The 99,397-nt window shown below is 66.5% G+C and carries 97 protein-coding genes and 2 pseudogenes; 57 read left to right on the forward strand and 42 right to left on the reverse strand.

Features of this window, described 5'->3' with window-relative positions:
- A pseudogene (locus D9V29_RS10400) lies at window positions 1-290 on the forward strand (ParB/RepB/Spo0J family partition protein); the annotation flags it as partial.
- Between the two features lie 22 nt (window positions 291-312).
- On the opposite strand, the gene D9V29_RS10405 reads toward D9V29_RS10400, so the two are convergent.
- From D9V29_RS10405 to D9V29_RS10440, 8 genes are all read right to left on the reverse strand, one after another.
- Complete coding sequence (locus D9V29_RS10405) at window positions 313-1,266, reverse strand: D-alanine--D-alanine ligase family protein (RefSeq protein WP_121673262.1); 954 nt, start codon at window positions 1,264-1,266, stop codon at window positions 313-315.
- 35 nt (window positions 1,267-1,301) lie between these two features.
- Window positions 1,302-2,666 (reverse strand): aminotransferase-like domain-containing protein, encoded by a 1,365-nt coding sequence (locus D9V29_RS10410; protein WP_121673263.1) that lies wholly within the window; start codon window positions 2,664-2,666, stop codon window positions 1,302-1,304.
- Between the two features lie 100 nt (window positions 2,667-2,766).
- Window positions 2,767-3,090 (reverse strand): thioredoxin, encoded by a 324-nt coding sequence (trxA, locus tag D9V29_RS10415; RefSeq protein ID WP_121673264.1) that lies wholly within the window; start codon window positions 3,088-3,090, stop codon window positions 2,767-2,769.
- A gap of 29 nt (window positions 3,091-3,119) precedes the next feature.
- Window positions 3,120-4,094 (reverse strand): thioredoxin-disulfide reductase, encoded by a 975-nt coding sequence (gene trxB, locus D9V29_RS10420; protein ID WP_121673265.1) that lies wholly within the window; start codon window positions 4,092-4,094, stop codon window positions 3,120-3,122.
- Between the two features lie 69 nt (window positions 4,095-4,163).
- On the reverse strand, window positions 4,164-5,792 hold the full coding sequence (murJ, locus tag D9V29_RS10425) for a murein biosynthesis integral membrane protein MurJ (protein ID WP_121673266.1): 1,629 nt from the start codon (window positions 5,790-5,792) through the stop codon (window positions 4,164-4,166).
- Window positions 5,789-8,002, reverse strand: coding sequence for a DUF6049 family protein (locus D9V29_RS10430; protein ID WP_121673267.1), 2,214 nt, complete (start codon window positions 8,000-8,002; stop codon window positions 5,789-5,791). Before D9V29_RS10430 ends, murJ begins: the two co-directional genes overlap by 4 nt.
- A 43-nt stretch (window positions 8,003-8,045) precedes the next feature.
- On the reverse strand, window positions 8,046-8,366 hold the full coding sequence (locus D9V29_RS10435) for a GIY-YIG nuclease family protein (protein ID WP_121673268.1): 321 nt from the start codon (window positions 8,364-8,366) through the stop codon (window positions 8,046-8,048).
- A gap of 217 nt (window positions 8,367-8,583) precedes the next feature.
- Window positions 8,584-8,931: a hypothetical protein gene (locus tag D9V29_RS10440; RefSeq protein ID WP_121673269.1), complete on the reverse strand. Its 348-nt coding sequence runs from the start codon at window positions 8,929-8,931 to the stop codon at window positions 8,584-8,586.
- 129 nt (window positions 8,932-9,060) lie between these two features.
- On the opposite strand from D9V29_RS10440, the gene D9V29_RS10445 reads away from it, so the two are divergent.
- Both D9V29_RS10445 and D9V29_RS10450 read left to right on the forward strand, forming a co-directional pair.
- Window positions 9,061-9,441: a TraR/DksA family transcriptional regulator gene (locus D9V29_RS10445; protein ID WP_121673270.1), complete on the forward strand. Its 381-nt coding sequence runs from the start codon at window positions 9,061-9,063 to the stop codon at window positions 9,439-9,441.
- A gap of 150 nt (window positions 9,442-9,591) precedes the next feature.
- A complete protein-coding gene (locus tag D9V29_RS10450; protein ID WP_183084982.1) occupies window positions 9,592-10,107 on the forward strand; it encodes an 8-oxo-dGTP diphosphatase in 516 nt (171 codons plus the stop codon).
- On the opposite strand, the gene D9V29_RS10455 is transcribed toward D9V29_RS10450, so the two are convergent.
- Both D9V29_RS10455 and D9V29_RS10460 read right to left on the reverse strand, forming a co-directional pair.
- On the reverse strand, window positions 10,085-12,244 hold the full coding sequence (locus tag D9V29_RS10455) for a RecQ family ATP-dependent DNA helicase (RefSeq protein ID WP_121673272.1): 2,160 nt from the start codon (window positions 12,242-12,244) through the stop codon (window positions 10,085-10,087). The genes D9V29_RS10450 and D9V29_RS10455 overlap by 23 nt on opposite strands.
- Window positions 12,245-12,291: 47 nt before the next feature.
- Complete coding sequence (locus tag D9V29_RS10460) at window positions 12,292-12,663, reverse strand: YccF domain-containing protein (protein ID WP_121673273.1); 372 nt, start codon at window positions 12,661-12,663, stop codon at window positions 12,292-12,294.
- Between the two features lie 53 nt (window positions 12,664-12,716).
- Between D9V29_RS10460 and D9V29_RS10465 the strand changes: the two genes are divergently transcribed.
- The 4 genes from D9V29_RS10465 (at window position 12,717) to D9V29_RS10480 (ending at window position 17,161) form a co-directional block, all read left to right on the forward strand.
- Window positions 12,717-14,246, forward strand: a complete 1,530-nt coding sequence (locus D9V29_RS10465) for a DUF7059 domain-containing protein (RefSeq protein WP_121673274.1) — start codon at window positions 12,717-12,719, stop codon at window positions 14,244-14,246.
- Between the two features lie 197 nt (window positions 14,247-14,443).
- Complete coding sequence (locus D9V29_RS10470; protein WP_121673275.1) at window positions 14,444-14,974, forward strand: bifunctional nuclease family protein; 531 nt, start codon at window positions 14,444-14,446, stop codon at window positions 14,972-14,974.
- A gap of 235 nt (window positions 14,975-15,209) precedes the next feature.
- A complete protein-coding gene (locus D9V29_RS10475) occupies window positions 15,210-16,193 on the forward strand; it encodes a carbohydrate ABC transporter permease (RefSeq protein ID WP_121673276.1) in 984 nt (327 codons plus the stop codon).
- Entirely contained in the window at window positions 16,193-17,161 is a 969-nt protein-coding gene (locus D9V29_RS10480; protein ID WP_121673277.1) for a carbohydrate ABC transporter permease, read from the forward strand. The genes D9V29_RS10475 and D9V29_RS10480 overlap by 1 nt, the downstream gene beginning before the upstream one ends.
- Before the next feature lie 229 nt (window positions 17,162-17,390).
- Here D9V29_RS10480 and D9V29_RS10485 read toward each other — a convergent pair whose 3' ends face one another.
- The 3 genes from D9V29_RS10485 to D9V29_RS10495 form a co-directional block, all read right to left on the reverse strand.
- The gene (locus D9V29_RS10485) at window positions 17,391-18,761 is read right to left on the reverse strand and encodes an ABC transporter substrate-binding protein (RefSeq protein WP_121673278.1); all 1,371 of its coding nucleotides are present in this window, start codon (window positions 18,759-18,761) and stop codon (window positions 17,391-17,393) included.
- A gap of 233 nt (window positions 18,762-18,994) precedes the next feature.
- The gene (locus D9V29_RS10490) at window positions 18,995-19,438 is read right to left on the reverse strand and encodes an SRPBCC family protein (protein WP_121673279.1); all 444 of its coding nucleotides are present in this window, start codon (window positions 19,436-19,438) and stop codon (window positions 18,995-18,997) included.
- Window positions 19,439-19,446: 8 nt separating this feature from the next.
- Complete coding sequence (locus D9V29_RS10495) at window positions 19,447-20,913, reverse strand: phytoene desaturase family protein (RefSeq protein WP_121673280.1); 1,467 nt, start codon at window positions 20,911-20,913, stop codon at window positions 19,447-19,449.
- Between the two features lie 203 nt (window positions 20,914-21,116).
- Here D9V29_RS10495 and D9V29_RS10500 point away from each other — a divergent pair, with 203 nt between their 5' ends.
- The gene (locus tag D9V29_RS10500; protein WP_121673281.1) at window positions 21,117-22,073 is read left to right on the forward strand and encodes a phosphodiesterase; all 957 of its coding nucleotides are present in this window, start codon (window positions 21,117-21,119) and stop codon (window positions 22,071-22,073) included.
- A 99-nt stretch (window positions 22,074-22,172) separates the two neighbouring features.
- On the opposite strand, the gene D9V29_RS10505 is transcribed toward D9V29_RS10500, so the two are convergent.
- Together D9V29_RS10505 and D9V29_RS10510 are read right to left on the reverse strand one after the other, a co-directional pair.
- Window positions 22,173-23,888 (reverse strand): stealth family protein, encoded by a 1,716-nt coding sequence (locus D9V29_RS10505; RefSeq protein ID WP_183084983.1) that lies wholly within the window; start codon window positions 23,886-23,888, stop codon window positions 22,173-22,175.
- 209 nt (window positions 23,889-24,097) lie between these two features.
- On the reverse strand, window positions 24,098-24,712 hold the full coding sequence (locus D9V29_RS10510) for an NADPH-dependent F420 reductase (RefSeq protein WP_121673283.1): 615 nt from the start codon (window positions 24,710-24,712) through the stop codon (window positions 24,098-24,100).
- 105 nt (window positions 24,713-24,817) lie between these two features.
- Here D9V29_RS10510 and D9V29_RS10515 point away from each other — a divergent pair, with 105 nt between their 5' ends.
- From D9V29_RS10515 to D9V29_RS10525, 3 genes are all read left to right on the forward strand, one after another.
- Window positions 24,818-25,315: a MarR family winged helix-turn-helix transcriptional regulator gene (locus D9V29_RS10515; RefSeq protein ID WP_121673284.1), complete on the forward strand. Its 498-nt coding sequence runs from the start codon at window positions 24,818-24,820 to the stop codon at window positions 25,313-25,315.
- A 35-nt stretch (window positions 25,316-25,350) separates the two neighbouring features.
- On the forward strand, window positions 25,351-25,953 hold the full coding sequence (locus tag D9V29_RS10520; RefSeq protein ID WP_121673285.1) for a DNA alkylation repair protein: 603 nt from the start codon (window positions 25,351-25,353) through the stop codon (window positions 25,951-25,953).
- A gap of 118 nt (window positions 25,954-26,071) precedes the next feature.
- The gene (locus D9V29_RS10525; RefSeq protein ID WP_121673286.1) at window positions 26,072-26,623 is read left to right on the forward strand and encodes a type 1 glutamine amidotransferase domain-containing protein; all 552 of its coding nucleotides are present in this window, start codon (window positions 26,072-26,074) and stop codon (window positions 26,621-26,623) included.
- 91 nt (window positions 26,624-26,714) lie between these two features.
- Here D9V29_RS10525 and D9V29_RS10530 read toward each other — a convergent pair whose 3' ends face one another.
- Window positions 26,715-27,107, reverse strand: a complete 393-nt coding sequence (locus D9V29_RS10530) for a PPOX class F420-dependent oxidoreductase (RefSeq protein WP_121673287.1) — start codon at window positions 27,105-27,107, stop codon at window positions 26,715-26,717.
- Window positions 27,108-27,211: 104 nt separating this feature from the next.
- Between D9V29_RS10530 and D9V29_RS10535 the strand changes: the two genes are divergently transcribed.
- Window positions 27,212-27,634, forward strand: a complete 423-nt coding sequence (locus D9V29_RS10535) for a hypothetical protein (protein ID WP_121673288.1) — start codon at window positions 27,212-27,214, stop codon at window positions 27,632-27,634.
- A 15-nt stretch (window positions 27,635-27,649) separates the two neighbouring features.
- Here D9V29_RS10535 and D9V29_RS10540 read toward each other — a convergent pair whose 3' ends face one another.
- On the reverse strand, window positions 27,650-28,198 hold the full coding sequence (locus tag D9V29_RS10540) for a pyridoxamine 5'-phosphate oxidase family protein (protein WP_121673289.1): 549 nt from the start codon (window positions 28,196-28,198) through the stop codon (window positions 27,650-27,652).
- A 165-nt stretch (window positions 28,199-28,363) separates the two neighbouring features.
- Between D9V29_RS10540 and D9V29_RS10545 the strand changes: the two genes are divergently transcribed.
- A complete protein-coding gene (locus D9V29_RS10545; protein WP_121673290.1) occupies window positions 28,364-29,791 on the forward strand; it encodes a lipase maturation factor family protein in 1,428 nt (475 codons plus the stop codon).
- 277 nt (window positions 29,792-30,068) lie between these two features.
- On the opposite strand, the gene D9V29_RS14950 is transcribed toward D9V29_RS10545, so the two are convergent.
- On the reverse strand, window positions 30,069-30,374 hold the full coding sequence (locus D9V29_RS14950) for a hypothetical protein (RefSeq protein WP_183084984.1): 306 nt from the start codon (window positions 30,372-30,374) through the stop codon (window positions 30,069-30,071).
- A gap of 280 nt (window positions 30,375-30,654) precedes the next feature.
- Between D9V29_RS14950 and D9V29_RS14955 the strand changes: the two genes are divergently transcribed.
- Together D9V29_RS14955 and nhaA are read left to right on the forward strand one after the other, a co-directional pair.
- On the forward strand, window positions 30,655-32,229 hold the full coding sequence (locus D9V29_RS14955) for a CYTH and CHAD domain-containing protein (RefSeq protein WP_183084985.1): 1,575 nt from the start codon (window positions 30,655-30,657) through the stop codon (window positions 32,227-32,229).
- A 97-nt stretch (window positions 32,230-32,326) separates the two neighbouring features.
- Window positions 32,327-33,667: a Na+/H+ antiporter NhaA gene (gene nhaA, locus D9V29_RS10555; RefSeq protein WP_121673292.1), complete on the forward strand. Its 1,341-nt coding sequence runs from the start codon at window positions 32,327-32,329 to the stop codon at window positions 33,665-33,667.
- Window positions 33,668-33,730: 63 nt separating this feature from the next.
- On the opposite strand, the gene D9V29_RS10560 is transcribed toward nhaA, so the two are convergent.
- The 4 genes from D9V29_RS10560 to D9V29_RS10575 form a co-directional block, all read right to left on the reverse strand.
- Window positions 33,731-34,033, reverse strand: coding sequence for a hypothetical protein (locus tag D9V29_RS10560; protein WP_229790527.1), 303 nt, complete (start codon window positions 34,031-34,033; stop codon window positions 33,731-33,733).
- Between the two features lie 308 nt (window positions 34,034-34,341).
- The gene (locus tag D9V29_RS10565; RefSeq protein ID WP_121673293.1) at window positions 34,342-34,902 is read right to left on the reverse strand and encodes a PepSY domain-containing protein; all 561 of its coding nucleotides are present in this window, start codon (window positions 34,900-34,902) and stop codon (window positions 34,342-34,344) included.
- A 77-nt stretch (window positions 34,903-34,979) separates the two neighbouring features.
- Window positions 34,980-36,437 (reverse strand): sensor histidine kinase, encoded by a 1,458-nt coding sequence (locus D9V29_RS10570; protein ID WP_121673348.1) that lies wholly within the window; start codon window positions 36,435-36,437, stop codon window positions 34,980-34,982.
- Window positions 36,430-37,107 carry a response regulator transcription factor gene (locus D9V29_RS10575; RefSeq protein ID WP_121673294.1) on the reverse strand — a complete coding sequence of 226 codons (678 nt, stop codon included), beginning with the start codon at window positions 37,105-37,107 and terminating at the stop codon, window positions 36,430-36,432. The genes D9V29_RS10570 and D9V29_RS10575 overlap by 8 nt, the downstream gene beginning before the upstream one ends.
- A 354-nt stretch (window positions 37,108-37,461) precedes the next feature.
- On the opposite strand from D9V29_RS10575, the gene D9V29_RS10580 reads away from it, so the two are divergent.
- From D9V29_RS10580 to D9V29_RS10595, 4 genes are all read left to right on the forward strand, one after another.
- On the forward strand, window positions 37,462-38,385 hold the full coding sequence (locus tag D9V29_RS10580) for a J domain-containing protein (protein WP_121673295.1): 924 nt from the start codon (window positions 37,462-37,464) through the stop codon (window positions 38,383-38,385).
- A gap of 77 nt (window positions 38,386-38,462) precedes the next feature.
- Window positions 38,463-39,446 carry a LacI family DNA-binding transcriptional regulator gene (locus tag D9V29_RS10585; RefSeq protein ID WP_121673296.1) on the forward strand — a complete coding sequence of 328 codons (984 nt, stop codon included), beginning with the start codon at window positions 38,463-38,465 and terminating at the stop codon, window positions 39,444-39,446.
- Between the two features lie 246 nt (window positions 39,447-39,692).
- A complete protein-coding gene (locus D9V29_RS10590; protein WP_121673349.1) occupies window positions 39,693-41,327 on the forward strand; it encodes a fucose isomerase in 1,635 nt (544 codons plus the stop codon).
- Window positions 41,328-41,432: 105 nt separating this feature from the next.
- Window positions 41,433-42,251 carry a nuclease-related domain-containing protein gene (locus D9V29_RS10595; protein WP_121673297.1) on the forward strand — a complete coding sequence of 273 codons (819 nt, stop codon included), beginning with the start codon at window positions 41,433-41,435 and terminating at the stop codon, window positions 42,249-42,251.
- Window positions 42,252-42,457: 206 nt separating this feature from the next.
- Here the strand turns inward: D9V29_RS10595 and D9V29_RS10600 are convergent, their stop codons facing one another.
- Window positions 42,458-43,228, reverse strand: a complete 771-nt coding sequence (locus D9V29_RS10600) for an IclR family transcriptional regulator (protein ID WP_121673298.1) — start codon at window positions 43,226-43,228, stop codon at window positions 42,458-42,460.
- A 130-nt stretch (window positions 43,229-43,358) separates the two neighbouring features.
- Here D9V29_RS10600 and D9V29_RS10605 point away from each other — a divergent pair, with 130 nt between their 5' ends.
- From D9V29_RS10605 to D9V29_RS10615, 3 genes are all read left to right on the forward strand, one after another.
- The gene (locus D9V29_RS10605) at window positions 43,359-43,682 is read left to right on the forward strand and encodes a nuclear transport factor 2 family protein (protein WP_121673299.1); all 324 of its coding nucleotides are present in this window, start codon (window positions 43,359-43,361) and stop codon (window positions 43,680-43,682) included.
- An 81-nt stretch (window positions 43,683-43,763) separates the two neighbouring features.
- Window positions 43,764-45,227 (forward strand): flotillin family protein, encoded by a 1,464-nt coding sequence (locus tag D9V29_RS10610; protein ID WP_183084986.1) that lies wholly within the window; start codon window positions 43,764-43,766, stop codon window positions 45,225-45,227.
- A 354-nt stretch (window positions 45,228-45,581) separates the two neighbouring features.
- The gene (locus D9V29_RS10615; protein WP_121673300.1) at window positions 45,582-46,535 is read left to right on the forward strand and encodes an L-lactate dehydrogenase; all 954 of its coding nucleotides are present in this window, start codon (window positions 45,582-45,584) and stop codon (window positions 46,533-46,535) included.
- A 256-nt stretch (window positions 46,536-46,791) separates the two neighbouring features.
- On the opposite strand, the gene D9V29_RS10620 is transcribed toward D9V29_RS10615, so the two are convergent.
- On the reverse strand, window positions 46,792-47,907 hold the full coding sequence (locus D9V29_RS10620) for a hypothetical protein (RefSeq protein ID WP_121673301.1): 1,116 nt from the start codon (window positions 47,905-47,907) through the stop codon (window positions 46,792-46,794).
- Between the two features lie 89 nt (window positions 47,908-47,996).
- Here D9V29_RS10620 and D9V29_RS10625 point away from each other — a divergent pair, with 89 nt between their 5' ends.
- The 5 genes from D9V29_RS10625 (at window position 47,997) to D9V29_RS10645 (ending at window position 51,676) form a co-directional block, all read left to right on the forward strand.
- Window positions 47,997-48,443, forward strand: a complete 447-nt coding sequence (locus D9V29_RS10625; protein WP_229790528.1) for a hypothetical protein — start codon at window positions 47,997-47,999, stop codon at window positions 48,441-48,443.
- Window positions 48,437-48,673, forward strand: coding sequence for a helix-turn-helix transcriptional regulator (locus D9V29_RS10630; RefSeq protein WP_121673303.1), 237 nt, complete (start codon window positions 48,437-48,439; stop codon window positions 48,671-48,673). The genes D9V29_RS10625 and D9V29_RS10630 overlap by 7 nt, the downstream gene beginning before the upstream one ends.
- Window positions 48,670-49,644: an NAD(P)-dependent alcohol dehydrogenase gene (locus D9V29_RS10635; protein ID WP_121673304.1), complete on the forward strand. Its 975-nt coding sequence runs from the start codon at window positions 48,670-48,672 to the stop codon at window positions 49,642-49,644. Before D9V29_RS10630 ends, D9V29_RS10635 begins: the two co-directional genes overlap by 4 nt.
- A 418-nt stretch (window positions 49,645-50,062) precedes the next feature.
- On the forward strand, window positions 50,063-50,536 hold the full coding sequence (locus D9V29_RS10640; RefSeq protein ID WP_121673305.1) for a VOC family protein: 474 nt from the start codon (window positions 50,063-50,065) through the stop codon (window positions 50,534-50,536).
- 111 nt (window positions 50,537-50,647) lie between these two features.
- Window positions 50,648-51,676 (forward strand): isopenicillin N synthase family dioxygenase, encoded by a 1,029-nt coding sequence (locus tag D9V29_RS10645; RefSeq protein ID WP_121673306.1) that lies wholly within the window; start codon window positions 50,648-50,650, stop codon window positions 51,674-51,676.
- A gap of 84 nt (window positions 51,677-51,760) precedes the next feature.
- Here D9V29_RS10645 and D9V29_RS10650 read toward each other — a convergent pair whose 3' ends face one another.
- Complete coding sequence (locus D9V29_RS10650; RefSeq protein WP_121673307.1) at window positions 51,761-52,075, reverse strand: SHOCT domain-containing protein; 315 nt, start codon at window positions 52,073-52,075, stop codon at window positions 51,761-51,763.
- Window positions 52,076-52,207: 132 nt separating this feature from the next.
- A complete protein-coding gene (locus D9V29_RS10655; RefSeq protein ID WP_121673351.1) occupies window positions 52,208-53,245 on the reverse strand; it encodes an NAD(P)-dependent alcohol dehydrogenase in 1,038 nt (345 codons plus the stop codon).
- 96 nt (window positions 53,246-53,341) lie between these two features.
- Between D9V29_RS10655 and D9V29_RS10660 the strand changes: the two genes are divergently transcribed.
- Window positions 53,342-53,947 (forward strand): TetR/AcrR family transcriptional regulator, encoded by a 606-nt coding sequence (locus D9V29_RS10660; RefSeq protein ID WP_147436264.1) that lies wholly within the window; start codon window positions 53,342-53,344, stop codon window positions 53,945-53,947.
- A 169-nt stretch (window positions 53,948-54,116) separates the two neighbouring features.
- On the opposite strand, the gene D9V29_RS10665 is transcribed toward D9V29_RS10660, so the two are convergent.
- Together D9V29_RS10665 and D9V29_RS10670 are read right to left on the reverse strand one after the other, a co-directional pair.
- Window positions 54,117-54,665, reverse strand: coding sequence for a VanZ family protein (locus D9V29_RS10665; RefSeq protein WP_183084987.1), 549 nt, complete (start codon window positions 54,663-54,665; stop codon window positions 54,117-54,119).
- Window positions 54,666-54,722: 57 nt separating this feature from the next.
- The gene (locus tag D9V29_RS10670; protein WP_121673352.1) at window positions 54,723-55,709 is read right to left on the reverse strand and encodes a prenyltransferase/squalene oxidase repeat-containing protein; all 987 of its coding nucleotides are present in this window, start codon (window positions 55,707-55,709) and stop codon (window positions 54,723-54,725) included.
- 104 nt (window positions 55,710-55,813) lie between these two features.
- Here D9V29_RS10670 and D9V29_RS10675 point away from each other — a divergent pair, with 104 nt between their 5' ends.
- Window positions 55,814-56,431 carry a GyrI-like domain-containing protein gene (locus tag D9V29_RS10675; RefSeq protein WP_121673310.1) on the forward strand — a complete coding sequence of 206 codons (618 nt, stop codon included), beginning with the start codon at window positions 55,814-55,816 and terminating at the stop codon, window positions 56,429-56,431.
- 37 nt (window positions 56,432-56,468) lie between these two features.
- On the opposite strand, the gene D9V29_RS10680 is transcribed toward D9V29_RS10675, so the two are convergent.
- The gene (locus D9V29_RS10680; protein ID WP_121673311.1) at window positions 56,469-57,041 is read right to left on the reverse strand and encodes a hypothetical protein; all 573 of its coding nucleotides are present in this window, start codon (window positions 57,039-57,041) and stop codon (window positions 56,469-56,471) included.
- 341 nt (window positions 57,042-57,382) lie between these two features.
- Between D9V29_RS10680 and D9V29_RS10685 the strand changes: the two genes are divergently transcribed.
- The 6 genes from D9V29_RS10685 to D9V29_RS10710 are packed head-to-tail and all read left to right on the forward strand — an operon-like array spanning window position 57,383 to window position 64,670.
- The gene (locus tag D9V29_RS10685) at window positions 57,383-59,023 is read left to right on the forward strand and encodes an ABC transporter substrate-binding protein (RefSeq protein WP_121673312.1); all 1,641 of its coding nucleotides are present in this window, start codon (window positions 57,383-57,385) and stop codon (window positions 59,021-59,023) included.
- Entirely contained in the window at window positions 59,001-60,020 is a 1,020-nt protein-coding gene (locus D9V29_RS10690) for an ABC transporter permease (protein ID WP_121673313.1), read from the forward strand. The genes D9V29_RS10685 and D9V29_RS10690 overlap by 23 nt, the downstream gene beginning before the upstream one ends.
- Entirely contained in the window at window positions 60,017-60,880 is an 864-nt protein-coding gene (locus tag D9V29_RS10695) for an ABC transporter permease (RefSeq protein WP_121673314.1), read from the forward strand. The genes D9V29_RS10690 and D9V29_RS10695 overlap by 4 nt, the downstream gene beginning before the upstream one ends.
- Window positions 60,877-62,580, forward strand: coding sequence for a dipeptide ABC transporter ATP-binding protein (locus D9V29_RS10700; RefSeq protein ID WP_121673315.1), 1,704 nt, complete (start codon window positions 60,877-60,879; stop codon window positions 62,578-62,580). Before D9V29_RS10695 ends, D9V29_RS10700 begins: the two co-directional genes overlap by 4 nt.
- Entirely contained in the window at window positions 62,577-63,974 is a 1,398-nt protein-coding gene (locus tag D9V29_RS10705) for an LLM class flavin-dependent oxidoreductase (RefSeq protein ID WP_121673316.1), read from the forward strand. Before D9V29_RS10700 ends, D9V29_RS10705 begins: the two co-directional genes overlap by 4 nt.
- Before the next feature lie 54 nt (window positions 63,975-64,028).
- Complete coding sequence (locus D9V29_RS10710; RefSeq protein ID WP_121673317.1) at window positions 64,029-64,670, forward strand: MBL fold metallo-hydrolase; 642 nt, start codon at window positions 64,029-64,031, stop codon at window positions 64,668-64,670.
- Window positions 64,671-65,186: 516 nt separating this feature from the next.
- Here the strand turns inward: D9V29_RS10710 and D9V29_RS10715 are convergent.
- Complete coding sequence (locus D9V29_RS10715; RefSeq protein ID WP_147436265.1) at window positions 65,187-66,116, reverse strand: DUF4190 domain-containing protein; 930 nt, start codon at window positions 66,114-66,116, stop codon at window positions 65,187-65,189.
- 339 nt (window positions 66,117-66,455) lie between these two features.
- Here D9V29_RS10715 and D9V29_RS10720 point away from each other — a divergent pair, with 339 nt between their 5' ends.
- The 6 genes from D9V29_RS10720 to D9V29_RS10745 all read left to right on the forward strand — a co-directional run bounded on the left by D9V29_RS10720 (window position 66,456) and on the right by D9V29_RS10745 (window position 73,706).
- Window positions 66,456-67,529: an alkene reductase gene (locus D9V29_RS10720; protein ID WP_121673319.1), complete on the forward strand. Its 1,074-nt coding sequence runs from the start codon at window positions 66,456-66,458 to the stop codon at window positions 67,527-67,529.
- Window positions 67,530-67,832: 303 nt separating this feature from the next.
- Window positions 67,833-69,188 (forward strand): ABC transporter substrate-binding protein, encoded by a 1,356-nt coding sequence (locus tag D9V29_RS10725; protein ID WP_121673320.1) that lies wholly within the window; start codon window positions 67,833-67,835, stop codon window positions 69,186-69,188.
- Window positions 69,181-70,113 (forward strand): carbohydrate ABC transporter permease, encoded by a 933-nt coding sequence (locus D9V29_RS10730; protein WP_121673321.1) that lies wholly within the window; start codon window positions 69,181-69,183, stop codon window positions 70,111-70,113. Before D9V29_RS10725 ends, D9V29_RS10730 begins: the two co-directional genes overlap by 8 nt.
- Window positions 70,110-70,928: a carbohydrate ABC transporter permease gene (locus D9V29_RS10735; RefSeq protein WP_121673322.1), complete on the forward strand. Its 819-nt coding sequence runs from the start codon at window positions 70,110-70,112 to the stop codon at window positions 70,926-70,928. The genes D9V29_RS10730 and D9V29_RS10735 overlap by 4 nt, the downstream gene beginning before the upstream one ends.
- A gap of 305 nt (window positions 70,929-71,233) precedes the next feature.
- Entirely contained in the window at window positions 71,234-72,778 is a 1,545-nt protein-coding gene (locus D9V29_RS10740) for a deoxyguanosinetriphosphate triphosphohydrolase family protein (protein WP_121673323.1), read from the forward strand.
- A gap of 175 nt (window positions 72,779-72,953) precedes the next feature.
- On the forward strand, window positions 72,954-73,706 hold the full coding sequence (locus tag D9V29_RS10745) for a DarT ssDNA thymidine ADP-ribosyltransferase family protein (protein ID WP_183084988.1): 753 nt from the start codon (window positions 72,954-72,956) through the stop codon (window positions 73,704-73,706).
- A 226-nt stretch (window positions 73,707-73,932) separates the two neighbouring features.
- Here D9V29_RS10745 and D9V29_RS10750 read toward each other — a convergent pair whose 3' ends face one another.
- Window positions 73,933-75,126: a MarP family serine protease gene (locus tag D9V29_RS10750; protein ID WP_229790529.1), complete on the reverse strand. Its 1,194-nt coding sequence runs from the start codon at window positions 75,124-75,126 to the stop codon at window positions 73,933-73,935.
- Window positions 75,127-75,244: 118 nt separating this feature from the next.
- Here D9V29_RS10750 and D9V29_RS14960 point away from each other — a divergent pair, with 118 nt between their 5' ends.
- Window positions 75,245-75,544 carry a glycine zipper domain-containing protein gene (locus D9V29_RS14960; protein WP_183084989.1) on the forward strand — a complete coding sequence of 100 codons (300 nt, stop codon included), beginning with the start codon at window positions 75,245-75,247 and terminating at the stop codon, window positions 75,542-75,544.
- 103 nt (window positions 75,545-75,647) lie between these two features.
- Here the strand turns inward: D9V29_RS14960 and D9V29_RS10760 are convergent, their stop codons facing one another.
- The 6 genes from D9V29_RS10760 to D9V29_RS10785 form a co-directional block, all read right to left on the reverse strand.
- Window positions 75,648-76,037 (reverse strand): hypothetical protein, encoded by a 390-nt coding sequence (locus D9V29_RS10760; protein WP_121673325.1) that lies wholly within the window; start codon window positions 76,035-76,037, stop codon window positions 75,648-75,650.
- Window positions 76,038-76,111: 74 nt separating this feature from the next.
- Entirely contained in the window at window positions 76,112-76,642 is a 531-nt protein-coding gene (locus D9V29_RS10765; protein ID WP_121673326.1) for a metallophosphoesterase family protein, read from the reverse strand.
- Between the two features lie 162 nt (window positions 76,643-76,804).
- Window positions 76,805-77,065: a hypothetical protein gene (locus D9V29_RS10770; RefSeq protein WP_147436266.1), complete on the reverse strand. Its 261-nt coding sequence runs from the start codon at window positions 77,063-77,065 to the stop codon at window positions 76,805-76,807.
- Between the two features lie 53 nt (window positions 77,066-77,118).
- Window positions 77,119-78,012: a PRC-barrel domain-containing protein gene (locus D9V29_RS10775; protein ID WP_121673328.1), complete on the reverse strand. Its 894-nt coding sequence runs from the start codon at window positions 78,010-78,012 to the stop codon at window positions 77,119-77,121.
- A gap of 43 nt (window positions 78,013-78,055) precedes the next feature.
- Window positions 78,056-78,706 (reverse strand): YrzE family protein, encoded by a 651-nt coding sequence (locus tag D9V29_RS10780; protein ID WP_147436267.1) that lies wholly within the window; start codon window positions 78,704-78,706, stop codon window positions 78,056-78,058.
- 168 nt (window positions 78,707-78,874) lie between these two features.
- On the reverse strand, window positions 78,875-79,885 hold the full coding sequence (locus tag D9V29_RS10785; protein ID WP_121673354.1) for a LacI family DNA-binding transcriptional regulator: 1,011 nt from the start codon (window positions 79,883-79,885) through the stop codon (window positions 78,875-78,877).
- Between the two features lie 238 nt (window positions 79,886-80,123).
- Between D9V29_RS10785 and D9V29_RS10790 the strand changes: the two genes are divergently transcribed.
- From D9V29_RS10790 to D9V29_RS10825, 8 genes and pseudogenes are all read left to right on the forward strand, one after another.
- The gene (locus tag D9V29_RS10790) at window positions 80,124-81,347 is read left to right on the forward strand and encodes a sugar ABC transporter substrate-binding protein (protein ID WP_121673330.1); all 1,224 of its coding nucleotides are present in this window, start codon (window positions 80,124-80,126) and stop codon (window positions 81,345-81,347) included.
- Between the two features lie 51 nt (window positions 81,348-81,398).
- Window positions 81,399-82,370: a carbohydrate ABC transporter permease gene (locus D9V29_RS10795; protein WP_121673331.1), complete on the forward strand. Its 972-nt coding sequence runs from the start codon at window positions 81,399-81,401 to the stop codon at window positions 82,368-82,370.
- Window positions 82,371-82,491: 121 nt separating this feature from the next.
- Window positions 82,492-83,244: a carbohydrate ABC transporter permease gene (locus tag D9V29_RS10800; protein WP_229790533.1), complete on the forward strand. Its 753-nt coding sequence runs from the start codon at window positions 82,492-82,494 to the stop codon at window positions 83,242-83,244.
- 64 nt (window positions 83,245-83,308) lie between these two features.
- Window positions 83,309-84,088, forward strand: a complete 780-nt coding sequence (locus D9V29_RS10805) for a ThuA domain-containing protein (protein WP_121673333.1) — start codon at window positions 83,309-83,311, stop codon at window positions 84,086-84,088.
- Window positions 84,085-85,254, forward strand: a complete 1,170-nt coding sequence (locus D9V29_RS10810) for a Gfo/Idh/MocA family protein (RefSeq protein ID WP_229790530.1) — start codon at window positions 84,085-84,087, stop codon at window positions 85,252-85,254. The genes D9V29_RS10805 and D9V29_RS10810 overlap by 4 nt, the downstream gene beginning before the upstream one ends.
- 35 nt (window positions 85,255-85,289) lie before the next feature.
- Window positions 85,290-86,027, forward strand: a complete 738-nt coding sequence (locus tag D9V29_RS10815) for a hypothetical protein (RefSeq protein ID WP_121673334.1) — start codon at window positions 85,290-85,292, stop codon at window positions 86,025-86,027.
- A 136-nt stretch (window positions 86,028-86,163) separates the two neighbouring features.
- Window positions 86,164-86,916, forward strand: coding sequence for an SDR family NAD(P)-dependent oxidoreductase (locus D9V29_RS10820; RefSeq protein WP_121673335.1), 753 nt, complete (start codon window positions 86,164-86,166; stop codon window positions 86,914-86,916).
- A gap of 189 nt (window positions 86,917-87,105) precedes the next feature.
- A pseudogene (locus D9V29_RS10825) lies at window positions 87,106-88,376 on the forward strand (M18 family aminopeptidase).
- Between the two features lie 109 nt (window positions 88,377-88,485).
- Here D9V29_RS10825 and D9V29_RS10830 read toward each other — a convergent pair.
- Complete coding sequence (locus D9V29_RS10830) at window positions 88,486-88,854, reverse strand: DUF4180 domain-containing protein (RefSeq protein ID WP_121673336.1); 369 nt, start codon at window positions 88,852-88,854, stop codon at window positions 88,486-88,488.
- 105 nt (window positions 88,855-88,959) lie between these two features.
- Between D9V29_RS10830 and D9V29_RS10835 the strand changes: the two genes are divergently transcribed.
- The 3 genes from D9V29_RS10835 to D9V29_RS10845 all read left to right on the forward strand — a co-directional run bounded on the left by D9V29_RS10835 (window position 88,960) and on the right by D9V29_RS10845 (window position 91,290).
- Window positions 88,960-90,000, forward strand: coding sequence for a glutathione S-transferase family protein (locus tag D9V29_RS10835; RefSeq protein WP_121673337.1), 1,041 nt, complete (start codon window positions 88,960-88,962; stop codon window positions 89,998-90,000).
- 295 nt (window positions 90,001-90,295) lie between these two features.
- Window positions 90,296-90,967, forward strand: coding sequence for an SRPBCC domain-containing protein (locus tag D9V29_RS10840; protein ID WP_121673338.1), 672 nt, complete (start codon window positions 90,296-90,298; stop codon window positions 90,965-90,967).
- The gene (locus D9V29_RS10845) at window positions 90,967-91,290 is read left to right on the forward strand and encodes an ArsR/SmtB family transcription factor (protein ID WP_121673339.1); all 324 of its coding nucleotides are present in this window, start codon (window positions 90,967-90,969) and stop codon (window positions 91,288-91,290) included. The genes D9V29_RS10840 and D9V29_RS10845 overlap by 1 nt, the downstream gene beginning before the upstream one ends.
- Window positions 91,291-91,300: 10 nt before the next feature.
- Here the strand turns inward: D9V29_RS10845 and D9V29_RS10850 are convergent, their stop codons facing one another.
- The gene (locus D9V29_RS10850; RefSeq protein ID WP_121673340.1) at window positions 91,301-91,636 is read right to left on the reverse strand and encodes a TFIIB-type zinc ribbon-containing protein; all 336 of its coding nucleotides are present in this window, start codon (window positions 91,634-91,636) and stop codon (window positions 91,301-91,303) included.
- Window positions 91,637-91,754: 118 nt separating this feature from the next.
- Window positions 91,755-92,237 (reverse strand): glutathione peroxidase, encoded by a 483-nt coding sequence (locus tag D9V29_RS10855; protein ID WP_121673341.1) that lies wholly within the window; start codon window positions 92,235-92,237, stop codon window positions 91,755-91,757.
- 120 nt (window positions 92,238-92,357) lie between these two features.
- Here D9V29_RS10855 and D9V29_RS10860 point away from each other — a divergent pair, with 120 nt between their 5' ends.
- On the forward strand, window positions 92,358-93,083 hold the full coding sequence (locus D9V29_RS10860) for an alpha/beta fold hydrolase (protein WP_121673342.1): 726 nt from the start codon (window positions 92,358-92,360) through the stop codon (window positions 93,081-93,083).
- A gap of 75 nt (window positions 93,084-93,158) precedes the next feature.
- Here D9V29_RS10860 and D9V29_RS10865 read toward each other — a convergent pair whose 3' ends face one another.
- Window positions 93,159-94,214 carry an ABC transporter permease gene (locus D9V29_RS10865; protein WP_121673343.1) on the reverse strand — a complete coding sequence of 352 codons (1,056 nt, stop codon included), beginning with the start codon at window positions 94,212-94,214 and terminating at the stop codon, window positions 93,159-93,161.
- A complete protein-coding gene (locus D9V29_RS10870) occupies window positions 94,211-95,686 on the reverse strand; it encodes a sugar ABC transporter ATP-binding protein (RefSeq protein ID WP_121673356.1) in 1,476 nt (491 codons plus the stop codon). Before D9V29_RS10870 ends, D9V29_RS10865 begins: the two co-directional genes overlap by 4 nt.
- 213 nt (window positions 95,687-95,899) lie before the next feature.
- On the opposite strand from D9V29_RS10870, the gene D9V29_RS10875 reads away from it, so the two are divergent.
- The 3 genes from D9V29_RS10875 to D9V29_RS10885 all read left to right on the forward strand — a co-directional run bounded on the left by D9V29_RS10875 (window position 95,900) and on the right by D9V29_RS10885 (window position 99,286).
- Window positions 95,900-96,946: a substrate-binding domain-containing protein gene (locus tag D9V29_RS10875; RefSeq protein WP_121673344.1), complete on the forward strand. Its 1,047-nt coding sequence runs from the start codon at window positions 95,900-95,902 to the stop codon at window positions 96,944-96,946.
- Window positions 96,947-97,084: 138 nt separating this feature from the next.
- A complete protein-coding gene (locus tag D9V29_RS10880; RefSeq protein WP_121673345.1) occupies window positions 97,085-98,236 on the forward strand; it encodes a Gfo/Idh/MocA family protein in 1,152 nt (383 codons plus the stop codon).
- A gap of 48 nt (window positions 98,237-98,284) precedes the next feature.
- Window positions 98,285-99,286: a sugar phosphate isomerase/epimerase family protein gene (locus D9V29_RS10885; protein WP_121673346.1), complete on the forward strand. Its 1,002-nt coding sequence runs from the start codon at window positions 98,285-98,287 to the stop codon at window positions 99,284-99,286.
- The last annotated feature ends 111 nt before the right edge of the window (window positions 99,287-99,397 follow it).

Genomic DNA, 99,397 nt, shown 5'->3' on the forward strand with positions numbered 1-99,397 from the left:
ACCCGGAAGCGATGCAGCGCCTCGCCGACAAGATCGTCAACGAAGATCTCTCCGTGCGGGCCGCAGAAGCCGCCGCCGCCCAGGGGTTGGCGCCGAAGAAGCCGAAGCCGGCGTCCGGCGCCCGTCACGGACATCTCGACGAGATCGGGGAACGCCTCGGCGACCGTCTCAACACCCGGGTGAAGGTCACCCTCGGTGCCAAGAAAGGCCAGGTCACGATCGATTTCGCGACGATCACCGACCTGAACCGGATCCTCGGCGAGATCGGCGAACCGGTCTACGGCGCGTAGCGGAACCAGTGGCGGTCGCGAACTATTCAGCGGCCGCCGCAACAGCGAGCGCACTGTATGCCGACGCCAGGGTGAGTCCGGCCGCCTCGATCGCCTGCGGCACGAGCGACGTCTCCGTGAGGCCTGGCAGCATGTTGGCCTCGAGGAACCACACCACTCCCTCGGCGTCGACGATCACGTCGATCCGCGAGATGTGACGCAGCCCAAGCAACTCGTGTACCTGCACAGCGACCGCCGCCGCACGCTCGGCCACCTCTTCGGATACCCGTGCCGGCGCAAAGAATGTCGTCTCACCGGCGTTGTACCGTGCTTCGAAGCTGTAGATACCCGACAGCGGCTCGATCTCGACGGCCGGAAGCGCGACGGGCCCGTGCCCTGAGTCCATCACGGTGATCGCGAGCTCCGTGCCCTCGATCTTCTTCTCGATCAGGGCAACATCGGAGTAGGTGTAGGCGTCCACCATCGCGCGTGGGAGATCCGCGGCATCCGTCACGATCGTCACACCCTGCGCAGAGCCGCCCTGGGCTGGCTTCACGACCGCGGCAGCACCGATCCCATGCAGCACCTCAGCGAGCACGCCGTTGGCGCCCAGTTCGCGGAAGGTGCCGTTCGGCAGCGTCAGCCACTCCGGCGTTGCGATCCCGGCACGTGAAACGAGCACCTTCGCGGTCGGCTTCGACCAGGCGAGCCCAGCCGCTTCGGGATGAGAGCCGACATAACGGATGCCCCTGGCACGCAGCAGGGCCTGGAGCGCGCCGTCTTCGCCGCTGGCTCCGTGGAGAGCGGGCCACACCACATCCGGAGCGTTGTCGGTGAGTGCGGTCAGCAACGAGGCATCGGGGTCACGGAGGGTCACCGTGTGGCCGGCGGCCTTGAGCGCCTCGGCCACGCGGCGGCCGGACCGAAGTGACACATCGCGCTCGTGCGAGATCCCGCCGGCGAGCACAACAATGTCGAGCTTGTGGAAAGTGGTCATGATCAGGCCTTTTCTGTGGGTCTGTATGCGGGACGTCAGGACATGTTTGGTGGCGGAGCCGTATACGGGCCGCGTGAGAGTGCGCTCGTGAGGCTCCCAGTGCCGGCGAACGTGTCGAGCAGGTCGAGCTCACCGTTGATGACCGAGGCGAGGCGGCGGATGCCGACACGAATGCTCTCCGGCGTCGGGTAACAGAACGAGAGGCGCATGTTCCTGCGACCGTCCCCGTCGGCGTAGAAGGCCGTTCCCGGGGTGTACGCGACGAGTTCCTTGACCGCGCGCGGCAGCATGGCCTTCGAATCGAGCCGTTCCGGTAGGGTGAGCCACACGTAGAAGCCACCGGTGGGGTCGGTCCAGGTCAAATCAGGAAGGTACTCACCCAGGGCCGAGAGCATCGTCTCCTTGCGCTCCTGATAGACCCCGCGGAAGGTATTGATCTGGGCCTTCCAGTCGGCCTGTTCCAGATATTGCGAGATCACGAGCTGGCTGAATGACGACGGGCACAGGATCGCGGCTTCGTTCGCGAGAATGAGCTTCTCGCGAATAGCGTGCGGTGCGAGGGCCCAGCCGACCCGGAATCCGGGAGCGAGGGTCTTCGAGAAGGTGCCGAGGTAAACCACACCGTCGCTCTCGAGTGAGCGAAGAGCAGCGGGAGGCTTCTGGTCGAAGTAGAGCAGTCCGTACGGGTTGTCCTCGAGCACGAGGATGTCGTTTTCCCGTGCAATCTGGAGAATCTCGCTTCGGCGCGCCTCAGACAGGGTCACGCCGGCCGGATTGTGGAAGGTGGGGATCGTGTAGAGGAACTTGATCGTCTTGCCGTCGGCCTTGAGGCGGGCGATGTGCTCGCGCAGCGCCTCCGGGATGAGCCCCTCGTTGTCCATCGGCACGTGGTCGACCTCGGCCTGGTAGCTCTTGAAGATCACCATCGCGGTGACGTAGCTGGGGCCCTCGGCGATGACGACGTCACCCGGGTCGATGAACAGCTTGCTGAACAGCTCGAGCGCATGTTGGCTGCCGGTCGTGATGACGACATCGGACGCACTGCCCTCGATGCCCTCGAGCGCCATGACCTCGAGGGTCTGCTCCCGGAGCTTCTGGACGCCCTGACCTGAGCCGTATTGGAGCGCGACGGGGCCCTGTTCACGCATGACGCGATTCATGGCATCCGTCACGAGGTCTTCAGGAAGAGCGGAGACGAACGGCATCCCACCGGCCAGTGAGACGACCTCAGGACGGCTGGCGACGGCGAACAGGGCCCGGACCTCGCTGGCGGCCAACCCGGCCGTCCGGGCGGCGTATGCGCCGTACCACGGGTCGAGATTGTTGCCGGATGCTTGGCGAAGTCCTGGTTCTGACACTGTTCTTCCGTTCCTGGTTCCTAATTGATCGTATCGGGCCATGCAGCGGGGCGCGGACGGCGTGACCCGTCGGATGCTCCTGGGTTAAACGAAAAGACCCGCCCGGCGTGTGCCGGACGGGTCGAGTTCGAGGGTCGTCGGGCTACGCCAGGAAGGCGGCCAGGTCGGCCTCGAGGGCTGCTTTGGGCTTTGCACCGATGATGGTCTGAGCGACCTCGCCGCTCTTGAACACCTTCATCGCAGGGATGGAGGTGATCTGGTACTGCATGGCGAGGTTCGGGTTCTCGTCGACGTTCACCTTGACGATGTCGAGCTTGTCGACGTTCTCAGAGGCGATCTGGTCGAGGATCGGCGACACCATGCGGCACGGGCCGCACCATTCGGCCCAGAAGTCCACGAGGACCGGGCGAGCGCTCTGCAGGACCTCTGCGTCGAAAGTGCTTTCGGATACTGAGCGTGCTGACATGCGTTATCTCCTTTGTGGATGGGTCGAAATTAGACAGTCGCCGCGACCGCTGACGCGATCTCGGGGTTGTGGTTCGCTTCCTGCTCAAGACTCGCGAGGTAGTGCTCGGCGTCAAGAGCGGCGACGGTTCCGGATGCCGCTGCGGTCACGGCCTGGCGGTAGGTCGGGTCGATCACGTCGCCGGCCGCGAAGACACCCGGCAGGTTCGTGCGTGAGGAGCGTCCGTCGACGGCGATGGTGCCGTCGAGCGTGAGCTCCAGCTGGCCGTGGAACAGGTGAGTGCGCGGGTCGTTACCGATCGCGATGAACAGGCCGCCGAGTTCGAGGTGGCTCTCGGTGCCGTCCACGGTCGACTTGAGGGTGACGCCGTCGACGGCGTTCTCACCGGAGATCCCGACGACTTCGGAGTTCCAGATGAACTCGATCTTGTCGTTGGCGAACGCCCGGTCCTGCATGATCTTGGATGCGCGCAGGGTGTCCTTGCGGTGGATGACGTACACCTTCGATGCGAATCGCGTGAGGAAGGTCGCCTCTTCCATGGCCGAGTCGCCGCCGCCGACGACGGCGATGGTCTTCTGCTTGAAGAAGAAGCCGTCGCACGTGGCGCACCACGAGATACCGCGGCCGGACAGGCGCTCCTCGTCGGCGAGTCCGAGCTTGCGGTACGCGCTTCCGGTCGCGACGATGACGGATGCCGCCTCGAAGTCACCGGAGTACCCGGTCTTCACGGTTTTCACCTCGCCGCCGAGGGATACCTCGGTGACGTCGTCGAGGATGACCTCGGTACCGAAACGCTCTGCCTGCTCCTGCATCTTGGTCATGAGCTCGGGGCCCTGGATTCCCTCGGGGAAACCGGGGTAGTTCTCGACCTCGGTGGTGTTCATCAGTTCACCGCCGGCTTCGACGCTCGAGGCGAGCAGCACCGGGTTCAGGTTGGCTCGTGCCGCGTAAATAGCGGCGGTGTAGCCGGCAGGACCCGACCCGATGATGATGACGTTGCGCACAGATGCTCCTTGGAAGATGTGAGTCGCTGAGTGGAACACATCTTAGTTCGCTGATATTCCGCGCGCCTGTTAACGACGGCGCAGTCGCCGGGTTACCGGCAGGATCGCCTCGCGCAGTTCCGGGGAGCGCAGGGCGATGAGTACACCGGCGTAGACGACGCTCATGACGACACCGACGAGGGCCATCGTCACGAGCGCGCCGAGAACGGATGCCAGCGCCCACCCGCCGCTGTACCCACCGAGGGCCCAGACGAGCCCGGCACCGGCGGCCATGGCGGGAACGGCGGCGACGGAGTAGGTGGAGAGGCTCCGCACGATCCGTGGCATCCCGAGTCCGGAGATGCGCTTACGAAGCAGGATCCCCGCGGTGACCATCTGGACGATGATCGAGATCGACATGGAGATCGCGAGGCCGAGGCCGATGTACCGAAGCGGAAGCATCGAACACGCCAGCGCGAGCGCGATGTAGACCGAAACCTGAACGAGGGTGAAGAAGAAGGGGGTGCGGGTGTCGCCGAGGGCGTAGAACGTGCGCTGGAAGACGAACAGCACAGCGAACGGCACGAGTCCGATCAGATACGCGATGAGCACGAAGCCCATGGCTGCCGTGTCCTCGAATGCACCGGTGAACAGGCTCGCGAACGGGAAGGCGAGCACGATGAGCCCCGCGGTGGCGAGCACGATGATGAGCGTTATCTGGCGGACCGCTGCCGAGACATCCGTCGTGAGTTCGTCGGTGCGGTTCTCGCGGACGTGCTCGGCGAGGCGGGTGAAGTAGGCGGTCGCCACGGACAGGGTGATCACCGAGTGCGGCAGCATGAAGATGAGCCAGGCGTTCTGCAGGGTCGCTGTCGACGGACCGTTGCCGGAGGCGATGAGCGCCACGTTGCTTTGGATGAGGCCGGCGAGCGTGGTCAGGGCGAGCATCGCGAACGACCAGCCGGCCAGTTTGCCCGTCGCCCGCAGGCCGATGCCCCGCCAGCGGAAGTCGGGGCGATAGCGGAGCCCGATCCGCCGCCAGAACAGGAAGAGCACGAGTGCCTGCGATGCAACACCGAGCGTGGCGGTGCCGGCGAGCAGGGTGATCATGTCCGGTGTCCACTCGGTGACGAGCCGCGTGCCGTTGGGATCCGCGCCGAAGAACAGGATGAAGAGCGCGAGACCCGCCATCGCGACGACATTGTTGATGACGGGCGCCCACGTGAACGGACCGAACAGCTTGTGCGCGTTGAGGATCTCGCCGAGAACCGTGTAGAGGCCGTAGAAGAAGATCTGCGGGAGGCACCAGTACGCGAAGGTGATGGCGAGAGCCCTCGCTTCGGGGTCGAGCCGGAACGAATACAGGTGAACCAGGAACGGCGCAAGAATGACCGCCAGTGCTGTTGCACCGAGCAGGACGACGAGGGTGAGGGTCAGCAGTTTGTTGGCGTACGAGCGGCCGCCATCCGCGTGCACGATCGACCGGACGATCGATGGCACCAGGACGGCGCTGAGAACGCCTCCGGCGATGATGACGTAGAGCGTGTTGGGGAGCTGGTTCGCGACGCCGAACGCGTCGGCGCTCTTGCTGCTCACGAGGCCGATCGTGGCGGCGAGCAGCATCGCCTTCACGAAGCCGAGGATGCGGGAGACCATCGTCCCGCTCGCGAGGAAGAGGCTGGCCCGCCCGATGCCGCCGGTGTCGGTCTTCGTGGTCATCGTTTCCCTGTGTCGTCAGCGGTCGCCGGAGCATCCGAGTCGGTGGTTTCGGATGCCGCTCGCGGGTCGGAGCGGCGCTTGCGGACGGTGCGGATGAGGCCACCGATGAAGAGGAGGCTGACGAGGACGACGAGGATGGCGGCGCCGATGCCCTCCCAGTCAGCCCGGACGGTGACGGGGACGAGCGCGCTCTCGCCGATGACGGCGCTCTGCGGCGAATAGAGCTGCAGCTGAACGGTCACCTCACCGTTGCCGAGCCGTGCTTCAACGGGGACGCGCACCGTTTCGCGGGCATTGGCGGGGATCTCCTGCGTGACCGAGGAGTTGACATTGAGTTTGAGGCTTGAACTCGAGGCCTGGAGCACGACCGTGACGGGGTAGTCGAGTTCGTTGCGCACCGAGAACGGCAGCGAGGACTGGTTGCTCACCATGAGGATCGGACTCGTCGCGGCGATGGAGACCGATTCGAGGGTCGTGGTGGTTTGCGTGTCGTGGGCCGAAGCCGCGGCTGTCCAGCCGTCGTTGTCGTCACGCCAGCTCACGGCGAGGAGGGCCAGGATTTCGGCGCGCTCGCGGCCGGTGAGCAGCGCCGGTTCGGCGAGCATGGTCGAGAAGGAAGCAAGGTTCGCTTCGCGGGTGGTGAGCCGCTTGACCAGGGCAATCCGCTCCGGTGACTGTGGGGCGTCTGCGATCGCCACAGCCTCGGCCCGCTGCGCGCCTGCTGCGCTCAGCGCGGTGGAGCTGACCGTCGGCATCGCGCTGAGGGCCGTGATGGCGTCGCTGAGGCGCGAACCGGTTGGCGGCCACTCCCGGTCGAGAGTGAGCAGAAGGGTGCGCGCTGGTGCGTCTTCTTCAGACGCGATCACCATCAACTGCCCGGCAAGGTCGGCGAGGGCGTCGAGCTGCTGCTCGGTGGTGCCTGCGGTCGCCGCGCGCTGCAGGGCGGCGGATGCCACGGCATCCGTCACGAGGACCGACGCGTCGCCTGCGGTCCCCGCGGCTCCCGGGGTGTAACCCTTCTCGGTGGTTACGTTGCTTGAGGAGACGATGGTCGTCGTTGCGCCTGAGGCGGAGAAGACGGGCAGGTCGGCAGCTCGGACGGTGTCTCTGTCCGGCCACACGACACCGGTGGTCGTGTACGGCCATTCAGTCAGTTCAGCGAGGGTGGGAAGTGTTGGCTCGCCCGGCTCCGGGGTCGGCGAGGGTGTCGCCGTCGGGTCGGTCGGGTCAGGTGTTCCCTGCGGGTCTTCGGTGGCGAGCGGGTCGGTGGGTGTGGTCTCGTCGTCAGGTGTGACCGGCTCGGTGAAGTTCTCGGGGTTGAGGCTGTACAGCAGACTCGTCGGGTTCAGCAGGCCGGCAAGGCCCGCCTGCGCCTGGACGCTGGCGTCGGCGTCGGCGAACTGGAGAGGGAAGGTTTCGTTGGTGGCGCGGCTGAGCCGGTCAAGCCAGTTCACGGCGGATGCCGGTGCGGCGCTGCCGAGTGCACGAATCGACGCGATGATCATCGGGTCGATGCCGAGGGCGACGGGTCGGTCGATCAGGCCGTCGAGCTGGCGTGTGAGAACTCCGGCCGGCAGCGTGTGCTGCGCGAGGGCGTCGGCGGAGAGTAAGCCCGTACTGCCGGGAGGTGCGGTGATCGGGGCGGCGACCGCGACGCCGAGGGGGCGGTCGGTGGCATCCGGGGTGAAGACGATGGTTTCGGGCGCGTTGACCACTGTCGCGTCGGCGGTGTACTGCGCGTCGAGGGGATACGCACCCGCCTGGTCCGGCAGGCCGAGGATGTCAGCGCTGATGGTGATCGGGGTGGCCGTGTGGCGCACCCCGGGTCCCAGCGCGGGGACGGCAACGGTCGTGACCGCACGGTCGCTCCTGGTCTTGCCCGTTCCTGCGAGCCAGTCGGTGAGTTCGGTGCGGGATTCGATTGCCCTGACACCCGACTGGATGGCGAGTGTCCCCGCGACGAGTTCGGCTTCCGTCGAGTTTTCGACCGTGACCGTCAGGGTCAGGGCACTGGCACCGGTGAGGAAACCGGCCGACTGGCTGATGTCGACGGTGACGTCGTCTTCGGCGACGGCCATCGATGCCGGAGAGAGGGTCACCGCAGGGGCTGATTCGACCGCTGCAGCGCCTGTCCCGATACCAAGGGACACCAAACCGACCGCGGTGGCTACAAGGGCGCGCAGTGTCTTCGGCAGTCGATTCTTGGTCATAGGCTCTCGCTGGCACAGGGCCTCGCCAGCATGAGACCTGATTCTACGGGGGCACGCTGGGCGGCGGCCGCCAGCCACTCCGGAGTGCGCTGTGCTCTTGTTGTGCAGGCACCCGAGTGCCTGGACCTTCGGCGATGAGGGCCGCCTTCCTCCGCCGGCTCCACGCATGGACGTCGCGCTCGCGGTAGAAAGCCGCGTCGAGTCGGTCGAAGTATTCGAAATACACGAGTTCCAGCGCGTGGCGCCGGCTGCTCTTCGCCGCATCGAGGCCAGGATCGAGCAGGTTCATGCGGCGGGACAGGTCCCAGGTGCTCCCCGTGTACAGCGAACCGTCGGAACGACGAAGGATGTACATGTACGGCATGGATCGAGGATGCCGCGGGTCGGGTCGGTGTCGCGGCTGAAGCCGTTGGCGGTGGACAACCCGCCTCTTGGAGGGGGTGTGGAGGATCCGCCCCCGAAGCGGTCGGTCTGGCCGGCCCCAGTCCCGCCGGCGCCTGTTCACCCGTTCCGGACGAATACACCCGGCGTACCGGGTGTATTGGTCCGCAGTGGATGAAAACGTGTGCTCGGCAGGCGCGCTAGATCTCGCCGATCATCGTCCAGATGGTGCGGGTGAGATCCGGATGCTCGAGCGCAATTTCGCGCAGGAGGTCGTACTCGAGCTTCGCGACGTTGTGGCGGTGGGTATCGGCGTCGGGCCGGTTGCTGTTTGCCGCGTACCGGGCCATCGTGTACTGGGTCGTGAGCCCGCGCGCATCGAGCGCGTCCGATCGCAATTCGTAGACCACGAGTTCATCGACCGTCGGCAGATCGTGGATGAAGTCATACGGGTCCTCGCCGGCGCGGCAGCGGTTCTCGATGAGAACGTCGAGTTCGTCGCGGGCGTAACGGCGCAGGCGATCGAGGTCGAAGGGCGTTGTAGTCATGAATTCGGCCCCTTTCCAGGTCTCGCCGAGTGCGCGTTAAAGCGTACGCCTTCCAAACTGGGAGCTGCCGAGACGCGAGCACGCGTGGGGAATCCCGCCTGCGTGGCCGGTCGCGTGGGACGATGGGGCATGGAGAACTCACGCTTGGACGCGTCCACCCTGGAGCACTTCCGCACCGTGCTCGAAGCACAACGCGCTGAACTGCTCGAGCAGACCGCGCACCACGAGACGTCCCTGGCCGAGGTGCGGGTCGCCCGCGACGGAGAGTCCGACGACGAACACGACCCCGAAGGCCCCACGATCGCCTCCGAGTGGTCACGCCTCACTGGTCTACAGGAGGCCGGGGCCCGCGAGCTCACCGTCATCGACAAGGCGCTCGCGCGGGTGGAGAACGGCAGCTTCGGGATCTGCACCTCGTGCGGCAATCCGATCGCCCGCGCTCGCCTTGACGCTCGCCCCGCCGCCGAGCTGTGCATCGATTGCGCCCGTCGGGCTGAAGAGCGCCACTAGTCACCCTCCGCCGACGAACGGGCGACATTCGGGCGGAGAATCCGCGGGTCCGTCGACCTATAGAGTACGGACTCCACGATTCTCCGCCCGAAGTGATTCCCGACCCGCCCGGCGATGGTCGGTGCACCAATCAGCGCGTACGCTCGCACCATGACAGCCGCACTCCCCGACCTCCCCGAGGTCTGCGTGTGTTACATCCTCCGTGTAACCGCTTCAGGGGGTTACGAGGTGCTTCTCGGCGAAAAGAAGAAGGGCCTCGGCCTCGGAAAGATGGTCGGACCGGGGGGAAAGCTCGAGCCGGGCGAGTCGCCCGCGCAGGCGATCATCCGTGAGGTGCTCGAAGAATCCGGACTCTCCGTGCGTGAGGGGGACCTCACGCCGCTCGGTCGCATCCGATACGAGTTCCCGCACAGGCCGGCATGGAGCCAGGTCTCGTGGGTGTTCGCGACCCGCGTCTGGCGCGGTGACATCGTCGAATCCGACGAGCTGCTGTTGCGTTGGCACCCGGTCGACGGCATCCCGTTCGATCGCATGTGGGACGACGCGAAGCACTGGCTGCCGGATGCCCTCGACGGCATATGGTGCGAACGCCGCTTCGTGTTCGGCGCCGACCTGTCGACGGTGGTCGACGGCGATCTGCCCGTTACGCCTGCACAGCGAGGCTGAACGGCAGAACAGCGGATGCCCCGGCGCCGCGAAGCAGGCGGCCGGCGACCGTGATCGTCCAGCGGCTGTCGACCAGATCGTCGACCAGCAGAACGGGGCGACCCGCGTAACCCTCGAGAGCGGTTACCAGCTCGGGTTCGAGACCGAACCGGTCCCAGACGCTGGCCAGACGGTACGCGCTGTTGCCGCCGGGTTCGCCGGAAGGTCCACCGTTCACGAGACTCAGCGAGCCGAGGTAGGGCAGCTTGCCGACCTCGGACAGTGCCCGCGCGACGGAGTCGACGAGCTGCGGCCGGCGACGCGACGGGACACTGACGACGGCAGCAGGTCGTTCGTCCCACCCCCACTCCGCCAGTACCCGGATGCACGCGGCTATCAGAGCGGGGCTCGCCGGCGCATCGGGGGTCCCGGGTGAGAACAGGTCGCGGAGCGTGCCGCCCCAGCCGAGGTCGGTGAGCCGGGCGAGAGCACGGCCGGGTTCCACCCGCTGCTCCGGAGCGATCTTGCCCTTGACCGGCACGCTGAGCTTGTCGGCACCGGTCGGCCACATGGCGCGGGGCTCGAGAGCGACTCCGACACGGCTGAGGGACTTCTGCGCCTGGCCGGATGCCTCCTCCCGCACATCACTCGGGTACCAGGCCGGCTGCCCCGCCGCGGCTGCGCAGTTGTCACATCGGCCACAGGCTACGGCGGTGTCGTCGTCGAGGGCGCGCTGGAGGAATTCCATGCGGCATCCGCTCGTGCGTTCGTACTCGAGCATCGAGTTCTGCTCCTGCACGCGTGCGGCGGCGATGCGCTCGTAGCGCTCGGCGTCGTACACCCACGGTTTGCCCGTCGAAACCCAGCCGCCGGTGACGCGCTGAACGGCACCGTCGACGTCGAGCACCTTGAGCAGCAGTTCGAGCGGGCTGCGCTTGAGATTGACTCGGGCCTCGAGTGCGGGGGTGGAGAGCGGCGCTCCCTCGAAGGTGAGTTCGTCGATCACGGCGAGGGCCTTCTTCTCGTCTGGCATCGACGAGGTCGCGAAGTACTGCCAGATCGCTTCGTCTTCGGTTCCGGGCAGGAGGAGCACGTCGGCACTCGCGGCCCTGCCGGCGATCATGGCGGCTCGGCCAGCGCGACCGACCTGCTGGTAGTAGGCGACGGGGGAGGACGGCGCCCCGAGGTGGATGACGAAACCGAGGTCGGGCTTGTCGAACCCCATCCCGAGCGCACTCGTGGCGACGAGCGCCTTCACCTCGTTGTTCTTGAGGGCCTGTTCGAGTCCCTCGCGGTCGCTGGCATCCGTTCGTCCGGTGTACGCCTGCACTTCGTGCCCCGCTTCGCGCAGCAGCCGCGCGGTGTCTTCGGCCGCCGAGACGGTGAGGGCGTAGATGATGCCCGAGCCGGTGAGGTCGCCGAGGTGGCTGAGCAGCCAGCCGAGCCGGGCACCGGCGTCTGGCAACCGCAACACCCCGAGACGCAGGGATGCTCGCGCGAGCGGGCCGCGAATCGTCACGACCGGTTCGCCGCCGGCGTGTTCGAGCTGTTCGGCGACATCGGTGACGACGCGTGAGTTGGCGGTCGCGGTCGTCGCGAGCACGGGAACACCGTGCGGCATCTCGGCGATGAGGTCGCGGAGGCGGCGATAGTCGGGCCGGAAGTCGTGACCCCAGTCGGAGATGCAGTGTGCCTCGTCGACCACGAGCAGGCCCGTGCGCGGAATGAGCTTGGGCAGCTGTTCTTCACGGAATCGCGGGTTGTTGAGGCGCTCGGGTGAGACAAGGAGAACGTCGACCTCGTCATTGTCGAGTTTGGCGAGAACGTCACCCCACTCGTGCGGGTTCGCGGAGTTGATTGCGACGGCGCGCACCCCGGCGCGGGCGGCGGCCTCGACCTGGTCACGCATGAGCGCGAGGAGCGGCGAGACGAGCAGGGTCGGGCCAGCACCCTGGCGGCGCAGCAGCAGGGTCGCGACGAAGTACACGGCCGACTTGCCCCACCCGGTCCGCTGCACGACGAGCGCGCGCTGCCGCTCGGCGACGAGAGTTTCGATGGCCTCGTACTGGCCCTCATGGAAGTCCGCGTCAGGCGAACCGACGAGCGTGCGCAGGATCTCGAGGGCGGCGGCGCGGGTGTCCGTTCGGGTGTCGATCATGCACCCATGGTCTCAGGTGCCGCTGACAGCGTGCCCCGCGGCATCCGTCAGCCGTCGACGATCTGCTTCCCGAGCGGAAGGAGCGCGATGGGCACCATCTTGAAGTTCGCCCAGCCGAACGGGATGCCAATGATGGTCACGCAGAGCGCGACGCCGCTGACGACGTGGCCGAGGGCGATCCACCAGCCGGCGAGCAGCACCCAGATGACGTTGCCGATCGCGGAGCCGACACCGGCGGTCGGGCGGTCCACGACCTCCTTGCCGAACGGCCACAGCGAATACACGCCGATGCGGGCAGCGGCGATGCCCCACGGGATCGTCACGATGAGGATGCACATGATCGCGGCGGCGATCATGTACCCGACGAAGAGCCAGAACCCCGACAGCACGACCCAGATGATGTTCAGCAGTGTCTTCATGATGCGCCCAGTCTGGCACCCGCGCCTGAACGGAGGGATGCCAGACTGTTCGGGTGACTTCTGAGCTGGTGCAACGCCTCCGATCCGACCTCGACTCCGCCCGATTCACGGTGACAACGATCACCGGACTATGGGGCGACGAAGCGGATGCCGCGCTGCACCGCAACGAGAGAATTCCCGCGTTGCGTGCGCTCGCCGCTCGCCGTGAGGAGAACGAAGTCGAGGCAGCCGCAACACTCGCCCGGCTGTTCGTGCTCGGACTGCCGGTGCCTGCCGACGAACTCGCCGCCGCCCTGCCGACGCTCACGACGGAGGGCGCCCTGGCGCTGAAACTGGTCGCGCTCGACGAAGGGCAGGTCACTCCCCTGCTCGACCTGCGCCCGTACAGTTTCGTCGACGCCAACGGTGCCGGCAGTTGGTGGGTCGTGTCGGACCTCGGCGAGCTGGCGCTCGGTCGTCCGATCGGCGAAGACCACGTGCTGGGCGTCGGCGGCGCGTCGATGACGCTCAGCGGACTGATGATGCAGACCCCGGTGGGCACGGTGCTCGATCTCGGGACCGGCTGCGGAATTCAGGCGATGCACGCGGCGCGCCACGCGGCATCCGTCGTCGCGACCGACATCTCCGAGCGCGCCCTCGTGCTCGCGCGGCTCAACGCCGAGTTGAACGGCATCCACAACATCGAGTTTCGCCACGGGGACCTGTTCGAACCGGTGCGGGGTGAGCGGTTCGACCAGATCGTCTCGAATCCGCCGTTCGTCATCACGCCACGAACCGAGGGCGTCCCGGCGTACGAGTATCGCGACGGCGGTATGGAGGGTGACGCGCTCGTCGAAGCGGTGATCCGCGGCGCCGCGGCCCACCTGCACCCCGGTGGTGTCGCCCAGTTGCTGGGCAACTGGGAGTACCGGGTCGGCCAGGACGCCTTCCGTCGCGTCGGCGGCTGGATCGACGGCACCGGCCTCGACGCCTGGGTGATCGAGCGAGACGTTCAGGACCCCGCCGAATACGCCGAAACCTGGATCCGCGACGGCGGCACCCGCTCAGGCACCCCTGAATTCGACCGACTGTACGCCGCGTGGCTCGACGACTTCGCCGCCAGGCGGGTCACCTCGGTCGGGTTCGGCTACGTCACGTTGCGGATGCCGCTGGCGGGCGACCCGTCCCTCCGACGGCTCGAACGGATGCACGGCTCTCTCGGCGCGAACGAATCGGGGCTCGGCGTCCACCTCGAGTCGGTCCTCGCCGGTCGTGACTGGCAAGCCGCCCTCTCCGACGAGGACCTCGCGCTGGCACATGTCTCGGTCGCCGCCGACGTCACCGAAGAGCGGCACTACTGGCCCGGTGCGGAGCATCCGACCGCGATGATGCTGCGCCAGGGCGGAGGCCTCGGCCGCACCGTGAGGATGGACACCGGCCTCGCCGCCCTCGTCGGCGCGTGCGACGGCGACCTGCCGATCAGCGCGGTCGTCGCTGCGATCGCCCAGTTGCTCGACGCCGACTACCAGGAACTCCTCGCCGAACTGCTCCCGCGCGTCCGCGCCCTCATCGACGACGGGTTCCTGCTTCCGCCTGAGCAGTAGGCGTTCGGCAGTGCCCGCCTAAGCACCCATCCGCCGTCTAAGCCGCCGGAACCGAACTGCTCATCCGGCGATTCTGCGCAAGCTCGGCGCGGCATCCAGAACCGAAGCTGTCTTTCTCGCGAAGGAGCTTGTTGAGCTGCTTACGATGGGAGACAAGATCCGTTTGCGCGGATGTCACCACCTCAGGGGAGGTTGCCGTGGTTCAGGTCCATATCGTCGGCGTCGCGCTGGACTCACGTGGGCAGCCCCTCATTTTGTTGAAGCCGATCGACGCAGTTCCGGGGGTCGGGCTTGTTCTCCCGATCTGGATCGGCGCGCAGGAGGCGACGTCGATTCTCATCGCCGTTGAGGGGAACGAGGCGCCCCGGCCGCTGTCCCACGACCTGATGAAGACGCTCATGGAGACCCTCCACGCGAGTGTCGAGCGCGTCGAGATCACCAGAATCGATGACGGCACGTTCTATGCCGAACTGACGCTCCACACGCGGGAGGGCGTGATCGTTCTCGATTGCCGTCCCTCGGACGCCATCGCCATCGCCGCCCGCACCGAGGCGTCGATCTGGGTCAACGACGGCGTTCTCGAGGAAGCGGGCATCGCCGAGGAGAGCACGGTGACGGATGCCTCGGGTACCGGCGGCGAGACGGCCGATGCGCCCGATGAGGAGGAGCGGGTCGCTGACTTCCGCAGATTCCTCGACGAGGTCGACCCTGAGGACTTCCAGGGCTGACGCGCCGCTGAAGGGCCCGCCCACGAGCCCACCAGCCCACAGAGAACCGCATCATAGCCAGATAGCAACGCTTGCCAAGCGTCTTGTGGCACTTGTCCCCCAGTTCTATATTCCCCCTGTGGCGCTGATGCCACATTTCGGCACCGCTGGTGGAAAGCAGCGGTCCTCACAAAGGGGATATGGCGATGCGCGAATACAACATCGGTGACCGGCGCTTCACGCGAGAAGAAGCATCATGACGACCCACGCCGAGCGGGACGCCGAAGCAGCAGCGCCGCGATCGTTGCCCCCCAGGAGGAAGAAGAAAACCGGGTTCGCCGCGAAATACAACAAGCGCGAAGCGATCGCCGGGTACCTCTTCATCGCTCCGTGGGTGATCGGGTTCCTTGTCTTCACCCTTGGCGCGATGATCTACAGCCTCGTGATCTCGTTCAGCAACTACAACCTCGCGAGAAACACGGCGACGCCGGTGGGGTTCGCCAACTATGAGCGGCTCTTCGAGGACCCGAAGGTAGCGCTTGCGCTGGGAAACACCCTCGTCTACGCCCTCATGGCGGTTCCGCTGGAGGTCGCCTTCGCGCTCTTCCTCGCCATGCTTCTTGCCCGCGTCGGCAAGGGTGCCGGGTTCTTCCGTACCGTCTACTACCTGCCGAAGATGACGCCGACGGTCGCGACGGCATCCGTCTTTCTCCTGCTCCTGAACGGCAACACCGGCGCGATCAACCGGGGGCTGTCGGTCATCGGCATCGAGGGGCCGCAGTGGCTCGTCGACCCCGCGTGGGTGAAACCCTCGATCGTTTTGATGACTCTGTGGACGGTCAGCGGAACCATGGTGATCTTCCTCGCGGCGCTTAAGAACGTGCCGCGGGACCTGTACGAGGTGGCGTCGCTCGACGGGGCGGGGCCGGTGCGGCAGTTCTTCACCATCACTGTCCCGATGATTTCGAGCGCGATCTTCTTCAACGTGATCGTGCTCACCATCGCTGCATTCCAGATCTTCGACCAGGCCTACCTCCTGTTCTGGCGAGATCAATCGAACTCGTCACCGGAGTCATCGCTGTTCTACGCGGTGTACCTCTTCCAGCAGGCATTCCGGCAGTTCAACTTCGGATTCGCCGCCGCGATGGCGTGGCTTCTCTTCATGATCATCATGCTGATCACCTTCATCCAGATGAAGTTCGGAAACCGGTTCGTGTACTACGAGGGAGATGATCGCTGATGAGCGTCACCGAGTCTTCATCTGAAGCCCTGAAGCTGCGGGGCCAGGTCATCGGCGAGCAGGCGGTCACGGGTCCGCCGCCTCGCCAGAACCTGCCCTCCCGCAAACCGGACCGCTGGTACAAGCCGAAGAGCGTGATCGGCAAGATCTTCCTGTGGATCGGTCTCATCGGGTTCTCGTTGCTGTTCATGTACCCGTTCGTCTGGCTCCTCGCCGCGAGTCTCAAGCCGCGCGGCCAGGTCTTCGACAACGCGCTGTGGCCGCGCACGCTCGTACCGGAGAACTACGTCGAGGTCTGGAACCAGCTGCCGCTCATCAGCTGGATGTTCAACAGCATCGCGATCGCCCTGCTCGCGGCGACGGCCGTCGCCGTCTCGAGTTCCGTGGTCGCGTTCGGGTTCGCGTACTTCAAGTTCCCGGCACGCAACCTGCTGTTCGGCCTCGTGCTCGCGACGATGATGCTCCCGGGTGCCGTGACGATGCTGCCGCAGTACCTCATCTGGAAGGAACTCGGACTCATCGGAACGTGGGCGCCCCTGTGGGGCGCCAATCTGTTCGGGTCGGCGTTCTACATCTTCCTACAGCGGCAATTCTTCCTCGGTTTGCCCCGTGAACTGTTCGAAGCGGCGCGCATCGACGGCGCGAGCTACTGGGGACTGTTCCGCCGGATCGCGATGCCCCTGTCGATCCCATCGTTCATCATCGTGTTCGTGTTCGAGTTCCAGGCCAGCTGGAACAACCTGCAGGCCGCGCTGATCTACCTCAACGCCGGATCCGTCGAAGGGTTCACCGCACCGCTCGGTATCGCGTACGCGATGACGAAGTACAGCCCGACAGCGGGCGGGCAGGGCGACTACCAGTACGTCATGGTCGCGTCCCTGCTCATCACGATCCCGATGCTGCTGATCTTCGCGTTCGGGCAGCGCTACTTCATCGAGGGAGTCGCGACGCAGGGCCGCAAGGGCTGAGCGGCGGAGCGGCATCCGCGTTTTCACTCGTTGCGGTGGGATTCACTCGGCGTGCCGGGTGTTCTGGTCCGAAGTGGGTGAATTCGTGCTCTCAGGGGGGCGGATGCTGCGGCGCACGCACCGCGCATGCACGTACCATCCACCCACAGCGCACCGCCCATGCAGGTGCGCAAACAGTGGCGGGCGGCCCCGCATGGGACCGCCCGCCACCGTCTTTGCTACCCGGGGCCTACTGCCCCTCTGTCGCTGAGTCGTACGCTCGCATCGCCGCCTCCTGGGCGTCGGCGAGAGCCTCTTCCGTCGACTTGTCCCCGAGGAGAGCTGACGTCACCGCGTTCTTCAGTTCTGTCTGGATCTCCTGACCGGCGGGTGATGCCCCGTAGGACTCGCCTTCGCCCACGACCTCGTAGAAGGTCGAGATGGTCTGGTCGAATCCGGCGTTGCCGCTCTCCGTGACGAACTCTGCCCGGATCGCCTCATCGGCGGCCGGTGAACCGGTGAAGAGGCCGGTGTTGATCGCACCGGGGGTGTCGGAAATCGTCTGGGCTCGAGCCTGGCCGGCCGCCATCCACGCGTCCTGGGAGGTGAGGTTGATTGCCCACGCGCACGCGGCATCCGCGTTCTTGGCACCAGCGGGAATCACGAACGCTGTTCCGCTCGCAACGGTGAAGGGCTCGCCCTCCATGTCACGGAACGGTACCGCTTCGATCTCGACCTGGTCGACGTACGGGGTCAGAACGTTCACGTACCACTGCGCGTTGACCTGGGCGCCGACCTGGTCGGCGACGTACGGGTTGTTGTCACCGAAGGTGTCGAAGGAGTCCGTGAAGCTCTTGTACTTCGCGTAACCGCCCTGGGCGTCGAACAGGAGCTTGAGGTAGTTGATCGCCTCGGCGTTCTTCGGGTCATCGAGGGTCGGAACACCGTCGTCGTCCATCAGCTCTCCGCCATAGCCGAGCATCCACAGACCGGCCTGGTTGACTCCGACCGAGTCGAAGCCGAGAACGCTCGGGTTACCGCCGCTTTCCGCGTACATCTTGCTGACTGCGTCGAGCAGAACGTCTGGTTTCGAGGTGTCGATGTCCTCGTTCGTGACGCCGGCCGCATCCATCACTCGCTTGTTCAGCATGATCGCCGGCGGCTGATAGAACTGTGGAACCGCCCAGACCTTGTCGTCCCAGTCCACGTCATCCATGACCGACTCGTAGTACTGCTCGTCCGGGTCGACACCGTGCGCCGCGAAGCACTCGTCGAGGGGCTCGATGAGGCCCTGTGCTGCATAGGTTCCCACGAACTGCCGGTCCATCTGCACGACGTCCGGCACGTTGCCGCTTGCAACGCGTGTCGTGAACTTCTGCGCGTCGAACGCGGTCTGGTCGATGTCGATGTCGATGTCGCTCAACTGTTCTTCGGCGTAGTCGAGCCTCGATGTGCCGACCTCATCGGCGTTGTCGAAACCCCATGCGGTCAGACTGCCGGAGGGACTGTCACTGAACGACACTCCTTCTCCCCCGCCGGCGCCACCGCCTCCGCACGCGGTCAGAGCGAAAACGGATGCCGCCGCGGTCGCGGCCAGCAGACCTTTCTTCTTGCTGTACATCGAGGTGCCCCTTAGAAATCAGGTGACAGACGACACGGTTGTCGCCCGGCTCCGCAGAAAATCCCGTACGACCGGGCAATCCGCTCACGGTTGGACGGTAAGCCGCAGGCGCTCGACGAAACAAGGGGTTGCGAAGCGTCTCAAAGCGTTGTTCGCCGGCTCCGGGAACATCACACGGCCGCGCTCGCTGCCGCGAACGGCATCGAATGGAGAATCGGCGGGCTCGACGACCCTCAGTTGGCGGTCGCGCCACCCTCGGCGAGGTAGGCGAGCCGCTGGAGCGTTTCGATGTTGCGGGCGTGGAGCATCGACTGCCGGAGCGGTGCGGGGATGAACCGGCCGGGGCCGCGAACGGCGTCCTCACCGATGCGGACGACGCATCCGTCCCTGCGCGGTTTCACATCGAGAGTGACGTGGGCCTCACCGATCGGCCAGCCGCGCGCCTTGATCTTCATGTGACGGGGAGGGTCCCACTCGAGCACGGAGGTCGTGTCGTTGATGAGGAACGGCCAGACACCGAAGGAGTGGAAGATTCGCGAACCTTCGCCTGGCCAGGCGTCGTCGACATCGCGCATGCGGGAGGCACCGACGACCCAACTCGGATAGAGCCAGCCGTTCGCGAGCACGGCGAAGACTTCGTCGGGCGTTGCCTCGATGAACCGGAAGTTGACGGACATGGCTTCTCCTACGGTTGCGATACGGAATCGGGGGCGAGCGACGGGGCTGTCGTCATGCCGAAGACGTCCTTGAGGGCGAGAAGGGCGGCGTTCCAGCCGGGCAGGCCGTGTACGCCAGGGCCAGGCGGGGTCGATGACGAGCACAGGTAGACCCCGTCGAGCGGTGTTCGCCACGGCTGGAGTGACACGACGGGGCGGGCGAGAAGTTGACGGATGTCGACGTCGCCGGCCATGATGTCGCCACCGATGTAGTTCGGGTTGTAGCGCTCGTATTCGACAGCCGTCTTGGACGCCGACGCGAGGATGACGTCGCGGAATCCGGGTGCGAACCGTTCGATCTGGCGCGTGATCGCCTCGGTGCGGTCCTCGGTCGAGCCCGCTGGCACGTGGGTGTACGCCCACAGCGTGTGTTTGCCCTCTGGGGCGCGACTCGGGTCGAATGTGCTCGGTTGTGAGACGAGGACATACGGGTTCTCGGGATGCCTGCCCTGCGCGACGTCTTGTTCGGCTTGCGCGATCTCGGCGCGGGTTCCACCGAGGTGGAGTGTGCCGGTTGCGGCAAGATCAGCGTTTGACCAGGGGACGGGACCGGACAGGGCGAAATCGACCTTCGCGACGGCGTTGCCGTAACTGAACCGGGACAGGGCTTTGGCGTACGTCGCCGGGAGCCGGTTGCCTGCGATGCGCTCGAGGCCGCGGGCGCTCGTGTCGAACATGACCGCGCGGCTCGGCGGCAGTTCGCGGAGACTTGTGACCTCGTGGCCGGTGATGATCTCCCCGCCGTGGGCGACGACATCCGCCGCCATCACGTCGACGATGCCCTGGCTCCCGCCGACCGGGATCGGCCAGCCGTAGGCATGGGCGTGGGTGGCGAGCACGAGGCCTGCGGCGGTGGGTGAGAAACTCGGCAGCGGGCGGATCGCGTGGGCGAGCACACCGGTGAGCATCGCGGGGGCGACGTCACCCTTCCACCGGGCATTCCACAGCGGGCTGCCCTGCTCAAGCGCACGCAACCCGAATTTCGCGAGAGTGAACGGATGCTTCGGCACACGAAACAGCGACGTCGACGTGAATTGCCCCACGGCATCCGCGTGCTCCGCGAGGGGTTGCAGAAGATTCCGCCACGCCCGGCCGTCGTCGCCGAGGCCATCGACGGTGCGATCCAGTGAACGCCAGGCGAGGCCGGCGCGACCGCCGTCGAGCGGATGGCCGTAGGAGAGCTCCGGGGTGACGAAATCGAGCCGGTCGGTGAGGCCGAAACGCTGGAAGAACTCCGATGCATAGGCCATCGGATGCACGGCAGAACACACGTCGTGGTGGAAGCCGGGCAGGGTGACCTCTGAGGTCCTGGAACCCCCGCCGATAGTGTCTTCGCGCTCGTATACGCGCACCGAGACCCCGGCGCGGGCGAGGGTCACGGCGGCGGCGAGGCCGTTCGGGCCGGACCCGATCACGATTGCATCTGGCGAAGTCATCACCCGAAGTATGGCAGCCGCCCACATCGGCGAACGACCCCCTTGACGGCGTTCGCCGATGCCTCGGCACCGCGGATGTCCTCTGTTGCCTATCGATCTGACACCCGACATTCACGAAACGTTCAAATTCATCTGTTCAAATAGGAACCGCGAACTAGGGTGTTACCGAAGAAGCTGCACCGCCAAGCCCGATTGGACGGATTTTGACTACGCGCACGGCTGAGTACCCCAGGCCGGATCACTTCATACTTCACATCAGCGACACGCACCTGCTTGCCGGAGGCAACAAGCTCTACGGCCAGGTCGACAGCGAGACGCACCTCAGGCAGGTTTTCACCGAGCTCGAGGCGTCAGGGGGCCACCCCGAAGCCATCATCTTCACCGGTGACCTCGCCGACCGCGGCGAACCGGAGGCATACGAACGACTGCGACGGATCGTCGACCCGGCCGCGAGCCGCCTCGGTGCTCGCGTCATCTGGGTCATGGGCAACCATGACAATCGCGAGGCGTTCCGCGCCGGGCTGTTCAACGAGGTCCCGACGCAGCGCCCGGTCGACCGGGTGTACGACGTCAACGGGCTTCGCATCATCACGCTCGACACGAGCGTGCCCGGACACCACTACGGCGAAGTGACGAGCGACCAGCTCGACTGGCTCGCCGAGGAATTGTCTGTTCCCGCCCCCGACGGCACGATCCTCGCCATGCACCACCCGCCGGTCCCGAGCGTGCTCGACCTCGCGGCGAGTGTCGAGCTCCGCGACCAGAAGGACCTCGCCGAGGTGCTCGAGGGTACCGACGTGCGCAGCATCCTCGCCGGTCACCTGCACTACTCGTCGACCGCCACCTTCGCCGGAATCCCGGTGTCCGTGGCATCCGCTACCTGCTACACCCAGGACCTCACGGTTCCGGTCGGCGGGACCCGCGGTCGCGACGGAGCCCGTGCGTTCAATCTCGTGCATGTCTACCCGAACACGGTGCTGCACTCGGTGGTGCCGCTCGGCAGCTTCCCGACGCTCGACTACATCGACGCAGACGAGAGCGCTCGCCGGCTCGACGCCCTTGGCGTGCGCTTCGACGACTCGAACGGTTTCGTGCAGATCGACATCGACCCGGCGGAGTCGCACTCGCCGCCGACGGAGTCGATCCCGGTCCTGATCTGACCCGCTCGAGCGCGTTTTCACTCCCTGCGGACGAATACACCCGGCGTAACGGGTGAATCCGTCCGCGACGGGTGAAAACGCCGCCCCGAAGGAGCGGCCCTAGCCGACGTCGGTCGCCGAGACGTCGGCTCCGTGGACGGCGACTTCGGTCTCCCACGGCGCGGGGAACGGGAAGTAGTGCTCGAGGAACTCGGTGACCGCCTGGGTGCGCTCCTCGACCGAGATCTCCGGCTTCGAGCCGTCATTCAGGCAGAACATGTCCTGGTCGCGGCGTTTGAGCAGGCGCTCCATTGACGGCAATGCCGATTTGAGCGTCGTCTCGATGTACTTCACCCTGGCGTTGGTCTGCACGACCGCGCGCCCCGTCATGAGCGCGTAGTAGTGGTACAGCGAGTTCGTGACCGAGATGTCCGTCGCCGAGCGGAATCGGCTCGCCGCGGTGCGCTTGAAGTCCTCGGGGAATTCGTTCTCGAGCTCTTGCAGCACACTCCTGCGCATCGGGGCTGCCGAGTGCTCGAGGTGCCTGGTGGTCACCTTGCCGAAACGCTCACGCAGCAGATTCCGGTTGACCCGGGCCGCGTTCTCGTAGCCACTGCGTGACGGGTCGCTCTCGCCGAGGCCGATCCGGGTGGACGCCTCGACGAACTTCGTGATGCCGCCCGGCGAGAAGAACACATCCGGTGGCACCGGGCGACCGAAGAACATGTCGTCGTTCGAGTAGAGGAAGTGCTCGGCGAGCCCATCGATGTGGTGCAGCTGTGCCTCGACGGCGTGCGAGTTGTGGATCGGCAGAACGCTCGTGTCCGCGAAGTGGTCCTCGCTTCTCACGAGCGTGACCGACGGATGCTCCGCGAGCCACTCGGGGCGGGGCGAATCGGTCACGATGAAGATGCGTCGCACCCACGGGGCGAACATGTACACGCTGCGCAGCGCGTACTTCAGCTCGTTGATCTGGCGGAACCGGGCCTCGGAGTCGTCCCCGTCCCCGACGACGTAACTCTGCATGCGCTTGGCGCGGGCGCGCTGGAACTCGGCGCTCGATCCGTCGACCCAGGAGAACACCATGTCGATGTCGAAACTGACGTCACTCGCGAGGTCGGCGAACATGTTCTGCAGGGTCGGCCAGGTCTGGCCGAACATCTCGACCGTGTCCTCGAGCGCTTCAGATCGCGGCAACCATCGGCGCATCAGGGCGTTTTCGACTGGTGCGGTGATCTCGTCCTCGCCGAACTTCCAGAGCTCCAGCTGCACGGCTGTGTCCGGGCCGTAACGGAGGCGCCCGATCGGCTCGATCCGCGGCCGGTAGAGGCGGAAAACGGATGCCTTGCGGAACGTCACCAACGCTCCGTCCGCGAGGAGCGCCGACGGAGCATCCGCTCGCTTCGATCGTTTTCCTGAGTTGATGGCCTCCGGGTCGAGGCGCTTGGCGTAGAAGGGCTCGTTGCCGTAGGCGTCTGCGAAGGCGGCGTCGAGTTCTTTGCGGCACTTGCGGTCGACGGCGAGCACGAGGGTGTCGCCGCTGCCACGGACAAGAAGGTACGGGATGCTGTTGCGTTCGAGGATGCCGCGGAGGGAGAGCAGGTCGGTGATCATCGACTCACGCGGGGTGAGGTGACCGTTGATGAGCGTGTATTCGCCCTTGCGGAGCACGACGTCGTCACGGGTGAAGCGGTTGGCGCGCGAGCCGTTCGCGAGCAGCACGAGTTCGGGGGTGTCACTGATGATCGGCATCGACGCGGTGATCGGGTCGGCACGACGGAATGCATCAACGGATGCCTCTGTCTGTGTTGCGTGATGCTTATTAACTGATGTCATGTTCGCCACCCTTCCCGAATGGTCGCCCCTCGGGGCGTGAGATGCGCGTCGCTGAGCGCCAGCGGTGCGATGAAGATCGGCGCCGCTTGCTCATTGTACGGTCGACGCCTGAACATGAGAGATCGTCGATCGCTCCGTGGTAGGAGGGCAGCACGAAAGCCCCGGCCCGCCGGGGCGGATCGGGGCTTTCGCGTTCGTGATCGGGAAGGTTACTTGATGAGGGCGAAGCCGGCGGTCCAGGAGATTTTTTCTCCGGCGGCAAGGGTCAGCTGGAGGAAACCGATCGACTCGAGCTCGCGGGCGCGCTTGAGCGAACCGGCGTCGACGGCCTGCAGGTTGCCGCTTTCGATGATCGCGGCGAGGGTCGCCTTGGCGTCGGCGTCGTCACCCGCGAGGAGGACCGTCGTCTTCTCGTCACCGACGGTGCCGCTCGCGAGGGTGCCGGCGAAGGTGGTGTTGAACGCCTTCACGACGGATGCTTCGGGGACCTGGGCGGCGATTTCACTGGCCGCTGAGCCATCCGCCGGAACGACGAGGCTGTCGAAGGTGGCGAAGTCGAGCGGGTTGGTCAGGTCGACAAGGACCTTGCCGTCAAGCTGGCCGGCGTAGGTGCCGAGCAGCTCCGCGACGGCCGGGTAGGGAACAGCAAGCACGACGACGTCGCCCGTGATGGCGTCGCCGACCGTCCCCGCGGTGACCTGGGCGTTGACCGCGGCCTTGGCGGCGTCGCGGGCGAGGACCTGGACCGAGTGCCCGCCGGTTGTTGCGATGGTGGCGATGGCCGAGCCCATGTTGCCGGCTCCGATGATGGTGACGTTCGTCATGTGAACTCTCCTGTGATTCTCCGGGCCTGGTCACCCGATTAGTTGTTGTTACAACTAACGGTAGCCCCTATTGGTTGTAGCGTCAAGTATTGCTAGACTGGGGTCATGACTGACGTGCGCTGGCTCTCTCCCGACGAACTGCAGGCGTGGAAGAAATTCGTCGCCGTGGTCGAGTTGCTGCCCGGGGTGCTCGACTCTCAGCTGCAACGTGACGCCGAACTCAGTCACTTCGAGTACTTCGTGCTTGCCATGCTGTCTGAGGCGCCCGACCGCACGCTGCGGATGACGGGTCTTGCCTCGGCGACGAACGCGACACTCCCCCGTCTTTCCCATGTCGTCTCGCGCCTGGAGAAGCGGGGATTCATCGAGCGCGTCGCGTGCGCCGAAGATCGTCGCGCCACCAACGCGCGACTCACGGATGCCGGCGTCGCGAAAGTCGTCGAGACGGCTCCCGGCCATGTCACGACGGTGCGTGAGAACGTCATCGATCCGCTTTCCGACTCAGACATCGCGGACCTCGACCGGATCATGGGGCGGATGCTCGGCACGATCGACCCGGAACGCCGGTTCAACCCGGCCGTCATGGCGGAGCCAGGCGCCTGACCCTTCCTCGACCGGTTGAGCGCGAGAATGGTGGAATGAGCGAGGCCGGCGAGTTCATCGACGCTGCCCTGCAGCGCGAAACCGCGTGGACCCCGCCCGCCGACGACCGCGAGGCGAGCGGACTGGCGTCATACGGGGCATCCGTCGGCGCCGTCCGGGGCACGGTGCGGGATGCGTCGCGCAAGTTCCGCGGGATGAGCCGCGACGAGATCACCGCGCTCGCGAGCGAACTGTGGAGCGTTCCCGTCTTCGAGCGGCGGCTCGCGGCGGTTGTGCTGCTGCAGACACACGTGGGCATGCTCGACAACTCCGACCTCACCCGCATCGAGGGCTTTCTTCGAGACGGCCGGGTGCGGTCCCTCGTGGACCCCCTCGCGACGGACGTCGTCGGCCCGATGATGGAGCGGCTCGACGATGCCGGCCGCAGCCGGACCCAGGCGGCGCTCGACCGCTGGATCTCCGAGAACAATGTGTGGTTGCGCCGTGCAGCGATCCTCGCCCCTTTGCGGGCATTGCGGGCTGGGACGGGTGACCCAAGCCGGTTCGCCCGCCAGGCCCGGGGAATTCTCGCCGAACCGTATTCGAGCGAGATCGTCAGCGAAGCGATCGATACGGTGCTCGACGCGCTCGCGAGCTGACGAGTCGAGCGGGCCGACGGCATCCGTTCAGGGCGGTTAGTAGCTCACTGCCCGACGCGTCAAGGCCCCGTCGCCCGGCGGGCGCCGCGCGTAGCGTGGAGGAATCGAAAGGAGCAACATGTCAGAAACGCTTTCAGGCAAGAAGGTCGCCTTCCTCCTCACGGACGGCTTCGAGGACTCCGAACTCACGAGCCCCTGGCAGGCGGTGACGGATGCCGGTGCGAGCGCCGTTCTCGTCGCCCCCGAACTCGGAACCCTCACGGGCAAGAACGGGCACACGCAGCAGGTCGACATTCGTGCCGCTGAGGCCACGTCGAACAACTTCGATGCTCTCGTCCTGCCCGGTGGTGTGGTGAACGCCGACCACCTGCGGATGGACGCGGACTCCGTCAAGCTCGCCCACTCGTTCTTCGAGGACCACAAGCCCGTCGGCGTGATCTGCCACGGTGCGTGGCTGCTCATCGAGGCCGACGTCGTGAGGGGCCGTGAGCTCACGAGCTACCCGAGCCTCAAGACCGACCTCGTCAACGCCGGCGCCAACTGGGTCGACGAAGAGGTCGTTGTCGACAGCGGACTCGTGTCGAGCCGCACGCCGGATGACCTGCCCGCGTTCAACGCGAAACTCGTCGAGGAGATCGGCGAGGGCGAGCACGAGGGCCAGACGCCGTAGTTTCTTGTGCCCGCGTGCGCTGCGCGGGTCTTGTTGCGTTGCGCGGGTGATTCGTCACCCGCGCAACGCTGTTTAACCCGCGCGGCGTTCGTTATCGGCCCACGACCTTCGTGATGCGCATGACGAGGATCACCCGGTCGGCGCTGTCCGGCGGCGCGATTTGTGCCGCGTTGCCGTAGCGCTTGCCGAGTCGCACGTAGAAGGACCCGGTCGGATCGGCCCTCACCTCGGCGAGTTCGCCACGCAGCTCGATGAAGCTGTGAGGGTTCTCCGGGTCGAAGACCGACATCGCCATCGACGGGTTCTTCTGCAGATTGCGGAACTTCGCTCGCGTCGAGGTGTGCGTGAACATCAGGTTCTCGCCGTCGTACTCGAACCACATCGGGTTCACTTGTGCGGTGTTGTCCGGGCGCACCGTGGCGAGGCTTCCGAAGTTCGGATTCGTGATGAGGTGCAGCAGGTGATCGGGGATCGTTGCGGTCATGTTTCCATTTAAGCGATCTTGCGCGACTTGTCCACAGGCATCCGTTTTTCCACAGATGATGGATGCCGCGGCACGCGCCCCGGCGCGTCATCACCATGGATCGCATGACGAACATCAGCGCCGAAACGGCGGCAAACGTACCGCTCACCTCGAACGACCTCATCGAGCAGCGGGTCTCGGATCTCATCGGCCGGGCCTGCAGACGGCAGCTGTGGCTGCTCTTCCTCGACCACGAGAACATCCAGCTGCCCCTGATCATGCCGATGGCCGACTACCCGGAGTCGCCCGGCGGCGGTAACGCCAGGCAACTCGCAGCGGCGATCAGGGAGATCGTCGACGCGGCCGGAGCCGCTCAGGTGATCGTCGTCTGGGAGCGCTACGCGAGCGAGTCGCTCACCGAAGTCGACGCCGCATGGGCACGGCACCTGCACCATGCCTGCACAACTGAAGGCATCTCAGTGCGGGCACAGTTGCTCAGCCACAAGCGCGGCGTGCGGTGGCTCGCCGCCGACGACTATCTGGTGTGAGCCGAATGACTCAGGTTAGAGGTCCACCGACTTGTTCTCGCCGACATCCGGCTGCGAGCGGGTGACGACTGCTTTCGCGATCTTGAACGCCGTCACCACGCCGGGCTCGTTGGAGGCCCAATATTCGGCGGACTCCGCGGTGATCTTGATCAATGCCACGGTCGGGTCCTCCTTGCCGTCAGGGAACCACGCCTCGACGGAGGGCGTCCAGAGCTCGTCGACCTTGGCACGATCGTGGACGATGGAGGCCGTTCCGGCGACCGAGAGGTAGCCCTTCCCGGACTCGAACGCCGCATTCACCTGTGGGTTGGCGTGGATGTCGTCGACCTTCGAGCTCGGGTCCTGGGTAAAGAACCAGAGGTCGCCGTCGAAATCGACCTCCTGGGTAGCGAGCGGGCGGCTGTGCAGGTGCCCGTCGGTGGTGATCGTGGTGAGAAGGGCGATCTTCGCCGACTTCACGAGCGCGGCGATCGTCTTCATGTCGTCGTCATCGGCGGGGATGAAGGTGTCCGTCTGGGCGGTGGTGGTTGCGGGGGTTGCGATCTCGTCGTCACTGAAGGTCATGAGTGTCTCCTTTTCGGTGTCGCCCGCGCGGCATGGAAGGCCGGACGGTTCTTGAAACGTACGCCGGGGCATCCGTCGCTCTCTACCGGGTTGACAGTTCGTTGCGCCGACGATCGTGTCCACCCGTTGCCCGGGAGGCGGAGCGGGTCTAACGTCGGCTCCGTGATGGAGTGGTTCGCCGCTGGAGACTACGAGCTGGCCCGTGAGGTTCTGCAACGGGGCATCGCTGCGCTGTATCTGATCGCGTTCATCTCGGCCGCGAACCAGTTTCCGGTACTGCTCGGGGAACGCGGACTGTCGCCGGCGCCCTGGTTCCTGCGCCGGGTCTCGTTCAAGCAATCGCCGAGCCTGTTCCACTGGGGTTACAGCGACGACCGGCTCCTCGCCGTCGCCGCGATCGGTGCCGGCATCTCGGCGACCCTCATCGTCGGTCTGCCACAGTCCGGTCCGCTTTGGTTGCCGATGCTCGCATTCCTCCTGATCTGGGCCGCCTACCTCTCCATCGTCAATATCGGCCAGACGTTCTACGGTTTCGGCTGGGAGAGCCTGCTGCTCGAGGCCGGGTTCATCGTCGCGTTCCTCGGTTCCAACCAGGTTTCGCCGCCGCTGCTGACGATCCTGTTCCTGCGTTGGCTCGTGTTCCGGTTGGAATTCGGCGCCGGCATGATCAAGATGCGAGGCGGCCGGGAATGGCGTGACCTCACCGCGCTCATGTATCACCACGAAACCCAGCCGATGCCGAATCCCATCAGTTGGTTCGCTCACCATCTGCCGAAGTGGTTCCACCGGGCCGAAGTTCTCGGCAGCCACTTCGCGCAGCTCGTGGTGCCGTTCTTTCTGTTCGCGCCGCAGCCCGTGGCATCCGTTGCGGCGATCCTCATCATCCTGACCCAGTTGTGGCTCGTGGTCACCGGGAATTTCGCGTGGCTCAACTGGATCACGATCGTGCTCGCGTTCTGCGCGATCGACGACGAAACGATGCGGATGCTGCTGCCCTGGCTCGGGTTCGATACCGCGTTTCCGCCGACGCCGCTGTGGTTCGACGTGGTGGTGATCGCCGTGATTGCGTTCCTCCTCGTGCTGAGCTGGCGGCCGCTCGCCAACCTGTTCGCCAGGCACCAGCTGATGAACGCGAGCTTCAACCGGTACCACCTGGTCAACGCGTACGGGGTGTTCGGCACCGTCACGAAGGTGCGGATCGAGGTGATCGTCGAGGGTTGTGCCGATGAGCGACCGGGGCCGTCGTCGGAGTGGATTCCGTACGAGTTCAAGGGAAAGCCTGGCGACGTCAGGCGGATGCCGCCCCAGGTCGCTCCGTACCACTTGCGCCTCGACTGGCTGATGTGGTTCCTTGCGCTCGGGTCACCCGATTCGCGGTGGTTCCAGATGCTCGTCGTCAAGCTGCTTGAGGGTGACGGCCGCACGCTTCGGTTGCTGGACGCGAACCCGTTCCCGGATGGCCCGCCGCGCTGGATCCGCGCCCGCGCGTTCCGATACCGCTACTCCACCTGGGCGGAGCACCGCGAAACCGGGGCGTGGTGGGTGCGCACGCCCGCGGGCACGCTCCTGGCGCCGGTCGCACTGCCGCGGTGAGGCATCCGTTGCTGCGCGCGATGTGCACCGGATGTCTCCGCGTTGCTCGGGCGGTTTCGGCTGGAGTTTGGGCGCGCGAGCAGCCACAAGTGACCGAGCGGCGCCCGGTGTCGGCGCCGATGGCGTCGAGCGCGTTGCGTGGTCGGTTTCGGCTGGAGATTGGGCGCGGGAGCAGCCACAAGTGCCCGAGCGGGGTCGGCCGCGGATGCCGCGGTCTTGCGTGGTCGATTGTGGTTGGAGCGAGGGCGCGGGAGCAGCCACAAGAGACCGAGCGGGGTCAGCTGCCGTCGGACTCCTGGCCCGCATTGCCGTTGCCATCGCCGATGCCTTCGTCGGCGCCGAAGCCGGCGTCGTCCACGGAGTCACCCGCGTTCGAGAGACCTTCCTCGGCCGGTCCGCGGGAGTCGCCGGCGTGGTCGAGCGCGGTGCCGCCGGGGGCGATCCCGCCGACGGACGCGTCCGAGTTGTCCTCACCGGGAACGTGGGACTGGACGCCGGCCGCCGAACTGTCGACGGTGTTGATGGGGTCGTCGCTGAGCGGGTTGTTGTCGCGACCGAAGTTGCCTGCATCGTTGGAGGTCATGCCGCGAGGCTACGCCGCGGTCGCGCACCCGGGCGAGGCCTTGACGCGGCGGCCGGGCCGTGGCATCCGTTGGCCAGTCGGATCGAATAGCCGAAACCGACCGAGAAAAGGCCGCGCGGATGCCACGGGCGTTGCGTGGGCGATTCTGGCTGGAGTTTGGGCTCGGGAGCAACCGAAAGTGACCGAGCAGCGGGGCGGAGCGACCAAAACCGACCGAGCGGGCCAGGCACCGCGCCCGCAGGGGTGGCCGCCGGCGCACCGCACCCCGGACAATGGAAGCATGACGACGAACACGCCGGAGCCCGGCCACTCCCAGAGCGAGATCGAGCGCAAGTACGACGTGGAAGAGGGGGCGCGAGTCCCGGACCTGAGCGCGGCAGCCGGAGTGGCATCCGTCGTCACTCATGAACCGGTGCAGCTCGAGGCCGTCTACTACGACACCGAGAACCTCGACCTCTCGGTGCGGCGCATCGTCGTCCGCAGGCGCACGGGCGGCGGCGACGCGGGCTGGCACATCAAGAAACCTGCGGCTGAGGGGCGCACCGAGATGCACTGGCCGCTCGGCCGGGATACCGGAAAGGTGCCTGCGACCCTTCTCGAACCGATCCGAGCCTGGGTACGTGACCGCGAGCTCACTCCCCTCGCCCGCATCTCGACGACCCGCACCGCGATCCACCTGCTGGATGCCACCGGCAACGGCATCGTCGAAATCGCCGACGACGAGGTGACGGCGACGGATGTCCGCAACGGCGGTGAGCGCAGTTGGCGCGAGTGGGAGGTCGAGCTTCTCGACGCCGCGCCAGACACCGAGGAGGGACGCACCGCCCTGCTCGACTCGATCGAGGCCCTCATCGCACCGGCCGGCGCCCACCCGTCGTCGAGCATCGCCAAGATCGCCCGGGCGCTCGGCGCCGACTCTCTCACCCAAGTGGTGCCCGAAGACCCCGACGAGCCGAAGAAGGGCCGCCAGGCGAGCGACGCGGCATCCGTTGTCGTTGCGGCGATCAGTGACATCGTGCACGCCCTCGAACACACCGACCCCGCCGCGCGGGCCGACGAACCGGATGCCGTGCACCGCATGCGAACCCTCGTGCGCCGGCTTCGGAGCGTGCTCGCCGCGTACCGCTCGCTGTTCGACCGCGAGGTCACCGACGACCTTCGTGAGCGTCTCGCCGACCTCGGCACCGCGCTCGGCAACGCCCGCGACCTCGAAGTGAGCGCCCTCCACGCCGAGACCCTCCTCGACGAACTCGGCAAACCCGAGACGGATGCCCGCGCCCGCCTCATCGACGACGTCCAGCGCCGTTACGCCACGGCCCACAAGAAGCTCCGCTCGGTGTTGACGTCGCCGGAATACTTCCGCCTGCTCGACGACCTCGACGCGTTCGTCGCGCACCCCCCGCTCTCCGATCGCGCAAAGACGAGCGGCAAAAAGAGCGCCAAAAACGGCGGCAAGAAGCTCATCAGAAAGGTTCTCGCCCGCGAGGTTCGGCGGGTCCGGAAACGAGCGGATGCCGTCACCACGGAGGGTGGGGATCTCGAGTCCCAACTGCACGACGTCCGCAAGGCCGGCCGGCGTCTGCGCTACGCCGCCGAAGCTGCAGAGGCGGCAAACCTCGGCCCCTCCGCGTCTGCCGCCTCAGCCGGGGAGCGCGTCCAGGACACGCTCGGGGACCATCGCGACAGCATCCTCTTCGGTGGACACCTCGTACGCACCGCCACCAGGGCCGAAGCGAAGGGCGAGAAGACCGCCGTCTACACAGCGCTCGCGGAATTGAGCGGCCGAAACGGCGCCGCAGCGCTCGCAGCATCGACGAGTGCGCTGGAGGGTATCCGAAAGATCGACCTGTCCTGACCCCCGCGAACCGTCCAGATCGCGCCTGTAGAGTTGGGGGCGGTGAGCCGGGAAGTCTGGTCGGCACAGTCTTGTCGACCGCACACGAGGGAGCCCCATGGCAACTACTCCGCCCAAAAACTCGTCCGACCGCAATCTGATCGGTCGCGGCAGTTACTCCGAAGCGCTGCGCATCGGCTCGATTCTCCGCAAGGAGACCGTCGGTGGGCTCCTGCTCGTCGTTGCCGCGATTGGCGCCGTCATCTGGGCTAACTCGCCGGCGGCTGACACGTATTTCGCAATCCGCGACTTCGAAATCGGGTACGAGCCCTGGCACCTCAAGCTGAGCCTGGGCGCGTGGGCCGCTGACGGACTGCTCGCCATCTTCTTCTTCCTCGTCGGACTCGAGCTCAAGCGCGAGTTCGTCGCCGGCGACCTCAGCCAGTTCAGCAAGGCCATCATTCCTGTGGCCGCCGCCGCTGGTGGGGTCCTCGTGCCCGCCCTCATCTACGTCGCGATCAACTTCGGCAACGCAGAGGCGATGCGTGGCTGGGCCATCCCGACGGCGACGGACATCGCCTTTGCGGTCGCCGTTCTCGCGATCATCGGATCGCACCTGCCGAGCGCGCTGCGGATCTTCCTGCTGACCCTCGCTGTCGTCGACGATCTGCTCGCCATCGCGATCATCGCCGTGTTCTACACGGACGAGATCAACGTGCTGCCGCTCATGCTGTTCGTGATTCCGGTTGCGATCTACTGGGTCCTCGCCCACCGCTACCGCCGGTTCTTCGGACTGCACGCAAGCGCCGCCTGGTACATCCTTCTGCCACTCGGCCTGATCGCGTGGGGATTCCTGCACGCGTCCGGAGTGCACGCGACCATCGCCGGTGTCGTCCTCGGCTTCGCCGTTCCGGTGCTGCGCAGCGCCGCAAGCGGTGGGCCCACCGCCGGCCCCGGGCTCGCCGAAATCTTCGAGCACCGGTTCCGCCCGATCTCGGCCGGGTTCGCCGTGCCGGTCTTCGCGTTCATGGCCGCTGGCGTGGCGATCGGCGGTTGGGAGGGCTTTACCTCCGCGCTCACCGACCCCGTCACGATCGGCATCATCGTCGCGCTCGTGCTCGGCAAGCCGATCGGAATCGTTGCGACGACGTGGGTGATGAGCCGGTTCACGAAAGCGCGACTCGACGCATCGCTCAAGTGGATCGACATCATCGGCATCAGCCTGCTCGCCGGAATCGGCTTCACTGTGTCGCTGCTCGTGGCCGAACTCAGCTTCGGGCTCGGCGCGATCGAGAACGATCACGCGAAGGTCGGCATCCTCGTGGCATCCGTCCTCGCCGCGGTGCTGGCGTCCATTCTGCTGTTGAGCCGCAACCGGCGCTACCGCAAGCTCGAGCTTGAGGAGAGCGTGGATGCCGACGCCGACGGCATCCCGGACGTCTACCAGCGCGGGAACTGACACTCGAACGCACTGACGCCGGACGCCCAGTGGGCGTCCGGCGTCTGTGTGTGTATGAACCGGTCAGCTGATGCCGGCGTTGCCCTCGAGGTCGATCTCGCCCGGGTCCACGTCGATGTCGCCGACGTCGTCCGGGCCACCGGTTCCGGGCAGCAGGTTGACGTTGTCCTGGTCGATGTCGCTGTCGTTGAACGCTTCCGAGTCGGAGGACTGCTGGCGTTCCTCGGTCTCCTGCCCGCTCGACGGGCTGTAGGACATGTCCTTGCCGGTCTGCTCCTGGTCGGTGAGGTCGCCGTCGGTGCGTGGTTTGGTCACGGGGTCTCCGCTCGGGACGGTTCCCGGCGGGTTCAATGTCTCGTCGCTCATTTCTTGAGGCTAAGCCGGGGCCGGAAAGTCGAGAAGCCCCTTGCGTTTTGCGCGGTCGCGTCTGCAACTTCGGGGAATCGGCCGCGCAGCCCCGGTTTTCGGCTGCATTCGGGCTCAGATGCGGCCGTTTTCTGCGCCTCCGAACGCCGTTTTGGCTCAGTGGTTCGAATTCGGGCGGAGAGACAGGGGGTCCGTCGACGTATAGCGCCTCGACCCCTCGATTTACCGCCCGAACGCACGAGCCCTCTCGACGGAGGCACGCAAAAGGGGCCGAGCGCAGTGCGCCCGGCCCCTTCTGTGCAGAGAATCTAGTTGTTGTCGTCGTCCGACCCGTTTTCGTCGATCTGCACGACGGCGAACTTCTCGTCGAGCTCGACCTCAGCCTCGGTGCCGTCCTCGCGGCGAACCTCGACCTCGTACGCGTGGTCCGCGTCGTCGCTGCGGTCGATCTCGACCACGGTGCCGGGAACAGCGGCAAGCGCTGCCTTCTCAGCACTGGCGCGCTCGGTGTCGGTCAGCGGCCTGTCGTCGGCGTCATCAACGTTGTCGGAATCCGACCCGTTGTCGTCCGAGCCGTCGTCGTCCTTGTCGACCCGCACGACGGCGAAGTTGTCGTCGAGATCGACGTCGACCTGGCGTCCGTTGTCGAGGGTGACCTCGACCTCGTAGCCGTTGTCGTCGGCCTCAGAGTCGGTGACCTTGCCTGAGCCGACCTCGGCGAGAGCGGCCTTCGACGCGCGCTCCAGGGCCGAGCCGGTGAGCTGGTCGTCGTTGTCGAATGGTTCGGTGACAGCAACAGCGACGCCCGTGCCTCCGAGCACGAGAACTGCGGCGATTGCGGATCCGATAATGACGTTCTTCTTCTTCACGAGAGCCTCCTTGTGGCGTTGAACTCCACTCTCCCAAGCACTCGCTGAAGCCAGCCTGAAGCCTCCTGAAGGCTTCTTCAGGAACCCGAATCGGATGCCGCCGGCATCCGCATTTCGAATCGCGCGCCACCCAGCTCGCCCGCGATGGCAATGACCGAGCCGCCATGGGCCTGGGCGATTTCACGCACGATCGACAGGCCGAGGCCGCTGCCGCCGGATTCGCGGGCACGAGCCTCATCGAGGCGGACGAAGCGTTCGAACACGCGCTCCCTGGCGTCGTCCGGAATCCCGTTGCCGTCGTCTGAGATCGCGAGCAGTACCTGGCCGCCGGATTCGGACAGCTCGAACCGCACGCGCCCGGCCGCGTGGCGAGCGGCATTGTCGGCGACGTTGCGCAGCGCCTGCCCGAGCAGGCCGACGTCGCCGAGCACCCGCGCCGGCCCGACCGCTGAGGTGTCGATGGCGTGCGGCGTCATGTCTTTCAGCCGGCGTGCTTCGGCGAGAACGAGGTCGTCGAGGTCCACGGCGGTACGGGTGGGGGCCAGCGAATGCTCGTCAGCCTTGGCGAGCACGAGCATCCCCTGCACGAGCCGCTCCAGTCGGGCGCCCTCGTCGAGAACGACCTCCGAGAGGTCGCTGACGCCGACCCGGTCCGGATGGGCCTGCGCCACCTCGGCGTATTGCCTCATCGACGCGAGCGGTGATTTCAGTTCGTGCGAGGCATCCGAGATGAATCGCCGCTGGGCCTTCTGCGACACGTCGAGCCGGTCGAGCATGCGATTCATCGTGGCTGCGAGCCGGCCGATCTCGTCGCTCGAACCCGGGTCGGCGATTCGCTGGTGCAGGTTCGCGGATGTCACATCGTCGACTTCGCGTCGCATCCGTTCGACGGGGCGGAGGGCACGCCCCACCACGAACCACGTGGTGAGGGCGACGAAAGCGAGCAGCACCGGGAGCGCGATGGCGAGAAGGCGCGTCACCGTTTCTGTCGTCTCCCCGATCGACTCGATGCTGCGGCCGGTGAGGATGGTGAGGCCGTCGGCCTCGCTGCCGACAGTGACGAACTGGGCCGACTCCCCCGGCAGTGAGATCGTGCGCGCGTCACCGTTCGTGGGGAGCACCAGTATGCCGATGCCTGTCGCGTTCTCGCTCGCGGCGACGACGGTGCCGTTCTCGTCGATCACCTGAAAGAAGGCCTCGTCATCGTCATAATTGGCGAGGAAGTCTTCGGTGCTCTGAGTGACCGGGTCGTCATCGTCGTCATCGGGATCGTTGTCGTCATCGTCATCGTCGTCGTCCGGGGTGGCGGGCGGCGGAGCATCCGTCGAGATCGACTCGAGACCGGATGCCTCGACGCGGCTGACGAGATCGTTGAGAGACTGCTCCGCGGCTGCCTGAACGCCGTCGCGCAGCGATTGCTGCAAAAGGAGAACGAAGCCGGCGGCGCCGAGCAGCAGGGCGACGGCGACCACGGCTGTGGCGGCGAGGACGATGCGCGAGCGCAGCGACATCCGGCGGCGGGTGGGTTCAGCCACCGTTCGCCGCCAGTCGGTATCCGGCACCGCGGAGGGTTTCGATCGCCTCGCGCCCGAATGGACGGTCGAGCTTGTTGCGCAGGTGCCGCACGTAGACCTCGACGATGTTGGGGTCGCCGTCGAAATCGAAGTCCCAGACGTTGTCGAGCACTTCGCGTTTCGACACGACGTTGCCGAGGTTCCGCATGAGGTACTCGAGTACCGCGAATTCGCGGCTGGTCAGGTCAATCAGGGTGTCGCCGCGCCACACCTTGCGGGCTGCGGGATCCACCTTGATGTCTCCCGCCTCCATCACGACCGGCCGCTCGGCGGCGCCGCGGCGGAGCAGGGCGCGCACGCGGGCGAGCAAGATCGCGAACGAGAACGGTTTGGTGAGGTAGTCATCCGCGCCGGTGTCGAGGGCTTCGACCTGGTCCCACTCGCCGTCCTTTGCGGTGAGCATGAGGATGGGCGTCCAGTTCTTCTCGGCGCGCAGGGTTTCGCACACCCGGTAGCCGCTCATCCCAGGAAGCATGATGTCGAGGAGGATCACCCCGTACGTGTTCTCGCGGGCAAGCCACAGTCCGTCGGTCCCTGTCGGCGCGACGTCGACGGCGAAACCCTCAGCCTCGAGTCCGCGGCGCAGGCCGTCGGCGAGGCGGGCTTCGTCTTCGACCACGAGTATCCGCATGCCGCCATTCTGCCCGAGCGGGGCTGAAGCAGGGCTGAAGCTGTGGTGACGCGGGCGGCGGCCCGGGTACAGCCCTCAATCCCGGATTTTTGGGGCACAGCGCCCGGATTCGGGCCGAATTGAGCCGTTCGCGGCATGTTTTCCGGCGTTCGGCACGGGAGTGCCGCCAGTTCGGGCGGTAAAACGCAGGGTCCGTCGACGTATAGAGCCTGGACCCCACGATTCACCGCCCGAATTTCGCGGGCACCGCACTGCGGCCCGGTTTGCACGCGCAGGGGCCAGCGCTCTCAGCCCGCCTCCCAGATTTCCTCGGTATCGTTTCAGCTGCAGAACTCCCCACCCGAAAGCGAGCGGATGCCAGACAGCCCGATCTCGGCGACGCCGTACGAAATCCTCGGCGTCAGCCCGACAGCCGCCCAGGATGACCTGCGTCGCGCGTACCGCAAGCTGATGCGGGAAACCCACCCGGACACCGGAGGCGACGCGGCCCGCTTCACCGCCGTGCAGCTGGCGTGGGAACGGGTCGGCACCGTCGAGAGCCGTGCCGCGTACGACCGCGGCCGTTCGACCGGAGCGAGTGCACCGGAAGAACCGCACACCTGGGCGGCATCGGCGTCGAAGCCGCAACCGGATTCCCGGCCCCGGGCTCGTTCGTACGGCCACCCGGGTGGCTGGCGGCGGGAACGGTACCTGCGCCTGATGCGCGAGTGGACCGGTCGAGGTGTCGACGCCGACCCGTACGACCCTGCCCTCGTGCGCTCAGCCCCGCGCGAACTGCGGCACCTCCTCGCCGACGCCCTCGCCGAGGAGGCGACCGCGAAGAACCTCGCCGAGCTCGGCCTCGGCTTCACGATCTGGCACGACGTCGCGACCGGTGCACCCGACGAGAAAATCGACCACGTCGTGCTCGGCCCGACGGGACTGTTCGCGCTGCTCTCCGAGGACTACGGTGCCCCGGTCAAAATCAAGCGCGGCGAACTCATCGGTGAAGCGCTCGGCGGCGAAAAGCCCATGCACAACCTGGCCGCCCGAGCAAAGGTCCTCAGCCGCTCGCTGCGCGTGAAGTTCACCGGCCTCGCGATCGTGCTCCCCGACGACGCACTCGAGGCGCCGTACGTCCAGCTCGGCAGCAGCCGCGGCGCAGCGACGCTCGCGATCCGTGAGTCGTTCCTGCCCGGCTTCCTCCGCGCCGGCCTCCCGGACATGACCCGCGCCGGCGGCAACGAACTCTTCGACCTGCGCACGCGACTGCAGAACGGCATCCGTTTCGTCGAGTGACCGGATGCGACGACGCCCCGCGGATGCCGCCACTCCCGCTAACGTAAGGACGCACGCGATCGCGAACGGAGGGCAGCATGGCCACCATCTATGACGTCGCCACGCTCGCCGGAGTGTCGCCGGCGACGGTGTCGCGGGTCTTCAACGGGCGCGCGGTGTCCGAGGACCGCGCGCAGCGCGTGCGCGACGCGGCCGAAGCGCTCTCGTTCGTGCCGAACCGGACGGCGAGAACGCTGCGGCGGCAGAGTTCGGAAGTGATTGCGCTGATCATCCCGGACATCGAGAACCCGTTCTTCACAGCGCTGGCGCGCGCGGTCGAGGACCGGGCGCAGGCTGCCGGGTACTCCGTCGTGCTCTGCAACACCGATGACGACCCGGTCAAGGAGGCCACCTACCTCCAGATCGCGATCTCCGAAAATATGGCGGGCGTCATCCTCGTGCCGGCGTCAGACGAGAGCGACCTCAGCACGATCATCGCCTCTGGCCGCCCGGTCGTCACCGTCGACCGGACCACCGCTTTCGACGTCGACCACGTGATGATCGAGAACGAGCCGGCCGGGGCATCCGTCACCGCTGCGCTCTTCGACGCCGGCTACCAGCGGATCGCGTGCATCGCCGGCCCCGAGACGGTCGTCACCGCCATCGACCGCGCCCGTGGCTGGCGCTCGGTCGTCGAACGGCGCGGGAACTACAACCCGGACCTGTTCGTCCGCAGCGCCAATCACCGGCTCGATGGCGGTCGCGCCGCCATGGCTGAGCTGCTGGCATCACCGGAGAGACCAGATGCCGTCGTCGCCACCAACAACCTCATGGGCGTCGGCGCACTCCAGGTGCTCAACGAGTACGGGCTCACCCCGCCGGCGTTCGGCGTCGGCGTGATCGGCGACCTCCCGTTCACGACCCTCTCGCCCGGTCTTGTCACCCTCGTGCACCTCCCCACCCGTGACCTCGGCACCACCGCCGTCGGGATGCTCGTCTCACGCATCTCGGGACACCGTGAACCCGCCCGCACGGTACTGCTGCCCGGCGAGTTGGCCGCAGCGGCATCCGTCCGCTCCTGACGCCGGCTCGTTCTGGCCGCGCATCGGCGCTGTGAAATCGACGTACCCCGAAAGGCCGCTCGACCCGACTGCGAACAGCACTTTCGGGCGAATCGACCGCCCGAACAGCCGATTGTGGCAATTCGAGCGAGCGGATGCCCCGGCGCGGCACGAGAGAAACGCGTGCCCCACTCCCCGACCCCGCTTGATTATGAAATCGATTTCTGCGACGCTGAAAGTGTCTTCCGCCAGACCAAGGAGCCAATGATGTCGACCTACACACTTCCCGCGCCCGCAGCCGAACCGGCCCTCGCGCCGAACACCGCATACCTGATCTCGAGCGGAGATCTCCGGGAGTCGGCGAACACCGCCGGCTGGCCAGTGCAGGAGGCGATGGAGCGCGACATCGAGAAGGCGTTCGCTGGCATCGGCTGGTCGATCCAGCGCGGCAACCCCGTCGACCCCGAACTCGGGCACGGCTTCATCCGCAGCCAGCGGATGGGACTCGACGTGTTCCGAAACATCCCGCCGAGCGCTCCGCTCATCGTCGCCGAAGCGGTCTGGCAGTACAGCCACCACGTTCTCGCTGGCCTCCGCACGCACCAGGGCCCGATCCTCACCGTCGCGAACTTCGCGCCGGACTGGCCCGGACTGGTCGGCCTGCTCGGTCTGAACGCCGGCCTGACCAAGATGGGCACCGAATACTCGACCATCTGGAGCGTCGACTTCACCGACGAATGGTTCCTCGACGGCATCCGCCAGTGGACCGAGACCGGGACCATCTCGCACGACGACTCGCACGTGCGCGCGCTCGGCGAACTCCCCGACTCGCCCGAGAAGCAGCTCGGCACCGCCCTCGCCCACCAGCTCAAGACCGAGAAGGCCATCATCGGCGTCTTCGACGAAGGCTGCATGGGCATGTACAACGCCATCTTCGACGACGAACTGCTCAACACCCTCGGCATCTACAAGGAGCGCCTCTCGCAGAGCGCGCTCTACGCCGAGATGCTCACCGTGAGTGAAGCGGATGCCGCGGCCGTCGGCGAGTGGCTCACCGACGCCGGCATGACCTTCAAACTCGGCACGGACGAAGCGACGGAACTCACTGAAGCGCAACTCACCTGGCAGTACAAGATGTACATCGCCGCGCTCCGCATCAGCGATGACTTCGGGCTCGATGCCGTCGGAATCCAGTACCAGCAGGGGCTCAAGGATCTCGTTCCGGCGAGCGACCTGGCCGAGGGACTGCTCAACTCCACCGATCGCCCTCCGGTCACGAGCCGTGACGGCTCGCGCGTGCTGCACGAGGGCAAGGCGTTCCCGCACTTCAACGAGGCCGATGAGGGCGTCGCGGTCGACGCGCTCATCACAGACCGGGTCTGGCGGGCAATGGGACTCGTGCCGGACAACACGCTGCACGACGTGCGATGGGGCGAAGAATTCGACGGCGAGTTCGTCTGGGTCTACGAGATTTCCGGCTCCGTTCCGGCATCGCATCTCGGCGGCTACGACAAGGCGGAGGGCTGGCGGCAGAGCCCGGTGTTCTTCCCCGCAGGCGGCAGCACCATCAACGGTGTGTCCAAGCCGGGCGAGATCGTGTGGTCGCGGGTGTACATCGCCGACGGTGTGCTGAACCTCGACATCGGGCGCGCGAGCGTCGTCGATCTTCCCGCCGAAGAGACGGAGCGGCGCAAGCAGGCAACGAACCCGGAGTGGCCGATCGCGCACGTGGTGCTGCGCGGGGTCTCCCGCGACCAGTACATGGCTCGTCACAAGGCGAACCACGCCCAGGTCGTCTACGCTCCGGATGCCGAGACCGCGGACAAAGCGCTGGTCGCGAAGGCCGCGCTGTTCGCCGAGCTGGGTGTGCGTGTGCACCTCATCGGCGACGTGACCGTCTGACCGGCGGGGAGCAGCATAGCCCCCGCGCTCCGATCCCGTTCTGGGGATGCGGGGGCCCTGCGCCCGCTCGCTACGCTCGTGAGCGCACGCAATCGAGGGAGTCGAGTGACCACCACCACCAGCATGAGCCAGCGCCGTCCAGCGCAGGCCGTCATCGAGGAACTCCTCGGCGATCCCGCGCATCGGGTGAGCCGGACCCGGCTCGGTCGAGTGTTCGGCCGCTCGCCGCTGACAAATGACGGAATGGCCTGGTATCGCGGTGCCCAGGGCGAGATCGCTGTCGGGCGAATGCTTGACATGCTTCCCGAGGAATGGACCGTCTTCCACGCGCTGCCGGTCGGGCGCAAAGAGGCCGACATCGACCACCTCGTCGTCGGCCCCGGCGGCGTCTACACGATCAACACCAAGCACCACCGCGGCAAAGCGATCTGGGTGGCCAACAGAACCCTCATGGTTGCCGGGCAACGCCAGCCCCACATTCGAAACGCGGAATATGAGGCAGCCCGGGTGACGAAGCTGCTCTTTCCGCCGCTCGGGCTCGAGGGCAGGGTCAAGCCGGTCGTCGCCGTGCACGGTGCCTCGTCCATCGTCGTGAAGGAGTGGCCGGACCTGGTATCGGTGCTCGACGCGCGCAAACTGCAGCGCTGGCTCCTCAAGCGCCCGGTGCAGTTCGGGCTTCACGACGTCGCGCGGATCGTCGCCCTTGTCGATGATCCCGGCACGTGGCGAGCGACGGCATCCGCCCCGTGTGAGTTCATGCTCGCCAGCTTCGACGAACTCGACGGCGAGGTTCGCACGGCGGCGAAGCGCCGGTCGCTCTGGTCGCTGGGTGGCGTGCTCGCTTCGGGGGCGGCACTTGTCGCGGTGGTTCCCGTCGCCTTCGCCGCCGTGTTCCAGGCGGGCGCTGCACTTCTCCTGCCGTGACGACGAGCGAGGGGGCCGTTGCCACTCGGCGCCAGCCCCCTCGCCCGGCCGATGTCGCGGCACAGCCACAACATCTTTCCCCCCGGAAGACAACCCGTCATCGGGCCGCCTGAGCGCACGTCGTGCGCGGGCGCAGCGCGCGTCTGAACGCACACGCTGCTGACTGAGGCTAGTTCGGGCACTGGGCGGCCGCCAGAGCCCTGTTTTCAGATAGTGAACGCCTCTACGCGAGGCGATCCGCGCCCAACTGGAGCGAGGCGCGCCGCGGCAGCGAGCATCCGTTTCGCGACGTCCACCACGTCGTCCGGCGTGTCTTCCGACGGCGCGGAGATGGCAAGGGATGCGATGACGCCGGGGGCGCGGACGGGCACGGCGAGGCAGTTGTTGCCGATGACGTACTCCTCGACGTCGATCGACGTGCAGCCGCTGGAATCGAGTTGCCGAAGCAGGGTGCGTCGGTCGCTGATCGTGTTTTTCGTGAGGCTCGCCAGGGGATGCCGTGACAGGTAGTCGAGGCGCTGCTCCGGATCGAGGTCGGCGAGAATCCGCTTGCCGAGCGCCGTGGCATGGGCGCTCTCATGCATACCGACCCAGAACTCCACACGCGGGTGAGCGGCGTATTCGACGATGTCGACGACGTGGACCTCCCCGTCATCGAAGCGGGAAAGGTACGCGGTCGCGCCGAACTCCTCGCTGACCTCGCGGAGTGCTGACCACACGCGCGCCAGGAAGACTCCGTCGGCGTCCTTGCTCTGCAGCGACGGGAATCGCTTGCCGAGCACGAGGCCGTCGGGTTCACGGGCGAGGTAGCCCTCATGCACCAAGGTGCGAACGATGTTGTACGTGGTGCCGAGCGAGAGTCCGGCGGACGAGGCGAGAGCCTTGACCGGAAGCGGCCTGGGCGCGTTGGCCACCATGTCGACGAGCGTGATGGCGCGCTGGATCGAGCCCAGCAGCGTGCCCCCACGTTCGGTCATCGATGATCCCCCGGCTTCAGAGTAGTCGCGTGAGCGGCGTTGTCTACGCCATTTACCCCGCCCCCTTCCAAGGTCTAACGTGTGTGTCACCCAGCGACAGAGCCGTCGCAGTTCTATGAGAGGGGCCGACATGGCATCCGCACTTCCTGAGCCGGTGGCTCGACTGATCACCGCCGTCAATTCCGGAGACAGCGAGGCCTTCCTCGACACGTTCTCGCCCGATGGCACCGTCGACGATGGCGGGCGCGTGTTCACCGGCCGGGAGGAAATCCGCGAGTGGTCGGATGCCGAGCTGATCGGCGCGCAGACGACTCTCGACGTGACTGCGGACATCACCACCGGTGAATTCACGACGATCACGGCCGAGGTCGGCGGCGAGGGTTTCACGGGCACCAGCCACTTCAGCTTCACCGTGCAGGACGACCTCGTTCAGCAAATGACGATCACGGCCTGACATCCCGGGCTGCGCCGCTCCCGAAATGTCGCCCCACTAGGCTGGGGGCGCGCTGGCCCTCCGTCGGCATCGAGGAGAGTCATGGAATTGCTGGGAATCGTTCTGAGCCCGATCATCGTCGCCGTCGTCGTCGGCGTCATTCTGCTGATCGTCATCATCATGTTCATTCAGGGCCGATACAAGATCGCGCAGCCCGATGAGGCGATCATCGTCACCGGGCGTCGCGCCCGGAAGTCCGTCGGAGTCGACGGCCGCACGATCACCGACCTGACCGGCCAGAAGGTCGTCCAGGGTGGCGGCGTTTTCGTCATCCCGTTCCTGCAGAAGCAGTTCTCGATGTCGCTGCGTTCGCGCGCGATCGGCATCCAGGTGGTGGCACAGACCCGCAACGGAGTCACCATCCGGATCGAAGCCGTCGCCGTCGTCAAGGTGGGCGACAGCGACAGCGCGATCCGCTCCGCCGCCCAGCGGTTCCTCGGTCAGGACAAGCACATCGAGCCGTTCACTCAGGAGGTGCTCTCCGGTTCGTTGCGTTCGTCAATCGGTAACCTCACCGTTGAGGAGATCATTCGCGACCGTGCCGGCCTCGCCGAGCAGGTCATCGAAGCAGCACGGACTTCACTGCTCAACCAGGGTCTCGACGTCGACACGTTCCAGATCAAGGAGATCGCCGACGACAAGGGCTACATCACCGACCTCGGTCGCCCCGAGCAGGCCCGCGTGCGCCAGGCCGCTGAGATCGCCGAGTCCGTTTCGGCTCGCGCCTCGGAGCAGGCCCGGATCGAAGCAGCGGAGGCGATCGCTGACGCGAACCGCGAACTCTCGCTGAAGAACGCGTCGATCAAGATGGAGACCGATAAGGCGCTCGCCGAGGCCGAAGCAGCGAAGCCGCTCGCCGAAGCATTCGCCCAGCAGGGCATTCTGCAGCAGCGCGAGGTCACCGCGCAGCGCGAGACCGCTTTGCGTGAGCAGCAGCTCAACGCCGACGTGCGCAAGACCGCCGACGCTGAGTCGTACCGCATCCGCCAGATCGCCGACGCTCACGCCTCACAGGTCGTCGCCGAAGCGAAGGCAGACCGCGACCGTCGTATCGCCGAGGCCGAGGCAACCCGCGCCGAGGGTGAGGCCGAAGCAGCCGCGATCTTCGCCAAGGGTGAAGCAGAAGCGCGCGCGACCGAGCTCCGCGTCGCCGCTCTCCGCGACGAGTCCGAAGCACTGCTCCAGCAGCGCGCGATCGAGATCCTGCCGGAGATCGCGAAGCAGCTCGCCGCCCCGTACGGCGCGATCGACAACCTCACGGTCATCTCGACCGACGGCGCTTCACAGCTCTCCAAGCAGGTCGTCGGCAACGTCACCGAGGTCACCCAACTGCTCAAGGACTCCACGGGCATCGACCTCGCGTCGATCCTCAACGGATTCGTCGGCGGACGCTCAGCTGCCGCCGGTGCTGCCGGTGCTGCGCCGACGGATGCTGCCGCTGCCGCGCCCGCGGACGCCCCGGCTCCGGTCGCCTCCGCTCCCGTTGCGGCCGCTGCGTCCGAGTAACAACACGCTGAGATAAGGACATCGGCTCCGGACAAGGACGAAACCGCGGTTTCGATCCTTCTGTGGGGCCGTTCTCCTTTTCTCGAGCCGCCGGAGGGAGCGGATGCTGCGCGCCAGGACCCGGGAACGTGACCTTCTACTCCTGCCGCGCCGGCGGCATCCGCTGTTCGCCTCCCCCGTCGCACGCAAACAGGAGATCACACGATTTACAGGATGCTTTCGCGGTTTTTCTCCTGCAAAGCGTGCGATCTCCTGTGAAGCCGGGGAGCGGATGCTGCGCGCCAGGGCCCGGGAACGTGACGTTCTACTCCTGCCGCTCCCGCGGCATCCGCTCGGCACCGCAATAATGGGGCCATGAGCCTCCTGCGGAACACGAAACTGTCGGTCATCGGAGCGGGGAGCGTCGGGTCGTCGCTGGCGTATGCGGCGCTGATCCGGAACTCGGCGCGCGAGGTGGTGCTGTACGACCTCAACGCTGCGAGGGCCGAAGCCGAGGTGCTCGACCTGGCGCACGGCACGCCGTTCACCGGAGCATCGCGCATCACGGGCGGTGGCGACATCGAGGCGGTTGCCGGGTCGGATGTCATCGTCGTAACCGCGGGTGCCAAGCAGGAGCCCGGGCAGACGCGACTCGATCTCGCCGGGGTGAACGCGCGGATTCTCGAGAAGCTTCTGCCGCGCCTCGTTGAACTCGCGCCGCATGCCGTCATCATCCTGGTCACGAACCCGTGCGACGTGCTCACCGCCGTTGCCGACCAACTCGTGGATCTGCCCGCTGGTCAGCTCTTTTCGTCCGGAACGGTGCTCGACTCGTCTCGGCTGCGCTGGCTCCTCGCCGAGTCTGCCGGGGTGGCGCCGCAGAACGTGCACGCGCTGATCGTCGGCGAGCACGGTGACAGCGAGTTCGCCCTGTGGTCGGATGCCACCATCGGCCAGACGCCGCTCCGTGACTGGACCGACGAGAGCGGCACGCTGCTGTTTCCGCGGGAGCGCCTCGAGTCGCTCACCTCGGATGTCGTGCACGCCGCCTACAAGATCATCGCCGGCAAGGGTGCGACGAACTACGCGATCGGGCTCTCGGGTGCACGGATCGTCGAAGCTGTGCTGCGCAACGAGCGCGCGATCCTTCCGGTGTCGAGCATGCTGCGCGGGTATCGCGGGATCGACGGTGTCGCCCTCAGCGTTCCGTCGATCGTGGGTTCGAGCGGGGTCGAGCGCACCCTCGATGTGCCCATGGACGACATCGAGGTCGAGCTGCTGCACCGCTCGGCGGAGGCGCTCAGGGAGTCCATCGCGCACCTGGGCTGAGCTGCCGCCCTCGTACGTTCTCACGCACTGCGGTCGGAATCACTCGGCGTGCCGGGTGTATTGGTCCGCAGTGGGTGAACCCGCGTCGTGCGCGCGGGGAGCCGTCGCGTCGTGCCGGCCGACGGCATCCGCGGGTCGCGCGGTCATGGCACGCAAGACAGGAGATCGCACGCAAAACCGGATGCTTTCGCGCGCTTTCTCCTGTAAATCGTGCGATCTCCTGTAAACCGTTCGCGGTGCGCCCGGGCGCGAGGAATCAAAGCGTCTGAAGCACGTACCCCAGAAGCCCGAACGCAACGGCGAACACCACAATGCCGGCGTTGCGCCAGCGCTTGCGCAGTCGCCGGCCCTCCACGGCCACGCCGGCGGGCGACGCCAGCGCACCGGCGATGGGAGCGGGGGAGGCGCCTGCCGAGCCAGTCGCAGCGGCATCGGGCGGCGTCGCAGCCGGGTTCAGGAGGCGCTCGTCGCGCCAGCGAGCCCACGCGTCGACCTTTGCCTGCAGGGCGGCGACGGTGTCGAAGAGCAGTGTCCAGACGGCAGGGTTCACCGTCGAGATGGCCGGTCCGGTGTACAAAAACAGCATGTCGTCGACGATCTCGACGTCGAACAGCGCGGCGTGATCGACGAACCGGGCCATGATGTCGGGGGAGAACAGGTACAGCGCGTCGCGCTCGTACCCCTCGGGGCAATACAGCTCGAAGTAGCGATCGAAGTCTCCCTCGAGCGAGAGTCGCTGTTGCGTTGTGAACGAGGTCGGCAGGTTGCTGCCGATCGCGGAGTTGTTCTTGACGGCATCCAGCACGATGTGCGGCAGCGTGGTGCCGAGCTCGATCGCGACGTATCCCCAGGTCCGGTGGATGGGGTTCTTGCCGCCGCGCTCCAGGTACTGGTGGTGCCCGAACTCGACGGATGGCGAGGCCGTGGTGCGCAGAACGTCGGATGCGACCCTGTCGGCTCCGAGCGAGAAGATCATTCCGGGGAGGTCGGGGCTCTCAACCCGGTGCTGGTAGGTCATCCCGTTGGCGGCGGCGAAGCGGTCGAGCCGGAACCGGATCTCCCGATCCCGCATCACACGCCGCCGCACCCTCACGGTGATCAGGGCAACGGCACCGGCGACGACAACGAACACCCCGAGAGCGATGAAGACGCCACCCGGCAGGCGCGACAGCTCCACCAGGAACAGCGCGAACATGACCACGCCGACGAGTGCGACGACGACGAGGAGCACGTTCGCGAAAGTGTGCCCGGCGGACTGGGCGCGACCGGCGTTCAGCCTGCCGTGATGCTCCTGCACCAGCCGGGTTTCCACCGGATCGGTCAGCGGTGTCGGGTCGAAAGAAAGTCCGGGTCGAAGGGTGGGGGCACTCACCCCTCCACGTTATCGGCTCCTTCCGAAGTAAATAACCCTTGACGCGAAGTCAAACTTTCTTTACATTGCAGATGTAAGGTTTTCTTGACATGAACGAGGAGCTCCGGATGTCATCCGAAGAGAAAAGCGCGTGGGTTCTGCTGGTCGTCGCGATCGCGGGGTACGCGACGTACCTGGTGCTGGTGGCGAGCGAGGCGGCATCCGTCCCGCTTCTGGAGAGCGGCTGGGCGACGTGGATGCTGTGGACGATCGGCGGTGGGATCGTCGGCGGCATCGTCGTCAACATCGTCGTCGGTATCTTCTCACCGAAGGACGCGGGCAAAAAGGACCAGCGCGACCGCGAGATCACGCGCTTCGGTGACTCGGTGGGGCAGTCTTTCGTCGTGATCGGCGGGGTCGGAGCGCTGATCCTCGCCATGCTTGAAGCGCCATACTTCTGGATCGCCAACGCCATCTACCTCGCGTTCGTGCTCTCGGCCGTTCTCGGGTCGATCGCTCGGGTCGTCGCGTACCGGCGGGGGCTGCCGACATGGTGAAGGCTCAGACCCGGGTGACCAATGACATCCGCCGCCTGCGTTTCGCGAACGGCGAGATGACGCAGGCCGACCTCGCCGACCGTATCGGGGTCACCCGGCAAACCATCATCGCCATCGAGCAGGGGCGGTACTCGCCGTCGCTCGAGATGGCTTTTCAGATCGCCGGAGTCTTCGGGGTGCCACTCGACACGGTCTTTTCGTATGCGGCGCCCGACAAGGAGTCGTCATGAGAGCCATCATCCAGCACAGGTACGGGGCACCCGATGTGCTCGCCGTCGAGCACGTCGACCAGCCCGAGATCGGCGACGACGACGTGCTCGTGCGCGTCGCCGCTGCCGGAGTCGACGCCGGCGTCTGGCACACCGTCGCGGGCAAGCCGTACCTGTTGCGGCTGTTCGGGTTCGGGTTCCGGGCGCCGAAACAGAAGACCCCGGGGCGGGATGTCGCGGGGCACGTCACACAGGTCGGCTCGAACGTGACGCGGTTCGCGCTGGGCGACGAGGTCTTCGGCACCACGCTCGAGGGCAGCTTTGCCGAGTTCACGCGGGTTCCCGCTGAGCGGCTCGCGCTCAAGCCGGCGAACGTGAGCTTCGAGCAGGCGGCGGTGACTCCGATCTCGGGATGCACGGCGCTGCACGGGTTGCGCGACGCCGGGCGCCTGGCCGCGGGCCAGAGGGTGCTCGTGCTCGGCGCCGGGGGAGGGGTCGGCTCCTTCGCGGTGCAGATCGCGGTCGCGATGGGGGCATCCGTCACCGGGGTGTGCAGCACCGACAAAGTCGAGTTCGTCCGCTCGCTCGGCGCCGCCCAGGTGATCGATCGCACGCGTGAAGACTTCGCGGCAGGCCCGGGCGGATACGACCTCATCCTCGACACCGCCGGACACAACTCGCTCAGGCGCCTCCGACGGATGCTGTCGCGTCGCGGCACCCTCGTCATCGTCGGTGGCGAAGGTGGCGGGCCCCTCCTCGGTGGATTCGGCCGGTCGCTTCGGGCGCTGGTCGTGTCTGCCTTCGTGCCCCAGCGGCTGGTCGGTCTGATGTCCGAGGAGGACCTGCCGACCCTCGAGGCGCTCGCCGCCTTGGTTGCCCATGGCAGTGTCGTGCCGCCGGTGGATCGGGTTTTCCCACTCGAGCGCGCGGGCGACGCGATCGAGTACCTGCACGCGGGTCGTCCGCTCGGCAAGGTGGTCGTGAAGGTTTAGTGCCTGCAGCGAGTTGCCCACATTTGTGGGTTCGAGCGGGCCCGCACCCGTGGAAGCGGGCAACTCGCGGAGGAGGGGCCGCTCCCTGGACGGGCGCTGGTGGCGAAACGTCGCGCCCCGGAGAGGTGGCACGGAAACTCGGGCGGTGAATCGTGGGGTCCGTCCCCTATGCGTGGACGGACCCCACGATCTACCGCCCGAATGTGCGGTGCGGCGGGTGCGGGCGTGCCGCGTGCCGCGAGTTGCCCACATTCATGGGTCCGAGCGGCCCCGCACCCACGAAAGTGGGCAACTCGGGCAGGGGCGGCCGGGCGCACCGGTATACGCGCGCACCCGGCGTGAGTAGCATGAGCGGCGGAGCGGGCGCGGGGACGCAGCCCCGTGGCATCCGCTCGTCATGTTCACAAGGGAGTGCGCAATGCAGAAGATCACGCCGTGCATGTGGTTCGAGACGCAGGCTGAGGAAGCCGCCGAGTTCTACGTGTCGGTGTTTGAGAACTCCGAGATCCTTCACGTGTCGCGCTATGGCGAAGGTGGGCCGATGCCGGCGGGTACCGCGCTTGCGGCCGACTTCGTGATCGACGGGGTGCAGATGCAGGCACTCAACGGGATGCAGGCTGTTGGCTTCACCGAGGCGATCTCGCTCTCGGTGAGCACCGAAACGCAGGAGGAGACCGACCGGCTCTGGGACGCCCTCACCTCGGACGGCGGCGAAGAGAGCATGTGCGGCTGGCTCAAGGACAAGTACGGCGTCTCGTGGCAGATCGTTCCGACGGTGATGCACTTGCTGGGTGACCCGGACCAGGAGAAGGCGGGCCGGGCAATGCAGGCCATGATGAGGATGAAGAAGATCATCATCGCCGACATCCAGGCGGCGTTCGACGGGGCCTAGCCACGTGGCATCCGATTCGTAATATGACCGCGGCACCCGCGAGCCCTACCCGCGAACCCCGAATTTGTCACATTGGCGAAAGCAACCAGTTGTCGGTGCAAGCATTGGGATATGAGTTCCAGCCTTTCCAGCCTCCCCATTCTTGATTTCTCCCGACTGGATGCCGGCGCCGACGAAGCATCAGCCTTCCGCGCCGACCTGCTCCGCGCCACCCACGAGGTCGGGTTCTTCTACCTCGTCGGCCACGGAGTCGACCGGCAACTCATCGACGACCTGCTCGCCGTCTCGCGCCGGTTCTTCGAACTGCCCACCGACGAGAAGCTCAAGCTCGAGAACGTTCACAGCCCGCAGTTCCGCGGCTACACGCGCGTCGGCGGTGAGCTCACGCATGGTGACGTTGACTGGCGTGAGCAGATCGACATCGGACCCGAGCGGGATGCCGTCGAGCCGGCGCCCGGGACGGCCGACTACTGGCGTCTCGAGGGTCCGAATCTGTGGCCAGAAGCGCTTCCGGAGCTGAAGAGCATCGCCGAGCGCTGGAACGACGAGCTCACGCGTGTCTCCCTGCGGCTGCTGCGCGCCTGGGCCCTGTCGCTCGGTGCGAGCGAGGACTCCTTCGACGAAGCCTTCGCCGACAAGCCGTTCTCGATGACAAAGATCGTGCGGTACCCGGGGGAGTCCGGTGCCGAACGCAAGCAGGGCGTCGGTGCGCACCGCGATGGTGGCGTGCTCACCCTCCTCCTCGTCGAGCCCGGCAAGGAAGGCCTGCAGGTCGAGCACGAGGGCGAGTGGATCGATGCGCCCTCCATTCCAGGAGCGTTCGTCGTCAACATCGGCGAGATGCTCGAGCTCGCCACCGGTGGCTACCTCAAGGCCACGCTGCACAAGGTGTTCTCGCCGCCGGTGGGCAGCGACCGCATCTCGGTGCCGTTCTTCTTCAACCCGGCGCTTGACACCGTGATGCCGCGGCTGGAGCTCAGCCCGGAGCTCGCGACCGCGGCCCGAGGGCTCTCCGTCGACCCGACGAACAGTCCCATCCTCGACACCTATGGTGACAACGCGCTGCGCTACCGGCTGCGTGCGCACCCGAACGTGGCGGAGATCCACCACAAGGACCTGCTGGTTCCCAACGCTGATTGAGCTTGTCGAATGGTGATTGAGCTTGTCGAAATCGCGCGCCCAAACCGTCCGCGCGGCAGAACTATGCCGTGAGCGCCGCTGAGGTCACGCCCCCCGCAGAACATCGGCACGAGCGGCGGCGTGCTCCTCGGCGGTGATTGTGCCGGCGGCCCGTAAACCGTCGAGCTCCTGCAGTCGTTCCTGCAAAGACCGGGGCGCCGACGCCGGACGCAGCAACTCGCTGTTCATCGCACGCGTCGCGAGATCGGACTGCAGGGTCATCGGATCGTGCCCAGCCTCCTTGATCTTGCGGTGATTGCGCACAGCCGCGACGACAACGATCACGCCGACGATGAGGATGAAGAGGCTCGCACCGGCAAACATCAGCGGGAAGAGATCGAAGAACGGGTCGGGTTCCATCGCGGGGCCTCTCGGTCGGTTGAGGCTCCAGCTTGGCAATGGCTCCGGTCTGCGTCAATAAGCGTCAATAAGAAGAACGGATGCCACGGCGCAGTCGCGCGCCGTGGCATCCGTTCGTCGTGTGAGGACTGGCTACGGTACGAGGATCGCCCGCCCGCGCACGGTGCCGGCCTCGAGGTCGTCGAACGCCTGGATGCCCTCTTCGAGGGAGTACTGCTGGGTTTCGACGGTGATTTTTCCGAGCTTGGCGAGTTCGATCACCTGGCGCTGGTCGGAGCGGGTGCCGCCGTAGGAGCGGCGCACGTCGACGCCCCACGGCAGGGTCGTCGTGAGGGCGTCGGCGGCGTAGGTGAAGGAACCCTCGCCGAGTCCGACGAAGCGGAGCGCTCCGTCTGGGGCGATGATCTTCGTGGCGAGGTCGACGGTGGGCTGGACCCCGACGAAGTCGAAGACGGCATCCGCCCCGTATTCGCCGGTGAGCGCGAGGACCTTCGCCGCGGTGTCGCCATCGCTGAGGAAGGTTTCGTCAGCGCCGTGTTCGCGGGCGATCTCGAGCTTCTGTTCGCTGGAGTCGATCGCGATGACGCGGGTGCCGGTGGTTGCCTTGAGGATCTGGAGTCCCATGTGGCCGAGCCCGCCGACGCCGATGACGGCGACGGTGGATCCCGGGGTGAGGCGGTGGCGGGCGCCGTTGATGGCGTGCATCGGCGTGAGGCCGGCGTCGGCGAGGGGTCCTGCGGTGATCGGGTCGAGGTCGCCGAGCGGCTCGAGGTAGCGGGCCTTCACCGCGATGTACTCCGCCATGCCGCCGTCCGGGCCGAGGCCGGGGCACGGCGGCATGCCGTAGCGGCCGCCGGTGTTGACGCAGACGTTGTCGCGGCCTTCGATGCAGGGGCGGCAGACGCCGCAGGCCCACACGAGGTAGACGAGAACGGCGTCGCCTTCGCTGAGTCCGGTGACGTCGTTGCCGAGGGATGCCACGTGGCCGGCGGTCTCGTGTCCGAGCGTCATGTTCGGGACGGGCCACTCGGGAGCGTGGCGTACGTGGACGTCGGAGTGGCAGAGGCCGGCTCCGGCGACCTTCACGAGGACTTCGTCTGGGCCGATTTCGGGGACCGGGACGTCGCGGACTTCAAGAACGCCGGCGGATACGATTTGCAAGGCTCGCATGTTGCTCTCTTTCTTCGGGTCGATGACCGTCATTGGTCACTGAATTTCACAATAGGGCAGATGCCCCATAGATCGCTACGGCGTTAGACTCGCGCAGTGACCGACGAGCCGATGGACCCACGCCAGAGGCGGACGCGCGCCCGCCTGCACGAGGTCATCCTCGAGCTGGCGGCGTCGACCCCACTCGATAGCATCACGGTCGCCGATATCGCTCGCGCCGCGGATGTGAAGCGCGACACCGTCTATCGCCATGCGGGGAGTGCGGTCGCGCTGCTCGCCCAGGCGCTCGAGGCTGAGATTGAGGATCTGGTCGAGTACACCTCGCAACTCCCGGCAATGTCTGAAACCGGCGAGAGTGTCTTTGCGGTGCCTGAGCGGGCGATGTTCGAGCATGTGGCGAAGCACGCGGACATCTACCGCAACGCGTTGGCGTCTGAGGTGAGTGGTCCGATCCGGGATCTGCTGATCCGCTCAAGCGCGCGGGCGCTGACGGCACACCTGGAGCGGCACCCCGAGATCGCGCCGCTGGTCGGCGGCCGGCCAGCGACGGAGGCGGAACGACGGATGTTCGTGGCCTTCGCCGCGTCGGGAACCTTCGGTGCAGTGCAGGCCTGGCTCGCTGAAGGAGATCTCAGCGATCTGGATGCCGCGGCGGCGGCAACGCTGGCGGCGGCGCCGGAGTGGTGGTTGGGGCGGCGGTAGCTTTCGCCATCCGGTGATTGAGCCTGTCGAAATCCCATCCATGATCTTCTGCGGGCTTATCTGCTTATGGCACCGGTGGGCGGGGGAGGAGGACCCAACGGATTGCATTGTTGATCCAGCTGGAGCGTCCGAGATCAGTCGCTTCAAATGATGTGCCGCCGAGTCCACCTCAGCGCTGCAGCACCGGCTCCGGAAACAGACGCCGAATCTCCCGCTGCGGACTCACCAGCGCGAACACCGCGAACCCGATCGCTGCGCCCAGCGTGTTTGCGATGAGGTCATTCACGTCAGCGGTCCGGGTTGCCCCGAACACCCCGAACCAGATCTGCGTGATCTCGATGCCGAGGCTGAACAGCGCACCTGCCAGGACCACTCGACCGAAAGTGTTGACGCGCGTCAGCATGGGGAGCAGGAACCCCAGCGGCGCCGTCATCAGGATGTTGAGCAGAAACGTCCGGATGTCGATGGTCACGATCGGCCACGGGTTGATGATCGACCACCACGGTCCCTGGTTCGCATACTCGCCGATGTTCACCTGGAACGGGAAAAACGCAACCGCCGCTACGCCGATCAGGTAGGCGACGGCGACACCGTTCCAGAGCGTCCGCGAGGGCGACGCACCGAGGCGCTGGGAGTGAATGAGCGTCAGAGGAACCAGGAACGCCAGGGCGGGAATCGCGAAGATGATCAAGGGAATGGTGAAACGGATGTCGAGCACGGCAGGCCAATCGGATCGGGGTACTTCGATCCTGGCGATGCTGCTCCCGCGACCGCGTCAGTCCGGGGAGTGAACGTTTCGCGGTGGGATCATCCCTGCGGTGTAGAGGGGGGAGCGCCCGGCCCAGTCCAGCACGCGGAGCGCCCGCAGCGTGACCCAGCGGCTCGGCTCGCCCTCCGCCTCCATCTCGAAGTGCACCTTGCCGGGATGCGCCAGCTCGAGCAGCCACCGCCCGTCGGCATCACGTTTGCCCTCGACCAGGTCGAGTGCCTCGTCGTGCCGTGGGTCTGGCGGGGAGCCCGCACGTCGGAAGTAGTCGAGACCCCTCAGCACGTCATAGAACCAGCGGGTGGGGAAAGAGAAGCGGGTGAAATCGGGGTCGGCGACCTCTCCCGTTGACAGGCGCCGGAACATCCGTCGTTCGAGGAGATACTCCTCGGCTCGTCGTCGCGCGGCGGTCACCTCACCGGATGCCCCGTGCGCCTGTTCGTGCTCGAGCAGCCCGTCGAGCACGCAGATCGTGGAGTGGAATGACGAGCGGATGGAGCCGCGTTCGGCCTCGCAGTTCCAGCCGCCGTCGCCGAGCTGCTCACCGAGGAGCCGGTCGACCAGCGGCTGTACGTTCTCGCCGAAGTAGTCGCCGAGCGCCACGATCATCCCGTTGACGCACGGCTCGACTTCGCCTCCGAAGTACTCCTCGCCGATGGGATCCCAGCTCACGTGATCGCGCACGAGACCAATCGCCGCACGGGCCTCAGCGCTCGCTGGATCGAGACCGAGCTCCCGGAGCAGCACGACGGTGTGGTGCGTCGCGGTCCACGGCTGGCCGGGATCGTCGGGGTCCCGCGGCTCGGGCGGGTCATAGACGCCGCGGTCCCAGTACCCGTCTGCACCCTGCAGCCGGAGGAGTTGCGCGCCCCACCCCTGGGTCGCGACTTTCGCGCGTTCGGCGGCGACGGCATCCGCTGGTTCGTGGAGCAGGTCGCGCATCACCTGCCAGCGAATTGAGGGGTCGGAGTCCAGCAGCCAGTCGATGACGGTCATGCGGGCGAGTTTAGGGCGCGGGAGGGGGTGAGTGAAGGGGCCCTTGCCGGAGCGGCCGGCCGACGGCATCCTGAATGTGGGCAAGGGTCACGATCGGGGCGACTGTGGACAAGTACGACATCAAGACCGCGCACAAAGCGCTCTATGCGCCGTCGGCCAAGGAGTTCACCGAGGTGGATGTGCCACGGATGCGATATCTCGCGATCGACGGACACGGCGACCCGAACACATCGCCCGAGTACGCCGCCGCGATCGAAGCGCTCTATCCCGTCGCGTACGCGCTCAAATTCCTGAGCAAGAAGGAGCTCGGCCGCGATCTCGTGGTCGCGCCGCTCGAGGGGCTGTGGCGCGCTGACGACCCGTCGGTGTTCACGACGCGGCAGAAGGACGCCTGGGACTGGACGATGCTGATCAGCCAGCCCGACTGGATCACGGACGAGATGGTTTCTGCAGCAATGACGACGGTGCGCGAGAAGAAGGGCCTCGCTGCGGTCGAGCGGATGCGACTGCTCACCCTCGACGAGGGACGCTCGGTGCAGATCCTCCACATCGGGTCGTATGACGACGAGACTCCCACGCTCGAACGGCTCCACGACGAATACCTGCCGGCACACGGCCTCACCCTTCACGGGGACCACCACGAGATCTACCTCAGCGATGCGCGTCGCACCGAACCAGCCAGGCTACGGACGGTGCTGCGCCAGCCGGTCCGCCCGCTGTGACCCGGAGCGCTGTGACTCGGGCCGCTGTGACTCGGCCTTAGCGGTACGAGTCGGCCCGCGCGAAAATCCATCGCGTGAGGCGGCGTCTGCCGGTGATCACCAGTGTGATTCCGCTGGCACCGAGCAGGATCCCGATCAGCCCGGCTCGCACCGAGCCTCCGACGTCTCCGATGATCGCCGATGCCACCGAGAGTGACAAGAGGGATGCCGCGGCCACCGTCACGAGGACGCCGAGCACGATCATCCACGTCGGACTCCGCCCCACCGGAGCGGCCGAGGCGCTCGCCGTGTTCTGGATCCGGAGTGGATCGAGCTGGCCCGCCTGCTGCTCCTCGCCAGCTTGCACTCGAGCGGTGATCTCGGCGACCGCCGCGTCGTTGAGCTCGAGGATGAGCCAGCCGCTCGCGCCCTCGGCGTCGGTGTAACTGAGGATGCCGGTGTCGTCGGTGGTGCGCGGCTGCAGCGGCGCGATGAACTCCATCGCGAGCTCGATAACCCCGGCCGCCATGGTGGCGCGAGCGAGCGGGATGTCGAACCGGCGCTCCGACTCGGCCGGGCGTCCGCTCGCGTCGTGAGTTTGCAGCATCCGGATCCCGCGACTGCTCGCCATGCGCTGCCTCCCACTACGCGGAGGCGGGGTGCCGCCGCTCGGCTCCACCCTAACCGCGCGGCTCGAGGTCATCGGGGCGCTGCTCTGTTGCGTTGCCACGTTCGGCTGGAGTTTCTCGCGACTTCTGACCATGAGTGGCCACGCAAGGAGGAGGATGCCGCGGCGCGCGCTAGCGGCAAACGAGCGGATGTGACGCCACGTTACGGCGAACGCTACGAAGTGTGACCGGCGCTCTGTTGCGGGCATCCGGTGCGCCCATAGAGTCACTCACTACCAACCGGTGCACCGCTGAATTCCGCAGATTCGGCGGCTTCTCCCGCTATACGAGAGCTCACATTCGCATGTTACGAACACCCGCAAAGCTTCTGTCCGTTGCCACAGCAGGCGTGCTGGCCACCATGGCACTGACCGCGTGCGCCGGTGGCGCGACTGGACCAGCCGATGGCGCCAAGCGAGTCGACGGAGGCACCATCGAGTACGCCCACCAGCAGGAGCCGGCGTGCGTCTTCGGCGGCTGGATCGAGCAGGCGTACCTCAGCTATCAGGTGCTCGACAACCTCACCTCGCTCGATGAAGACGGCACCCCGGTGCCATGGCTCGCCGAGGAGTGGAGCGCATCCGACGACGGCCTCACCTGGACCTTCACCCTCAAGGAAGGCGTCGAGTTCACCGACGGCAGCCCGCTCACCGCGGAAGCCGTCGCGTACAACTTCGACCACTGGCTCGGCGGCGGCAACTCCACAGCCCAGGTCTGGCTCGACGGATACTACGAGTCCGCCGAGGCCGTCGACGACCAGACCCTCGTCGTGAACCTCAGCGCTCCATACCCGCGCCTCGCCGACAACCTCACGCAGAGCTACTTCGCCATCCAGTCGCAGGAAGCACTCGAAACCCGCACGGCAGAGGAGAACTGCGAGGCGCCGATCGGCACCGGCGCGTTCGTCGTCGAGGAGTGGAACCGCGGCGAGAACATCGTCCTCACCCGCAACGACGACTACACCTCCTGGCCCGCCAACGCGAAGCACGAGGGCCCCGCGAACGTCGAGAGAATCAACTGGCGCTTCGTCGCCGACGGAACCACGCGCACCTCCGCACTTCGCGCCGACGAGGTCGACGCGCTCTACGACGTTCCCGCGATCGAGTGGGAGGGTCTCGACACCGCCGGTTTCGACCTCGCCAAGTACGTCACCCCCGGTCGCCCACAGCAGTTGAGCTTCGACACCGTCGAGGGCCCGTTCGTCGACGAGAACGTTCGCAAGGCATTCGCGTACAGCCTCGACCGCGAAACCCTCGTCGAGACGATCGGCAAGGGCGTCATCCCCTTCGAGGGCAACGGTGGTGTCAGCCAGTCGACTCCCGGCTACAGCCAGAAGGCCGCGGATGCCTACAGCTACGACATCGACAAGGCCAACGAACTCCTCGACACCGCCGGATGGACCGAAACGGATGCCGACGGGTACCGCACCAAGGACGGAGAGACGCTCGACGTCACTCTTCCCTACGGCGCCGGCTCGATCATCAACGCCGAAGGAGCATCCATTCTTCAGGGCGTGCAGGAGCAGGCGAAGGAAGCCGGTTTCAAGGTCGAACTGATCCCGGTGCCGCAGAGCGAGTTCTTCGCCGGAGCCTACTCGACCCCGGAGGAGCGCGACATCTCGGCGGGCTACTGGACCGCGGTGACTGCAGGCATCCTGCATATCAACTGGCGGCAGAACCTGCCGGACAGCCCCAACTACAACAACGACGCGTTCTACAACGACCCGGTGCTCGAGGACCTGATCCTGGCCGCGAACTCCGAAGCCGACCTCGACGCGCAGAACGCGCTCTACGCAGAGGCGCAGGAGTACATCGCCGACCACGCACTGTCGATCGGCCTCTATGACCGGCTCTCGTCGCTTGCTGTCTCGCCCTACCTCAAGGACGTCTGGCAAGAGAACGCACAGGGAGGACCGGTGTTCCATGACGCTTACTTCGTCGAATAAGGCCGCGGCCGCCGCTGACGCTTCGGCGTCGGCGGCCCGGCCCGCCTCCCGCCACCGGATCCTCGCCCGGCGGATCGGCGAGAAGCTCGTTGGTGCCCTCATCGTTCTCTTCGGGGCCGCAACCACCGCGTTCCTCGCCCAGGCAGCCCTCCCGGGCGACCGGGCGACCGTCATCCTCAACACCCGCGCCGGGCAGGCCATCCAGCGCACACCGGAGGAACTCGCCCAGATCAACGAACAGTACGGCCTGCTCAATCCAATCGTCGTGCAGTACTTCGACTACATGAGGGCACTGCTCACCGGAAACCTCGGGATGTCGTACCAGCAGTACCGCCCGGTCTCCGCGATCATCCTCGAACAGATCGGCCCCACCCTCGTTCTGACCCTGACGGCCATCGCGCTGTCGTGGCTGATCATGGTCGTCTGGATCATCCTCACCGCCGGGCGTGGCCCGAGGCTCAGCTCGTTCGGGGCGATCGTCGACACCACCACGGCCGGCCTGCCGCACTACTGGCTCGCGATCCTGCTGCTGCTCGTCTTCTCGCTCAGCCTCGGCTGGTTCCCAGTGATCAGCGGGTCAAGCCCAGCGGGCCTGCTCCTTCCGGCGCTCACCCTCGCCATCCCGCTCGCCGGATTCATGAGCCAGGCCACCCGCACCGAGTTCGAAAAGTCCCTCGAGCAGCCGTTCGTTCTCTCCGCCCGCATGCGCGGGATGGGCGACCTCGGTGTCCGTCTGCACCACGTGCTGCGGCACTCGGTGCTCCCCGCGGTGACGCTCTCCGGCTGGGCGCTCGGCGCCACCATCTCGGGCGCCGTCGTCGTCGAAACCGTCTTCTCCCGGGCGGGAATCGGACGGGTGCTCGTCACCGCCGTCTCCTCGCAGGATCTCCCCATCGTCACCGGGGTGGTCGTGCTCATTGCCGCGCTCTACGTCGTCGCGAACCTTCTCGTCGACGTCGTCTATGTGCTCATCGATCCGAGGTTGAAGAACTCATGACCCTCCAGCAGAAAGTTCCGGTCACTCCGCCGGCAGCACGCTCGCGAAAAAACGTCGTGGCGCCCTGGGGACTGGGGGCCGCGCTCGCCGCACTCCTCTTCTTCGTTGCAGCGCTCGTCGCTCCCCAGGTGCTCGCGACCCATGACCCGTACGCGCTCGATCTCGCGAACGCACTCCAGGCGCCGTCGCTCGCTCACTGGTTCGGCACCGACGAGTCCGGCCGAGACCTGTACAGTCGCGTGGTCTGGGGAACCCGCGACTCGCTCCTGATCGGCATCGGTGCAACCGCCGTCAGCCTCACGATCGCCCTGATCCTCGGGGCGATCGCCGCCCTCGCCGGCAAGTACGTTGCGGGAACGGTCAACCGGGTCATCGAGGTCCTCTTCGCCTTCCCCACATTGCTCCTCGCGCTGCTTCTCGTCACCGTGATCGGTCCGTCCGCGTTCTCCCAGGTCTTCGCGGTCGGAGTCGGCACATCTCCCGGATACGCCCGCATGATTCGCGGGCAGATCCTCTCGGCGAAGAACTCCGGATACGTCGAGGCCGCCACCGCACTCGGCCACAGCCGTGGCCGGATCCTCCGCCACCACGTCATCCCCAACGCCATCCGGCCCCTCGTCGCGGTCATCGCATTGTCGGTCGGCCAGTCGATCGTCTGGGCATCGAGCCTCGCGTTCCTCGGCCTGGGCGTCGCACCCCCGTCACCGGAGTGGGGCGCGCTCCTCGACGCCGGCCGCCTGTACATCACCCAGGCACCCTGGCTCACCGTCATCCCGGGTCTCGTCATCGTCACTCTGGCGATCGCCGCGACCACCATCGGCAAGCACATCCAGGCCTCCCTCGAGAAGGGCGAAAAATGACCACCCTCGTTACAGAGATCCGTACGGATGCCGTCGGCGTCGCTCCCACAGGCGACCCCCGTCTTTCCGTCCACAACCTTCACGTGGGCTTCACTCGCGGAGGGGCGTTCCACGAGGTCGTGAAGGATGTTTCATTCGACCTCCACGCCGGGCAATGCATCGCGATCGTTGGGGAATCCGGGTCGGGTAAGAGCGTCACCGCTCGGTCGATCGTCGGCCTGACCGGCCGGAACGCCACGGTCGAATCCGCCACGATCAGCCTCGACGGTGAAGACCTCACCACGGTCGGAGAGAAACGCTGGCGGGAGATTCGTGGGCGCCGGATCGGCTTCATCCTGCAGGATGCTCTCGTCTCACTCGACCCGCTGCGGCCGGTCGGCAAGGAGATCGAGGAAGCTCTTAAGCTTCACGGCTGGGGTGACCGCTCGAGCCGCAAACGCAAGGTGATCGAACTGCTCGACTCGGTCGGTGTTCCCCACCCCGAGCTGCGTGCACGCCAGCGACCGGATGAGCTCTCGGGAGGTCTCCGCCAGCGGGCGCTCATCGCATCCGCTCTCGCTCTCGATCCCGAAATCATCATCGCCGACGAACCCACGACGGCGCTCGACGTGACCGTGCAGGCGCAAGTGCTGTCGCTGCTCGACGACACGAAGAGTCGCGGGGTGTCGATCATCCTGATCAGCCACGACCTCTCGGTTGTTGCGCACCTCGCCGACCACATTCTCGTGATGAAGGGGGGAGTGGTGGTGGAGAGCGGGCCGGCGCAGCAGGTGCTCACGCGACCAGAACACGAATACACGAAAAGCCTCATCGGTGCCGTCCCCAGTGAGCACACCCGCGGTCGACGACTCGGACCCGAGCTCGACATCGTCGCCACCGCGCATCCGACCCGATTTGCCGAGGAGTTCGCCGACTACACCGGCCCCGTGCTCGAGGCGAGAAACCTTGTGAAACGGTTCCGGTCGCCGGATGGAAGCGTCTCGACCGCAGTGAACGACGTGTCGTTCGAGCTTCAGCCGGGAACGACGCTCGGCATCGTGGGGGAGTCCGGCTCGGGCAAGAGCACCACCGCGCGAATCGCGCTCGCTCTCACCGGTGCCGATGAAGGGTCTGTGACGTTGCTCGGGCGGGAGTGGTCGTCGATTCGGGAGAGCCAACGACGCCCGCTGCGCAAGCGGATCTCGGTGGTCTACCAGGACCCGCTCAGTTCGTTCGATCCGCGCTGGAACACCGAACGCATCCTGCTCGACGCGGTCACCGACGAAGAGCCCAGCACGCTCGCCGAGAAGAAGGCGCGCGTGCGTGAGCTCCTTGCTCAGGTCGGGCTGACGGATGCTGTTCTGCCGCGTTTTCCGCTACAACTGTCGGGCGGTCAGCGTCAGCGGGTCGCGATCGCCCGCGCGTTGGCGCCATCGCCATCGGTGATCGTGCTCGACGAAGCGGTGTCGGCGCTCGACGTATCGATCCAGGCGCAGATCCTCGATTTGCTCGTCGAGCTGCAGAAGCAGATCGGCCTCAGCTACCTGTTCATCTCCCACGATCTGGGAGTGATCAGCCACATCAGCGACACCGTGCTCGTCATGAAGGACGGCGCCGTGGTGGAACGCGGAACCGCCGATGACGTGTTCAACCGCCCGCAGCATCCGTACACCCAGCAGCTCGTCGGTTCACTGCCGACCCTCGACCAGGAGATCCCATGACCACACCACTTCACTTCAACGCGTTCGTGATGAACACCGGATCGCACATTCACCACGGCCAGTGGCGCCGCCCGGATGCCCGGCAGACCGAGTTCAACGACGTGCAGACCTGGATCCACCTCGCAAAACTGCTCGAGGCCGCCAAGTTCGACGCGATGTTCTTCGCCGACGTCACCGGGTTGTACGGGGATTCGGATGCCGACTTCGACGTCTACGTGCACGAGGGCCTGCAGATTCCGAGCAACGACCCGACCGTGCTGCTGAGCGCGCTCGCGGTCAACACCGAGCATCTCGGACTCGCGTTGACCTCCAACGTCGTGCAGAGCCATCCGTTCCACTTCGCGCGGCAGGTATCGACGCTCGACCACATCTCGAACGGCCGGATCGCATGGAACGTCGTCACCGGGATGCAGAACAACGGCGCGCGGAACTTCGGCCAGGCACAGCTCACCGACCACAACGAGCGGTATGAGTGGGCAGAAGAGTACGTCGACGTCACCTACAAGCTGTGGGAGGGCTCGTGGGACGAGGGCGCGCTGCTCAAGGACAAGGAAGGATCGTCGTTCTCGGACCCGTCCAAGATTCACAAGATCTACCACGAGGGCAAGCGGTACAGCGTGGAAGGGCCACACCTTCCATCGCCATCGCCGCAGCGCACACCGGTGCTCTACCAGGCCGGGTCATCGGCATCCGGTCGGGGCTTCGCCGCACGCAACGCCGAAGCGGTCTTTCTCATCGCACCGAGCCCGGCCGTCGCTGCCGAGCAGATCTCGGAGACGCGGGCGCTCGCCGTTTCGCACGGCCGGAACGCCGACGACATCAAGTTCTTCCAGGGCCTCAGCTTCGTCATCGGAGACACCGAAGAAGAGGCACAGGCCAAAGCGCTCGAGTATGAGAAGTACGTGAGCGTCGACGGATACCTCGCGCACATGGCCGTGGTCGACAAGACCGGGCGCGTCTATGACCCGTCGACACCGCTCAAGGACGTCGACACCAACGGAGCCCGCGGATTTCTCGAGTGGACCTCGCGCTACATCACCGACAGGGAACCCGTGGTTGGCGACCTCGGAATCCTGCAGGCGCGCAACACGCGCATTGTGGGAACGCCCGAGTCGATCGCCGACCAGATCGAAGTGTGGCAGGCGGCCGGGATCGACGGCGTCAACGTGATCAACTGGGTGATCCCCGGGTCGTTCGAGGAGTTCGCAGACAAGGTACTGCCGGTGCTTCGCGCCCGCGGTCTCGCCCAGTCGTCGTATGCGGAAGGTCCGCTGCGGCAGAAGCTGTTCGGATCGCCTCGGCTCAACGAGCGGCACCCGGCGGCGAAGTACCGTGGGGCATTCGCGACGAATGCTGATGTCGTCGAGCAGTCGGAGCCGCAACTGGTTGAGTAGCGGAGGGCGCGGTCAGTAGCCTTCTCAGTACGCTCTGGAGAGAAGGGACTGCCCATGCGCCAGATCGTTGAGAACGTCTTCCAGCTCGAGAAGTCCGAAGGCGCGAACGGGTACGTCGTTCGTGGCGAGAACCGGACCGCCGTGATCGACCCGGGGATGGCATCCGCATTCGATGCTCTCCTGGCCGAATTGCAGGAGGGTGAGCCGGTCACCGACATCCTTTTGACCCACTACGACTTCGATCACTCGCAGGTGGTGAAGCGGCTGCAGCAGACCCTGCAGGTACCGGTCTGGATCAGCACAGCGGATGCCGCGATCCTCCGCGGCGAGGCAGCCCCGCCCACGCGGTTTCGTCGCTTTCTCAACCGGGTGGCGCCGGTCGACTATCCCGATGGTGTCGTCGAGATCACAGGCACGCTCGAGGTGTTCCCTGGGCTCTTCGCGTTTCCGACCCCCGGACATACTCCCGGTCACCTCGGTTTTCGGTGGCGCGATGTTCTCTTCACAGGGGATGCCGTCACCGTCACGAAAGAGGGCGACATGCGGCAGTTCTTCCGGCCGGTGATCAGCGACAGGGCGATGGCGCGGACGACCGAGCGGTTGTTGCGCGAACGGATTGCTGCCGAGGGGATCGAGTGGTTGTGCACTGGGCACAATCCGCCGACGCGATGGGTGGGTGGCGACGCCGAGTGGTGACGGGCTGTGGTGTCAGCCGCGGTGGCGGGCGCAGTGTCGGGCGGTGGCCTCGCGCGGGCACGGGTTTCTTGCTCGGTCGCTTTCGGCTGCTCGCGTTCGTTGCGCGGTCACTTTTGGCTGGAGCCCGCCGTTGCTCGGTCACATTCGGCTGAAACTCGTCGCGATTCTCGACCATTAGTGGCCGAGCAACGGGGCAGCGACCAAAACTGACCGAGCAACGCCAACGGCGGATGCCGGCGGCTCGCGGCCACCGGCATCCGCTGTGGTCTCCGCTCGGGGGCACTTGGTCCCCGCGTGGGCGCTCTCGGTTGGTACCGCCCTTGCTCGGTCACTTCTGGCTGCTCGCGTTCGTTGCTCTGTCACTTTCGGTTGAAACTCATCGCGACTTTCGACCGTTAGTGGCCGAGCAGCGCGGCAACGGCCAAAACTGACGGAGCAACGGTGGCAGCGACAGTTTGAGGCACAGAAATGGGGCCGCGCGTGTGCCCGGCCCCATTTGCTTAGTGCGGTCTGTGCTTACTGAGCGGCGAAGAAGAAGGTGTCTCCTCCGAAGAGGGGCTCAACCGTCCAAGTGCCCTTCACAGCGTCTGCGGTTGGAATGGCAATGACAATGTTCCCTGTTCCGCTCGCGTCAGGGTAGAGCTCGTTGATCTCCATGAAGAGGGGCGATGGGGCGACAGCCATCGAGTCGGCCTGGCTGTGGGTGGTTCCGGCAGCTGAAACGAAGCTCACCTGCAGGTCGACCCACGGGGTGCCGGTCTCCGTGCCAATGTAGGTGACCGAGACCGGAACGACTGCGTACTGGAACCCCTCGGGCGCGGCTTCGTTGAACTGATTGGCGGCAGCAACGATGTCGGTCGCGTCGAGTGTGGGTGCGCCGAGGGTGACCTCGTACGTCGCGCTTCCCATCGATTCCATTTCGATGGTCGTGCCGATCGGCGCCGGGTTCTCTCGAGTGCCAACTTCCGCCGAAGCGTCTGCCTCCGCCTCTTCTACTGGTGCCTCCGCGGCTTCGTCTCCGCTTTCCTGAACGCTCGATTTCGGGAGCGCATCGTCAACCGCTGACACGAAGCCGGCAGTGTACGAAATGGCAAGGACGACGGAAAGGATAAGCGCCACAACAGAAACAATCAGACCGGCAACACCGGCCTTCTTCGGCTTGTTCTTGCGGGTGATCGCGATGATGCCGAGGATGATGCCGACGGCTGCGAGAACGCCCGTGACGAAGTTGACCACCGGGATGAAGGCACCGATGAACGCGAAGATTCCGACGACGAGGGCGGCGATCCCCAAACCGTTCCCAGGCTTGGCGGGTGGAGCGGTTGGCGGGTACTGCATCGACGGGTCTGACCCGCCGGGTGCACCATATGGTGTCGTCGGGGCTCCGGGTGCGCCTGCTGCGGGCGGGTAGGGCGGGGGACTGCTGGGGTGCTGTGAATCGGACATGATTCGAGTCTGAACGGCTCCACTGACATTTCCGGCTTGAACTGGGCTTTTTTGAACCCCACCTTCGGGGGTTCCCGCGCCCCCTTTCGGGGTACTTGGGGCTCCGAGAGCAACGCGAACGACGGATGCCGCGGATCTCGCGCACCGGCATCCGCTCGCGTTTTCACTCGTTGCGGACGAGTACACCCTGCGCGCCAGGTGAATCCGTCCGCAACGAGTGAATCGGCGGCGGAAGGGTCGACGCGCTTGACCAGCGAAAGAGGAATAGGCGCGCAACACGACGCGTTGGGCTGTGGGTCGCCGTGTGGCGGCATCCGCAATAGAAAGGCATCCGCCCGTATGGACCTGTTCTCACCCGTTTCCCTCGGGGATCTCCACCTGCCGAACCGTGTCGTGATGGCGCCGCTCACCCGCTCGCGCTCCGGCGACGACGGAATCCCGGGCGACATCGTCGTCGAGCACTACGCGCAGCGGGCGAGCCTCGGCCTGATCATCACCGAGGGTACCTACGTGAGCGCCGAGTCCCAGGCCTTCGTCGGCCAGCCGGGCATCGTCACCCCCGAGCAGATCGAGGGGTGGCGCCGAGTCGCCGACGCCGTTCACGCCAAGGGCGGACGCATCGTCATGCAGCTCATGCACGGCGGCCGGGTCTCGCACACGGCGATCACCGGCACCGACCGCATCGTCGCCCCGAGCGCCATCGCGATCGAGGGCATGGCGCACACGCCGGTCGGCAAGCAGGACTATCCGGTTCCGCACGCGCTCACGCTCGACGAGCTCGAGACCGTGCGCGATGAGTTCGTCACCGCCGCCAAAAACGCGATCGAAGCAGGACTCGACGGCGTCGAGATGCACAGCGCCAACGGCTACCTGCTGCACGAATTCCTGTCGCCCGCGTCGAATGTGCGCGACGACTCCTACGGCGGAACACCCGAGAACCGCGCTCGATTCGTCGCCGAGGTGACCCGCGCGGTCGCGACCGCTGTCGGGGCCGGCCGGGTCGGCATCCGCATTTCGCCGGAGCACAACATCCAGGGTGCCCTCGAAACGGATGCCGCGGACGTCACCGACACCTACACCGCGCTCCTCGACGAGCTCGCGCCGCTCGGACTCGCCTACCTCAGCGTCCTCCACCGCGAACCCGCCGGCGAACTCGTGAAGACGCTGCGCGCCCACTTCGGCGGCGCGCTTGTCACCAACAGCGGTTTCGGCACCGTCACCACGCGCGAGGAAGCCATCGACCTCATCGATGAGGCCCACGCGGATGCCGTCGCAATCGGCCGGCTCGCACTCGCGAACCCGGACCTGGTCGAGCGTTGGCAGGGTGGGCACGAGGAGAACGAGCCCAACCCGCGCACCTTCTACAGCGACGGCGCCGAGGGATACACGGACTACCCGCGACTCGTCCTGTAGTCCCGGCTGCGCGGGCCAGCCGCCGCTGCCAGCCGCCGCTGAGCCGCGAATTCACTCACCACGGACGGTTTCACTCGGTACGCCGGGTGAATCCGTCCGTACCGGGTGAAAAGCCGCCGATGGGATGGAGCAAACTCGATACTGCCCGTCCGCACCGGGTGAAAACGCGCGAAGAGCTGCAGCGTGCGGCAACACCCCGGGAGCGCGCGAGAATAGGAGCCGGGCCGGTTCCGCCAGTATTGGTGCAGGCCACGACCTGCTGCGGCGAGGAACCCCCGGCCCCATTTTCGCGAAAGAGATCCCATGAGAAGCTTCACCCGGCCGGCATCCGTTGTAGTGGGCGTCGCCCTCACGGTCACGCTCGTGTCGTGCGCCCCCGGCACCGGCCAGGGCAACGCACCCGAGCCGCAGAGCACCGAGATCAGCACCGACATCTCGGGCGTCGACGACATGACGCTCACCGTCTGGGATCAGGAAGTCCGCGGCGCCCAGAACGAGCAGATCGAACAGCTCAACGCGGCTTTCGAGGAGAGGTACCCGAACATCACCATCGAGCGCAACTCTCAGGCGTTCGACGACCTCAACACGACCCTGCGCCTCGCACTCACCGACAACGACGCGCCGGATGTCGTCCAGGCCAACAATGCCCGCAACACGATGGGTGCATTCGTCGCCGCCGACCAGTTGCGCCCGCTCGATGACTACGCGGATGCCTACGGCTGGTTCGACCGGTACCCCGCGTCGATCCTGCAGTACTCCACCTACAGCGACGACGCCACGGTGTTCGGTGAGGGGGAACTGTACGGCCTCCCGCAGACCGGCGAGATCGTCGGCGTCTTCTATTCCAAGAGCAAGCTCGAGGAACTCGGTCTCGAGGTTCCCTCCGACTGGGCCGCGTTCGACGAGGCGCTCGCCACCGCCAAGAGTGCGGGCGAGATTCCCCTGCAGCTCGGCAACATCGAGCAGTGGCCGGCCGCGCACGTGTTCGGTCCGCTCCAGGGCAACACCGTCGACGTCGCCGACGTCACCCGGCTCGGACTCGGCAATGCTGGCGCCAGCTGGACGACCCCGGAGAACGAGCAAGCGGCCGCCGCGCTTCAGGGGTGGGCAACCGACGGCTACTTCAACGACGGCGCCAACGGCACCGACTACGACGCCGCCTGGCAGGCACTCGCCGCAGGTAACGGCGTCTTCCTGCTCGGCGGATCCTGGCTCGCCGCCGACCTCGCGGACGCGATGGGCGACGACCTCGGATTCTTCCTCCCCGAAACGGATGCCGGAACCCTCGCCACCACCGGCGGCACCGGTGTGCCGTTCACGATCACGTCGGCAGCCGAGAACACGGACGTCGCCGCGGCCTACATCGACTTCCTCACCAGTGATGCCGCGATGGAGATTCTCGCCGAAACCGGCAACCTCCCGGTGAACCGCACGGCGGAACTCGCGCCGGATTCCGGCGTTCTCGCCGACGTCTACACCGCCTTCGACGCCGTGACTCAGGGCGGCAGCCTGCTCCCGTACCTCGACTACGCCACCCCGACCTTCGGCGAAACGATCGGGTCAGCACTGCAGGACCTCCTCGAGGGTCGCACCACCCCGAAACAGTTCACTGAAGCCCTCGAAGCCGACTACGCGGAGTTCATCGACTCGAATGGCTGATGTCGCGACGGCGGGCAGGGGAGCGGCGACCCGCCGTGGTCGGGGCGCCGCGCGGCATCCCGGCCGACTGGGGCGTGCCTGGATTCCGTATGCCTACCTCGCGCCGGCGCTGCTGCTGTACGGGCTGTTTCTTCTCGTGCCGCTCGTGCGCGCCGGGCAGTTCTCGTTCTTCGAATGGGACGGGCTCGGCGCCTCGGCCTTCGTCGGCTTCGACAACTACCTCGCCGTGGTGCAGGACGAACGGCTTCGTGACGCCTTCGGCCACGCGCTCGTGCTCGTGTTCTTCTATGCGGTGCTACCCCTCGCCATCGGACTCGTTCTCGCCGCCCTGCTGACCAGGGCGAAGGTGCGGGGGATCGGTTTCTTCCGCACGATCATCTTCCTGCCGCAGGTGATCGCGATGGTCGTCGTCGCCGTGACCTGGCGGCAGATCTACGCGCCCGACGGTCCGCTCAACGGCCTCCTGCGCCTGCTCGGTCTCGACGCGCTCACCACCGCGTGGCTCGGCGACTACACCTGGACCCTCCCTGCGGTCGGGCTCATCGGCACCTGGGTGTCGACGGGACTCGTCACCGTTTTGCTCATCGCCGGTATGACCCGCGTCCCTGGCGAACTCTACGAGGCCGTGCGCCTCGACGGCGCGGGCCCGGTCCGTGAGTTTTTCGCGATCACCCTGCCCGCGATCCGGGGCGAGATCACCGTCGCCCTCACGCTCACCATCGTCGCCGCGCTCAAGACGTTCGACCTCGTCTACGTCACCACCGGTGGCGGCCCGGGGACGTCCACAACTGTGCCGAGCTACGAGGTCTACCGCCGTGCGTTCGAGCTCGGCCAGGTCGGCGAGGCCGCCGCGATCGGCATCGTGCTGACGATCCTCGTCTTCGGCATCACCGCCGTCGTCAACCGGATCGGCGACCGCTCATGAAAGTTTCCCGGCTCGAAATCACGGCGAATTACCTGATCCTTGGTGTTTTCGCGCTCATCGTGCTCGGCCCGCTCGGGCTCATTCTCACCCGGGCTCTCGGCCCGCAGAGCGCGTCGGTCGGGCGCGAGGGCCGCCTGCTCCACTGGGAGAACTTCGCGGATGCCTGGGAGATCGGCCGCTTCGGGCAGTACCTGCTGACATCCGTCACCGTCGCGCTGATCGTGGTCGTCACATCCGTCACCGTCTCGATCCTCGCCGGTTATGCGCTCGGAACCATGCGGTTCAAGGGCGCGACGTTCTTCTTCTACCTGTTCCTCGTCGGCATCATGGTGCCGACCGAAGCGTTCATCGTGCCGCTGTACTTCGACCTGCAAATGCTCGGACTCACCAACACGGTGTGGGGCGTCGCGCTGCCACAGATCGCGATGTCGATCGCGTTCGGCACGTACTGGATGCGTGCCTACTTCCGGTCGGCGAGTGGCGCGATGATGGATGCCGCGCGGCTCGACGGCGCGGGAACGATGCGGATTCTGTGGCAGGTCCTCGTGCCCAACGCGCGGCCGGCGATCACCACGCTCGTGCTGCTCGTGTTCCTGTGGACGTGGAACGAGTTCCTCATCCCGCTCGTCATGTCGCCCAACGGAAGCGTACGGACCGCGCCGCTCGGCCTCGCGTTCTTCCAGGGCCAGTACACGCAGGGCACCGCTCTGCTCGCGGCGGGCGCCGTGATGGTGGCACTCCCGGTCGTCGTGCTCTACGTCGTGCTCCAGCGGCACTTCCTCCGCGGGATGCTCACCGGGGTCTCGGCGCACTGACGTGGCGGCGCATCCGCCCCTCACGCCGCACGAATTCACCCGTTGCGGACGGAATCACCCGGTACGCCGCGTGTATTCGTCCGGGGTGAGTGAAAACGCGGGCGCGGGCCGGCGCGGGCCGCGATGAGATCGGCCCGCAGGCTCTCAAGCTCGTCGGAGTGTGATTGGCGAATGTAGTCGCGTTTTCACCCGTTGCGGACGGGTTCACCCGATACGCCGGGTGAATTGGTCCGTTGTGAGTGAAAACGTGGCGGTGGGCGCCCCGGCCGGGCGCCACCCGGCACACTCGGTAGGCTGGCGGCACCATGCTGAGCTATCCGCGAACCCACACCGGAGGCGGCCGCGACCGCACACTGACCGAGCCACCGACGAACGGTGAGGATGAATTCCGCGTCGATGTGGAGCGCATCCGTTTCTCGCCGTACTTCACGCGGCTGTCCGCCGTCACGCAGGTGATTCCGCAGGCCGGGTCCGGCACCATCGTGCACAACCGGCTTACGCACTCGCTCAAGGTCTCGGCGGTCGCCCGGTCGATCGCCGTCGGTTTCCGTGACGCGAACGACTCCACGCGCGCCATCATCAGGGAACTGGGCGGATGCGACCCCGTCGTCGTGCAGGCGGCCGCGGCTGCGCATGACCTCGGTCACCCACCCTTCGGGCACCTCGGTGAGCAGGTGCTCGACCGGGTCGCCCGGAACCGTCTGGGCCTTCCGGATGGTTTCGAGGGCAACGCCCAGACCTTCCGGATCCTCACCGCACTCGACAGTTGCGATGCGACACCGCGCGGTCTCAACCTGACCAAAGCCGTGCGCGCTGCGGTGCTCAAGTACCCGTGGACCCGCAACGAGTGGCGTGCGCTGCCACCCCGGCCGGCGGAGGAGCTGCCGCGCGGAGTCGGGACGGATGCGGCATCCGGGGCCCTGAAATTCTCGGCATACTCGATCGACGCGCTCGAGATGGCAGACGTGCTCGCGGTGTTCCCGAAGATCGGGCAGCACCAGCAGACGCTCGAGTGCTCGGTGATGGACATCGCCGACGACATCGCGTACTCGGTTCACGACCTCGACGACTTCTACCGCGCAGGGGTGCTGCAGTACACGTCCGTGTCGGCGGAGCTCAACGGTTGGCTGGCGGCGCAATCCGACCTCGCCGCGCTCGACGACGCCGAGCTGCGGGTGCGCCGCCCGGGCCACTCGCTCGAAGCCGCGTGGCGCAAGGTGCAGCAGAAGGACGCCTGGATCGCCGACGCGGATGCCTTCCGTAATTCGGTCGAGCGGGTGACGACGGATCTCGTGGAAGGGCTGCTCACCATTCCCTACGACGGCGGGCTCGAGGCTGACCGTGCCGTGTCGGCGTTCACCCGGAGGTGGATCGACCGGCTCAAGGGGAGCATCCGGGTCGAACGGGAGCCGAACATCCGCAGCGGTCACGTGCGCCTCAGCAGGCAGGCCTGGCACGACGTGGTCGTGCTCAAGTTCGTGCACACCCGGTTCGTGCTCGACCGTTCCGACCTTGCGGTGTACCAGCGCGGGCAGGCGCGCGTGATCGAGGCGCTCGCCGACGGTTTCCACACCTGGCTCAACGACCCAGCGGATGCCGCACGAGCGCCCCGCAGGCTGCTCGACTCGGTCGAGGCGGCGACGGAGGAGTACCGCGGGCTGCTTGACGCAGCGCCCGAATACTTCACTGCAGCCGGCGTGGGCACCGGGGCATCCGACATCGTGCAGCTCGGACAGAGCCGTGCCGTCGTCGATTACATCGCGTCGTTCACGGATGCGCAGGCGATGAGCGTTGCAACCCTCATCAGTGGAACCTCGGACAACCTGTGGGAGTCCGGCCGGAGCCTGTAGCTCCCGACGCGGTAACCGGCTCTCCGTAAAGCAACGTAACGTAGAGGGGGTGGCACTTCCGGCGGTCGGGAGCGGGGAGAGAAGCCACGCACGAGAGGTATTTGCAGTGAGCGTCGAATGTAAACATGGTTTTGAGCCCGGATTCTGCGACACGTGCTTTCCGAAGCCTGCGTTCGTGCCCGAGCCGAAGGAGCCGGTGAAGCGCGTCGGACGCACCCGCGCCCCCGCTCGCACCCCAGGAACTCCGAAGGCCGCCCCGGTCTCCACGACCAAGCTCCCGACGTTCAACGCCGGTGAACTGCGGCTGTACCACGTGACCCACATCAGCAACCTGCCCGCGATCCTCGAATCCGGCAAGCTGTTCGCCGCGTCCGGACCGGATGCCGCCACTCCCGTCGTCGACATCTCCTCGGTTGAGAACCGCGAGGCGCGGAAGACCGTGTTCGTCGCCGGTCAGCAGGATTCGCCGGTCTCAGCCTTTGTTCCGTTCTTCCTTTCGCCGGATGCGGCGCTGTGGCGGAGCATCCGTTCGGGCAACCCGGATTCGCGCCTCGCGGCGGACGTGGCCGAGCACTCGATCAACGACTTCGTCGTGCTCGTCACGACGATCGACGCGGTGTCGCTTGAGGGTGTCGGCGCGCTCGCGAACGTCGTCGTTGCCGACGGTGATGCGGCCGGATCGCTTACGCCGTTCGCCGCCAACAGTGCCAGTGCTGTGCGGATGCTGCGCAAGCTCCGCTCGGACGAAGAAGCCGAGGCGCTGCTCGAGGCCGAAGTTCTCGTCGCCGACGCGGTGCCGGTCGACAACATCGCGCTCATCGGTGTCGCGAACGTCAAGGTGCGCGAAGCCGTCAAGCGGATGCTCGCGCCCACCCCCTTCGCGACCAAGGTCGCGGCGTACACACCCTGGTTCGAGGCCGTCGAGTAGTTCCGCGCCCCGCGCGGGTTGCTCGCGGGCTCGTTGCTCGGTCGGTAATGGTTGCTCAACGGCGCTCGTTGCAGCCAAGAGTGGCCGAGCGGCAGCGCCGGGCCCCGAGTTTCAGCCAAAACTGACCGAGCAGCAGCGCCGAGGCGCGAGTTCCAGCCAAAAGTGGCCGAGCAAGAGCGCGGTCAGCCCAAACTGACGGAGCAAGAGCGGATGCCGCGCGGCCGGGTTAGCGGGCGATGCAGGAGCCGGAGGCGACGGCATCCGTCAGCGCTGGAGCCTGCGCGATCACCGGGAGGACCTCCTCCATCGCGAGGGCATAGCCGACGTTGGCCGTGGCATCCGACTTCGCGAAGATGACGCCGGCGACAGCACCGTCGGTCGTCAGCAGCGGGCCGCCGGAGTTTCCCTGCTGCACGTTCGCGGCGAGGGTCGAGATCTCGCGCGGGACCGGGTTCGAACCGTAGATGTCGCCGACGAGGGTGCTTCCGCTCGAGAGCACCTCAGCCGCCTGCGCTGAGAACGGCCCACCGTACGGGTACCCCATGAACGCGGCCTGGGTTCCGGCTCCGAGCGTGGGCGAGACTGCGAGGGGTGCAGCGTCCAGGCCGGCGACGGCGACGACGGCGAGGTCGTCGACCGGGTCGAAGTACACGACCCGTCCGGGCTTCGGCAGTTCACCGGGCGCTTCGACGACGAGCTCGGTGACGCCCGCGAGCACGTGTGCGTTGGTGACGACGCGGTCGTCGGAGACGACGAAGCCGCTGCCGACGCTTCCGCTGCCGCACGACGGCGCGTTGCCGGTGATCCGCACGACGGATGCCGCCGCTCGCGTCAACTCCGGCGAGTCCATCGCCAGCTGCGGGATCGACGGTGCCGTCGACGGCACCCCGACCGCGTCGATGAGGCGCGGAAGCCCGTCGGTCAGGATGGTCGACCTCAACTGCGCGAGGGCGGATGCCACGGGGCGCGGCGTGAGGTCATCGAGGGTTCGCAGCACATTCGACGTCGCCATCGCCTGAGTGAGCACCGGCGCGCTGAGCGACTGGGCGCTGAACGCGAGCATGGAGACGACCACGAGTGTCACCGCAACGTTGGTGACCGCACCGAGGAAGCGGTCGATGCCCCGAAGCGGAGTCTTGTGGAGGGGGCGACGGATGAGATTGCCGAGGGCAGCGCCGATCGAGAACCCGATCGACACCAGCAGCAGTCCCGCGAGCAGCGCGATCGGTACACGCCACTCCGACAGCGCGGCCCAGGTCGACACCAGCGGAAGCACGAAGAACGCCGCAATCCCACCGACGATCATGCCGGCGATTCCGCCGACGACCCGCAACAATCCGCGCGTGAACCCGTAGACGAGGGCGACAACGAGCACCGCGATCAGAATCACATCGAGCACGAGGGCCGCCGTCACCACCACTGGTCCTCCTCGATTCCGCGGCAGGGGTAGTGCCGGAAAACTCAGTCTAGGGCGGCAATGTTGAAGATCCCCCGAGCGACGGATGCCCCGGGCAGCGCCACCGTCCTACCGTGGATGCATGGGGAGAATCGACGATCACACGCCAGCGGAGGATGCGGAGCCGAGCGACGCATCCGGGGACTCAGCGGATGAGGACAAGCAGAGCCAGTCCATCGGGGTCGGGATCGCACTCGGCGTGAGCCTTGGCGTGACGCTCAGCCTCGTGCTCGACAGTTGGGCGTACCTCGGCATCGGGATCGCGCTCGGCGTGGTGTTCGGCATCATGTTCGGGGAGAAGACGACGACGTCACCTGCCGACGCGACGGGTGACGGGCAGGACGGCGGAACGACGCCGCCCGACACCGCTTCGAAACCGTAGGCCTCGCGGCCGGGGTGGGGCCGCGAAGAAACGATCGGGCCCACAGGGTTCTCCGCGTTGGACGGGAACGACCTTGTGGGCCCGATCGATGAAGCGGGGTGGATCAGCGGTCGGAACCTGTGGCATCCGTTTCGGGAGCCTCGCTCGATGCGACAGCATCGCTGTCGAGGGCATCGGTGAGCTGGGACACGGTCGTGTCCTGGTTGTCGGTACCCGGCTCGACCTCACCGTGGGTGTTGCTGAAGAGGTGCTGGTCGTTCTCGGTGTCGTTGGAGTCGTTAGCCGCGTCGGCATCCGAGGTCTCGACGTCTGCTTCGTCGACATCGAGGAACGCAGCATCCTGCTCGACCGGCTCACCGGCGACGGCGTCATTCGTGACGGTCTCCTTCGCGAGCATCTCCTCGTCCTTCGGGTCGCCGACGCCCCACACGGCGCCCTCCGATGTCATTCCATCGGTCGAAGACTTGTCGTCGTGGATGTTCTGGTCGCTCATGGTTCGTCCTTTCGTCGGAACCCCCACCGTACGCACCCGCGAATTCGACCGACAAGGGGCTTGCGGTCGCCCGCTCAGGCCTGCGATCGCTGCGCGCCGTGCGCACGATCGACCGGCACGAGCGTCACGTCGCGGAGGGTGCCGGCATCGGCGACCGCCGTCATCAGGGTGCAGACCGGCTGGCGGCGGCGATCGGTCGGTGACCCGGGGTTGAGCAGTCGCAGCCCGCGCGGTGTCGTCGTCTCCCACGGGATGTGGCTGTGCCCGAAAACCAGCACGTCGGCATCCGGAAATTGCGCCTCACATCGCGCCTCACGACCGGTTGCAGCCCCGGTCTCGTGAATCATCGCGAAGCGGATGCCGTCGATCACCTCGGTCGCAACCTCTGGCAGGCGGGCACGCAACCCGGGCCCGTCGTTGTTGCCGTACACACCGATCAGGCGGCGACTGCGTTTCTCCAGCTCGTCGAGCGTGGCCTCATCGACCCAGTCGCCCGCGTGCAGGACGACGTCTGCCTCCTCGACGGCACGCAAGACCTGGTCGGGAAGCGCCCGTGCCCGTTTCGGCACGTGGGTATCAGCGAGCAGCAGGAGTGTGGTCGGCATGGCTGGATCCTTTCACGGGCTTCGCTTGTGCCGCGAGTTGCCCACCTTCGCGGGTGTACGAGCGCCAAGACCCGCGAGACCGGGCAACTCGCGGCATGAAGGCACGAGCGCACGAGAAAGCCCGGCACCTCGAAGGGGACCGGGCTTCACGCTGCAAAAAAGTCAGCGATTCTCGTCGTCGAGGTTGACCATTGGATCGCCCTCGGAGGCGTCCACGTCCGGGTCTATCCCCGGTGTGTAGTGCTCTCCCGTCGCGTGACGGTCGTCGAGGTGTTGCTCCTCGAGTATTTCAGCGTTCCGCGGGTCTTCGGCGTCGTTCGTGTTGTACACAGGTTCTCCGATCACTGGGTCGTTCTTCGCGGTCTGGTGGCCCATCATGTCGACCGTTTCGGGGTCTCCACCGGTCATAGCTGAATCGCTCATCTACTTCCTTCCTTCTCTGTGAGGCAACCGCCGGGGCAGGCGGGCCGAGTTCCTCACAAGCTTCGTGGCGGGCTGCTGCGATCGATCGTCGGATCGCCAGCGGTCGTTCCGTCGAGGTTCGGGTCATAGCGTCGCAGCCGCGCGTGCTTCGGTCCGTCACCGTCCTGCCCCTCGTTCAGATCGACCCTGTCCGGGTGGTACTCGTTGAGATCCCGTGGCTGGTCGTCGTCTGCGGCACGTTTCACATCGTCGGACAGCGGCCCGTCGTTCCGCCGGTCGCCGGTGTCCTCGTTCCCGTCGGCAGCAGGCACGGCGGCGGGCCGGGATGTTCCGTGGTCGCCGGCACTGTCGTCGGTCGCGGTACGGCGATCGACGTCGTCGATGCGGCCGTCGCTGTCCGAATCGCGCGCGTGCGCAGCATCCGCCCGCCGCTCGTCGTGCAGCAGCCGGTCGGCATCCGTGTTGCGGTCGGAGTCGAGGGACCGGCCGGAGTCGGTGTCGCCGTCCGCATTCCGCGCGTGCGCAGCATCCGTCGTCCCGGTGGGAACCGGGGTGACCGTGGTGCCGTCCGGGTTGAGGCGGTATTGGCGGTCCGGGTAGTCGTCCGGACGTGCGGTGCCCCCGTCGGTGTCCTGGTCGGAGAGACCGTAGTAACGGTAGAGCGCCTCTTCGTTGTGCGGCGAGAGCTCCTCGTTCGCGTCGATGCGCGGAGCCTCCTTGAGAGTCTCCTTGTCGATGTCGACCGAGAGCTCTTCGCCGTTGAAGTCGGCGTCCGCGAGCGGGACGAACGTCTCCTTGTGACCGAACAGTCCGGTCTTCACCGTCACCCAGTTCGGTGCACCGGTCTGCGAGTCGAGGAAGACCTGTCCGACGTGTCCGAGTTTCTCGTTGTCGCGGCCGAGCACGGGCGCACCCTGCAGGCCGCCGATGTCGCGTGAATCAAGCATGTGTACTCCTTCAAGAAATGAAATCGGATGCCTCGGGGCCGGGTCAGCGACCGAGACCGGCGCGGTCGACACGACGGTGGAATCGCATGCCGGCGAGGCCTCCGAGGATTGCACCGCCGAGGCTGACGACTGCGGCAAGAATCGCGGTCACGATTCCCTCTGCGGTCAGGTCTTCCGTGCTCGTCGGGATGCGCGGGAAGGTGTTGAGGTCGGTAAGGATGTTGTTGCCGATGATGAGGCCGAGAACCGCAGTGACGATCGCGATGATGATCGCCCACAGCCAGACGGCGAGACCCTGCTTGGCGCCGTCGAAACGGGCCATGCGGCCGGCGACGTATCCTCCGCAGTAGTACGCGATGAAGAGGATCACGAGGACGACGATGGCGTAGATGACAACGCCGCCGAAGGGAGTCGAAATCGTCTGATCGACGGCTTCTTCAACCCCTCCGCTGACGGCCGTCGCGATGGCGACGGCGAGCGCGGTGAGAAGGACAACCAGTCCGGTCGCGGCGAGCCAGCCGAAGAACGCGGAGCCGAACTTGATGCCACCGAACTGTTCCTTCTGCCGCTCGGTCACTTCCTGGCGATACGAGGGACGGGACTCGGCGGGCACGGAGCCGTGGGCCTCGGGGCCGCTCGATGTCGAGTGGGCGCGGGTGGGTGCGTCGGGATCGCGGGAATCTGGAGTACTCATTGCTGGTCCTTTCACGGGGAGACACCAGTCAAGGCCCCGCATTGTCCCCCGTGCAAGGGGGTTGCATCCCCCGCGCATGAAGTCTTGGAGTGCGATATACGGGCGTGGGTGGTTTACGCGGGCGTATTGGCGCGGCGCGGCCCGGGCCTCAGGTGGAACGAACCGCGCTCAGTGCCCGGCGCGAGGAGGCGCCGTCGACGCACCCGGCTCGAGGGCGCACATCACGAGCGCGTGCCGGTCGTGGTCGCCGCCGCCGTCGAGCTGGTCGATGAGCAGTTCGACCCCGCGACGGCCGAGCTCGATACTCGGGGCGCTCATCACGGTGAGCTCCGGATCATTCATCGCCGCCATCTCCTTCGATGACGCGATCGACAGGATCGACAGGTCATCAGGCACCGACAGCCCCTGGTGCCTGAGTTCGCTCAACAGCCCGGGTGCCGCGTGCTCATTCATGAGAATCAGCGCGGTCATACCCGGCGCCTCGTCGCGAATACGCGCGCCCATCTCCCGTCCGGCGGCCGGGTTCTCGTCACACGAGAGGCGGAACGCCATCAGTCCGCGTTCCTCCATCTCCCGATCGAACGCGCCTCGGGTGCGGACGACTGGGCCGTAGCCGCGAAGTGCTCCGCTGCCGACGCCGCCGTCGAGCAGTCCGATCGCCGAGTGGCCGAGTTCGACCAGATGATCGATCGACGCGGCGACGGTGCCCTCGAAGTCGATGTCGACGAAGTCGAGCGCGTCGGGTTCAGCTGTGCGGCCGATGAGCGCGAACGGTGTTCCCGACTTCTGGAGCCGTTCGACCCGCGGGTCCTCGACCTGCACCTCCATCAGCAGCACACCGTCGACGAGACCGGTGGATGTGAGCTCGTCGAGCTCGTCGTCGTTGCTCGCCGGCCACAGCACGAGGTTGTAGCCGTGCTCGCTCGCGGTCCGCGCGGCACTGGTGAAGAAGTTCACGACGGTGCCGCGAAAGCGATGCTGCAACGCCGGGTAGAGGAGGGCCAGAATGTGGGTCCGCTTGCTCGCGAGCGCACGGCCAACCGCGTTGCGGCGGAAGCCGAGCTCCTGCATCGCGGCTTCGACCCGGGCACGCGTAGCGGGGGAGACCGGCTTGCTGTTGTTCACCGTGAACGACACGGTCGCGATGGAGACGTTCGCCAGCCGGGCGACATCCTGCATGGTGGCCACGGTGCCCCCTTCCGTCTCGATTCGCGTCCGGTTCTCCAGTGAAAGCGGATGCTGGCTGGAATCCTCTCACAGATTGTCACCGGTTCAGATCACTGCATCACAAATCGGTAAAGCGCTTAACTTTTTTCTTGACAACCCCGCCCGCCGGCCGCAGAATCGTCAGAACACCTTCGCGGTTAAGCGCTTTACCGGAACAGCGACGTCCCACACATTTGGCAAGGGAGCCACCATGAGAAAACGCAGACTGACCACGCTTCTGGCCATCGCGGCCATCACCCCGCTCGCCCTGACGGCGTGCGCAGGCGGAGGAGGGGGAGGGCAGGCCAAGGGCGACCCCGACACCCTCACTGTCCTCGACTACTACAACAACGAGCCGGACAAGACGCTCATCCAGGCAGCGATCGACAAGTGCGCCGAAGAACTCGACGTCACGATCAAACGCGAGACGGTTCCCGGCAAGGACCTCATCCAGAAGGTGCTCCAGCGCTCCTCCTCGAAGACGCTGCCCGACGTGCTCATGCTCGACAACCCCGACCTGCAGGAGATCGCCGCGACCGGTGGGCTCGCCCCGCTCAGCGACTACGACGTCGACACGTCCGGTTTCGCCGATGGCATCCTCGAAGCGGCCACGTACGAAGACGAGGTTTACGGTCTCGCCCCGACGGTCAACACGCTCGGCCTGTTCTACAACGAAGACCTCCTCGCCGCCGCCGGCGTCGAGCCGCCCACCACGTGGGACGAGCTCAAGACCGCCGCGGCAACGCTGACCACTGGCGACCAGTACGGTCTCGCCTTCTCCGCCATCGCCACCTACGAAGGCAGCTGGCAGTTCCTCCCGTTCATGTGGACGAACGGTGGCGACGAGACCGACCTGGGCACCCCCGAGGTCGCCGAAGCACTGCAGCTCTGGGTGGACCTCGTCGACAGCGGCGCGGCATCCAAGAGCGTCCTCAACTGGTCACAGGCCGACGTCAAGGACCAGTTCGTCGCAGGCAAGGCCGCGATGATGATCAACGGACCGTGGCAGATCCCCGGCCTGGCCGAAACGCCAGACGTGAAGTGGGGCACCGTGCAGGTCCCCGTCAACGAGGCCGGCCAGACCCCCATCGCCCCTCTGGGTGGCGAGGTCTGGACCGTGCCGGTGACCGGTGACGACGAGAAGCAGGCCAAGGCGGCATCCTTCGTCGAGTGCATCTCGAGCGACGACAACCAGCTCGAACTCGCGACCGAGCGGTACACCGTTCCGACCAAGACCGAACTCGCTGACGAGTACGTCGAAGCCGTCCCGACCATGGAGGCATTCACCGAGCAGGTCGCCAACGCCCGCTCGCGCACCGGCCAGCTCGGTGAGGAATGGCCAGAGGCTGCGACCGTGATCTACACCGCGATCCAGCTCGCTCTCACCGGGCAGGCCTCGGTCGAGGATGCCTTCGAGCAGGCTTCCGCAGGATAGTCCGCCTCTACGCGCAGGGTGCTCCACCGGGAGCGCCGAAAGGTTTCACGCATGTCAACGACACGTCTCACCAGCGAAACGGCTCCGGCCGATCGCGCGGGCGCGCCTCGTCGGGGCACCCTGCCACGCCGCTCGCTGAAGCGGCAGTTCTCGAAGGAGAACATCACCAAGGTCCTCTTCGTGGTACCTGCAGCGCTCTACATCCTGTTGTTCTTCGGTTACCCCGTTGTCAAGAACATCGTGATGAGCCTGCAGGACTACACGACCAAGACCTTCTTCACGGGAGAAGCGCCCTGGGTCGGCATCGAGAACTACGTCACGGTCATCTCGAGCAACCTGTTCTGGCCGTCGCTCATCAACACGGCGCTGTTCACGATCGGGTCGATCGCCGGCCAGTTCGTGATCGGGCTCGCACTCGCCGCGTTCTTCAAGCGCCGGTTCCCGCTCAACAACTTCCTCCGCTCCATGCTTCTGCTGCCGTGGCTGCTGCCGCTCATCGTGGCGAGCGCGACCTGGCGGTCCATCCTGGACCAGGACAGCGGCATCCTGAACCGGTTCCTCGGAACCCTCGGGATCGAAGCGGTGCCGTGGCTGACCGACCCGTCGGTCGCGCTGACCGCCGTCATCCTCGTGAACATCTGGATCGGGATCCCGTTCAACGTGACCATCCTCTACGGCGGCCTGCAGGACATCCCCGACGAGCTCTACGAAGCGGGCGCGCTCGACGGCGCCACGGGCTGGAAGGCCTTCTGGCACATCACCTGGCCCAACCTGCGCCCCGTCGTGAGCGTCGTGCTGCTGCTCGGCGTGGTCTACACGCTCAAGGTGCTCGACATCATCCTCGGTCTCACCAACGGAGGGCCGGCGAACGCGACCCAGACGCTCGCGATCCGCTCCTACCAGGAGTCGTTCGTGAACTTCGAGTTCGGCGTCGGTGCCGCGTTCAGCAACATCCTCATCCTCATCTCCCTGTTGTTCGCCATCATCTACCTCCGCGCCAACCGGCGCCAGGTCGACGAGTAAGGGGCCAGACATGACCATCGCACCCGTCGTTCTTCCCCAGCACGCCGCCGCCAGGCGTCGTCAGAAGGAGAACACCCGCTCCGCGGGATACACCGTGCTCGGAATCGTGTTCCTCGGGATCATGCTGTTCCCGGTCTACTGGATGATCAACGCATCACTCCAGCCCTCCGGCAACACCCTCACCGCCGACATCTTCCCGTTCAACCCGAGCTTCGCCGGATACGAGAAGGCGATCGCCGACCAGGGCCAGAACCTCGTGACGAGCCTGCTCATCTCCCTCGGTACCGTCGCGCTCAGCCTCGCCATCGCTGCCCCCGCGGCGTATGCGCTGGCTCAGTTCCGGTTCCGCTGGATCAACGTCGCCCTGCTCGCGATCATCATTTCGCAGATGATCCCCGGCATCGTGATCGCCAATGCGCTCTACGCCGCCTACAACGACATCGGGCTGCTCAACTCGATTCCCGGACTGATTCTGGCGGATGCGTCGCACGCGATCCCGTTCGCCATTCTCATCATGCGGGCATTCATGATCGGCATCCCTCCGTCGATCGTCGAGGCCGCGCGAGTCGACGGTGCGGGTCTCGTCCGGGCGTTTGTCTCGATCGTCGTGCCGATCAGCCGCAACTCGATCATCACCGCAGGACTGTTCGCGTTCCTCTTCTCCTGGAGCGACTTCCTGTTCGCGCTGACCCTCACCACCACCGAGGAGGTGCGACCGGTCACGCTCGGCATCTACCAGTACCTCGGCACACAGGTGTCGAACTGGAGCGCCGTGATGGCGACCGCTGTGCTGTCGTCGATCCCCGCGATCGTGCTGCTCATCCTCGCCCAGAAGTACATCGCTGCCGGCGCCACCGGTGGCGCCGTGAAGTAGGCCGTTCTGTTCTCGCCGCCGCGCGGCATCCGTCATTTCCACCATTCACACCGTTAGGAACACCATGTCGAACACCGAAAGCCCGATCCGCGTCGTCGTCTGGGGCGAGAACCGCCACGAGCAGGAGCAGCCCGAAGTGGCCGCGATCTACCCGGACGGAATGCACACCACCATCAAGGAGGGCATCGAGGAGAACCTCGGTACCGGCGCGTCTGTGACCACCGTCACCCTCGACGACCCGGAGCACGGACTGACCGAAGACGTGCTCACTAACACCGACGTGCTCGTCTGGTGGGGGCACGCGGCGCACTCCGAGGTCTCGGACGAAGTCGTCGAGCGGGTACACCGCCACGTTCTCGCCGGGATGGGATTGCTCGTGCTGCACTCCGGGCACTGGTCGAAGATTTTCGGCAAGCTCATGGGAACGTCGTGCACGTTGCGCTGGCGCTCGGAGGAGGACCGCGAACTGGTCTGGACCGTCGACCCGACGCACCCGATCGCCCAGGGGGTGCCGCACCCGTTCATCATTCCGCAGCAGGAAATGTACGGAGAGTTCTTCGACGTTCCCGCGCCGGACGAACTCGTCTTCCTCTCCACCTTCTCGGGTGGCGAGGTGTTCCGCAGCGGCATGACCTACAAGCGCGGTTTCGGCAAGATCTTCTTCTTCAGCCCCGGCGACCAGGACTACCCGGTGTACCACCAGAAGGAAGTGCGCCGTGTGATCGCGAACGGCGTCGAGTGGGCGGTCACCGTTCGCCCCGAGCGCACCGACCCGGTGCTGCTCCGGTACGAGACCGAAGACTTCTACAACGGCCACAATTACCAGGGAGCGATGGCGAATTGAGCACCGTCTCCTTTCCCGTTCTCGCCGGGACGGAACCGATCCGCGTCGTCCAGGTCGGCGCCGGCGGGATGGGTCGCAACTGGATCCGGCTCCTCGCCGACTCTCCGGATGTGACGCTCGTCGGCCTCGTCGACCTCAACGTCGCCGCCGCTGAGGCAGCGCTCGCCGATGCGGGCCTGTCCGGCGTTGTTGTCGGGACGAGCGTCGCCGAGGTGGCCGCGGCATCCGATGCCCAGGCGGTCGTCAACGTGACGATCCCCGCAGCGCACCACCCGGTCAACGTCGAAGCTCTGTTTGCCGGGCTGCCGGTGCTGTGCGAGAAGCCCGTTGCGCCGACGGTCGCGCAGGGGCTGTCGCTCGCTGCGGCCGCCGAGGTGAGCGGGCAGTTGCTCATGATCAGCCAGTCGCGCCGGTACTACCGCACGCTCGCCGCCTTTCGCGAGCAACTGTCGACGCTCGGCGATGTCGGCGTGATCACGACCGAGTTCTTCAAGGCGCCTCACTTCGGCGGGTTCCGAGAAGAGATGGAGCACGTGCTGCTCGTCGACATGGCGATCCACCCGTTCGACGCCGTGCGCTACCTGCTCGACCAGGACCCCGTGTCCGTGTACTGCGAGGAGTTCAACCCGAGCTGGAGCTGGTACTCCGGTGACGCCGCGGCGACAGCGGTGTTCGAGTTCTCCGGCGGAGCCCGCTACGTCTACACCGGAAGCTGGTGCGCCGACGGACTCGAAACGTCGTGGAACGGTACCTGGCGTGCGAACGCCGCCGGTGGGTCCGCGCGCTGGGATGGGGAGAACGATCCGGTTCTCGAACGTGTCGCGCCTGCTGATGGTGTCGCTCCCGATCCGGTGGCGGATGCCGTCGGGCTGGCCGGCGACGCGGCATCCGGTTCGGGTGCTGCTGCGTCAGCCGAGGAGATCGGGGGCGCGCTCGCCGAGTTCGTTGACGCGTTGCGGACCGGAACCGTTCCGTCGGGGGAGGTGCACTCGAATGTGTACAGCCTCGCGATGGTCGAGGCGGCCGTGCTGTCGTCGTCGACCGGCGCGAAGGTGCGGATCGCGGACGTGCTCGACGCCGCGTACGCCGAGGCCCTCGCCGCTGAACGCCGCCCGGATGTCACAGCTGCGCTCGAGGGGTGGGGAGTGCCGCTGGGTGTGCGCTGATCGTGGGAGGTCCGCGAGCCATCTAGATTGAGAACGTGCGCAAACGCCCCAGCATTCTGCTGCCACTGGTAGTCGGAATCGTCGCGCTCCTCGGCTTCGGCTGGCTCTGGATCGCCTTCGAGCCCGACATGTCGTCGCAGACCTCGACGATCGGCTGGGCGCTGTCCGAGATCTCCCTTGCTCTGGCGCTCGCGGTGCCCGCCGTCTGCCTGTTTTTCGCGATCCGGGCCGCGCACATCCGCCGGCTCCAGGCCCGCGAGGCGGTCGGTCCCGCCGCCGCCGGCATCGCGAAAGCCCGCGACCTGCTCTGGTCGCTCACGCACGAGCTCCTTCCGCCGACCGAGTCGCCCGGTTCTCTCCCCACGGATGCCAGGGAGCAGGTCTTCCTGCACGGCACGGTCGCGTGCGCGCGGCACAGCATTCCTGCCCCCGCGATGCGTTCACTGGTGGTGTCGGCACGGGGTGCGGGTGCATCCGGGGCGCGGCAGGTGGCCTCCGCTCGTCGTGGCTGGAGCGAACCGGACACCGCCGAGGTGGCGGCGACGGACCGGCGGATTCTGGTGCGCGCCGGGGCCGACCTGCTCGACATCCGGTACGCGGATATCACCGACATCGCCGTGGAGCCGGGCGCCGTGGTGCTGCGGTTGCACGAGGGCGCACCGATTCTTCTGACCGGCGAGGTGGCGGAGTCGCTCGCCGTGCTCGCGGTGTGGGGGAGTGTCGGCGAGTCCGCCCTCCGGCGCCATCCCGCCCTCGCGTCGCTGCGCACCTGAGGCGTAGCCTGTCCGCAAGCAGGTCGCGCCGCTATTCATGCGAATGAATAAATATGGCTCCCCGCTGTTGCACTGAGAGACCGGCTTGATTCTGGCCGGCCCCGACGAAGCCCCACGAGGGCACGAAGGAGAAATCATGACTCAGCAGTTCGCAGGCAAGACCGCCATCGTCACCGGCGGAGGATCGGGCATCGGCAAGGCCGTCGCCGTCGCGCTCGGAGCGGATGGCGCGAACGTCGTCGTCAACGACCTCAAGGCCGACGTCGCCCAGAGCGTCGTCGACGAGATCACGGGCGCGGGCGGAACAGCCGTCGCCGTCGCCGGCGACATGGGCAAACCCGACGACGTGAAGGCCGTCGTCGACGCCGCCGTCGAGAACTATGGCGCGCTGCACCTCGCCTTCAACAATGCCGGTATCGGCGGACCGCTCGGCCTCGCCGGCGACATCGAGATCGACGCGTACCTCAAGCTCATGGACGTCAACCTCCACTCCGTCTTCTACGGCATGCACTACCAGCTGCCGCAGATCGTCGCGGCCGGTGGTGGCGCGATCGTCAACACGTCGTCCATCCTCGGACTCGTCGGAGACGCCATGGCGCTCCCGTACGTCGCCGCGAAGCATGGCGTTGCCGGCATGACCAAGGCCGCAGCCATCAGCTACGCGCCGCAGGGCGTGCGCGTCAACTCCGTGCACCCCGGCTACATCGACACCCCGCTGCTCCAGGGCATGCCGCAGGAAGCATACGACGGACTCGTCGCCAAGCACCCGATCGGCCGCCTCGGCACCTCAGAGGAGGTCGCCGAACTCGTGCTCTTCCTGCTGTCCGACAAGGCGAGCTTCGTGACCGGGTCGCAGCACGCGGTCGACGGCGGTTACACCGCCCAGTAACGGATGTTCCGGCTCGGTCGGAACCCAGGCGCCGCGTGTGCGGCGCACGCTCAACAGGCGGAAACGCCCGGTTGCTCCACTCAACAGGCGGGGTCGCGCTGTTCCCAGCGCCCCCGCCTGTTGGGCGTACGCGGCACTCTGCCCAGGCCGCACTGACCGCATCCGGCGCTGCGTGGTTGGATGGGAACCATGGATTCCACGCTCAACCCCAACGCGCACATCGCCGACTTCGCCCGCTTCATCGAAGCCAGCCCGTCGTCGTACCACGCGGCCGCCGAAGTGGCCCGGCGGCTCGACGAGGCGGGGTATGCCGCGCTGAGCGAGACCGACGAGTGGCCAACCGGGGCCGGGCGACACTATGTCGTGCGCGACGGTGCGGTTGTGGCGTGGAGCCAGCCGGAGGCATCCGGCCCGACGACTCCGTTCCGGATCCTCGGGGCGCACACTGACTCACCCGGGTTCAAGCTCAAGCCGAAGCCGACGATCACCTCGCACGGCTGGCTGCAGGCAGGCGTCGAAGTGTACGGCGGGCCGCTGCTCAACTCGTGGCTCGACCGTGAACTCGAGCTCGCCGGCCGCCTCGTCACCCGCGACGGCGACGAGTATCTCGTGCGCACCGGGCCGTTCCTGCGGATCCCGCAGCTCGCGATCCACCTCGACCGCGACGCCAACAGCGGGTTGACGCTCGACCGGCAGCGGCACACGGTGCCGGTGTTCGGCGTGGGTGGTTCGGCCGATCTCGTCGGCCACCTCGCCTCGCTCGCCGGGATCGACGGTGCCGACGTCGCCGGCTACGACATCCTCACCGCCGACACCCAGGCCCCGGCACGATTCGGCATCGACGGCGACCTGTTCGCGGCCGGGCGCATGGACAACCTGTCCTCCGTCTACGCCGGCCTCGCCGCGCTGCTCAGCGCCCCCGACGCCGACCACATCAACGTTCTCGCTGCGTTCGACCACGAGGAACTGGGATCGGAGTCACGTTCCGGTGCGTCTGGCCCCATGCTCGACGACATCCTCTCGAGGATCGCGGCCGGGCTCGGAGCATCCGTCTCGCAGAAGCTGCAGGCGTACGCCGACTCCTGGTGCCTCTCCGCGGACGCGGGGCACTCGGTGCACCCCAACTACCCCGAGAAGCACGACCCCGCGAACCACCCCGTCATGGGCTCGGGCCCGCTGCTCAAGATCAACGGAACCAGCGCTACGCGACGGATGCCGTCGGCGCGGCGCTCTGGGAACGCGCGTGTGCGTCGGCTGAGGTTCCGTACCAGGAGTTCGTGTCGAACAACACGGTGCCGTGCGGCTCGACTATCGGGCCGCTGACGGCGACGCGGCTCGGGATCCGCGTGGTGGACGTCGGGGTGCCGCTGCTGTCGATGCATTCGGCGCGCGAACTGGCCCATGTGGACGACCTCGTGGGCCTGTCGCGGGCGATCGGCGCGTTCTTCGCGGGGGCGTGAAGCCCCCGCGCCGCCCTTCCCCTGCATTCGGGCGGTAAATCGTGGGGTCCATCGTCTATACGCGGACGGACCCCACGATTCACCGCCCGAAAAGTTCGCGGCCTAGCGTTCAGGGCGCCCGCCGCTCCAGCCGTGCCTCCAGTTCGGCCCGATCCGCGAGGAACCACACGTGGTCGCCGCGGTTCGACTCCCAGACGAAGTCCCGCAGGGCACCACTTGCCTCGACGTGAGCGGCGATGTCGCCGAGGATCGCGAGGGTGATCCGGTAGTTCACGAGCTTCTGTGCAACCTCACCGGCGAGCCCGGAGCTCAGGCGGAAGAACCCCGCATCGAGGCGGGAGGCAGGGATCGCGACAACCGTTGCTTCGTGCCCCCAGGCATCCCCGATGAGGTCGTTCGCCTGATCGGGTCGCGCGATGAGCGGGCCGTCTCCGTCGAGGAGCAGCACGCGGGTGCCGGTGAAATCGAGAGCTTCCATGGCGACAGGCTAGAGCCGCGCGACCGCGGCCGCACCCGTGTTACGCCGGCAGGCCCGAACCGCAAGCCCGGGCCTGTGCACAGGTCGGCTGCCTAGGCTGGGCCTATGACCACGGAATCCGCCACCGAGCAGAGCACGCCAGGAAGCTACGTCGAACCGGGCGAGGAATACACCCGCGACACGAACTACATCGAGGACCGCATCACGCGCGATGGCCGCGACGGCTGGCCCGTCGAAGCCGGCCGGTATCGCCTCGTCGCGGCGCGCGCGTGCCCCTGGGCGAACCGCACGGCGATCGTCCGCCGGCTGCTCGGACTCGAGGATGCCATCTCGCTCGGCATGCCCGGTCCCACCCATGACGCCCGCAGCTGGACCTTCGACCTCGACGAGGGCGGGGTTGACCCCGTGCTCGGGATCCACCACCTGCAGGATGCGTACTTCCGCCGTTTCGCGGACTACCCGCGGGGCATCACCGTTCCCGCTGTCGTGGAGGTGGCATCCGGGAAGGTGGTCACCAATAACTTCCCTCAGATCACGCTGGATTTCGAGACCGAGTGGACCGAGCACCACCGAGACGGCGCCCCCGACCTCTACCCGGAGCACCTCAGGGCCGAGATCGATGAGGTCAACGACCTGATCTTCCGCGACGTGAACAATGGCGTGTACCGCGCAGGGTTCGCTGGGTCCCAGGAGTCGTACGAGAAGGCGTACACCCGCCTGTTCGACCGGCTCGACTGGCTCGAGGAGCGGCTGACCACCCAGCGCTACCTCGTGGGTGACACGATCACCGAGGCGGACATCCGCCTCTTCACGACCCTCGCCCGCTTCGACGCGGTCTACCACGGGCACTTCAAGTGCAATCGCAACAAGCTCACCGAGATGCCGGTGCTCTGGGCATACGCGCGCGACCTGTTCCAGACGCCGGGCTTCGGCGACACGACCGACTTCGTGCAGATCAAGCAGCACTATTACATCGTGCACTCCGACATCAATCCGACCGGGATCGTTCCCGCCGGTCCGGATGCCTCCGGCTGGCTCACCGAGCACGGCCGCGAGTCGCTCGGTGGTCGTCCCTTTGGTGAGGGCACCCCGCCGGGTCCGCCGCTCGAGTCGGAGCGCGTGCCTGCCGGGCACGGCGCCGAGTAGATCGCGGCGGGACGGCGCCTGCCGGTCGCGGTCCTGTGCCGCGTTTTCACTCGTTGCGGACGGGTTCACTCGGTACGCCGAGTGTATCCGTCCGCAGTGAGTGAATTCGTGCGCGTGGGGCGGATGCCGTCGCGTCGCGTGCGGAGCGGCATCCGTTCGCGTGTCGGGCCCCGCTGTGCCGCGTTTTCACCCGTTGCGGACGGATCCACTCGGTACGCCGGGTGTATTCGTCCGGAGTGAGTGAACCGGCGCACGAACCCTTGCATCTATAAGTACGCGCTGATATGTTAGGGCCATGGACACCAACATCACACAACTCCACGCAGTCACCGACGCCCAAATTCCGGCGGTCCACCGCACCGTCAGCAAGCGCGAGGTCGGCGGCGACGACGCGCGCGTCGTGATGCTCACCCAGACCTACCCGTCTGCGCAGGCGGAGGTCTGGAACGCCATCACCACCCAGGACCGCATCTCGCGCTGGCTCGGCCCGATCTCGGGCGACTTCCGGCTCGGCGGCCGCTACCAGATCGAAGGCAACGCCGGCGGTGAAGTGCTCGAATGTGCCGAGTCCGACCGCATCCACATCACGTGGGAATTCGGCGGCGACGTCAGCTGGGTCACCGCGACGCTCACGAGCGGCGGAGAGAACGAGACCACCGTCGAGATCGAGCACGTCGCCCACGTCAGCGACGAGGACTGGAAGATGTTCGGCCCGAGCGCCGTGGGAATCGGCTGGGATTCCATCCTCCTCGGCCTCACCCTCCACCTCGGCTCGGGCGCGAGCCTGAAACCCGAAGAGGCGGCCGCGTGGATGGAGTCGGAAGACGGCATCCGATTCATGACCCGCAGCAACGACGGATGGCGCGAAGCCAACATCGACGCCGGTGAAAGCGAAGCGGATGCCACGGCGGCGGCCGCGCGCTGCCTCGCCGCGTACATGGGAGTGGAATCGGGCCCGGACGCCTAGTGCACGCCTTCGACATCCTCGGGGATCCTGTTCGGCGCCGGATCCTGGAACTCCTCGCCGGGGGCGAGCTGCCCGCCGGCTCGATCGTCGACGCGATCGCTGACGAGTTCGGGATCAGCCAGCCCGCTGTCTCGCAGCACCTCAAAGTACTGCGCGAGAGCGGGTTCGCGACCTCCCGCAGCGAGGGCCGTCGGCGGATCTACGCCGTCGAGGCCGAACCGCTGCAGGAGGTTGATGAGTGGCTGGCCCACTTCCGTGGCTTCTGGACGCAGCGCCTCGACGCCCTCGGCACGGAGCTGATGCGCGGCAAGCGCTCGGGCTGACTGGCGCCGATCAGCCGAACAGGTCGGCGATCCAGCTTTCCTTCTTGTTCCTGCGGTATCCGTCGCGATTGTTGTATCGGCGATCGTCGTCATCGTCCCGATCCCGGTCGCCGTCGTTCCAGTTCCAGGACGGACGCTCGCCGTACTGGGGTGCCCGCTGCTGCGCTGCCGGGGGGACCATCGGAGCGGCGGGTGCGTTCTTGGCCAGGTCGTTCTCGGCGCGCTCGATGATCTTGTCGAGCTCCCCGCGGTCGAGCCACACGCCACGGCATTCGGGGCAGTAGTCGATCTCGACGCCGCTGCGTTCGCTCATGACGAGGGTGGTTGAGTCAGTCGGGCACTTCATGTTGTCCTCCAAGACGACGGTTGCCGGATCATCCTAGGCAAGCCGCTCCCGCTGAGCCTGAGAATTCACGTCGGGCAGGGTCGGGACACCGCCGCCGTCCCGCGCCGGCACACAAGCGCTAGTTCCTGAGCGCGCCCTCGATGACCGAAATGACCTCGGGGGCATCCGGAACGGTGGTCGGCCGGAACCGGTGCACCTCATCGTCTGGCGTGATCACGAACTTTTCGAAGTTCCATTTGATCTTGCCCGCCTTGCCACCGGCATCCGGGGTCTTGGTCAGTTCGTCGTAGAGCGGGTGAGCGTTCTTGCCGTTGACCTTGGTCTTCTCGAACAGCGGGAAGGTCACGCCGTGGTTGATGCGGCAGGTCTCTTCGATCGACTCGCCCTCGCCCGGCTCCTGGAAGAACTGGTTGCTCGGAAAACCGAGCACGATGAAACCGCGGTCGCGGTACTTCTGGTACATCGCCTCGAGGGTGTCGTACTGCGGCGCGAGCCCACACTTCGATGCGACGTTGACGACGAGGACCACTTTGTCCTGGTGCTCGGCGAGGGTCGTGGTGGATCCGGAAATCGTGGTCAAAGGAATGTCGCGAAGGCTCATGGTCGCGACACTATCGACGGATGCTGTGCGGCCGCCGCAAACTTGCACTCTCCCGTTTCGCGTGTCCCGCCACCCCATCTCCGGCGTGGGCTGGGCGTCGGGCGAATCTAGGATGAGGGGATGCCAGCTCCCGTCATCCTCGTGCACGGCCTCCGTACCTCCGCGACCCTGTTCCGGGCGCAGGTCCAGGAGCTCACGCGGCTCGGAATCCCGGCGGATGCCATCGACCTGCCCGGTCACGGCCGCAGGCTCGAGGAGCGTTTCACGCTCGATGCCGCACTGACGTCGATCGACGATGCGGTGACGCGAGCGGAAGCATCCGGTTCGAAGCCGTATCTGGTCGGATTCTCACTCGGTGGATACCTCGCGATCGAATGGGTCGCACGCAACCCCGGCCGGGTCGCCGGTTTGCTCGCCGCGGCGTGCGCGACCGTGCCGCACCCGGTCGTGATGCACACCTGGCGGGGGATCGCGAAGGTGATCCACAGATTTCCGGATCGCGGCCGGGCGCTCAACGACTTCGCGGTGCGCCTGCTCGTGCCCGAGCCCGGCGCGACCGACGTGATCGCCGGGGGAGTTGCCCTCGAGGTCATGGACGACGTGCTGCTGTCACTGCTGACGCTGCGTCCCGTCGAGCGCCTCCGCGAGATCGAGGAGCCCGTGCTCTTCGTCAACGGCAAGCTCGACCACGTGCGTGCGCACGCCCGTCGCTACCTTGCTGCAACGCGCAACGCCCGGCTCGTGACGATCCCCGGTGCGAGCCACATGGTGAGCGTGGTGCGACCGGTGCAGTTCACCGAGGCCCTGCTCGAGGGTTACCGCGAGGCGACGGGCGCGCCCGCCTGACCGCGAGTTGCCCACTCTCGCGGGTGCACGGCGCTCCGCACCCGCCAAGGTGGGCAACTCGCGAAGCGGATGCCGCTACTTGCGACCCGACGACGGACCCCGCGTCGCGAACCGCTGCTGCAGCAGGACGGCGACCACGATGATGAGACCCTTCGCGATGGCCTGCACCGACGTGTCGAGGTTGTTCTGCGTGAACACGTTGATGAGCGTCGCGAAGATCAGCACGCCGAGGACGGTGCCCACGATCGTTCCGCGACCACCGCTGAGCAGCGTGCCACCGACGACGACCGCGGCGATGACATCCAGCTCCACGAGCGTGCCGTGCGTCGACGTTCCCGCCGTTGTGCGCCCGAGCATCATGACCGCGGCGATTCCGGCGGTCAGGCCGGAGAGCGTGTAGACGTAGACGAGGTGGCGTTTGACGTTGATGCCGGCGAGGCGGGATGCTTCGGCGTTGCCACCGATCGCGACCGTGCGTCTGCCGAACGTCGTACGGTTCAGCAGGAACCAGCCGGCGATGGCGACCACGGCGAAGATCCAGATCAGCACGGGGACGCCAAGGACGTTTGCACGCACGATGTCGAGGAACTCGTTGTTCGCGACGATCTGCGTCCGCCGGCCAGAGATGAGCTCGGCGAGTCCACGTGCGCCGACGAGCATCGCGAGGGTTGCCATGAACGCGACCACCCGGCCGTAGGCGATGATCATGCCGTTGACGAAGCCGGCGGCGGCGCCGACGAGAAGGGCGATCACGATCATGAGCAGCCAGGAGAATTGCGCCGACGCCAGCTGCACGGCACTGAGACTCGCGACGACGGTCGCGAGGCCCATCACCGATCCCACCGACAGGTCGATGCCGCCCGTGGTGATCACAAAGGTCATGCCGATCGAGATCACACCGACGATCGAGGCGTAACGGATGATCGTGAGCACGTTGTTGATGTCGGCGAACCGGTCACCCGCGGTGACGGTTCCGATGATGATCAACACCAGCAGTGCGATCACGAGGCCGAGGTTACGGCCGGCCGACCCGCCGAGGAAGCGCTTCAGGGCGCTGGGCCGATCGGACTGCTGTGACGCACCCGGAAGCGGCTCGGCATCCGTGAGGATCGTGGTTTTCTGCTCGCTCACGCGGCACTTCCTTTCATGACCAGGTCGAGCACGTCGGACTCGTCGATGTCGCCGGCGTTTCTCGTGGCGAGGACGTCGCCGTCGCCGATGACGAGCACCCGGTCGGCGAGACCGAGCACCTCCTCGATCTCGCTCGAGACCACGACGATGGCTGTTCCTTCGGCGGCGAGCCGCCGGATGAGGGCATAGATCTCAGCACGCGCGCCGACGTCCACGCCACGCGTCGGCTCGTCGAGCAGCAGGACGCGTGTTCCGTGCACCAGCCAGCGGGCGAGGAGGATCTTCTGCTGGTTGCCGCCCGAGAGCGTTCGGGCCGGTCGGTCGGGATCGTCCGGCCGGAGCTCCAGGGCGGCAATCTGTTCACGCGCGGCGTTCCGTTCGGCGCGTTCGTTGAGGACCCCGCCGCGAGCGAAGCGCGCGAAGGTCGACAGGGTCACGTTCTTGAAGATCGGCTCGTCGAGGATCAGGCCCTGGCTCTTGCGTTCCTCCGGCGAGAAGCCCATCCCGGCGGCAACCGCGGCGCGCACCGATCCGGACGCAAGGGTTCTTCCCTGAACGGCAACGGTTCCGGATGTCGCCTTCCGCGCCCCGTAGATCGTCTCGAGGATTTCTGATCGACCGGAGCCGACCAGGCCGGCCAGGCCGACGACCTCACCGGCACGCACGGTGAAGTTCACGTCGGAGAACGACCCGCGCAGGTTGAGGTAACTGACCTCAAGAAGGATGGGTGCATTGGAAGGGACCGGGACGGCATCCGGGAAGACGTTTTCGACGTCCCGGCCGGTCATCAGCCGGATCAGGTCGCGCGTCGGTGTCTCGGAGACGGCGAGCCCGCTCGCGGTGCTGCGGCCGTCCTTGATGACGGAGATGCGGTCGCCGATCTGGCGGATCTCCTCGAGCCGGTGCGAGATGTAGACGACGGCGATGCCCGAGCTCGTCAGCTCCCGAATCACCCGGAACAGGTTCTCGACCTCACCCGAGTCGAGCACAGCGCTCGGCTCGTCCATGATGATGAGCTTCGCGTCGCGGGAGAGCGCTCGCGCCATGCTGACGATCTGCTTGGTCGCGGCCGAGAGGCGGCCCACTTCGGTCGACGGCGGGATGTCACCGTGCCCGAGCCGGGTGAGGAGTTCGCGGGTGCGCCGGTTGGCATCGCCGACACGGAGCACCCCTGCCCGGGAGAGTTCGTGGCCGAGGAAGATGTTCTCCGCGATGGTGAGCCCGTCGACGACATCGAGCTCCTGATACATCGTCGCGATGCCAAGGTCGAGCGCGGACTGGGGGTCGGAGATGGTGACCGGTTGGCCCTGCCAGAGAATCTCTCCGCCGTCGGGCTGGTGCACTCCGGAGAGCGTCTTGATCAGGGTGGACTTGCCTGCACCGTTCTGGCCCAGAACGCAGTGCACTTCTCCGGCACGAACGGTGAGGTCCACTCCCTTGAGGGCGTGCACGCCGGCGAACGACTTCGTCATTCCGCGGACGTCGAGCAGCAGCGCATGGTCGTCATCGATCATGAGCGCAATCTAACACACATATGACGATGAACAAGAATAAGTCCGTCGATTTCGTTGTTACTTCTGCTATGGTGGCCGAGTCAACGTCGACATGTCCTTGAGGATCCAACAGCACCCTGGGTCCGCGAACCTCCTCGTTGGCACCTTGCGAACGACCTATTGGAGGAATTCATGCTTTCACCCAGCACTCGGCGACGGATGCTCGTGGCCGCGGGCGCGTCACTCGCCGCCGCCCTGGTTCTGACCGGTTGTACTCCTGGAGGAGACACCGGCACCGATGTGGAGCCCACCGGCGCATCCGCTGAAGACAACGAGGCGGAGGGTGACACCGTCGTCATCGGCTTCTCCGGCCCCGCCGCCGACCACGGCTGGCTCGGCGCCATCAACTCGGCGGCCATCGCCGAGGCCGAGAAGTACCCCGACATCGACCTCAGGGTTGCCGAGGGAACGAACGACGCGAACCTCCAGATCAGCCAGGTCGAGGGATTCATCAACGACAAGGTCGACGCGATCGTGTTGCTCCCGACCGACGGCGCCGCGCTGACCGAGGTGGCGATCGAGGCCATGGAAGCGGGAATTCCCGTGATCAACGTCGACCGCGAGTTCTCGAGCACCTTCGCCGCCCGCGTCACCATCCTCGGTGACAACTACGGCATGGGCGTCTCGGCCGGCACCTACATTTGCGAACAGCTCGGCGACAACCCGGATGCCGTCGTGGCCGAAATCGCCGGAATCGACTCGCTCCCGCTGACCCAGGACCGCACCCAGGGCTTCAACGACGCGCTCGCGGACTGCGGACTCGAGGTCTCGAACCGCGTTGCCGCCGACTTCACGATTCAGGGTGGCGAGGCAGCGACCTCGCAGTTGCTCTCCGCAGCTCCGCAGATCGACGCCATCTGGAACCACGACGACGACCAGGGTGTCGGCGTCCTCGCCGCCATCGACGCCGCCGGACGCGACGAGTTCTTCATGGTCGGCGGCGCAGGATCCGCCAACGCGATGCGGGAGATCGAGTCGGGTGACAGCGTGCTGCAGGCGACCGTCATCTACCCGTCCACGCAAGCCGCCGACGGCATCCGTCTCGCTCGTCTCGTTGCCCAGGGCAAGGCCATGAGCGACCTCGTCGAGATCGAGGTTCCGAACCGGATCGTGCTCAACGCACCGGTCGTCACCTCGGAGAACGTGGACAAATACCTGCCGTCGGCTTTCGAGTCGTAGGCGAAAAGGGGCGGGATGCTCACGAGCATCCCGCCCCTTTTGCTGGTTTCCGCCAGCTGCTTAACTGAAACATCGCCCGGGTTTCGGCCCCCGCCAGAAAGAGGAAACGTGCCAGACACCCCCACACTTCGCATCGCCATGATCGGCTACGGCTTCATGGGCGCCGCCCACTCACAGGGCTGGAGGGTCGCCCCGCGGTTCTTCGACCTGCCGGCGAAGCCGGAGATGACGCTGATCGTCGGCCGCAACGCCGAGAACACCGCGGCAGCCGCGGAGAAGTTCGGCTGGGCCGAGACGGCGACGGACTGGCGGGATGCTGTCGCTCGCGACGACATCGACGTGATCGACATCGTCACCCCCGGTGACTCACACGTCGAGATCGCGATCGCGGCGCTCGAGGCCGGCAAGCACGTTCTGTGCGAGAAGCCGCTCGCGAACACCGTCGAAGAAGCGCGCGCGATGGCGGAGGCTGCCGAGAAGGCAGCGGCCAGGGGCGTCTACGCGATGGTCGGATTTACCTACCGCCGGGTGCCGGCAGCGACCTACGCGCGCGACCTCGTGGCATCCGGTGCGCTCGGTGAGATCCGGCAGGTGCGCGCCAACTACCTGCAGGACTGGCTCGTCGACCCCGAGGTTCCGCTTGCCTGGCGGTTGCAGAAGCACCTCGCGGGCTCCGGCTCGCTCGGCGACATCGGTGCGCACGCGATCGACCTCGCCCAGTTCATCACCGGGCAGAAGCTCACGAGCGTGAGCGGCATGCTCGAGACCTTCGTGAAGCAGCGCCCGATCCTCGCCGAGGCATCCGGGCTCTCCGGCACCGCATCCGACGAGATGGGCGACGTCACGGTCGACGACCTCGCGCTGTTCACCGGGCGGCTCGACGGGGGGGCGGTCGGCTCGTTCGAAGCTACCCGGATGTCGACCGGGCGCAAGAACGCGTTCCGGATCGAGGTTTCGGGTTCGAAGGGCGCGATTTCGTTCGACCTCGAGAACCTCAACGAACTCGGCTTCTATGACGCCACGGCGCCGGCCGGTCAGCAGGGCTTCACGCGCATTCTCGTCACTGAGCCGGAGCACCCCTACATGGAGGCGTGGTGGCCCACCGGCCACATGCTCGGGTACGAGCACGGCTTCAGCCACCAGGCCCGCGACTTCGTTGTGGATGTGATGGGCGGCACCCAGCCGACGCCGTCGTTCGCCGACGGTCTGCAGGTGCAGCAGGTACTCGAGGCCGTCGAGCACAGCGCTGAGTCCGGGAGCGCGTGGACCGCGATCTCCGGCACCGACTGAGCCAGCGGCATCCGTTTCCTCGAATCGAACTTGACCAAGGAGTAATTCATGGCACGACCAGTTACGTTGTTCACCGGCCAGTGGGCCGACCTGCCGTTCGAAGAAGTTGCGCGTCTCGCCTCCGGGTGGGGATACGACGGGCTCGAGATCGCCTGCTGGGGTGACCACCTCAATCCGTGGCAATGGGATGACGAAGAGTACGTCGCAGGCAAGCTCGCGGTGCTCGAGAAGTACAACCTCAAGGTGTTCACGATCTCGAACCACCTCAAGGGCCAGGCCGTGTGCGATGACCCGATCGACCAGCGACACCGCGACATCCTCCCCGACGTGGTCTGGGGAGACGGCGACCCCGAGGGCGTTCGGCAGCGCGCGGCCGAGGAGATGAAGAACACGGCGCGGCTCGCGGCGAAGCTCGGAGTGAAGACGGTGACCGGGTTCACCGGGTCGTCGATCTGGAAGTACGTCGCGATGTTCCCGCCCGCCTCCGAGGCGATGGTCGAGGCCGGCTACCAGGACTTCGCTGACCGCTGGAACCCGATCCTCGACGTGTTCGACGAGGTCGGGGTGCGGTTCGCACACGAGGTTCACCCGTCCGAGATCGCGTACGACTACTGGACGACCGTCCGGGCACTCGAGGCGATCGGGCACCGTGAGGCGTTCGGCCTCAACTGGGACCCGTCACACATGGTGTGGCAGGACATCGACCCGGTCGCGTTCCTCTGGGACTTCCAGGACCGGATCTACCACGTGCACTGCAAGGACACGAAGAAGCGACTCGGCAACGGCCGCAACGGTCGGCTCTCGTCTCACCTGCCGTGGGCAGACCCGCGTCGCGGCTGGGACTTCATCTCGACCGGGCACGGTGACGTGCCGTGGGAGGACGCGTTCCGCATGATGAACGCGATCGGTTACGACGGTCCGCTCTCGGTGGAGTGGGAAGACGCCGGCATGGACCGTCTCGTCGGCGCACCGGAAGCGCTCGAATTCGTGCGCAAGTTCGCGTTCGCTGCTCCGGATGCCGCCTTCGACGCGGCGTTCAGCACGAAGTAGGTCGTTCGATCGGTCCGGAAGGGTTGTTCCCGTTTGGGCGAATTCTAGGTAGTCACGCAACACCGGTGTTTGTGTGTGGGTTTAAGAGTAGTTTGTCGAGTCGTTCGGCGG

It is taken from the genome of Mycetocola manganoxydans, assembly GCF_003667545.1.
Lineage (GTDB): Bacteria > Actinomycetota > Actinomycetes > Actinomycetales > Microbacteriaceae > Mycetocola_A > Mycetocola_A manganoxydans.

Excerpts from the sequence above, each read along its gene's own strand:
- D9V29_RS10530 (WP_121673287.1), bottom strand. The coding sequence starts at position 27,107 with ATGACCGCAACGATCCCCGATCACCTGCTGCACCTCATCACGAATCCG.
- D9V29_RS10615 (WP_121673300.1), top strand. The coding sequence starts at position 45,582 with ATGAGCCTCCTGCGGAACACGAAACTGTCGGTCATCGGAGCGGGGAGC.
- D9V29_RS10655 (WP_121673351.1), bottom strand. The coding sequence starts at position 53,245 with ATGCGAGCCTTGCAAATCGTATCCGCCGGCGTTCTTGAAGTCCGCGAC.
- D9V29_RS10580 (WP_121673295.1), top strand. The coding sequence starts at position 37,462 with ATGCCAGACAGCCCGATCTCGGCGACGCCGTACGAAATCCTCGGCGTC.
- D9V29_RS10870 (WP_121673356.1), bottom strand. The coding sequence starts at position 95,686 with ATGACGAAGTCGTTCGCCGGCGTGCACGCCCTCAAGGGAGTGGACCTC.
- D9V29_RS10725 (WP_121673320.1), top strand. The coding sequence starts at position 67,833 with ATGAGAAGCTTCACCCGGCCGGCATCCGTTGTAGTGGGCGTCGCCCTC.
- D9V29_RS10640 (WP_121673305.1), top strand. The coding sequence starts at position 50,063 with ATGCAGAAGATCACGCCGTGCATGTGGTTCGAGACGCAGGCTGAGGAA.
- D9V29_RS10695 (WP_121673314.1), top strand. The coding sequence starts at position 60,017 with ATGACCCTCCAGCAGAAAGTTCCGGTCACTCCGCCGGCAGCACGCTCG.
- D9V29_RS10515 (WP_121673284.1), top strand. The coding sequence starts at position 24,818 with ATGACTGACGTGCGCTGGCTCTCTCCCGACGAACTGCAGGCGTGGAAG.
- D9V29_RS10630 (WP_121673303.1), top strand. The coding sequence starts at position 48,437 with ATGGTGAAGGCTCAGACCCGGGTGACCAATGACATCCGCCGCCTGCGT.
- D9V29_RS10610 (WP_183084986.1), top strand. The coding sequence starts at position 43,764 with ATGGAATTGCTGGGAATCGTTCTGAGCCCGATCATCGTCGCCGTCGTC.
- D9V29_RS10700 (WP_121673315.1), top strand. The coding sequence starts at position 60,877 with ATGACCACCCTCGTTACAGAGATCCGTACGGATGCCGTCGGCGTCGCT.
- D9V29_RS10635 (WP_121673304.1), top strand. The coding sequence starts at position 48,670 with ATGAGAGCCATCATCCAGCACAGGTACGGGGCACCCGATGTGCTCGCC.
- D9V29_RS10405 (WP_121673262.1), bottom strand. The coding sequence starts at position 1,266 with ATGACCACTTTCCACAAGCTCGACATTGTTGTGCTCGCCGGCGGGATC.
- D9V29_RS10855 (WP_121673341.1), bottom strand. The coding sequence starts at position 92,237 with ATGAGCCTTCGCGACATTCCTTTGACCACGATTTCCGGATCCACCACG.
- D9V29_RS10710 (WP_121673317.1), top strand. The coding sequence starts at position 64,029 with ATGCGCCAGATCGTTGAGAACGTCTTCCAGCTCGAGAAGTCCGAAGGC.
- D9V29_RS10790 (WP_121673330.1), top strand. The coding sequence starts at position 80,124 with ATGAGAAAACGCAGACTGACCACGCTTCTGGCCATCGCGGCCATCACC.
- D9V29_RS10590 (WP_121673349.1), top strand. The coding sequence starts at position 39,693 with ATGTCGACCTACACACTTCCCGCGCCCGCAGCCGAACCGGCCCTCGCG.
- D9V29_RS10495 (WP_121673280.1), bottom strand. The coding sequence starts at position 20,913 with ATGACTTCGCCAGATGCAATCGTGATCGGGTCCGGCCCGAACGGCCTC.
- D9V29_RS10575 (WP_121673294.1), bottom strand. The coding sequence starts at position 37,107 with ATGCGGATACTCGTGGTCGAAGACGAAGCCCGCCTCGCCGACGGCCTG.
- D9V29_RS10680 (WP_121673311.1), bottom strand. The coding sequence starts at position 57,041 with ATGGCGAGCAGTCGCGGGATCCGGATGCTGCAAACTCACGACGCGAGC.
- D9V29_RS10880 (WP_121673345.1), top strand. The coding sequence starts at position 97,085 with ATGATCGGCTACGGCTTCATGGGCGCCGCCCACTCACAGGGCTGGAGG.
- D9V29_RS10735 (WP_121673322.1), top strand. The coding sequence starts at position 70,110 with ATGAAAGTTTCCCGGCTCGAAATCACGGCGAATTACCTGATCCTTGGT.
- D9V29_RS10435 (WP_121673268.1), bottom strand. The coding sequence starts at position 8,366 with ATGCCGTACATGTACATCCTTCGTCGTTCCGACGGTTCGCTGTACACG.
- D9V29_RS10875 (WP_121673344.1), top strand. The coding sequence starts at position 95,900 with ATGCTTTCACCCAGCACTCGGCGACGGATGCTCGTGGCCGCGGGCGCG.
- D9V29_RS10835 (WP_121673337.1), top strand. The coding sequence starts at position 88,960 with ATGACCACGGAATCCGCCACCGAGCAGAGCACGCCAGGAAGCTACGTC.
- D9V29_RS10730 (WP_121673321.1), top strand. The coding sequence starts at position 69,181 with ATGGCTGATGTCGCGACGGCGGGCAGGGGAGCGGCGACCCGCCGTGGT.
- D9V29_RS10715 (WP_147436265.1), bottom strand. The coding sequence starts at position 66,116 with ATGTCCGATTCACAGCACCCCAGCAGTCCCCCGCCCTACCCGCCCGCA.
- D9V29_RS10625 (WP_229790528.1), top strand. The coding sequence starts at position 47,997 with ATGAACGAGGAGCTCCGGATGTCATCCGAAGAGAAAAGCGCGTGGGTT.
- D9V29_RS10480 (WP_121673277.1), top strand. The coding sequence starts at position 16,193 with ATGAGCGTCACCGAGTCTTCATCTGAAGCCCTGAAGCTGCGGGGCCAG.
- D9V29_RS10525 (WP_121673286.1), top strand. The coding sequence starts at position 26,072 with ATGTCAGAAACGCTTTCAGGCAAGAAGGTCGCCTTCCTCCTCACGGAC.
- D9V29_RS10645 (WP_121673306.1), top strand. The coding sequence starts at position 50,648 with ATGAGTTCCAGCCTTTCCAGCCTCCCCATTCTTGATTTCTCCCGACTG.
- D9V29_RS10770 (WP_147436266.1), bottom strand. The coding sequence starts at position 77,065 with ATGAGCGATTCAGCTATGACCGGTGGAGACCCCGAAACGGTCGACATG.
- D9V29_RS10765 (WP_121673326.1), bottom strand. The coding sequence starts at position 76,642 with ATGCCGACCACACTCCTGCTGCTCGCTGATACCCACGTGCCGAAACGG.
- murJ (WP_121673266.1), bottom strand. The coding sequence starts at position 5,792 with ATGACCACGAAGACCGACACCGGCGGCATCGGGCGGGCCAGCCTCTTC.
- D9V29_RS10535 (WP_121673288.1), top strand. The coding sequence starts at position 27,212 with ATGACGAACATCAGCGCCGAAACGGCGGCAAACGTACCGCTCACCTCG.
- D9V29_RS10805 (WP_121673333.1), top strand. The coding sequence starts at position 83,309 with ATGTCGAACACCGAAAGCCCGATCCGCGTCGTCGTCTGGGGCGAGAAC.
- D9V29_RS10475 (WP_121673276.1), top strand. The coding sequence starts at position 15,210 with ATGACGACCCACGCCGAGCGGGACGCCGAAGCAGCAGCGCCGCGATCG.
- D9V29_RS10585 (WP_121673296.1), top strand. The coding sequence starts at position 38,463 with ATGGCCACCATCTATGACGTCGCCACGCTCGCCGGAGTGTCGCCGGCG.
- D9V29_RS10485 (WP_121673278.1), bottom strand. The coding sequence starts at position 18,761 with ATGTACAGCAAGAAGAAAGGTCTGCTGGCCGCGACCGCGGCGGCATCC.
- D9V29_RS10460 (WP_121673273.1), bottom strand. The coding sequence starts at position 12,663 with ATGAAGACACTGCTGAACATCATCTGGGTCGTGCTGTCGGGGTTCTGG.
- D9V29_RS10885 (WP_121673346.1), top strand. The coding sequence starts at position 98,285 with ATGGCACGACCAGTTACGTTGTTCACCGGCCAGTGGGCCGACCTGCCG.
- D9V29_RS10440 (WP_121673269.1), bottom strand. The coding sequence starts at position 8,931 with ATGACTACAACGCCCTTCGACCTCGATCGCCTGCGCCGTTACGCCCGC.
- D9V29_RS10820 (WP_121673335.1), top strand. The coding sequence starts at position 86,164 with ATGACTCAGCAGTTCGCAGGCAAGACCGCCATCGTCACCGGCGGAGGA.
- D9V29_RS10685 (WP_121673312.1), top strand. The coding sequence starts at position 57,383 with ATGTTACGAACACCCGCAAAGCTTCTGTCCGTTGCCACAGCAGGCGTG.
- D9V29_RS10775 (WP_121673328.1), bottom strand. The coding sequence starts at position 78,012 with ATGCTTGATTCACGCGACATCGGCGGCCTGCAGGGTGCGCCCGTGCTC.
- D9V29_RS14950 (WP_183084984.1), bottom strand. The coding sequence starts at position 30,374 with ATGACCTCCAACGATGCAGGCAACTTCGGTCGCGACAACAACCCGCTC.
- D9V29_RS10740 (WP_121673323.1), top strand. The coding sequence starts at position 71,234 with ATGCTGAGCTATCCGCGAACCCACACCGGAGGCGGCCGCGACCGCACA.
- D9V29_RS10760 (WP_121673325.1), bottom strand. The coding sequence starts at position 76,037 with ATGAGCGACCAGAACATCCACGACGACAAGTCTTCGACCGATGGAATG.
- D9V29_RS10450 (WP_183084982.1), top strand. The coding sequence starts at position 9,592 with ATGACAGCCGCACTCCCCGACCTCCCCGAGGTCTGCGTGTGTTACATC.
- D9V29_RS10840 (WP_121673338.1), top strand. The coding sequence starts at position 90,296 with ATGGACACCAACATCACACAACTCCACGCAGTCACCGACGCCCAAATT.
- D9V29_RS10780 (WP_147436267.1), bottom strand. The coding sequence starts at position 78,706 with ATGAGTACTCCAGATTCCCGCGATCCCGACGCACCCACCCGCGCCCAC.
- D9V29_RS10830 (WP_121673336.1), bottom strand. The coding sequence starts at position 88,854 with ATGGAAGCTCTCGATTTCACCGGCACCCGCGTGCTGCTCCTCGACGGA.
- D9V29_RS10670 (WP_121673352.1), bottom strand. The coding sequence starts at position 55,709 with ATGACCGTCATCGACTGGCTGCTGGACTCCGACCCCTCAATTCGCTGG.
- D9V29_RS10455 (WP_121673272.1), bottom strand. The coding sequence starts at position 12,244 with ATGATCGACACCCGAACGGACACCCGCGCCGCCGCCCTCGAGATCCTG.
- D9V29_RS10520 (WP_121673285.1), top strand. The coding sequence starts at position 25,351 with ATGAGCGAGGCCGGCGAGTTCATCGACGCTGCCCTGCAGCGCGAAACC.
- D9V29_RS10795 (WP_121673331.1), top strand. The coding sequence starts at position 81,399 with ATGTCAACGACACGTCTCACCAGCGAAACGGCTCCGGCCGATCGCGCG.
- D9V29_RS10785 (WP_121673354.1), bottom strand. The coding sequence starts at position 79,885 with ATGCAGGATGTCGCCCGGCTGGCGAACGTCTCCATCGCGACCGTGTCG.
- D9V29_RS14955 (WP_183084985.1), top strand. The coding sequence starts at position 30,655 with ATGACGACGAACACGCCGGAGCCCGGCCACTCCCAGAGCGAGATCGAG.
- D9V29_RS10690 (WP_121673313.1), top strand. The coding sequence starts at position 59,001 with ATGACGCTTACTTCGTCGAATAAGGCCGCGGCCGCCGCTGACGCTTCG.
- nhaA (WP_121673292.1), top strand. The coding sequence starts at position 32,327 with ATGGCAACTACTCCGCCCAAAAACTCGTCCGACCGCAATCTGATCGGT.
- D9V29_RS10505 (WP_183084983.1), bottom strand. The coding sequence starts at position 23,888 with ATGACATCAGTTAATAAGCATCACGCAACACAGACAGAGGCATCCGTT.
- trxA (WP_121673264.1), bottom strand. The coding sequence starts at position 3,090 with ATGTCAGCACGCTCAGTATCCGAAAGCACTTTCGACGCAGAGGTCCTG.
- D9V29_RS10650 (WP_121673307.1), bottom strand. The coding sequence starts at position 52,075 with ATGGAACCCGACCCGTTCTTCGATCTCTTCCCGCTGATGTTTGCCGGT.
- D9V29_RS10430 (WP_121673267.1), bottom strand. The coding sequence starts at position 8,002 with ATGACCAAGAATCGACTGCCGAAGACACTGCGCGCCCTTGTAGCCACC.
- D9V29_RS10860 (WP_121673342.1), top strand. The coding sequence starts at position 92,358 with ATGCCAGCTCCCGTCATCCTCGTGCACGGCCTCCGTACCTCCGCGACC.
- D9V29_RS10445 (WP_121673270.1), top strand. The coding sequence starts at position 9,061 with ATGGAGAACTCACGCTTGGACGCGTCCACCCTGGAGCACTTCCGCACC.
- D9V29_RS14960 (WP_183084989.1), top strand. The coding sequence starts at position 75,245 with ATGGGGAGAATCGACGATCACACGCCAGCGGAGGATGCGGAGCCGAGC.
- D9V29_RS10605 (WP_121673299.1), top strand. The coding sequence starts at position 43,359 with ATGGCATCCGCACTTCCTGAGCCGGTGGCTCGACTGATCACCGCCGTC.
- D9V29_RS10850 (WP_121673340.1), bottom strand. The coding sequence starts at position 91,636 with ATGAAGTGCCCGACTGACTCAACCACCCTCGTCATGAGCGAACGCAGC.
- D9V29_RS10705 (WP_121673316.1), top strand. The coding sequence starts at position 62,577 with ATGACCACACCACTTCACTTCAACGCGTTCGTGATGAACACCGGATCG.
- D9V29_RS10490 (WP_121673279.1), bottom strand. The coding sequence starts at position 19,438 with ATGTCCGTCAACTTCCGGTTCATCGAGGCAACGCCCGACGAAGTCTTC.
- D9V29_RS10545 (WP_121673290.1), top strand. The coding sequence starts at position 28,364 with ATGGAGTGGTTCGCCGCTGGAGACTACGAGCTGGCCCGTGAGGTTCTG.
- D9V29_RS10720 (WP_121673319.1), top strand. The coding sequence starts at position 66,456 with ATGGACCTGTTCTCACCCGTTTCCCTCGGGGATCTCCACCTGCCGAAC.
- D9V29_RS10560 (WP_229790527.1), bottom strand. The coding sequence starts at position 34,033 with ATGAGCGACGAGACATTGAACCCGCCGGGAACCGTCCCGAGCGGAGAC.
- D9V29_RS10510 (WP_121673283.1), bottom strand. The coding sequence starts at position 24,712 with ATGACGAACGTCACCATCATCGGAGCCGGCAACATGGGCTCGGCCATC.
- D9V29_RS10410 (WP_121673263.1), bottom strand. The coding sequence starts at position 2,666 with ATGGCCCGATACGATCAATTAGGAACCAGGAACGGAAGAACAGTGTCA.
- D9V29_RS10800 (WP_229790533.1), top strand. The coding sequence starts at position 82,492 with ATGCTGTTCCCGGTCTACTGGATGATCAACGCATCACTCCAGCCCTCC.
- D9V29_RS10540 (WP_121673289.1), bottom strand. The coding sequence starts at position 28,198 with ATGACCTTCAGTGACGACGAGATCGCAACCCCCGCAACCACCACCGCC.
- D9V29_RS10600 (WP_121673298.1), bottom strand. The coding sequence starts at position 43,228 with ATGACCGAACGTGGGGGCACGCTGCTGGGCTCGATCCAGCGCGCCATC.